Genomic DNA, 95,232 nt, shown 5'->3' on the forward strand with positions numbered 1-95,232 from the left:
GGGCGCGGACTTCCTGGAGCAGTCGCTGATCTGGACCGCCTCCGTCCTCAACGGCACGGTCACGGTGGAGCGTCCGGAGATCGACCGCGGTGAGGGCTGGGACCAGGCCGTCGCCAAGGGCCGGTTCATCGCCGACTCCAAGGTGCACGGCGCGGCCCCGGCCGCGTACCGCGCCCTGGACATCATCGCCGCCTCCAAGGACGGCGACCTCCAGGCCGGTTTCGACGCCGAGGACCAGGCGCTCGCCGACCTCATCATGGGCGGCGAGCTGCGCTCCGGCATCTACGCCTTCAACCTGGTGCAGAAGCGCGCCAAGCGGCCGGCCGGTGCCCCGGACAAGTCGCTGGCCCGCCCGGTCACCAAGGTCGGTGTCGTCGGCGCCGGTCTGATGGCCTCCCAGCTCGCCCTGCTCTTCCTGCGCCGCCTGGAGGTGCCGGTCGTCCTGACCGACATCGACCAGGAGCGCGTCGACAAGGGTGTGGGCTACGTCCACGCCGAGATCGAGAAGCTGCTCGGCAAGGGCCGGATCAACCAGGACAAGGCCAACCGTCTCAAGGGCCTGGTCTCCGGTGTCCTGGACAAGGCCGAGGGCTTCGCGGACGCGGACTTCATCATCGAGGCCGTGTTCGAGGAGATGTCCGTCAAGCAGAAGGTGTTCGCGGAGGTCGAGGCGGTCGCCCCGGCGCACGCGATCCTCGCCACCAACACCTCCTCGCTGTCGGTCTCCGAGATGGCCTCGAAGCTCCAGCACCCGGAGCGCGTGGTCGGCTTCCACTTCTTCAACCCGGTCGCGATCCTCCCGCTCCTGGAGATCGTCCGCGGTGAGAAGACGGACGACGCCTCGCTGGCCACCGCGTTCGGTGTCGCGAAGAAGCTGAAGAAGACCGCGGTCCTCACCAAGGACGCCCCGGCGTTCGTCGTGAACCGCATCCTGACCCGCTTCATGGGCGAGATCCAGAACGTCATCGACGAGGGCACCTCGGTCGAGACGGCCGAGAAGGCCATCGAGCCCCTCGGTCTGCCGATGTCGCCGCTGGTCCTCCTGGAGCTCGTCGGCCCGGCGATCGGTCTGCACGTCTCCGAGACCCTGAACCGCGCCTTCCCGGAGCGCTTCACCGTCTCCCCGAACCTGGCGGCCGTGGTCAAGGCCGGCAAGCGCGGCTTCTACGTCTACGACTCCGGCAAGCCGGAGCTGGACCCCGAGGTCGCCGCGCTCCTCAAGCAGGGCGATGTCGTCCTGACGGAGGAGCAGGTCCGCGACCGCGTCCTGGACGCGGTGGCGCAGGAGATCGGCCTGATGCTGGAGGAGGGTGTCGTCGCCGAGGCGCAGGACATCGACCTCTGCCTGATCACGGGCGCGGGCTGGCCCTTCCACCTGGGCGGCATCACGCCGTACCTGGACCGTGAGGGCGTCTCCCAGCGGGTGAACGGCAAGCCGTTCCTCGCGCAGGGCGTGGCGAGCGTCCCGGCGTAACGCCAAGAGCACGGCGAACGGCCCCGGCACCTGGGAAGGTGCCGGGGCCGTTCGGCGTTCGGGCCGTTCCGCGTTCTCGTCCGCGTCGTCCGGTGGCTCAGGCCACCGCGTGCCAACCGCCGAGCTGGAAGCCCTCGGAGGCGGTCTTCTGACGCATGGTGAGCAGGAGGGGCCCCGTGGCCCCGTCGGCCACCGTCAGGGCCACCAGACCGCCGTCCAGGGCCTGCGTGAGGGTGGTGGTCAGCGGGCCGTGGGGCTCGCCCGTCTCGATCCACTTGGCGCCGACGGTCTCCTGCTCGGCGGGGAAGGCGGCCAGGGCGAGGCGGCCGTCGGCGGACTGCTGGGCCAGGACGGTGCATTCGGCACCGTCGATCAGGCACGGGGTCGCGGCGAGCGGTCCCGTCCCCACCGCGTCCAGGAAGGGCGTCGGCTCCAGCGAGCGTCCCGGGGACCAGGCGCAGACGCGCTGTTCGTCGTCGAGGTAGTAGAGCGTGGCGTGCCCCGAGGGCCCGGTCACCGCGGCGAGGGTCCCGAAGGTCACCGACGCGGGCACCACGTCGTGCCGGACGGGCTTGCCCCCGGACTCCTGCTGCTCGTAGCGCAGCAGCCCCTCCGGCTTCGCCGTGTACAGCTCGACGAAACCCGCGCCGTTGGTGACGGCGACGGGCGAGGGGTCGGAGCGGTTGCCCCACAGGTCCCACCACGGGTGCCAGCCACCGGCGTCCTTCTGGGCCCGTACGCTGAGTCCGCCGCCGCCGTTCTTGGTGAAGACGTACGCGCGTCCCAGGGCGTCGACCGCGACGGCCGGGTTGCCGGTCCACGGGAAGCTCTTGCCGTTGGAGTGCTGGATCGAGCGCCACTCCACGGCCGGGCGTCCGGTCTGGAACTGGGTCGAGTGCATCAGCTCGACATGGTCCTCGGTGTCCGGCACCGGACGCAGCCCCACCATGTGGACGTAGGCGTTGACGCCCTGCCCGATCGACAGGATCGGCAGGAGCCCACCGCCGCCGAGGGAGACCGGGCCGCTCCACCGTCCGTCGGTTCCCTCGGTCCAGCGCAGCACCTCGCCGTCGCTCATCAGGTAGGCGCTGAAACGGCCCTCCGTGCCGCGGGTGAGCCAGCTCCCGCGCAGGGTCGGGACGGTGAACGGCCCCCGGGGACGTTGGGTCGGGACCTCGGTTCGATTTGCCATGGGTTCCAGCGCTCCGGTCGACAGGTCAGCAGTGGAAGGTGCAAGTCCGCTCGGACTGCTGTTCGTCGACTTTAGTGGGTGCCGGGAGCGCCCGACGCCGCCGGTGGGGGCTGACATCCTGTCCGCATGGACCAGGAGCTGCCTCTGCTGATCGTCGACGGTGCCAACGTGGTGGGCTCGGTGCCCGACGGGTGGTGGCGCGACCGGCGCGCGGCCGCCGAGCGGCTCCGCGAGCGGCTGGTGGCCGGCGGCGGGCCCGAGGGCGGCCCCTTCGAGATCGTGCTGGTCGTGGAGGGCCGGGCGCGCGGCGTGGAGTCCGTGCCGGGGGTACGGGTCGAGGAGGCGCCCGGCAGCGGCGACGACCTCATCGTGGAGCTGGCCCGGAACGCGGCCGGTCGGCCGTGCCTGGTGGTCACGGCCGACCGGGAGCTGCGGCGGCGGGTGGGCGAGCACGGGGCCCGGTGCGTGGGCCCGCGTGCCGTCCTTGAGGGCTAGGGCCTAGTACTCCGCGTCGGCGCCGGCCTTGCCGAGGCGGCTGTGGGAGCGGCCGTAGAGGAAGTACACGACGACGCCGATGAGCATCCAGACGGCGAAGCGGAACCAGGTCTCGCCCGGCAGGTTCAGCATCAGCCAGAACGACGCGGCGATGGACAGGATCGGGAGCACCGGCACCCACGGGGTGCGGAAGGCGCGGTGCAGGTCGGGGCGGGTGCGGCGGAGAACCATCACGCCGACGGCGACCATGACGAAGGCGAAGAGCGTGCCGATGTTCACCAGCGTCGCGAGCTCGTTGATGCTGGTGAAGCCGGCCACGATCGCGATGATCACGCCGAGCAGGATGGTCGGCCGGTACGGCGTCCGGAAGCGCGGGTGGGTGATGGAGAAGAACCGCGGCAGCAGTCCGTCGCGGCTCATCGCGAAGAACACCCGGGTCTGGCCGAGCAGCAGGATGAGGCAGACGGTGGTCAGGCCGACGGCGGCGCCGAAGCTGATCACGCCGGCGTAGAAGGGGTGTCCGGCGGCCTTGAAGGCATCGGCGAGCGGGGCGCTGACGGAGAGTTCGCTGTAGTGCTGCATACCGGTGACGACCAGGGCGACGGCGACGTACAGCACCGTGCAGATGAACAGCGAGCCCAGGATGCCGCGGGGCATGTCGCGCTGCGGGAGCTTGGTCTCCTCGGCGGCGGTGGCGACCACGTCGAATCCGATGAAGGCGAAGAACACGACCGAGGCGGCGGTGAAGATGCCCATGACGCCGAAGTTGGTGGGCTCGTAGCCGAAGATCGTCTGGACCAGTGGGGCGTCCCAGGCGGAGCCGCCGCCCTCCGGGGTGACCGCGGCCGGGATGAACGGGTCGTAGTTGTCGCCGACGATGAAGAACAGGCCCGCGACGATCACGATCATGACCACGGTCACCTTGATGGCGACGACGAGGGCGGTGATCCGGGCGGAGAGCTTCATGCCGAGGACGAGGATCACCGTCAGCACCAGGACCAGGATGAAGGCCAGGATGTCGAAGGTCCCGCCGGGTGCGTCGGGGCCTTCCAGAGCCGCTGGTAGATGCCAGTCGATGTTGTCCATCAGCGAGCGGACGTAGCCGGACCAGCCGACCGCGACCACCGCCGTGCCGAGCGCGAACTCCAGGACGAGGTCCCAGCCGATGATCCAGGCGGGCAGTTCGCCGATGGAGGCGTACGCGAAGGTGTACGCGGATCCGGCGACCGGGACCGTGGAGGCGAACTCGGCGTAGCAGAGGGCCGCGAGTGCGCAGACGATGCCTGCGGCGACGAAGGCCAGCGCCGTGGCGGGCCCGGCGTTCTCCTTCGCCACCTTGCCGGTGAGGACGAAGATGCCGGTGCCGATGATGACGCCGACGCCGAAGACGGTCAGGTCCCAGGCGGAGAGGGACTTCTTGAGCGCGTGCTCCGGCTCCTCGGTGTCTCGGATCGATTGCTCGACCGTTTTCGTCCGGAACATCCCGGAGCTCGCCTGTGGCGGTTGCTGGTCCGTACTCACCGTCGTACCTCCGTGCCGTCGGTCCCAGGACCCATGATCGAGACACGAAAGGGGTGGCGCGCGTCGAGGATGCGGGTTTCACACGAAAGGGCCGGTCGGTCACCCCGTGGGGTGCTCCGACCGGCCCAATGGTGACGCGGTGTGACCTAGGTCAGTCGCGCGCGGGCTCCACGGCCCGCTCGCTGGACTCGTACTTGCCGTCGAAGCGGGAGACGAGGCCGGTGACCTGGCGGGCGATGTCCGGGGCGGTCAGACCGATCTCGGCCATCACCTCGGCGCGCGAGGCGTGGTCGAGGAAGCGCGGCGGGATGCCGAAGTCGCGCAGCGGTACGTCCACCCCCGCGTCGCGCAGGGCCTGGGCTACGGCCGAGCCGACACCGCCGACGCGGCTGTTGTCCTCGACGGTGACGACGACCCGGTGCTGCTCGGCGAGCGGCGCGAGGGCCTCGTCGACCGGCTTGACCCAGCGGGGGTCGACGACGGTCGTCGAGATGCCCTGCTTGTCGAGCAGGTCGGCGATCTCCAGGCACATCGGCGCGAGCGCGCCGACCGAGACCAGGAGGACGTCGGGCGTCCGGGTGCCCGGCTCGCGGAGTACGTCCATGCCGCCGATGCGGCGCAGGGCCGGTACGGCGGGGCCGACGGCGCCCTTGGAGAAGCGGACGACGGTGGGCGCGTCGGTGACCTCGACGGCCTCGCGCAGCTGGGCGCGGACCTGGTCGGCGTCGCGCGGGGCCGCGAGCCGCAGGCCGGGGACGACCTGGAGGATCGACATGTCCCACATGCCGTTGTGGGAGGCGCCGTCCGTGCCGGTGACACCGGCACGGTCCAGGACGAACGTGACGCCGCACTTGTGCAGGGCGACGTCCATGAGGACCTGGTCGAAGGCGCGGTTGAGGAAGGTCGCGTAGACCGCGAAGACGGGGTGGAGGCCGCCGGTGGCGAGGCCGGCGGCGGAGACCGCGGCGTGCTGCTCGGCGATGCCGACGTCGTACACCCGCTCGGGGAAGGCCTTGGCGAACTTGTCGAGGCCGACAGGCTGGAGCATGGCCGCGGTGATCGCGACGATGTCCTCGCGCTCCTTGCCGAGCTCGACCATCTCCTGGGCAAAGACGCCGGTCCAGTCCGCTCCGGAGGAGGAGATGGGCAGGCCGGTGTCGGGGTGGATCTTGCCGACGGCGTGGAAGCGGTCGGCCTCGTCCTGGAGGGCGGGCTGGTAGCCGCGGCCCTTCTCGGTGAGGCAGTGGACGATCACCGGGCCGCCGAAGCGCTTGGCGCGCGTCAGGGCGGACTCCAGGGCCTCGATGTCGTGGCCGTCGATGGGGCCGACGTACTTCAGGCCGAGGTCCTCGAACATGCCCTGCGGGGCGATGAAGTCCTTCAGGCCCTTCTTGGCGCCGTGCAGGGTCTCGTAGAGCGGCTTCCCGACGACGGGGGTGCGCTCCAGGATGTCCTTGCCGCGGGCGAGGAAGCGCTCGTAGCCGTCGGTGGTGCGGAGCGTGGCCAGGTGGTTGGCGAGGCCGCCGATCGTGGGGGCGTACGAACGCTCGTTGTCGTTGACGACGATGACCAGCGGGCGGTCCTTGGCGGCGGCGATGTTGTTCAGCGCCTCCCAGGCCATGCCGCCCGTGAGGGCTCCGTCACCGATGACGGCGACGACGTGGTCGTCCTTCTTGAGCACCTCGTTGGCCTTGGCCAGGCCGTCGGCCCAGCCGAGGACCGTGGAGGCGTGCGAGTTCTCGATGATGTCGTGCTCGGACTCGGCCTGCGAGGGGTAGCCGGAGAGGCCGCCCTTCATCTTCAGCTTCGAGAAGTCCTGGCGGCCGGTGAGGAGCTTGTGGACGTAGCTCTGGTGGCCGGTGTCGAAGAGGACCTTGTCCTTCGGGGAGTCGAAGACGCGGTGCAGGGCGATGGTCAGCTCGACCACGCCGAGGTTGGGCCCCAGGTGGCCGCCGGTCTTGGAGACGGCGTCCACGAGAAACGTCCTGATCTCTTCGGCCAGCTGTTCCAGCTGTTCCGGGGAGAGCCGGTCCAGATCGCGCGGTCCCCTGATACGGGTCAGCAATGCCACCCGTGCCTCCTTGCCATTGAGCTGGTCGAGCTTGCCGATTTGTCGAGTCTAATGTTCCGTCCCCGATCGTGGTCATCGGGCGGCGGGGTGCGCGTCACACGTGTGGCCGACACACCGCTGAGCGTACGGGCGGTCCACAGAGCCAGACGCAGCAGTGCCCGGCACCGGTTCTCCGGCGCCGGACACTGTGTGCTGGCTAACGCCCTAGGCGCGGCCTGCCGTCTTCTGCGTACGACGGGAGATCGAGTCGATCACGACGGCGGCGAGGAGCACCGCGCCGGTGATCATGTACTGGATCTCGTTGGCCATGCCGATCATGTTCAGGCCCTGCTGGATCGACTGGATCACGATCATGCCCAGGAGTGCCGACCAGACCTTGCCGCGGCCGCCGAAGAGGCTCGTACCGCCGATGACGGCGGCGGCGATGACCAGCATCAGCGTGTTGCCGCTGCCGAGGCTCTTGGTGGCGCCGCCGGAGAGGCTGGCCACGAAGAGGCCGCCGAAGGCGGCGAGCATGCCCGAGACGCCGAAGACGACGATCCGGACCCGGTCGACGTTGATGCCGGCGCGGCGGGCGGCCTCGGCGTTGCCGCCGACCGCGAACACCTTGCGGCCGAAGAGGGTGCGGCGGGCGACGAAGTCGGCGATCACCAGGACGGCCAGGAAGAGGACCAGGGCGAGCGGCAGGCCGCGGGCGCCCTCGGGCTCGTTCAGGACGTACGCGACGACGAAGCAGAGGACCGCGACGACGACGGTGCGCAGCACGATCTCGCTGACCGGCCGGGACGGCAGGAGGGCGGTCTTGCGGCGCTTGGCGTCGAGGAGGAGGGAGCCGGCGTAGGCGAGGACCGCGACGAGGGCCAGACCGTACGCGGCGGCCTTGTCCTCGAAGTAGAACGCCGTGAGGTTCTCCACGATCGAGCCGGAGGGGGCGTTGATCGAGCCCTCCTTGCCCATCAGCCAGATCTGCAGGCCGCTCCAGCCGAGGAAGCCGGCGAGGGTGACCACGAAGGCCGGGACGCCGATCTTGGCGAAGAAGAAGCCGTGCAGCAGGCCGATGAGGAGGCCGGAGGCGACGGCGATGACGACCGACAGGAGGTCGTTCACGCCGTTGGTGACGTTGAGCACCGCCCAGACGGCGGCGCCGACGCCCGCGACCGAGCCCATCGACAGGTCGATCTCGCCCAGGATGAGGACGAAGACGATGCCGACGGCCATGATGCCGAGGCCGGAGGAGTAGACCGCGATGTTGGCGACGGAGCTCGCGGAGAGGAAGTTGCCGTTCTGGAGCTGGAAGACGATCGCGATGACGATCAGGCCCAGGACGACCGGCAGGGAGCCGAGTTCGCCGCCGCGGATCTTGCGGACGAACTCGTTCCAGTAGCCCTTGAAGCCCTCCGCGCGGACCACCAGGCGGGGGTCGACGGTCGGGATCAGGGCGGTGGGGGGCTCGGCGGGGGCGGCCTGGGCCGGCACGGCGGCCTCGGGGGCCGGGGCCTCGGCGGCGGCGTTCCCGGTGCTCTCGGGCGTCTCGGGGGTCTTGGCGAGGTCGCTCACTTCGCGTCCTCCTTCGTGGCCGTGGCCGAGGCCGTACGGGCCTGCCGACGGGTCACGGCGTTGTCCGTGGCACCGGTGATGGCGGCGATGATCGTCTCGTGGGTGGTGTCCTTGACGTCGAAGACACCGTTGTTGCGGCCCAGGCGGAGCACCGCGACCTTGTCCGCGACGGCGCGGACGTCGGCCATGTTGTGGCTGATGAGGATGACTCCGTGGCCGCGCTCGCGCAGCCGCTCCACGAGGTCGAGCACCTGTGCGGTCTGCTCGACGCCGAGGGCGGCGGTGGGCTCGTCCAGGATGACGATCTTCGGGTCGCCGATCAGGGCGCGGGCGATGGCCACGACCTGGCGCTGACCGCCGGAGAGCGCCGCGACGGGGATACGGACCGAGGGGATGCGGATGGACAGGGTGTCAAGGAGCTCCTTGGCACGCTTCTCCATGGCGATCTCGTCGAGGACGGAGCCGGAGCTCAGCTCGCTGCCGAGGAAGAGGTTGGCGACGACGTCGAGGTTGTCGCAGAGCGCCAGGTCCTGGTAGACGGTGGCGACCCCGAGGTTCTGGGCGTCGTGGGGCTTGGTGATCTGGACGGGGCTGCCGTCCCACTCGATCACGCCCTCGTCGATCGGGTGGACACCCGAGATCGTCTTGACGAGAGTCGACTTGCCGGCGCCGTTGTCGCCGACCAGGGCGACGACCTCACCGGCGTGGATCTCCAGTTCTACGTCGGTGAGCACCTGGACGGCGCCGAACCGCTTGGAGACTCCGCGCAACGCCAGCACGGGCGTAGCGGACACGTGAATCATCTCCTTCGCCGCCTGACCGGCGGGGATGGTGGTGCGAAGAGCACTGAGGGGGGCTGTGGGAGGAGTCCGGCGCCCCGCCCCCGCTTGCGGGGCGTTGAACGGGGCGGGGCGCCGGACCGGACCGGGAGGCCGCTCGGACGGGGTCACCCGCTGCCGAAGGGCCGTACCGGCAGCGCGGGTTACTTGATGCCCGCCGCCTCGCAGGCCGCCTTGTACTCGGCGGTGCAGATGTCGGCCGCCTTGTAGACGCCGTCCTTGATGATCGTGCCGGCGATGTCGGTCTTGGTGACGACCTGGGCGTCGTACAGCTTCGCCGGGATGTCCTTGAACTCACCGGTCAGGCTGGTGACCTTGGTGGGAACGAGGTCGTCGATCTTCTCGCCCTTGAGGAGGCGGACCGCGATCTCGGCGGTGGTCTCGGCCTCCGGCTTGATCTGCTTGTAGATCGTGAAGGCCTGCTCGTCCTTCAGGATCCGCTGCAGACCGGCGAGTTCGGCGTCCTGGCCGCCGACCGGGACCTTGATGCCCTGCTTGGAGAGGGCGGTGATGATGCCGCCGGCCATGCCGTCGTTGGCCGAGTAGACGCCCTGGAAGCCGTCCTTGCCCAGCGAGTCGATGGCGGCACCCATCTTCTTGTTGGCCTCGTCCGGGGACCAGTCCGGGATGTCCTGCTCGTAGACGACCTTCTTGACCGCCGAGTCGAGGACGCTGTGGGCGCCCTTCTTGAACAGCGGGGCGTTCGGGTCGGTCGGCGAACCGTTGATCATGACAACGTTGGCGTCCTTGGCCTTGTCGCCGAGCGCCTTCACGAGGCCCTCGCCCTGGAGGCGGCCGATCTTCTCGTTGTCGTACGAGACGTAGGCGGAGATCGGGCCCTCGGCCAGGCGGTCGTACGCGACGACCGCGACGCCCTGCTCCTTGGCCTGCTGGACCCAGGACTTGGTGGCCTTGTAGTCGACCGAGTCCAGGATGATGACCTTCACGCCCTGCGTGACGAGCGCGTCGAACTGCTTCTTCTGCGTCTCGGTGTCCTGCGCGGCGTTGTTGTACTTGACCTCGCAGTCCGAGCAGAGGGCCTTGATCTTCGCCTCGATGATCGGGCGGTCGAAGGTCTCGTAACGCGTGGTCTTGTTCTCGGGCAGCAGCAGACCGATGGTCTTGCCGTCGCCACCCTTCCCGCCGGTGCTGTCGCCCGAACCCGAGCCGCTGTCGCCCGCCTTGCCACAGGCGGCGAGGGAGAGGGCCATGGAAACCGCGGCCGTGCCTATGACGACGCGACGCGTCATTGCGTTCATGTGGGTGTGCCTCCCTGACGAGGCCGCGACTTTGCGGCCGAGGTGGCTGGAAGTCAACTCGGCCACGGAGACATCGTCAAGAAGTAAATCCTTAACGAGATGGCAACGGTGCCATTCGTTATCTAAGTGAAGGCAGGGGGGGAGGCCTGCGCGGCGCCGGGCAGGGAGCTCTCCAACAGGGTCGAATCGCCCATTTCACTCAGTACGAGAGCCAGCGCGCCGAGCACCTCCGCGCGGCCGCCGAGCGCCCCGGGAGCCAGCGACAACTGGCGGGCGGCGCTGGGGATGGCGTACCGCGAGACGGAGTCGCGGATGGGCGCGAGGACCAGCTCACCGGCCTCCGCGAGGTCGCCGCCGAGGACCACCCGGCTGGGGTTGAGCAGGTTGCAGAGGTTGGCGACACCGCTGCCGATGTGGCGGCCGACGTCGGCGATGACGCGGCGGCAGCCCGGGTCTCCCTCGCGGGCCAGCTGGACGACCCGCTCCATGGTCAGATCGGGGCCGTGGCCGGGCTGGAGCAGGGGCAGGACGTACCGGGCGGCGGTGAAGGTCTCCAGGCAGCCCCGGTTGCCGCAACGGCAGACAGGGCCCGACTCGTCGAGCGTGATGTGCCCGATCTCGCCCGCCGTGCCGCCGGGGCCCCGGTAGACCCGCCCGTCGATGACGAGACCGGCTCCGACGCCGCTGGCGACCTTGATGTAGGCCAGGTCCTTCACCCCCCGGCCGCTGCCCCAGACGAGTTCGCCCAGCGCGCCGAGGTTGGCGTCGTTGTCGACGTACACGGGCACGCCGAGCCGGCCGGAGAGCTCGTCGGCCGGGTTGATGCCGCTCCAGCCCGGCAGGATCGAGGTGGAGCCGAGCGTGCCGGAGGAGACGTCGATCGGGCCCGGTACGCCCAGGCCGACGCCGACGACCTTGTCGCGGCCGATGCCGGTGGCTCCGATGAGCCGCATGACCAGGTGTTCCGCCCGGTCGAAGCCCTCGGCGGAGGAGGCGTCGACGTCCAGCGGCTCGGACTCCTCCGCGAGCACCTGGTGGGCCAGGTTGCCCACGGCGACCCGCAGATGGGTGTGGCCGAAATCGACGCCGATGACGATGCCGGCGTCGCCCGAGAGGGAGACGCTGCGCGCCCGGCGGCCGCCCGCGGACGTGGGGGTGACGTCGACGGTGCCGCCGTCCTTCAGCTCCCGCACGATGTTGGAGACCGTCGCTGCGGACAGGCCGGTCGCCCGGGCGATCTCCGCCTGGGTGAGCGAACCCGCCATGCGTACCGCACGGACCACCCGCTCGAGGTTGGCCCTGTGCAGAGATGTCTGCGACCCCGGAGTCTCCATCGACTCATCCACTCCCGCCTGCGAAGGACGGTGTGATCACCGCCTCGGCCGGGGCCGCGCCTGTGAGACCCCAGCTTGTTCTCCAACTTGTGAACTCTAAGCTGAGCCTTTGGGGTTGTCCCCCGTCAAGACCTTGAGCAAGGGGAGGCTCGGATGAGCCCGGTGGCGAAACCCTGCCCGGTCCGACCAAGAACGGGCAAACGACAACGCACTCGGTGACGCCGCATCGCACCTGACCGCGGGGATGAATCTGCAGGTCAGGGCCGGTACGGACGCCCTGTTCGGGACCTGTGGCCCGGCCCTCGGCGGGACTTTCGGCCCGGGAGGGGCGGGGTTCGGACCGTGTTAACTTCGAGATGTCGCCGTGACACCGGCTTGCCCGTCTTCGGCCCGGTGCGGCGATCGATTCTGTTGGCGCGACGCGAGGAGGTGTTCGGGATGAGTCCCGAAGGAAGTCCTCGCCGCCACGTTTCGGCCGGCTGACCCTTCATAGGTCGTCGACCGTTCCCCGGGTCCGGCGTTCTCCTTTTCACCGTACCCACGGGGCACCCCTCTGTGCCGCCCCGTACCCACGGTGCTTTCTCCCCTTCCCCCTTTCACCTCCTTCACCTCTTTCACCGATCACTCCGTGTGACGGCTCCTCGCGCGGTCCGTGCCGCGATGTCGCGCCGCGGTCCGCCGCGCCGTGATGTCGCGCTGTCCGCGCTGCCGTGCTGCCGTTCGCCGTCGCACCGGAGGGAGGATTCGTCATGACCATGATCACCCCCCGTTTCCCCGAGAAGCTCGCTCCGCCGGGCCGGGACGCCCGTACCCGCCGCGAGCGCAGGACGGCCGAGCTGGAGGCCCGCACGCGGCTCGTCGGCGACCGGCTCGTGGAGATCAGCGCCCGTCCCGGCGACCGGGTCCTGCGGGACTTCGCCGCCACCCGCAACGGGCTCACCCACGTCGAGGCCGCTTCCCGCCTGGAGCGCCACGGCCCCAACGTGGTGGCCCAGGAGCGCGCCCCGCGCTGGTACGTCCAGCTCGCCAAGGCGTACGCCAACCCCTTCATCGCCGTCCTGGTCCTGCTCGCCGCCGTCATGTGGTGGCAGGACCCGGCGGACCCGGGCGTCGTCATCCTGTCGACGATGGTCCTGATCAGCGGGGCGCTGCGGTTCTGGCAGGAGTACCGTTCCGGCCGCGCCGCCGACGCCCTGAAGCGGCTGGTCACCACGACCACCGCCGTGGTGCGCAGGGTCGGCCGCGGCACCGCGCCGGCCACGTTCGAGGTCTCGATGGACCAGGTCGTCCCCGGCGACCTGGTGCGGCTCGCGGCGGGCGACCTGATCCCGGCCGACCTCCGGCTCATCGCCGCCAAGGACCTGACGGTCGGCCAGGCCGCGCTGTCCGGCGAGTCCCTGCCCGTCGCCAAGCACGACATCCGGGCCGACGACCGGGGGCAGCGGGAGACGACCGACCCGGTGGAGGCGGGCAACCTCTGCCTGATGGGGACGTCGGTGACGTCCGGTACGGCCACCGGAGTGGTCGTCGCCACCGGCGCGGACACGTACTTCGGCTCGATGGCGGGTTCGCTGATCGGCGAACGCCCGCGGACCACCTTCGACGCGGGCGTCCGCAGCGTCAGCTTCCTGCTGATCCGCTTCATGCTGGTGATGGTCCCGGTGGTCTTCGCGATCAACGGGCTCACCAAGGGCGACTGGGACGAGGCCTTCCTCTTCGCGATCGCCGTGGCCGTCGGCCTGACGCCCGAGATGCTGCCGATGGTCGTCTCCGCCAACCTGGCGCGCGGCGCGGTCACGATGGCGAAGCGGAAGGTCGTCGTCAAGCGGCTCAACGCGATCCAGAACCTGGGCGCGATGGACGTGCTGTGCACGGACAAGACCGGCACGCTGACGGAGGACCGGATCGTCCTCGACCGCCATCTGGACGTGCACGGCGAGGAGGACACCGAGGTACTGGAGTACGGCTACCTCAACGCGCACTTCCAGACGGGCCTGCGGAACCTGATGGACCAGGCGGTCGTCGACCGCGTGGACGAGGCCGAGGAGGTTGTCGTCGACGCACGGTTCTCGATGGTCGACGAGATCCCCTTCGACTTCGCCCGGCGCCGGATGTCCGTGGTCCTCAACCGCAACGGTCTGCTCGGCACGACCGGCCGGCCCGAGCACGTCATGATCACCAAGGGCGCCGTGGAGGAGGTCCTCGACCTCTGTACGCACATGATCGACGGCGGCCGCAGGGTGGAGCTGACCGAGTCGGCGCGGATCAAGGCGACGCTGACGGCCGAGGAGAACAACCGGCGGGGCCTGCGGGTGCTCGCCGTGGCCACCCGTACGATGCCGTCGCCGCGCGACACCTACGCGGTCGAGGACGAGTCGCAGCTGACCCTCGTCGGCTTCCTGGCCTTCCTCGACCCGCCGAAGGCCGACGCCGAGGCCGCCCTCCAGGGCATCGCCGACAAGGGCATCGCGGTCAAGGTGGTCACCGGCGACAACGAGCTGGTCGCGGCGCGGATCTGCGCGGACGTCGGCCTGGACGTCGGGCAGGTCGTCAGGGGCACGGAGCTCGACGCCCTGGACGACGGCGAGCTGCGCGAACTGGCCGCCCGTACCACCGTGTTCGCCAAGGTCAACCCGGTCCAGAAGGCGCGGATCGTACGGGCCCTGCAGGCGGAGGGTCACACGGTCGGGTTCCTCGGCGACGGGATCAACGACGCCGCCGCGCTGCGCGAGTCCGATGTCGGCATCTCGGTCGACACCGCCGTCGACATCGCCAAGGAGTCCGCGGACATCATCCTGTTGGAGAAGGACCTGACGGTCCTGGAGCAGGGTGTGGTCCAGGGCCGGACGACGTTCGGCAACACCATCAAGTACATCAAGATGACGGCGTCGTCGAACTTCGGCAATGTCTTCTCGGTGCTCGTGGCGAGCGCGTTCATCCCGTTCCAGCCGATGCTCGCGATCATGCTGCTCGTGCAGAACCTGGTCTACGACATCGCCCAGCTGGCCACCCCGTGGGACCGGATGGACGAGGAGTACCTGCGCAGGCCCCGTAACTGGGACGCCAAGGGCATCGGCCGGTTCATGGTGACGATCGGACCCATCAGCTCGATCTTCGACATCGCGATGTTCCTGATCATGTGGCACGTCTTCGCCGCCGACACCTCGGCCGAGCAGTCGCTCTTCCAGTCCGGCTGGTTCATCGAGGGGCTGCTCTCGCAGACCCTGATCGTCCACATGATCCGGACCCGGAAGATCCCGTTCATCCAGTCCCGCGCCTCCTGGCCGGTGATGGTGACGACGGTGCTCGCGGTGCTGACCGGGCTCTGGCTGCCGTTCTCGCCGTTGGCCGGCTCGCTGGGCTTCGTCGCCCTGCCGGCGAGCTACTTCCCCTGGCTCGTCGGCGTGCTGCTCGCCTACTGCACGCTCACCCAGCTGGTGAAGACCTGGTACATCCGCCGGTTCGGCACCTGGCTGTGACGGCGGGGTCCTGACCGCCGCCACGGAACAGAGGGCGGCCCCCGCACGGGGGCCGCCCTCCGATGTCTCCGGGGCCGTTACTTCACCGCGCCGGCCGTCAGTCCGGCGACCACCTGACGCTGGAAGATGATGTACGCGGCGAGGACGGGGAGCATCGCCATGACCAGGCCCGCGAACAGGCCCGACCAGTCGCCCTTGTAGCCCTGGCTGACGGCGAGCTGCACCAGGCCCTGCGAGAGCACCTTCTGGTCCTGCTCCGTGTTGAGCACGGTGGGCAGCAGGTACTGGTTCCACTGGCCCAGGAAGTTGAAGATGCCCACGCTGATCAGGCCGGGCTTGGCCATCGGCAGCATCACCTGGAAGAAGGTCCGGGTGTGCGAGGCGCCGTCCATGAAGGCCGCTTCCGCCACCGAGGTCGGCAGCGTGCGGAAGAAGGCCGTGAGGAAGAAGACCGTGAAGGGCAGCGAGTACGCGATGTAGACCAGGATCAGGCCGTGCAGCGTGTTGAGCAGGGCCATGTTCTGCAGCACGTAGAACAGCGGCACGAGCGCCAGGATGATCGGGAAGCTCATCCCGCCGATGAAGAGGAAGTAGATGAAGCGGTTGCCCGGGAAGTCGAAGCGGGCAAGGACATAGGCCGCCATCGAACCGAAGAGCAGCGTGCCGATCAGCGAACCGCCCACCACCAGGATGGTGTTCAGGAAGTAGTCGCTCATGTGCGCCTCGGTCCAGGCGCGCGACCAGTTCTCGAAGTGCAGCTTGTCGGGCAGCGCCCAGGGCGAGGTGAAGATCGCCCGGTCGGTCTTGAAGGAGGTCATGACCGCCCACAGCAGCGGCATGACCACCATGATCGCCCAGATGATCAGGATGCCGTGGGAGAAGACGTTGAGGGTCGCGCCCTCCGCCTTGCTCGTCCTGCGGGGAGCGGGGGGCGGGTTCGTCGTCACCTTCGTGACGCCGGGCTCGGGCGGCTCGGGCAGCGCCGCGCCGGCGGGAGGGCTGTCGATGGCTTTCACCGGAGGTCACCTCGTGCTGTCGTGCCGGCCACCGCGACCGAGCTGCTTTCCTGCTGGGGGTCCGAGGGCTGTCCCCCGGGAAGACACAGCATCAGTACTCCAGCCGCTCGCGCCGGCCGAGCCGCATCACGACCGCCGCGAAGAGCAGCGTGACGACGAGCAGCGCGACACCGATCGTGGTCGCGTAGGCGGCCTGACCGTCGCGGAAGGCCTTCTGGTACACGTACAGCGGCAGCACGATGGTGGAGTAGTCCGGCCCACCGCCGTTGGGGCCGACCGTCATGATCTGGACGACCGCGAAGGACTCGGCGCCGAGCGCCAGGATGCCCATGTAGATCCAGCCGGACTGGACGGTGTCCCAGAGCAGCGGCAGGGTGATCTTGAAGAAGGTGGTGAACCGGTTGGCGCCGTCGAGCAGCGCCGCCTCGTAGAAGTCCTTGGGGATCGAGGCCATGCCCGCCGAGAAGAGGACCACGAAGAAGCCGACCGTGGACCAGACGAGGACGACCATCACACAGATGAGGGCCAGGTTCGGGTCACCCAGCCAGTCGGGCTGGATGCTGCCGAGTCCGACGCCCTTGAGGACCGAGTTGATGGCTCCGCTGTTCGGGTTGTACGCGAACTGGAAGAGGAGCGCCACGATCGCGATGGACAGCACCTGCGGGAAGAAGTACACGATCTTGTAGAAGGACGAGCCGCGCACACCTGCGACGGCCGCTCCACGGCGGCGCCGACCGCCGACATTGAGCATGAACGCGAAGAACAGCGCCAGGCCGACGGTGACCAGCGGCAGGACGACCGCGAAGGTCAGGCTGTGCTGGAGCGATTTCCAGAACACCTCGTCGTCGAGCATGCGGCTGTAGTTGTCGAACCCGACCATCCGGAATTCGGGGCTGAGACCGCTCCAGTCCGTGAACGAGTAGTAGATGGACTGGATGAAGGGCCAGATGACGAACAACGCGTACATGGCCAGGGGAACCGCCAGGAACCCCACGATGAAACGGTACTTGCCGTGTTGCATTCCTACCGACCCCGATCTTCCCGCGGAGTAGCCGCTGGTGCCGTGCGTGGCGTGAGTTCCCTACGCAAGGAGCCGGGGCCCGCTCCCGGTCGGCGGGAAGGGGCCCCGGCACAGCTCACTGGTGCTTGTAGTGCTTGATGGAGGAGTCCTTGGCCGCCTCGTCGGCGAACTTCTGGATCTTCTTGATCGTCTCGGCCGGAGTCGCCCGGCCCGCCATCATCTCGCCGATGCCGGCGACACCGATCTTCTCCTTCTGCAGCGCCACGTACCAGTCCTGCAGACGCGGGTTGACGACATTCTGTCCGGCCTTGTCGAGGGCCGCGACACCCGACTTCAGGCCCGGGGTCAGCTCGATGCCGTCGGTGCCGCCGTTGAACGCGGTCAGCGACTTCACGGACTTGGTGAAGTTCTTCGAGGAGGCCTCGCTGAGCATGATGCGCAGCTGCTCCATGCCGCCCTCGGCGTTCTTCGCCTTGGCCGGGACGATGAAGGGCTCACCGCCGGAGGCCCAGATCGTGCCGAACGGCATCTTGTCGGAGGAGTCGATGCCGGTCGGGGCGGAGACGGCGAGGTTGAAGTCCGCCGGCATGGTCTTCGCGGCCTCGTTCTCCACCCACGAGCCGTTGGGGATGAAGAGCGCCTTGCCCTCGGTCCAGGCGGTCTGCGACTGGATGTGGTCGAGGCCCGGGGTGCCCTGGAGGATGTACCCCTTCCGCTGGAGCTCGTAGTACGCCTCGAAGCAGGCCTTGACGGCCGGGTGCTCCCAGGCCTTCGGCTCCAGGTTGTCGATCGCGTCGAGGACCTCGCGGCCGCCGACCTTGGCGATCATCGGGTAGAGCGAGAAGGGGACGTAGTACGGGTGCTTGCCTGCGTACGTCCAGCCCGCGATGCCCTTCTTCTTGGCCTTCTCGCAGACGGCCAGCATCTCGTCCCAGGTCTCGGGGTACTTCGCGTCGAGCGAGTCGAGGAGCTTCTGGGAGTACCAGACGCCGTAGATCGTGTAGGCGTAGTAGAGGATCCAGACCGGGGCGCCGTCGAACTGGCCCATCTCCACGATGCCCGGGCGCAGGGTGTCGCGGACCTTCTTGTTCGGGTCGTCGATCGAGGCGGCGTCGAGGAGCGCGGTGAGGTCGGCCAGCTGCTTCTGGCCGACGAGGACGCCCATGTCCATCTGCTCGGCGCCGGAGTTGTCGATGAGGTCCGGCGGGTTGCCGCCGTTGAACCGCGGCTGCAGCTCGGTGGTGATCTTCTGGGTGGCGGTGAACTTGACCTTGGCCTGCGGATAGGTGCCCTCGTAGACCTTGACCGCGTCCTTGGCGTACTGCTGGCCGAAGCCTCCGTCGAAGAGGACGAAGTCCAGCGGAGCCGACCCGTTGACACCGAGCGGGTTCTTCTCCGACTTGGTGCCCTTCTCGACCTTGTCGCCGCCGTCGGTGGTGCCGCCGCTGGCACAGGCGGAGAGGAAGCTCATCGTCGGCACCGAGATCAGACCGAGAGCGGCGGAGCGCTTGATCAGACCGCGGCGGTCGATGCCCTCGTTGGTGCGGCCTTCGTCGTTGTGCGCGGAGGTGGATCCCATGCTCAAGTCCTCGCCTTCATTCAGGACTCAGGCGGTGTACCGGTCGCCCGTTTCTGCTCGCCACAGGCGAAGGGCCCCGCCACCGCATTCGAATGCAGCTTGGGTCGTACACGTACAGGCGTCGTGCCGTCGGGTGAGTGGTACGACGGTCCGGACGCCGACAGGTATAGTCCACTTCCCTTCTCCTGAGCAAGATCGAAAGCCGGTTTGCGCGTCAGTCTTTCCCGAGTTGAGACCTCCCGGATTATGACGGCGCATAAGTGCCGTTTCATCCCTCGACTTGCCGTCAACACCCTTGACACCACCTGCCATTCGGCCCCCTACTGGAGCCTGCGCCATGCAGATGACAACGTTGTCCAAATCCAGCGGCAGGAGCGGCGGCACGGTATGGAGCCCAGAATTCGCACCCGGTCACGGTCCCGGAACCCCCGCATCAGAGCCGCCGCGCTGCTCGCGTCGACGGCATTGGTACTGAGCTCGGCACCCTCGGTGGCACAGGCACTTCCCGGCCAAACGGACACAACCTCCCGGGAGTTCACCACCTCCTTCGAATCGGACGAAACTCAGCCCACCTGGCGTAATTCGGTGGACGTCGCAGCGGACGGCGCCCAGCGGGCGTCGGGGGTCGACGGCGGATTCGCCAGTGGAATACCGGGCAATGTCACCGACAAGGTGACGACGCTTCGGGCCAGCGGTGAGAACGCCGGTTCGGGAGAGACCAAGGAAAACCTGGTCGACCTCCAGCCCAGTACGAAATGGCTGGTCTTCGAGCCCACCGCCTGGCTCGAGTTCGACCTGGACGAGCCGGTCAAGGTGGTCACGTACGCGCTGACCTCGGCGAACGACGCGGCCGAGCGCGACCCCCGCAACTGGACCCTCAAGGGTTCGACGGACGGCAAGGAGTGGAAGGTCCTCGACACCCGGTCGGGCCAGAGCTTCGCCAAGCGCTTCGAGACTCGAACGTTCGACTTCACCAACGAAACGGCGTACGCCCACTACCGTCTTGAGGTCACGAAGAATTCGGGCGCGAATCTCACCCAACTGGCGGACGTTCAGTTCTCGAACGGGGACACCTCCGCCCCCGTGCCCGAGGAGATGCGCAGCCATGTCGACCGCGGCCCCGGAGGCTCGCCGACCGCCAAGGCGAACGCGGGCTTCACCGGGACGCGGGCGCTGCGCTACGCCGGCACGCACAAGCCGGACGGCCGGGCGTACTCGTACAACAGGGTCTTCGACGTGGACACCCGGATCGTCCGGGACACCGAGCTCTCGTACCGGATCTTCCCCTCGCTCCCCGAGACCGACCTCAACTACCCCGCCACGAACGTGTCGGTGGACCTGGCCTTCACCGACGGCACCTATCTGAGTGACCTGCGGGCCACCGACTACCACGGCGGGACGCTGTCCCCGCAGGGCCAGGGCGCGGCCAAGCGGCTCTACGTCAACCAGTGGAACCAGGTCTCCGCGCGGATCGGCGCGGTCGCGGCCTGGAAGACGGTGGACCGGATCCTGGTGGCGTACGACTCCCCCAAGGGTCCGGCCAAGTTCCAGGGCTGGATCGACGACATCGCCCTTAAGCCGAAGGCGCCCGAGAAGCGGCTCGCCCGGCTCTCCGACTACGCATCGACGACCCGGGGCACGAACTCGAGCGGTTCGTTCTCGCGCGGCAACACGTTCCCGGCCACCGCGGTCCCGCATGGCTTCAACTTCTGGACGCCGGTGACCAACGCGGCCTCCCAGAGCTGGCTGTACGAGTACGCGCGCGGCAACAACGCGGACAACCTGCCGACGGTGCAGGCCTTCGCCGCGAGCCATGAGCCGAGCCCCTGGATGGGTGACCGGCAGACCTTCCAGGTGATGCCCTCGGCGGCGGCCGGCGTTCCCGCGACGGACCGGGGCGCGCGGGCGCTCGCCTTCAGGCACGAGAAGGAGACCGCGAAGCCGCACCACTACGGGGTGACATTCGAGAACGGCCTGAAGGCCGAGATGACCCCGACGGACCACGCGGCGATGATGCGCTTCACCTATCCGGGTGAGGACGCGAGCGTGATCTTCGACAACGTCACCGACCAGGGCGGGCTCACCCTCGACCCGGCGACGAGCTCCTTCACCGGCTTCTCCGACGTCAAGAGCGGCCTGTCGACCGGCGCCACCCGGATGTTCGTGTACGGCGTCTTCGACGCGCCGGTCACCGGCTCCGCCGGGCAGGGCGTGAAGGGCCACTTCCGCTTCGACGCGGGCGCGGACCGCACGGTCACTCTCCGGATTGCCACCTCGCTGATCTCGGTCGACCAGGCGAAGGCGAACCTCGCGGACGAGCTCCCGGCGGGCAGCCGCTTCGAGAAGGTGAAGGAGCGGGCGCAGAACGCCTGGGACCGGATCCTCGGCCGGGTCGAGGTCGAGGGCGCGAACCACGACCAGCTGGTGACGCTGTACTCCAGCCTCTACCGCCTGTACCTCTACCCGAACTCGGGCTTCGAGAAGGTCGGTTCGAAGCACCGGTACGCCAGCCCCTTCTCCCCTATGACGGGCCAGGACACCCCCACCCACACCGGGGCGAAGATCGTGGACGGGAAGGTGTACGTCAACAACGGCTTCTGGGACACCTACCGCACGACCTGGCCCGCGTACTCCTTCCTCACCCCGAAGAAGGCGGGTGAGCTGGTCGACGGCTTCGTGCAGCAGTACAAGGACGGCGGCTGGATCTCCCGCTGGTCCTCCCCCGGCTACGCCGACCTGATGACCGGCACGTCCTCGGACGTGGCGTTCGCGGACGCGTACGTCAAGGGCGTGGTCTTCGACGCGGAGGCGGCGTACGAGGCGGCGCTGAAGAACGCCACGGTCGTGCCGCCGAGCCGGGGCGTGGGCCGGAAGGGGATGGAGACGAGTCCCTTCCTCGGCTACGCGTCGACGGAGACCCACGAGGGCCTCTCCTGGTCCCTGGAGGGGTACCTCAACGACTACGGCATCGCGAAGATGGCGCAGGCGCTGCACGAGAAGACCGGCAAGAAGCGGTACCAGGACGAGGCGGCGTACTTCCTCTCCCGCGCGCAGAGCTACGTCTCGCTCTTCGACGGCAAGGCCGGCTTCTTCCAGGGCCGTGACCTCAAGGGCGAGTGGCGGGTGCCGTCGGCGAGTTACGACCCGAGGATCTGGGGTCACGACTACACGGAGACGAACGGCTGGGGCTACGCGTTCACGGCGCCGCAGGACTCGCGGGGCCTCGCGCAGCTGTACGGTGGCCGGTCGAAGCTCGGCGAGAAGCTGGACACGTACTTCTCGACGCCGGAGACGGCGAGCCCGGAGTTCGTCGGCTCGTACGGCAGCGTCATCCACGAGATGACGGAGGCCCGGGACGTCCGGATGGGCATGTACGGCCACTCCAACCAGGTCGCCCACCACGTCCCGTACATGTACAACGCGGCCGGGCAGCCCTGGAAGACGCAGGAGAAGGTGCGGGAGGTCCTCTCCCGTCTGTACACCGGCAGCGAGATCGGGCAGGGCTACCACGGCGACGAGGACAACGGCGAGCAGTCGGCCTGGTACCTCTTCTCCGCGCTCGGCTTCTATCCGCTGGTGATGGGCAGCGGGGAGTACGCGATCGGCTCGCCGCTCTTCACCAAGGCGACGCTCCGTCTGGACAGCGGGCGCACGCTGGTGGTCGAGGCCCCGCGCAACAGCGCGAAGAACATCTACGTGCAGGGCGTGAAGGTCGACGGCAAGCGCTGGAACTCCACCGCCCTCCCGCACGACCTGCTGGCCCGCGGTGGCACGCTCACCTTCGACATGGGCCCGAGGCCGTCGTCCTGGGGCACGGGCAAGCAGGCCGGCCCTGTCTCGATCACCCCGGACGGCAAGGCCCCGTCACCGCGCGAGGACGCGACGACGGGGACGGGTCCGCTGGTCGACAACACCTCGGCGACATCGGCGACGGTGACGTCGGTGGAGCTGCCGGTCGCGGAGCCGACGCGGGCGGTGCAGTACACGCTGACGTCATCGGCGGCGGATTCGGCGCCGTCGGGGTGGGTGCTGCAGGGCTCGACGGACGGACAGAAGTGGACGGACCTGGACAAGAGGTCCGGAGAGTCGTTCACTTGGGACCGCCAAACCCGGGCATTCACGGTCAGATCGCCGGGGTCGTTCACGACGTACCGTCTGGTCCTGGACGGGGAAGCGCAGATGGCGGAAGTGGAGCTGCTGCACTGAGGCGACGGGCGTAGGAACTCTTCCGAAACAGCTGTGTCACAAACCAGTTGGCCCGTGAATATTTTGTGAGAAAATCAGCAGGCATAAGCGGTCCGCCGCGCCCTCGATGGCGTGGCGGACCGCGCCTTTCGACCACAGATGGAGAACTACGTGGCCAAGATTTCTGGCCTGAACACCACGGGGTTCCTCTCCCGTGTCACCGTCGCGGCGATAACCGCCGCCCTGGTGTCCACCACCACGGCCGCGGTCGCGGCCGACCAGCCGCAGCCGCGCTCCGCGGCCGCGGCGACCGACGTCCAGGCCCCGGCGGCGGGCACGTTCGCCACCCAGGGCGCGTCCGCCGTCGCCGACGGCGAGCTGCGCGGCGTGGACCGGGACGGCTTCATGTACGCCTACATGCCGACCGGCACCGGCGGCTTCGGCCCGCGCCAGTACGTGGGCAGCGGCTGGGAGCGCACGAACCACTTCACGATGGCCGACCAGAACGCCGACGGCGAGACCGACGGCGCCTGGGGCGTCACCGGCGGCCGTCTGCACTACACCGCCTGGGGCCAGTCGACCACGGACCTCGGCGGCGGCTGGGGCGTCTTCAACAAGGTCGTCTCCGTGGGCGACCTCGGCGGAGCTGCCCCGGCGGACCTGCTCGCCCGCGACGCGGCCGGCAACCTGTACCTGTACCTCGGGTACGGCAACGGCAAGTTCGCCCCGCGCGTCAAGGTCGGCACCGGCTGGGGCTCCATGAACCAGATCACCGGCAAGGGTGACCTGAACAACGACGGCAAGAACGACGTCGTCGCTCGCGACACCGCGGGCAACCTCTGGGTGTACCCGGGCACGGGCAGCTACCAGAAGCCGTTCGGCAACCGCTACAAGGCCGGCAGCGGCTGGAACAGCCTGCCCACCTTCGTCTCCAGCGGCGACGTCGACTACGACGGCGTCACCGACCTGGTCGCGCGCGACTCGGCGGGCAACCTGTACCTGTACCCGGGTACGGGCGCCACGTCCCCCGCGTTCAAGGCGCGCACGAAGATCGGTACCGGCTGGAACACGTACCGCCTGATCTTCTGACGGCTTCGGCGTCCTTGACGCCTCGCGCCCTCGGGGCGCGGTCGTGAGAGAACCGAACGGGCCCCGCCCCTCGAAAGAGGAGCGGGGCCCGTTTGCTTGGGACGACGGAGAGGCGAAGTCGGCGAATGCGGAAGCGTTCAGCGAACTCCGGGCAAACAAAGGCACCTATCCGAAACAGTTCTGTCACAAACAAATTGCCCTGTGAAGATCCCGTGCGAGGATCCACAGGCATGAGTGGTCCGCCGCACTCTCGACCAGACGCGGCGGATCGTGTCCACCAAAAACGGGAGAACCACGTGGCCAACTCTTCTGGCCTGAACACCACGGGCGTCCTGTCCCGTGTCACGGTCGCGGCGATAACGGCCGCCCTGGTCGCCACGACCACGAGCGCGGTCGCGGCCGAGGCGCCGAAGCCCGCGGAGAAGGCCGTCTCGGCGGCGGCCCAGGCCCTCGCGGCCCCCAAGGCGAACAAGGCGGCCGCGTCGGCCGCCGAGGCGGACTTCCGCTACCTGGGTGCCGTCTCCGGCCCCCACATGTACTGGTACGCGCCGAACAGCACCGGCGGTTACGAGGCTCGCGAGCTTCAGACCAGCGACTGGGACATCTTCAAGAACGCCCAGCAGGCCGACAACGACGGTGACGGTGTCGCCGAGGACCTGTGGGCGTGGACCAACGACGGCACCCTCGTCTACGCCGACGGCGACGTCGAGGACAGCGGCATCACCGTCGGCAAGGGCTGGAACATCTACAACAAGGTCCTGGTCCCGGGCGACCTCGGTGGCGCCCCGGCTCCGGACATGCTCGGCCGCGACGCGTCCGGCAAGCTGTACCTCTACCTCGGCTACGGCGACGGCAAGCTGACCGGCCGCACCCTGGTCGGTGGCGGCTGGGGCCAGTACACCCAGATCGCCGGCGTCGGCGACCTGAGCGGTGACGGCAAGGCCGACATCGTCGCGCGCGACGGTTCCGGTGCGCTGTACCTGTACAAGGGCACCGGCAACTACAAGGCCCCGTTCGCGGCCCGCACCAAGATCGGTGGCGGCTGGAACGCGTTCAACAGCCTCGTGGGCGTCAGCGACCTGGACTTCGACGGTCGCGCAGACCTGATCGCGCGCGACACGGGCGGCAAGCTCTACCGCTACTCGGGCACCGGCAACGCCGCGGCCCCGTTCAAGCCCAAGGCCCTCATCGGCACCGGCGGCTGGAACACGTACCGCTTCATGTTCTGATCGAGGCACGCGAGCGCCTGACGAACAGACGAACGGGCCCCGCTCCTCTTCCGAGGAGCGGGGCCCGCTTCGTGTGTCACCCGATGCGTCAGCCGCGGATCAGGTTCCGCAGCACGTACTGCATGATGCCGCCGTTGCGGTAGTAGTCCGCCTCGCCGGGGGTGTCGATGCGGACGACCGCGTCGAACTCGACGCCCGTGTCCGTCGTGACCTTGACCGTGCGCGGGGTCGTGCCGTTGTTCAGCTCGGTCACGCCGGTGAAGGAGAAGCTCTCCTCGCCGGTCAGGCCGAGGGACTCGGCCGAGGCGCCCTCGGGGAACTGGAGCGGGAGGACGCCCATGCCGATGAGGTTCGAGCGGTGGATGCGCTCGTACGACTCGGCGATGACGGCCTTGACGCCGAGGAGCGCGGTGCCCTTGGCGGCCCAGTCGCGGGACGAGCCGGAGCCGTACTCCTTGCCCGCCAGGATCGCGAGCGGGGTGCCCTGCTCGATGTAGTTGCGGGAGGCGTCGTAGATGAACGACACCGGACCGCCGTCCTGGGTGAAATCGCGGGTGTAGCCGCCCTCGGTGCCCGGCGCGATCTGGTTGCGCAGGCGGATGTTGGCGAACGTGCCGCGGATCATGACCTCGTGGTTGCCACGGCGCGAGCCGTAGGAGTTGAAGTCACGACGCTCCACACCGTGCTCGGTGAGGTACTGGCCCGCCGGGGTGTCGGCCTTGATGGCACCGGCCGGGGAGATGTGGTCGGTGGTGACCGAGTCGCCCAGCTTGGCCAGGACGCGCGCACCGACGATGTCGGTGACCGGAGTGGTCTCCATCGTCATGCCCTCGAAGTACGGGGGCTTGCGCACGTAGGTGGACTCGGTGTCCCACTCGAAGGTGTTGCCGGTCGGGATCGGCAGCGCCTGCCACTGGGCGTCGCCCGCGAAGACGTCCTGGTAGGACTTGTTGAACATGTCCTCGCCGATGGCGTTGGCGACGACGTCGTTCACCTCGGCCTCGGAGGGCCAGATGTCCTTGAGGAAGACCGGGTTGCCCTCGGTGTCGGTGCCGAGCGCGTCCTTCGTGATGTCGACCTTCATCGAACCCGCGAGGGCGTACGCGACGACCAGCGGCGGGGACGCCAGGTAGTTCATCTTGACGTCGGGGTTGATGCGGCCCTCGAAGTTCCGGTTGCCGGAGAGGACCGAGGTGACCGCGAGGTCGTGCTCGTTGACGGCCTTGGAGACCTCCTCCGGCAGCGGGCCGGAGTTGCCGATGCAGGTGGTGCAGCCGTAGCCGACGAGGTTGAAGCCGACCTTGTCGAGGTACGGGGTCAGGCCCGCCTTGTCGAAGTAGTCGGTGACGACCTTCGAGCCCGGGGCGAGGGTGGTCTTGACCCACGGCTTGCGGGTCAGGCCCTTCTCGACGGCCTTCTTCGCGACGAGCGCGGCGGCGACCATCACGTACGGGTTCGAGGTGTTGGTGCAGGAGGTGATCGCGGCGACGGTGACGGCGCCGTGGTCGATCTCGTACGTCGAGCCGTCGGGGGCGGTCACGGTGACCGGCTTCGACGGGGCGCCGTTGGGGTGGTTGGCCGGGGCGTCGGAGGCCGGGAAGGACTCCTTGCCCGCCTCGTCGACCTCGTCCACGTAGTTGCGGACGTCCTGGGCGAACTGCTGGGCGGCGTTGGCCAGGACGATGCGGTCCTGCGGGCGCTTCGGGCCGGCGATGGAGGGGACGACCGTGGAGAGGTCGAGCTCCAGCTTCTCGGAGAAGTCGGGCTCGGCGGACGGGTCCAGCCAGAGGCCCTGCTCCTTGGCGTACGCCTCGACGAGCGCGACCTGCTGCGCGGAACGGCCGGTGAGCTTCAGGTAGTTCAGGGTCTCGCCGTCGATCGGGAAGATCGCGGCGGTGGAGCCGAACTCGGGCGACATGTTGCCGATGGTGGCGCGGTTGGCGAGGGATGTGGCGGCGACGCCCTCACCGTAGAACTCGACGAACTTGCCGACGACGCCGTGCTTGCGCAGCATCTCGGTGATCGTGAGGACGAGGTCCGTGGCGGTGGTGCCGGCCGGCAGCTCGCCGGTCAGCTTGAAGCCGACGACGCGCGGGATCAGCATGGAGACCGGCTGGCCGAGCATCGCGGCCTCGGCCTCGATGCCGCCGACGCCCCAGCCGAGCACACCGAGGCCGTTGACCATGGTGGTGTGGGAGTCGGTGCCGACGAGGGTGTCGGGGTACGCCTGGCCGTTACGGACCATGACCGTACGGGCCAGGTGCTCGATGTTCACCTGGTGGACGATGCCGGTGCCCGGGGGGACGACCTTGAAGTCGTCGAAGGCGGTCTGGCCCCAGCGCAGGAACTGGTAGCGCTCCTTGTTGCGGCCGTACTCCAGCTCGACGTTCTGGCCGAAGGCGTCCTTCGTGCCGAACTTGTCGGCGATCACGGAGTGGTCGATGACCAGCTCGGCCGGGGAGAGCGGGTTGACCTTCGCCGGGTCGCCGCCGAGTTCCTTGACGGCCTCACGCATGGTGGCGAGGTCGACGACACAGGGCACACCGGTGAAGTCCTGCATGATCACGCGGGCCGGCGTGAACTGGATCTCCTGGCTCGGCTGGGCCTGCGAGTCCCAGCCGCCGAGGGCCCGGATGTGGTCGGCGGTGATGTTCGCGCCGTCCTCGGTGCGGAGGAGGTTCTCCAGAAGCACCTTCAGGCTGTAGGGAAGGCGCGCGGAGCCCTCGACCTTGTCCAGCTTGAAGATCTCGTACGACTCGTCGCCCACGCGCAGCGTGCTGCGGGCGTCGAAGCTGTTCGCCGACACGACAGTCTCCTTCATCAATGTGCGCGTATTACCGCCATGCTGCCGCCACGACTCCTCGCCGATCCGCTAAGGTAAGGCTTAGTTAGGTAACCCTTACCGGGTGGGCGGCTGCGGTGCGCCGTAAGCAGTTATCTCGATGTCGAGATAACTCTAGTGCATCCCCGCCGCTCGGTCATGCCCGGCATGCCTGTGATCGCCGTCATCCGGTCCGGGCGCGCCCTCGTACGCGCGGTCGCGCGTGCCCGCGCACGTGGAGCGCGTGCTGCGGAACGTGCGGCGGTACGTGTCCGGGGGTACGCCGATCGTGCGGTTGAAGTGGCGGCGCAGGGTCGTGGCCGTGCCCATGCCGGTGGCCGTCGCGATGGCCTCGACGCTGTCGCCGGTCGCCTCCAGGAGCTCCTGGGCGTGGCGGATCCGCTGGGTCAGCAGCCACTGAAGCGGGGTGGTGCCGGTCACCGCGCGGAAGTGGCGGGTCAGGTTGCGGGAGCTCATGTTCGCCCGGCGGGCCAGGTCCTCCACGGTCAGCGGCTCGTCGAGCCGTTCGAGGACCCAGGGGAACAGTGCGGCGAGGGGGTGGTCGTCCTGGGCGGGCACCGGGGCGGTGACGAACTGGGCCTGGCCGCCGGCGCGGTGCGGGGGCACGACCAGGCGGCGGGCGACCGTGTTCGCGAGCGCCGAGCCGTGGTCGAGGCGGACCAGGTGCAGGCACAGGTCCATCGCGGCGGCCTTGCCCGCCGAGGTGAGCACGCTCCCGTTGTCGACGTAGAGCACGTCCGGATCGACCTCCACCCGGGGGTAGCGGGCCGCCAGGGCCTCGGTGTGGGCCCAGTGCGTGGTCGCGCGGCGCCCGTCGAGGAGCCCCGCGGCGGCGAGCACGAACGCGCCCGTGCACAGCGAGGCCACCCGGGCGCCCGCCTCATGGGCCGCGCGCACCGCGTCGACCAGCTCGACGGGCGGCTCCACGTCGACGTCGGCCCATCCGGGGACGATCACCGTGTCGGCGTCGGCGAGCCCGTCGAACCCGCCGTCCGGCTCCAGCAGGAACCGGCCGAACCGGACGGGGGCGGGGCCGTGGACGGCCAACTCGTACAGCGGGTCGCCGAAGACCTCGTACGCCACGGAGAGTTCGAAGTGCAGCATGCCGTCGGTGACGGCCATCGCGACAGTGCCCATGTCCGGAACTGTACGGGGTGTGTCGTTCCGGACACTCGTACCGGTCGGCCGCCGTTGCCAGACTCTGCGTACCGGAGCGAAACACCGGAACGGAACAGAACGGAACAGAGGGGGACGTCATGAGTTCAGGTCAGAAGGTCGCGGTGTTCGGGGCCTACGGGCACACCGGGCGCTTCGTGGTGGCGGAGCTGGTCGAGCGCGGGTTCGTCCCGGTGCTCTCGGGGCGCGACGCGGAGAAGCTGCGGGAGTTCGCGGCGTCCCTGCCGGGCGTCGAAGCCCGACCCGCCTCGGTCGACGACCCGGCCTCGCTCGACCGCGCCCTGGCAGGCGCCGCCGCCGTGATCAACGCCGCCGGGCCGTTCGCCTCGACCGCCACCCCGGTGATCGAGGCGGCCCTGCGGGCCGGCATCCCGTACGTGGACGTGGCGGCCGAGATCGAGGCCAACGTGGACACGTTCGAGCGGTTCGCCGAGCCCGCGCGCGCCGCGGGTACGGCAGTGGTGCCCGCGATGGCCTTCTTCGGCGGCCTCGGCGACCTGCTCGTCAGCGCGGCGCTGGGCGACCGGACGGCGGCCGACGAGGTCCATGTCGCGTACGGGCTGAGCGGTTGGCAGCCGACGGCGGGAAGCCGCGCGTCGGGCGCGGTCTCCCGGCAGCGCCGCACGCACGGCCGGCAGGTCCGGTACACGAAGGGCCGCCTGGAGTACGGGGACGAGGCCCAGCCGACCCTGAAGTGGTCCTTCCCGGAGCCGCTCGGGGTCAGGGACGTGATCGGTGACTTCACCATGGCCGACGTCGTCACCGTCCCCAGCCACGTGGCCGTCCCGGAGGTCCGTACGTACATGGCCGTCGAGGCGGCCAGGGAGGTGGCGGCCGCCGACACCCCGGCGCCGGCGGCGGCCGACGAGCGAGGGCGGTCCGCGCAGACCTTCCTCGTCGACGTGGTCGTGCGCTCCGGCGGCGAGGAGCGGCGCGCCGTGGCGAGCGGCCGGGACATCTACGCCGTCAGCGCGCCGCTCGCGGTGGAGGCGGTCGACCGGCTGGTCACGGGCCGGAGCCGGACGGTCGGAGTCGCCTCGGCCGGGGCGATGTTCGACGCGCCCGACTTCCTTCGTGCCCTGTCCGCACACCTCACGGTGGAGCTGTGAGCCCGAGGCGTAAGGCTTCGGGTCAGCCGTGCCAGACGCCGGTCGCGGCGGCGGTACGGACGTAGTCGGCGAAGTCGCGCGGTTCACGGCCGAGTGCGCGCTGCACACCGTCGGAGAGCTGGGCGAAGCGCTCCTCGCGGATCCAGCCGTAGAGCTCGTCGAGCAGGTGCACGTACCCCTCGGGCAGCCCGTGGCGCGCGCCGATGGCCGCGAACTCCTCCGGTGTGACCGCGCGATGGGTGAGGGTGCGGCCCGTGGCGCGGGCGATCTCGTCCAGGACGTCATCGAAGCTGATCGCGCGAGGCCCGGACAGTCGGTACGTCTGTCCGGCGTGGCCGTCCTCGGTGAGGGCGGCCACGGCGACATCGGCGATGTCGTCGGCGTCGACGAACGGCTCGCGGCCGGTCCCCGCCGAGCTCACGAACGCGCCGTCGAGGATCTGCCCCCGGTAGTACGGGTCCTCGCTGAAGTTCTGCGCGAACCAGGCGGGCTTCACGATCGTCCAGGCCGCGCCCGACTCCCGTACCGCGCGCTCGCAGGGCAGCTTCTCCTCGCCCTCCGGCACCACCCAGTCGCTGGCGGAGAGCAGGACGAGACGCTCGACCCCGCGCGCGGCGGCAAGGTGGGTGAAGGCGCGCATCGATTCGGCCGCGTCCTCGGTCTGCGCGTCGACCAGATAAGCCGCGCCGGCGCCCTTCAGGGCCGGCTCCCAGGTGGACTCGTCGGTCCAGTCGAAGCGGGTCGGTCCCTTGCGGGAGGCGGCGCGGACCTCGTGGCCGGAGTGCCGGAGGCGGGAGAGGACGCGGCGGCCGGTCTTGCCGGTGCTGCCGAGGACAAGGACGGGCTTGGTCGTCGAATTCTTCGTCATGGGAGGAGTCAAACGCGCCGACCATGAGGCGAGGAATGGCCTGTCGACTCAATCCGATGTCTGAGCGTCTAACCTTGCCGCATGGACGCGTTGGGGAGTCTGCTGTACGAGGTGAGGTCCGAGGGCGCACTGTTCAGCCGGAACCACTTGGCGCCCCCGTGGTCGATCCGCTTCGCCGACCGCACACCGCTCACGCTGATCACCATGTTGCGCGGGTCGGGCCTGATCGACCCGGGCGGCGACGAGCCGCCGGTCGCACTCGGTCAGGGTGACGTGGCCGTCGTGGTCGGCTCGGAGCCGTTCTCCGTCAGCGACGAGGAGTGCTCGGGGGCGGCGCCGCTGTACGTACGGGAAGGCCCCGACCGGTGCACGACGGCCGACGGTGAGGAGATCAGCGAGGACGTCGTCCTGGGTCTGCGGCTCTGCGGGAACAGCGCGGACGGCCCCGCGGTGCTGCTCACCGGCAGTTATCGGGTCGGCGGGCGGGTCTCGGAGCGGCTGTTGAGCGCGCTCCCCCGGGTCCTCGTGGTCCGCCACGAGGGCGAGCCCGGCCCGATCCTGGACCTGACGGCCGCCGAGATCGGCCGCGACGACCCGGGACAGCAGGCCGTCCTCGACCGGCTCCTGGATCTGTTGCTGCTGTCCACGCTCCGGGAGTGGTTCAGCCGTCCGGAGGCCGATCCGCCGGGCTGGTACCGGGCGCTCGGCGACCCCGTCGCGGGCCGGGCCCTCCGGCTGATCCACGACCGTCCCGCCCAGCCGTGGACGGTGGCGGAACTCGCGGAGGAGACGGGCGTGTCGCGGGCGACGCTGGCCCGCCGCTTCACCGATCTGGTCGGCGAACCGCCCATGGCCTATCTGACCGGCTGGCGTCTGGCCCTGGCGGCCGACCTGCTGGCGCGCACGGACGCCACCGTGGAGTCGATCGCCCGACAGGTCGGCTACCGCAGCGCGTTCGGGCTGAGCGTGGCCTTCCAGCGGGTGTACGGGACCCGGCCGAGCCACCACCGCGCGGCCGTGGCGGCCTGACGGGGCGACCCGTACGGCGCAACCCGTACGGGCGCGAAGAAAATGCCGAGACCCGTGCGGCGGCCGACGATCGGAACATGTTCAGCGGCGCGCATGTGATTCTCTACACCCCGGACGCGGACGCCGACCGGGCTTTCCTCAAGGACGTCGTGGGCTTCGACCACGTCGACGCGGGCGAGGGGTGGCTCGTCTTCAAGCTGCCGCCGGCCGAGGTCGCCGTGCACCCGACGGCGGGTGAACCGAAGCACGAGTTCTATCTGATGTGCGAGGACATCACCGGCACGCTCACCACCCTCGAAGACCGGGGCGCCGAGATCTCACGGCCCATCAGCGACCAGGGGTGGGGACTGCTCGCCGCGGTACGGCTGCCGAGCGGCGCCGAACTGCCGCTGTACGAACCGCGTCACCCCACTGCGCACAGCGCGTCACCCTGACGGCCCACCCCCACGCGAGCGTCATCTCATATCTGAGATAACGTGACGCCATGGCAGACGACTACCTCGTACGCATCGGCAAGCTCATCCGTGACGCCCGTCAGCACCGTGGCTGGACGCAGACGCAGCTCGCCGAGGCCCTGGCCACAAGCCAGAGCGCCGTGAACCGGATCGAACGTGGCAACCAGAACATCAGCCTTGAGATGATCGCACGCATCGGCGAAGCACTCGACAGCGAGATCGTGTCCCTCGGTTACGCCGGCCCCATGCACCTGCGGGTCGTCGGCCGCCGCCGGCTCTCCGGGGCCATCGACGTCAAGACGAGCAAGAACGCGTGTGTCGCGCTGCTCTGCGCCACGCTCCTCAACAAGGGCCGCACGGTCCTGCGCCGCGTCGCCCGCATCGAGGAGGTCTTCCGGCTCCTGGAGGTCCTCAACTCCATCGGCGTGCGCACCCGTTGGATCAACGACGGCGTCGACCTCGAGATCGTGCCGCCGGCCGAGCTGGACATGGACTCGATCGACGCCGAGGCCGCGATCCGTACCCGCTCGATCATCATGTTCCTCGGCCCGCTGCTGCACCGGCTCGACCGCTTCAAGCTGCCGTACGCGGGCGGCTGCGACCTCGGTACGCGCACGATCGAGCCGCACATGATCGCGCTGCGCCGCTTCGGCCTCGACATCACGGCCACCGAGGGTCTCTACCACGCGCAGGTCGAGCCGTCGGTCGCGCCGGACCGCCCGATCGTGCTGACCGAGCGCGGCGACACCGTGACGGAGAACGCGCTGCTCGCCGCGGCCCGCCACGACGGCGTGACCGTCATCCGCAACGCCTCCTCCAACTACATGGTCCAGGACCTCTGCTTCTTCCTGGAGGCGCTGGGCGTACGGGTCGACGGCATCGGCACGACGACGCTGACCGTGCACGGTGTCCCGCAGATCGACGTGGACGTGGACTACTCCCCCTCGGAGGACCCGGTCGAGGCGATGAGCCTGCTGGCCGCGGCCGTGGTGACCGAGTCGGAGCTGACGATCCGCCGGGTCCCGATCGAGTTCATGGAGATCGAGCTCGCGGTCCTCGAGGAGATGGGCCTCGACCACGACCGCTCGCCCGAGTACGCGGCGGACAACGGCCGCACGCGCCTGGTGGACCTCACGGTCCGGCCCTCCAAGCTGGAGGCCCCGATCGACAAGATCCACCCGATGCCCTTCCCCGGCCTGAACATCGACAACGTGCCGTTCTTCGCGGCCATCGCGGCGACGGCCCAGGGCAAGACCCTGATCCACGACTGGGTCTACGACAACCGCGCGATCTACCTCACGGACCTCAACCGCCTGGGCGGCCGCCTCCAACTCCTCGACCCCCACCGCGTCCTGGTCGAGGGCCCCACCCGCTGGCGCGCCGCCGAAATGATGTGCCCCCCGGCCCTGCGCCCCGCGGTGGTCGTCCTGCTGGCCATGATGGCGGCGGAGGGCACGTCGGTCCTGCGGAACGTCTACGTCATCAACCGCGGCTACGAGGACCTGGCGGAACGCCTGAACTCGGTGGGCGCGCAGATCGAGATCTTCCGGGACATCTGAGATCTGGGATCTCGGATCACGCCTCTGGGATCTGGGATCACGCCGAAGGCTGCCGCCGCACTCCGTCCGAGCGGGGTGCGGCGGTGTCTGTCGGGCCGGTGTTACGGGCGTACGTGGCGGGCCTCGAAGCGGCCCGCGCCCAGTTCCAGGGTGAAGCTGACCTGCTGGCCTTCGGACAGCACCTGCTCGTCCGTCTCGACGTCCTCGGCCCGGACGTGGACGGCGTCCTCGTCACCGTACGGGGTGATGAAGCCGTACCCGCCGTCCTGGTTGAAGTACGTCACGACCCCTTTGCGTCGGGTGTTCACGTGGACTCCCTCGGCCATGCCCGAGCCCGGTCCCAGGTCTGTCGGCGGCGCCCGCGGACTCGCGCGGCTCACAGCTCCATCTCACCTCCGAACGGGCCCGTTGGGAAGATCCCGTCGAGCGACACCGCCGCTACGGAACGTGAGCTGTTCGAACGCGGTGTCGGGGCGTGTCGGCATGGTGGGCCCGGGAGCGGGCACACGCGGGCAGAACGATGTTCGCCCGTCGCCGGCGGGAACACGCCTCGGAGGTGCCCAGTGCCGCATGCCACGCTCACGGCCGTCCCGGAGAGGACGGCTCGATTGATCGCCCTGCCGGGTGTGTACCGGCCGCAGGACGACACGTGGCTGCTGGCCGAAGCCCTCGGGGACGAACGCCTCGGGCCCGAGGACAAGGTGCTGGAGATCGGTGCCGGAACCGGGGCTCTCGCGCTCCGCGCGGCGGCCAGGGGCGCGGAGGTCACCGCGATCGACGTGTCGTGGCGGGCCGTGATCTCGACCCGGGTCAACGCCCTGCGGCAGCGACGCACCCTGCGCGTCCTGCACGGAGACTTCGCCGCCCGCGCCCACGGCAGGCGCTTCGACCTCGTCCTGGCCAACCCTCCCTACGTGCCGTCCCCCGGGCCACGGCCGCCGTCGCACGGCGCCGCCCGCGCCTGGGACGCGGGCTCGGACGGCCGGGAGATCATCGACCGGATCTGCGAACGCGCCCCTGGACTCCTGAGCGAGGGCGGGATCCTCCTGCTCGTGCACTCCGGGATGTGCGGTACGGGCGCCACGCTGCGGTACCTCGCGCGAGCCGGGCTCGACGCGGCGGTGACGCGGCGGGCCGTCGTCCCGTGGGGACCCGTGCTGCGGTCCCGGCGCGACTGGCTGCGGAGCGAGGGGATCGCCGGGAGCTCCGACGCGTGGGAAGAGTTGGTGATCATCCGTGCCCAGCGCCTCTGAAAGCGGTACGCGCCGGCCCGGGCCACGCCGCGTCGTCCTGGATCCGAACGGCCCGGTCCTCGTCGAAGGACCCGTCGAGGTGGCGCTGGACGACGGGACGGTGGTCCGGTCGGACCGCTTCATGGTCGCCGTGTGCACCTGCCGCCGCAGTCGTACGTACCCGTGGTGCGACACCAGCCACCGCCGCCGCGAGCGCCCCGCGCGAGGGGAATCCTGATGGCCGCCCCGGTCGTGTCGGCGAACCGCGCAGGGCCCCGTCTCCCCGAGGCGCGCGGGGAGCTGTCCGGCGCCGTGCTGACCTCCCTGACCTCCGCGGCCTCCTCGGGGACGAGCGGTCCGCTGCGGTACTCCCCCGGCACGCTCGCGGCGGCCGATCCGCTCGGCGAGGACGTCCAGCTCGCGCTCCACCTGCTGTACGAGCTGCACTACCGGGGCTTCGACGGGGTCGACGACGACCGTGAATGGGACCCGGAGCTGCTGCGTCTGCGGCAGGAGATGGAAGCACGCTTCCTGCACGAACTGCGGACCCGGGTGCCGGACGGCGACCGATCGGTGGACGAGGTGTTCGGTCCGCTGCTGATCGAGCCGGTCGCCCCGGCCGACGGCGTCGGCCACTTCCTGGAGACCGAGGGAGAGCTGTGGCAGGTGCGCGAGTACGCCGCCCTGCGCTCCCTCTACCACCTCAAGGAGGCCGATCCGCACGCCTGGGTGATCCCGCGGCTGACGGGGCGGGCCAAGGCCGGGATGGTGGCGATCGAGTACGACGAGTTCGGCGCCGGGCGGGCCGAGGACATCCATGCCCGGCTCTTCGCCGACCTCATGGACGACCTGGGGCTTGACTCCACGTACGGCAGGTACGTCGATCACGCGCCCGCGCCGCTGCTCGCGACCGTCAACCTCATGTCCCTCTTCGGCCTGCACCGCTCCCTGCGCGGGGCGCTGGTGGGGCACTTCGGCCACGTCGAGGTCACCTCGTCGCCGGGCTCACGGCGGCTTGCCCGGGCGATGCGCCGCTGCGGCGCGGGCCCCGCGGCCGCACGCTTCTACGACGAGCACGTGGAGGCCGACGCCGTCCACGAGCAGGTCGTACGGCGCGAGGTCATCGGAGGCCTGCTGGCCGACGAACCGTGGCTGGAGGCCGACATCGCCTTCGGCTGCGCGGCGACGACGGTCCTTGAGGACCGGCTGGACGCGCACCTCCGGGCGGCCTGGTCGGCGGGACGCTCCGCCTGCCGACTCCCGCTGCCGGCCGTGGAGCCATGTGACCCGGAAGGCGGTGACTGACATGGCCGGCCTGGACGGCTTCGCCGCGAAGCTGGACCCCCCGATGTACGTCGTCACCGCGACGGCGCCGGACGGCGAGCGGGCCGGCTGCCTCGTCGGCTTCGCCTCGCAGAGCTCGATCGACCCGCCCCGCTTCGTGGTGTGGCTGTCCCGTGCGAACCACACCTACCGGGTCGCCTGCCGCGCCTCGCATCTGACGGTCCATCTCCTGGACCCCGAGCACCACGGGACGGCACGCCTGTTCGGTGAGGAGACGGGCGACGCCGTCGACAAGTTCGCCCGCGTGGACTGGCGGCCGGGAGAGGCCGGCAGCCCCGTCCTCGCCGACTCCCCGGGCTGGTTCACCGGCCGGGTGGAGGCGCGGCTCGACGGCGGGGACCACGTGGGCTTCCTGCTCGCTCCGGTCGCCGAGGGCCCGACCGAGGAACCGACCGGAGAACCGACCGAGGACCCAGCCGAGAAACCGGGCTCCCCCGACGCGCGGCGCCCGCGGCTGTTCCTCCTCAGCGACGCCGCGTCCTTCTCCCCCGGCCACCCGGCCTGAACGGGCCACCGCCGGCGCCCTGCTCGCGGACGGCCTCGTCGGGCGGCGGCTCGGGTGGTGGCTTCGGGCGGGCGGGCCCAGTCTTGAAGGCGTGGGCAGGGACGTTTGCCGGGGCGACGACGGGTGAGTCGCCATGCCGAGACGTCCGCCGCAGCTCCGTACGAGGAAGGCAGATCAACCGATGACCGAGGACCGACCCCACACAACGACCGATTCCGGCGCCCCGGTGGAGAGCGACGAACACTCGCTCACGGTGGGACCCGGCGGTCCTGTCCTGCTGCAGGACGCGTACCTGATCGAGCAGATGGCACAGTTCAACCGGGAACGGATCCCCGAGCGGCAGCCGCACGCCAAGGGCAGCGGCGCGTTCGGCCATTTCGAGGTCACGCACGACGTCAGCGGCTACACCAAGGCGGCGCTGTTCCAGCCCGGCACCCGCACGGATCTGGTCATCCGCTTCTCGACCGTCGCAGGTGAGCGCGGCAGCCCGGACACCTGGCGCGACCCGCGCGGCTTCGCGGTGAAGTTCTACACCCGCGAGGGCAACTACGACATGGTCGGCAACAACACGCCGGTGTTCTTCATCAAGGATCCGATGAAATTCCAGCACTTCATCCGGTCCCAGAAGCGCCGCGCGGACAACAACCTGCGCGACCACGACATGCAGTGGGACTTCTGGACCCTCTCGCCGGAGTCCGCGCACCAGGTCACCTGGCTGATGGGGGACCGTGGCATTCCGCGCACCTGGCGCCACATGAACGGCTACACCTCCCACACCTACATGTGGATCAACGCGTCCGGCGAGCGGTTCTGGGTGAAGTACCACTTCAAGACGGACCAGGGCATCGAGTTCTTCACGCAGGACGAGGGCGACCAGATGGCGGCCGTCGACACGGATTACCACACGCGGGATCTGTTCGAGCACATCCGCGACGGCGACTTCCCCAGCTGGACGCTGTACGTGCAGGTCATGCCGTACGGGGAGGCCGCGGGCTACCGGTTCAACCCGTTCGACCTCACCAAGGTGTGGCCGCACGGTGACTATCCGCTCATTCCGGTCGGCCGCATGACGCTCGACCGGAACCCGACCGACAACCACGCCGAGATCGAGCAGGCCGCCTTCCAGCCCAACAACCTGGTCCCCGGTATCGGGCCGAGCCCGGACCGGATGCTGCTGGCGAGGCTCTTCTCGTACGCGGACGCCCACCGCCACCGCATCGGCGCGAACTACCAGCAGCTCCCCGTGAACGCGCCCGTCGTCGACGTACACACGTACTCGAAGGACGGGGCGATGGCGTACCGCAAGACGACGGACCCGGTCTACGCCCCGAACTCCAAGGGCGGTCCCGCCGCCGACACCGAACGCTACGGGAGCCCGCCCAGCTGGGCCGCCGACGGCGAGATCACCCGCGCGGCGTACGTCTCCCACCCGGAGGACGACGACTGGGGCCAGCCGGGCACCCTCGTGCGCGAGGTCATGGACGACGACGCCCGCGACCGTCTCGTGGACAACGTGGTCGGTCACCTGCTGAACGGTGTCAGCGAGCCGGTCCTGGAGCGTGCCTTCGCCTACTGGAGGAACATCGACGAGAAGGTGGGCGCGCGCATCGCCCAGGGCGTCCGGGCCAAGGCCGACGAGAAGGACCCGAAGGCCGCCGAACAGGCCAATCCCGCTCGCAGCTCCATGCAGGACAAGGCCTGAACGGCGACGGCGAACCCGTGATGCGGTGGCCGGCCGGAGCAATCCGGTCGGCCACCGCCGCACTCGGCCGGCCGCCGTTACCCCGTCGGCCGCCGCATGCCCCGATCGGGTCCGGTCACTCCATGCGCTCCACCACGAAGACCGGGATCTCCCGGTCGGTCCTGCGCTGGTAGTCCGCGTAGTCGGGGAAGGCCGCGACGGCCCGCTCCCACCAGGCCTGGCGCTCCTCGCCGGTCACGATCCGTGCCTTCATGTCCCAGGTGCGCGTCCCGTCCCGCAGCTCGACCTGTGGGAAGGCGACCAGGTTGTGGTACCAGACGGGGTGCTTCACGGCGCCGCCGTTGGAGGCGACGAGGGCGTAGGCACCGTCGTGCTCCACCCGCATGAGGGGCGTCTTGCGGAGCTTGCCGCTCTTCGCGCCGGTGTTGGTCACCAGGACGACGGGCAGGCCGCGCATCGTCGTCCCCTCCGTGCCGCCCGATGCCTCGTACAACTCGACCTGCTCCCGCACCCACTGCGTCGGACTGGGCTCGTACGTTCCCTCGAGCGGCATGTCGCTCCCTCGTCGTCGTTCGGCGGCGCACCGCCCTGCCGGCCAGTCCATCACGACCGCCGCGAGATCGGGAGCATGGCCTGCCGGGTACGGGGCAGGCGGAGTTCGAGCGGGAAACGCGACCCGCCACGCAAGGCACACGGACGAGGAGGACGGCAGCGAACGACCACGCCGTCCTCTGCCAACCGGAGGAGTTGTTTTCGCGTGACTGAGCACGTGTGGAGCTACAAGTCGACCGCGGGCCACCTGGCCGGTACCCGACTGACCGGCTACAAGGTCGAAGCCATCGACGGCGGCATCGGGAAGGTGGACAAGCACTCCGACGAGGTCGACGACGCCTATCTGGTCGTGGACACCGGCATCTGGATCTTCGGCAAGGAGGTCCTCCTGCCGGCGAGCACCGTGGTCCGGATCGATGTGGACGACAAGAAGATCTTCGTCGACCGGACGAAGGAGCAGATCGAGAACGCTCCCGAGTTCCACCGCGACAAGCACCTCGAGGACCCTGCGTACCGCCAGGAGCTGGGGACGTACTACGGCCTCGGTGGCCCGTTCGGCGGCCACATCGTCTGAACCCGGTAGATGGGGAAGGGCCCGGACTCGTTCGAGTTCGGGTCCTTCCCCATGCCATCCCGTGTCCGATATGTGCGTCTTTCGCACCTCTTGGCCAGTGAAGCAGGCCACTCTCCGCACGGCTTTGCGCATGGATCCCAGGAGCCAGGGCAGGCGGCCCGACCGCCGGTGATTCCGGCAGGGGGATTCAAAGGAACGAAAGGCCGTACGCGACGTGACCGCAGCACAGCAGACCATCCACGTGGGCGGAGAGTGGCGCGCAGCCCTCTCCGGAGCCACGCGCGAGATCATCGACCCCGTCGACGCGACCGCCTTCGCGGTCGTGGCGGAGGGCGGTGTCCAGGACACCGACGACGCCGTGGCCGCGGCGCGGGCCGCGTTCGACGACGGCGCCTGGCCCCGTACGCCGGTCGCCGAGCGCGCCACGCTGCTGCGGCGGGTCGCCGCCCTGCTCGAGCGGGACCGCGAGCGCATCGGCGCCCTGGAGAGCCAGGACGCGGGCAAGACGCTGGAGGAGGGCCGCGTCGACGTCGACTGCGTCCGCGACGCCTTCCTCTACTTCGCCGACCTCGTGGAGAAGGAGGACGGCGGCCGGGTCGTCGACGCCGGCTCCGACGACATCCGCAGTGTCGTCACTCATGAGGCCGTGGGCGTCTGCGCCCTGATCACCCCGTGGAACTACCCGCTTCTTCAGGCCAGTTGGAAGATCGCGCCGGCCCTCGCCGCGGGCAACACCTTCGTGATCAAGCCGAGCGAGATCACCCCGCTCTCCACCGTCGTCCTGGTCGAACTCCTCCTGGAGGCCGGCCTTCCGCTCGGCGCCGCGAACATCGTCACCGGCCCCGGCCACACCGTCGGCGCCCGGCTGGCCGAGCACCCGAACGTCGACCTCGTCTCCTTCACCGGCGGTCTCGTCAGCGGCACGAAGGTCGCCAGGGCGGCGGCCGACAGCGTGAAGAAGGTCGCCCTCGAACTCGGCGGCAAGAACCCCAACGTCGTCTTCGCCGACGCCTGTTCGACACCCGAGGGGTTCGACACCGCCGTCGACCAGGCGCTCAACGCCGCCTTCATCCACAGCGGCCAGGTCTGCTCCGCCGGCTCCCGCCTCATCGTCGAGGAGTCGCTGCGCGAACGGTTCGTCGCCGAGCTCGCCCGCCGGGCGGAACTGATCCGCCTGGGCCGCGGCACCGACGAGGGCGTCGAGTGCGGTCCGCTGGTCTCCGCCGCCCAGGTCGCGAGGACCGAGGAGTACGTGGCCTCCGCCCTCGGCGAGGGCGCGGTCCTGCGGGCCGGCGGCGAGAGGCCGACCGGTCCCGGCTACTTCTACCGGCCCACCGTCCTCGACCGGTGCCACCGCCGCATGCGGGTCGTCCGCGAGGAGATCTTCGGCCCCGTCCTCACCGTGGAGACCTTCCGCACCGAGGAGGAGGCCGTCACGCTCGCCAACGACACCGAGTACGGCCTCGCCGGAGCGGTGTGGACCTCCGACGAGAACCGCGCCCGGCGGGTCGCGGCCCGGCTGCGCCACGGAACCGTCTGGATCAACGACTTCCACCCGTACCTGCCGCAGGCCGAATGGGGCGGCTTCGGGAAGTCCGGCATCGGCCGCGAGCTCGGCCCGAGCGGTCTCGCCGAGTACCGCGAGGCCAAGCACGTCTACCAGAACCTCGCTCCGCGCCCCGTGCGCTGGTTCGCGGGCGAGAAGCAGAGGGACCGGGCATGAACGACCAGCACATGTACGACTACGTCGTCGTCGGCGGCGGCACCGCGGGTTCGGTGATCGCCTCCCGGCTGACCGAGAACCCGGACGTCACCGTCGCCGTCATCGAGGGCGGCCCCAGCGACGTCGGCCGCGACGACGTCCTCACCCTGCGCCGCTGGATGGGCCTGCTCGGCGGTGAGCTGGACTACGACTACCCCACCACCGAGCAGCCCCGGGGCAACTCGTACATCCGCCACAGCCGTGCGCGGGTGCTCGGCGGCTGTTCCTCGCACAACACCCTCATCGCCTTCAAGCCCCTGCCCTCCGACTGGGACGAGTGGGCCGAGGCCGGCGCCGAGGGGTGGGACGCGGCGGCCATGGATCCGTACTTCGCCCGGCTGCGCAACAACATCGTCCCCGTCGACGAGGCCGACCGGAACGCGATCGCCCGGGACTTCGTCGACGCGGCGCAGACCGCGCTCGGTGTTCCGCGGGTCGAGGGCTTCAACAGGAGCCCCTTCCACGAGGGCGTCGGCTTCTTCGACCTCGCCTACCACCCGGAGAACAACAAGCGGTCCTCCGCCTCCGTGGCGTATCTGCACCCCTTCCTCGACCGGCCGAACCTGCACATCGCCCTGGAGACCTGGGCGTTCCGGCTCGAGCTGGAGGGCACCCGCGCGACCGGCGTGCACATCCGTACGAAGGAGGGCGCGGAGCACGTCGTGCGCGCCCGGCGTGAGGTCCTGGTGTGCGCGGGCGCCGTGGACACCCCGCGCCTGCTGCTGCACTCGGGCATCGGGCCGCGCGCCGACCTGGAGAAGCTCGGCATCCCCGTCGTGCATGACCTGCCGGGCGTCGGGGAGAACCTGCTCGACCACCCCGAGTCGGTCATCGTGTGGGAGACGCACGGTCCGATCCCGGAGAACTCCGCGATGGACTCCGACGCCGGTCTCTTCGTCCGCCGTGACCCGGAGTCCGAGGGGCCGGACCTGATGTTCCACTTCTACCAGATCCCCTTCACCGACAATCCCGAGCGACTGGGCTACGAACGGCCCGCGCACGGCGTCTCGATGACCCCGAACATCCCCAAGCCGCGCAGCCGCGGGCGGCTCTATCTGACGAGCGCCGACCCCGAGGTCAAACCCGCTCTGGACTTCCGGTACTTCACCGACGAGGACGACTACGACGGCCGGACCCTCGTCGACGGGATCCGTATCGCCCGGCAGATCGCGGCGAGCCAGCCGCTGGCCGGATGGCTGAAGCGCGAGGTCTGCCCGGGGCCCGAGGTCACCTCCGACGAGGAGCTGAGCGCCTACGCGCGTCATGTCGCGCACACCGTCTACCACCCGGCCGGGACCTGCCGGATGGGGGCCGCCGACGACGAACTCGCCGTCGTCGCGCCCGACCTGAGGATCCGGGGCCTCGACGGCATCCGGATCGCCGACGCGTCCGTCTTCCCGACCATGACCGCCGTCAACCCCATGATCGGCGTCCTCATGGTCGGGGAGAAATGCGCCGACCTGCTGGGAGGTACCACTCGATGAACACTCCGCCGCACGCCACGCATCCGCCGCAGACCCCCGCGGCCCCCGTCTTCTCCGTACGCGACCTGTGGAAGGTCTTCGGTCCGAAGGCCGACCGCGTCCCCGCCGACCAGGAGCTCCGCACCCTCGGCGCCGCCGAGCTGCGCGAGCGGACCGGCTGCACCGCCGCCGTCCGCGATGTCTCCTTCGACGTCCGCAAGGGTGAGGTCTTCGTCGTCATGGGCCTGTCCGGCTCGGGCAAGTCGACGCTCGTCCGCTGCCTGACCCGGCTCATCGAGCCGACCTCGGGCACGATCTCCATCGACGGCGAGGACGTGCTGTCGATGGACTCCGGCCGACTCCGCGAGCTGCGCCGGCACCGGGCGGCGATGGTCTTCCAGCACTTCGGGCTGCTGCCGCACCGGACCGTGCTCGACAACGTCGCCTACGGACTGGAGATCCAGGGCATGGCGCGCGGCGAACGGCGCGAGCGGGCGGCGGAGGTCGTCACCAAGGTGGGCCTCGACGGCATGGAGCACCGCAGGCCGAGCCAGCTGTCCGGCGGCCAGCAGCAGCGGGTCGGGCTCGCCCGCGCGCTCGCCGTGGACCCCGAGGTCCTGCTCTTCGACGAGCCGTTCAGCGCGCTCGACCCGCTCATCCGCCGGGACATGCAGGAGGAGGTCGTCCGCCTGCACCGGGAGGAGGGACGCACGATGGTCTTCATCACGCACGATCTGAGCGAGGCGCTGAAGCTCGGCGACCGCATCGCGCTGATGCGCGACGGCCGGATCGTCCAGCTGGGCACCCCCGAGGAGATCGTGGGCTCCCCCGCCGACGAGTACGTCAGGGACTTCGTCCGGGACGTGCCGCGCGAACAGGTGCTGACCGTCCGCTCGGCGATGCGCCCCGCGCTCGCCTCCGAGCACGAGGCCGGCCCCTCGCTCGCCCCGAGCGCCACCGTCCACGAGGCCATCGAGGCCGTTGCCCGTACGGGCGAGAACGCGCGGGTCGTCGAGGGCGGCCGGTGTCTCGGTGTGGTCGACCACGCGGGACTCCTCGGCGTCGTCGCCGGGGTCCCGGCCTCGACGGGGAAGGCGGTGGCCTGATGCACGCGCATACGACCTGGCCGCCGCCGGGCGGCCCGTCCGGTGCCACCGCCCTGGGGCGGTGGGGCCGATGACCGCCACCGTCACCCCCGCGACTTCGAGCCGCGCCACCGGCGCCGGGACCGGTGTGCTGCACGCGCTCGCACGCCGTCGCGGCCGGCTGATCGGCGCCGGAGTGGCCGTCGGGCTCGTCCTCGGTGCCCTGCTCATGGGCGGCGGCAGCTGGCCCGCCTCGCTCGCCGTCGATGTGTCCGGTCCGCTCGGGAGCACCAGCGACTGGATCATCGACAACCGTGACAGCCACCCGCTGTTCCTCTACTTCCTCGGGCACGTCAGCAACGTCGTGGTCGTCTCCGTCCGCGCGGTCTACCTGGTGCTGCTCGCGCTCGGCTGGGCGGGCGTCACCGCCGCCGCCGGTCTGGTGGCCTGGCGGGTCGCGGGCGTCCGGCTCGCGCTGACCTCCGTCGCCGCCTTCGGCGCCTGCGGACTGCTCGGCATGTGGGTACCGACCATGCAGACGCTCGCCCTGATGGTGGTCGCCGTCGCCGCGTCCGTCCTGCTCGGTGGCCTTCTCGGGCTTGCCGCCGGTCTGTCGGACCGTATGCACCGGGTCCTGCGCCCGGTCCTCGACACCATGCAGGTGCTGCCGGCCTTCGCGTATCTCCTGCCCGTCGTCCTGGTCTTCGGCATCGGCGTGCCCGCCGCCGTGCTCGCGACCGTCGTCTACGCCGCCCCGCCCATGGCCCGTCTCACGGCGCTCGGGCTGCGCGGCGCGGACGCCGGCGTCATGGAGGCCGCCGCGTCCCTCGGCGCGACCGGCAGGCAGCGGCTGCTTACGGCCCGGCTGCCGCTGGCCCGCAAGGAGCTGCTGCTCGGCGTCAATCAGTCGATCATGATGGCGCTCGGTATGGCCGTGATCGCGTCCGTCATCGGCGCGGGCGGTCTCGGCGACCGGGTCTACCAGGCGCTGGCCTCCGTCGACGTCGGTGCCGCGCTCGCCGCGGGTGTGCCGATCGTGCTGCTCGCGATCGTCCTGGACCGGGTCACCGGCGCGGCGGGCGAGCGGATCGGCGCGGCCCCGGCCCGCCGGGCCGGGCTCGGCTGGGCCGTGGCCCTCGTGGCGACCGCCGTCGTCGCCGTCGCGGGCCGCCTGTCCGACCGGCTCACGTGGCCCGACGCGTGGACCGTGGACTTCGCGGAGCCCGTCAACAGGGCGGTCGACTGGATGACCGCCCATCTCTACTCCGGTGTCCCCCTCGTCGGCGGTACCGCCGACTGGGCGGGGCGGTTCACCACCTGGGTCCTCAACCCCCTGCGCGACGGGCTGCAGTGGCTGCCCTGGTGGGCGGTCCTGCTGACCCTGGGCGCGCTCGCCCTGCTCATCGGCACCTGGCGCACCGCCACGACCGCCGTCCTCGCGATGGCCGCGATCGGGGTGCTCGGTGTCTGGGACCCGGCGCTCGACACGCTCTCCCAGGTGCTGGCCGCCGTCGCCGTGACGCTGGTGCTGGGTGTCGCCCTCGGGGTCGCCGCGGCCCGCAGCACGCGCCTGGGGCGCGCGCTGCGTCCGGTGCTCGACGTCTTCCAGACGATGCCGCAGTTCGTCTACCTGATTCCCGTGGTCGCCCTGTTCGGTGTGGGCCGGGCCCCGGCGGTCGCGGCCGCCGTGGTCTACGCGCTGCCCGCCGTCGTACGGATCACGGCCCAGGGCGTCCGCGCGGTGGACCCGGCCGCGCTGGAGGCCTCACGCTCGCTGGGCGCCACCGGGCGCCAGCAGCTGTTCCAGGTCCAGCTGCCGCTGGCACGGCCCGCGCTCCTGCTCGCCGTCAACCAGGGCGTGGTCCTCGTCCTCGCGGTGGTCGTCATCGGCGGCCTCGTGGGCGGAGGCGCACTCGGGTACGACGCGGTCTTCGGCCTCGCCCAGGGCGACCTGGCGACCGGCCTCGTCGCGGGCGCGGCGATCGTCTGCCTCGGCCTCATGCTCGACCGCGTCACCCAGCCGACGGAACGCCGCGGCCTCGCCGGAAAGGGGGCCTGAGATGGCTCGCACACGCTTCGCACTCGGCGGCTCCGCACTCGCGGCCGCCCTCGCCCTGACCGCTCTCACCGGCTGCGGCGCCGCCGACATGACCCGCCAGGCCTCCCCGTACGCCGACGCGAAGGGGTCCCGCACGGTGACCCTGTCGGTGCAGTCGTGGGTGGGCGCGCAGGCCAACGTCGCCGTCGCCCAGTACCTGCTCGAGCACGAGCTCGGCTACCGGGTGGACACCGTCCAGATCGACGAGGTGCCGGCCTGGGACGCGCTCAGCCAGGGCCGGGTGGACGCCATCCTGGAGGACTGGGGCCACCCGGAGCAGGAGAAGCGGTACGTCGAGGACAAGGGGACGATCGCGCGGGGCGGCGATCTCGGGGTGACCGGCCACATCGGCTGGTTCGTACCGACGTACTTCGCGGAGAAGCACCCGGACGTCACCGACTGGAAGAACCTGAACAAGTACGCCGAGGAGTTCCGTACCGCGGAGAGCGGCGGCAAGGGCCAGTTGCTGGACGGTTCGCCCTCCTACGTGACGAACGACAAGGCGCTCGTGAAGAACCTCGACCTCGACTACCAGGTCGTGTTCGCGGGCTCGGAGGCGGCGCAGATCACGCAGATCGAGCAGTTCGCCAAGGAGAAGAAGCCCTTCCTGAGCTACTGGTACAAGCCCCAGTGGCTGTTCGAGAAGGTCCCGATGACGGAGGTGAAGCTGCCCGCCTACACGGAGGGCTGCGACGCGGAGCCGGAGAAGGTGGCCTGCGCGTACCCGCACACGCCTCTGCAGAAGTTCCTCAACGCCCGCTTCGCGGACGGCGGGGGTGACGCCGCGGCCTTCCTGAAGAAGTTCCGGTGGACGACCGAGATGCAGAACGACGTCGCCCTGATGATCGCCGAGCAGAAGCTGTCTCCGCAGGAGGCGGCGGGTCGCTGGGTGAAGGAGAACGAGGCCACCTGGCGGGCCTGGCTCCCGTCCTGACGCGGGCGACCGGGTGACCGCGCGCGCCTCAGTTCGGCGTCACCGGGTGGCCGCGGAGCTTCTTGCGCAGGGTGCGGGTGTCGGGGTGCTTGGGGCCGAAGGCGGCGTCCAGGATGGCGAAGCTGTCGTCGTACCACTGGCGGGCCTGCTCCGGCCCGTCGGTGAGGAGGGCCACGTCGCCGAGGCGTTCGCAGACGACGCTCAGGTCGCGCTGGGTCGACAGGTCGCGGGGGTCGTCGCCGAGGAGCGAGCGGCGCAGGGAGAGCGACTCGTCGTAGTGGGCGCGGGCGGCCTCCAGGTCTCGGCGGCGCAGGGCCAGGTCGCCGAGGCGTTCGTACTGGACGCCGAGGTCGCGGCGGGCCCGGGGGTCGCCGGGGAGTTCGGCCGCCAGCTCACGGCGTACGGACAGGGCGCGGGCGTACCACTCGGCGGCCTCGTCGAGTTCCTGGCGTTCCGTCGCGAGCAGGCCGAGGCGTTCCTGGACGACGCCGAGCTCGCGGCGGTCGCCGGTGTGGTGCGGGTCGGTCCCGACCAGGTGCTCGGCGAGTGCGAGGGCCGTCGTGCAGTGGTCGTGCGCGGTGCGCCGGCCCGCGGGCCCACCGGTCTGCCGGGCGATCTCGCCGAGGGTGAACTCGCCGAACCTGAGGTCCCGCAGCAGCCGGATGTCGTCGGGGTTCTCCTCGCGCAGCCGGGTGGCGACGGCCAGGCCCTCCGCGTACGCCTCCGCGGCCTGGTCGAGGCGGTGGGCGCCCACCCAGAAGGCGCCGTACTTGTTGAACGCGAGGGTCAGGTCCCGTCGGGTGGAGAGGTCGGGGAACTGCTCGGCCAGCCGGATGGCCTCCGCCAGCATCCGCTCGTAGTGCCGTCTCGCCTCGCGCGGTCTGCCGCGCCGCAGGGCCTGGTCACCGGCCTGCTCGGCGGAGCAACAGCTGTCGACGAGACCCTGCCGGACCCGGACCGCATCCCATCTCGTCATCGAACCCCCACGTACGCGAACACCGTCTGACCGGATCACTATCCCCGGCGCGGGAGCCCGTCGAATCGTCCTGGGGCCAAGCTTCCACCAGAGTTCACCCGGCGGTCGTGGGCAGGTCAGGTGGTACGGGCGGGCGCCGCGTGGGCGCCCGCCCGTACGGATCCCGGCTACTTCAGGGCGGCGATGGCGGCCTCGTAGTCGGGCTCGGTGGCGATCTCGGCGACGAGCTCCGAGTGGAGCACCTCGTTGTTCTCGTCGAGGACGACGACGGCGCGGGCGGTCAGACCCGCCAGCGGGCCGTCGGCGATGTCGACGCCGTAGTTGGTGTGGAACTCGCGGTCGCGGAGGGTGGAGAGCGTCTTGACGTTCTCCAGGCCCTCGGCACCGCAGAAGCGGGACTGCGCGAAGGGCAGGTCCGCGGAGATGCAGAGCACGACCGTGTTGTCCAGGTCGGCGGCCTTCTCGTTGAACGCGCGCACCGAGGCGGCGCAGACGCCCGTGTCGATGCTCGGGAAGATGTTCAGCACCTTGCGCTGACCGCTGAACTGCTCCAGCGAACTGTCCGTCAGCTCCTTGGCGACGAGCGAGAACGCCGGAGCGACGCTGCCGGGGGCGGGCAGCACGCCGTTGACCTGCACGGGGTTGCCCTTGAACGCGATCTGGGCCATGGGGAGTCTCCCTCGAGGGTGTTCGCAGAGTGAGTACGACAACACCCTCGATCGTACGTGGCGTGATCCCCCGGTCCGGATCGGCCGGTCCGGATCGGCCGGCCCGGTCAGCCGGCCCCTGGGGGTGGCATGCCGCCCTTGAGGCGTTCGATGTCCGAGGCGCGGACCTGGATCACGAAGAGGGCGATGACGAACGCCACGACGGAGAAGATCGCGGCCGTGATGAATCCCTGCGAGACACCGGCGGTGAGGATCTCGTCGGACCAGGGTGGGGGCAGTTCGCCCGTTCTGGCGAACTGGGCCTTCTCCAGCGGAGTCGCCTGGGCGAGGAAGGCGGGGATCTGGTCCTTCGCCTCGTTGCGGCTGGCCGTGCCGAAGACCGTCACCAGGATCGACAGGCCGAGCGAGCCACCCACCTGCTGGGTGGCGTTGAGCAGCCCGGACGCCGCGCCCGACTCCTGCTGCTCGACGTTGGAGAGCGCCATGATGGTCAGTGAGACGAAGATCAGGCCCATGCCGAAGCCGAAGACGAGGATCGGGCCGAGGACGCTGCCCAGGTAGGTGGAGTGGACGTCGGTCAGGGTCAGCCAGGACAGACCGACCGCCGACAGGAGCGAGCCCGCCACCATGAAGGGTTTCGGCCCGTAGCGGGGCAGCAGTTGTGAGGTGAGCCCGGCGCCGACGGCGATGATCGCGCTCACCGGCAGGAACGCGAGGCCGGTCTTCAGCGGGCTGAAGTGCAGGACGTCCTGCACCCAGAGCGTCAGGAAGAAGAACATCCCGAAGATGGCCGCCGCGAGGCAGAGCATGATGCCGTACGTTCCCGCCCGGTTGCGGTCGGCGAACATGTGCAGCGGGGTGATCGGCTGCCGGGAGCGCCGCTCCACCAGGATGAACAGCAGGAGCAGGACGACCGCCGCGCCGAACGAGGCCAGCGTCCACGGGTCCTGCCAGCCCTCCTGGGCGGCGCGGATGAAGCCGTAGACCAGCGCCACCATGCCGAGGGTGGAGGTGAGCGCCCCGGTGAAGTCGAAGTGGCCGGGGTGCCGCTCGGACTCCTTGATGTGGCGGGGCGTGAGGAAGGCGATGAGCAGCGCGATCGGCACGTTGACGAAGAAGATCCAGCGCCAGTCGAGCCATTCGACGAGCAGTCCGCCGGCGACGAGGCCGATCGCTCCGCCGCCCGCCGAGACGGCCGCGAACACACCGAAGGCCCGGTTGCGTTCCGGGCCTTCGGTGAAGTTCGTGGTGATCAGGGAGAGCGAGGTCGGGGAGGATATCGCTCCGCCGACGCCCTGCAGGGCACGGGCGGCGAGCAGTTGCCAGTCGTTCTGGGCCAGTCCGCAGAGCAGTGAGGCGAAGCCGAAGAGCAGGATGCCGAAGATGAAGACGCGGCGGCGGCCGAGGATGTCACCGGCACGTCCGCCGAGCAGCAGCAGTCCGCCGAAGGTCAGCGTGTAGGCGTTGACCACCCAGGACAGGCTCGTGGTCGAGAAGTTCAGCGAGTCCTGGATGTGTGGCAGCGCGATGTTGACGATCGTGATGTCGAGAACGACCATCAGCTGACACGAGGCGATGACGAAGAGGGCGATGCCCTTGCCGTCGCCGCTCTTCTTGGGCGTCGCGGTCTGTGCCGGGTTGGGCGTCGGGTTCGGTGTACTCATGGCGCATCGCGCCCTCGCTCACTGAGGGAGGGTGGGCCGGTCAGTCCACCTTTCGACATTAAGCCCGGGTCCTGCGACTCTCCAGTTGATCAAGAGGGCGGGCGGTCACTCCAGGACGGCGAGGCCGTCCACCTCCACCAGCGCCTGCTCGTCCCAGAGTCGTACGACACCGATGACGGCCATCGCCGGGTAGTCCCGCCCGGCCAACCGCCGCCAGATCCTGCCCAGTTCGGCGGCGTGGCGCCGGTAGTCGGCGATGTCGGTGGCGTAGACCGTGACGCGGGCGAGGTCGGCCGGTGAGCCGCCGGCGTGACGGAGCGCGGTGAGGAGGTTGGTCAGGGCGGTCTCGAACTGCTCGGGCAGGGCCTCCCCGACGACCTTGCCGTCGCGGTCGAGGCTGGTCTGCCCGGCGAGCAGGACGAGTCGGGAGCCGGTGGCGGTGACGGCGTGGGAGAAGCCGGTGGGCGGGGAGAGTTCGGCGGGGTTGTGCCGGTGCAGGCTCATGCCGTGACCTCCTTGGACGGCGCGGGCTCCTGGGGCCGGTCCGCGCGTGGGACGCGGCGCTCTGAAGGGGCTTCGGAGAGGGCCCCGGCCTTGTACAGCTCCTTGGCGATGATCGTGCGCTGGACCTCGGTGGCGCCTTCGTAGATGCGCGGGGCACGCACCTCCCGGTAGAGGTGCTCCAGGAGATGCCCCCGTTGCAGGGCGCGCGCCCCGTGCAGCTGGACGGCTGCGTCGACGACGTACTGCGCGGTCTCGGTGGCGAGCAGCTTGGCCATGGCCGCGCGGCGCGGCACGTCGTCCGCCCCGGCGTCGTAGGCGGCCGCCGCGGCGTAGACGAGGAGGCGGGCGGCCTCGGTACGGGTGGCCATCTCGGCGACCTGGTGGGCGACGGCCTGGAGGTCGCCGAGCACGCCGCCGAAGGCGGTGCGGGTGGCGGTGTGGGCGAGGGTGGCGTCGAGGGCGGCCTGGGCCATGCCGACCGCGAAGGCGCCGACGCTCGGGCGGAAGCGGTTGAGCGTGGTCATGGCGACCCGGAACCCCCGGTCGGGCTCGCCCAGGAGGTCCGCGGGGCCGACCGGGACGCCGTCGAAGACGAGGGTGCCGATGGCGTGCGGGGCGAGCATGTCGAGGGGGCTGCCGGAGAGGCCCGGCCGGTCGGCGGGGACGAGGAAGGCGGTGACGCCGCGGGCGCCCGCGCCGGGGGTGGTCCGGGCGAAGACGGTGGCGAAGTCGGATTCCGGGGCGTTGGAGATCCAGCGCTTCTCGCCGTGGAGGCGCCAGCCGCCCGCGCCGTCAGGACGGGCCTCCAGGGCGAGCGCGGCGGCGTCGGAGCCGGCGTCGGGCTCGCTGAGCGCGAAGGCCGCGACGGCGCGTCCCGCGACGATCTCGGGGAGCCAGCGGGCTTGCTGCTCGGGGGTGCCGAAGGCGGCGACCGGGTGGCCGCCGAGGCCCTGGAGGGCGAGGGCGGTCTCGGCCTCCGTACAGGCGTGGGCGAGGGACTCGCGGAGCAGGCAGAGGTCGAGGGCGCCCGCGTCGAAGAGGCCTGCCAGTAGGCCGTGCTCGCCGAGGGCGGCGACGAGGGGGCGGTTGACGCGGCCCGGTTCGCCCTTCTCGGCGATCGGCCGCAGCCGTTCGGCCGCGAGGGCGCGAAGCTCCGCGCAACGGGTGGTCTGCTGTGGATCGAGTGAGAATACGGACATTCGGACCCTTGTCTCCCTGTGTCTCGCTCTCCGACATCACTTCTATCGCGGACCGTTGACTGTCGTCACCATCACGATACGCTCGTTGGGCGACCCCACCACGACAAGGGGACGAACTCATGGAGCTGACCCCCTCGGCCCACCACGACACCTTCGCGCGCGACCACCTGCCGCCCGCCGACCAGTGGCCCCGGCTGCTCTTCGATCTGCCGGGGCTCGACTACCCGGAGCGGCTCAACTGCGGCACCGAGCTGCTCGACCGCACGGTGGAACGATTCGGCGCCGAGCGCCCGGCCTTCCGGGACGGCGACGGAAACATCTGGAGCTACGGAGAGCTGAGCGAGCGGGTGAACCGGATCGCCCACGTCCTCACCTCCGATCTCGGCGTCCTGCCCGGCAACCGGGTGCTCCTGCGCGGCCCCACCACCCCCTGGCTGGCCGCCTGCTGGCTCGCCGTGATGAAGGCGGGCGCCGTCGCCGTCACCGTCCTGGCCCAGCAGCGCGCCCAGGAACTGGCCGTCATGTGCGAGATGGCCCGCTGCGAGCACGCGCTCTGCGACGTCCGGACGGTGGACGACCTGGTCAAGGCCGAGGTGCCGGGGCTGCGGATCACGGCCTTCGGCGGGGACGCCCCGGACGACCTGCTCGCCCTGGCCGCCGCCGCGCCCGACAGCTACGAGGCGGTGGAGACCGCCGCCGACGACGTGGCCCTGATCGCCTTCACCTCGGGGACCACAGGCCGGCCCAAGGGGTGCATGCACTTCCACCGGGACGTGCTCGCCGTCGCCGACACCTTCTCCGCGCACGTGCTGCGCCCCGAACCGGACGATGTCTTCGCCGGCTCCCCTCCCCTGGGCTTCACCTTCGGGCTCGGCGGGCTCGTCCTCTTCCCGCTGCGCGCGGGGGCCAGTGCGCTGCTGCTCGAACAGGCGGGCCCCAAGCAGCTGTTGGAGGCGATCACCGAGCACCGGGTGTCGGTCCTCTTCACCGCGCCGACGGCGTACCGGGTGATGCTGGAGGAGATCGACCGGCACGGCGGCCGCGCCGACGAGGTGGCCGCCACGCTCGGCTCGCTGCGCCGGTGCGTGTCGGCGGGCGAGAACCTGCCGGCCGCCACCTGGGACGCGTGGCACGAGCGCACCGGTCTGAAGCTCATCAACGGCATCGGCGCGACGGAACTCCTCCACATCTTCATCTCGGCTGCGGACGGCGACATCCGCCCGGGCACGACCGGGCGGCCGGTCCCCGGCTGGCAGGCGCGGGTGGTCGACCGGTCGGGCGCCGAGCTCCCGGACGGCGAGGAGGGGCTGCTCGCGGTGCGCGGCCCGGTCGGCTGCCGCTATCTGGCCGACCCGCGCCAGAGCGAGTACGTCCACGGGGGCTGGAACGTCACGGGCGACACGTACGTCCGCGAGCCGGACGGCTACTTCCGCTATGTCGCCCGCGCCGACGACATGATCATCTCCGCGGGCTTCAACATCGCGGGCCCCCAGGTGGAGGAGGCGCTCCTCGCCCACCCGGACGTGGTCGAGGCGGCGGTGGTCGGGCACGAGGACGCCCTGCGCGGCCAGATAGTGGTGGCGTACGTGGTGGTACGGGACGGGGTGCCGCGCGACGCGGAGTCGGCGGGGGCGCTGCGGGCCTTCGTACGGGCCCGTCTGGTGCCGTACAAGAGTCCCCGGAAGATCGTCTTCCTGGACGCCCTGCCCCGCACGGCGACGGGCAAGCTCCAGCGCTTCAGGCTGCGCGCGGGCTCCGAGGACACCGCCTAGAGTGATCACGTGGCCGAGCAGCACACCCCCCGTTCCCTGATCGTCTCGCTGTACGGCGCGTACGGCCGTGGCCTCGCGCCGGGCGAGGAGCCCTTGCCGGTGGCCGAGCTCATCCGCCTCCTCGCGGTGCTCGGCGTGGACGCCCCGTCGGTGCGCTCGTCGGTGTCCCGGCTGAAGCGGCGCGCCCTGCTGCTGCCCCGGCGGACGGCCGACGGGGCCGCCGGGTACATCCTGTCGGAGGACGCCCGCCAGCTCCTGGACGACGGCGACCGCCGGATCTACGCCCGTACGGAGCCGGCGCTCTCCGAGGGCTGGGTCCTCGCGGTCTTCACCGTCCCCGAGGCCGAGCGCCACAAGCGCCACCTGTTGCGCTCGCGGCTCGCCCGTCTCGGCTTCGGCTCGGCGGCGCCGGGGGTCTGGATCGCGCCCGCCCGGCTGTACGAGGAGACCCGCCACACCCTGGAGCGCCTCGAGCTCTCCTCGTACGTGGACCTGTTCCGGGGCGAGCACCTGGGGTACGCGCCGACGGCGGAGGCGGTGGCCCGCTGGTGGGACCTGCCGTCGATCGCCAAGCTCCACGAGGAGTTCCTCGCCGCCCACGAGCCGGTGCTGCGGGCCTGGACGGCCGCGCCGGGCTCGGCGGAGGACGCGTACCGCGACTATCTGTTCGCCCTGGACTCATGGCGCCGGCTTCCGTACGCGGACCCGGTCCTGCCGGCCGAGCTGCTGCCGCAGGACTGGCCGGGCGCCCGCTCGGCGGCGGTCTTCGCGGAGCTGCACGAGCGGCTGCGGGACCGGGGCGCGGAGTTCGCGCACGTCACGTCAGGCTGAGCCTCGGCTTCGGTGCGTCCGTGCGGCCCGTCGGCGGTGTGCGGCTGCCCGCGCGGTACGGGGCGGGCCAGGGGGCGGCCGGGCCCTGGTAGTTCTGTTCGGCCGCCGCGTGCAGGGTCCAGTGCGGGTCGTAGAGGTGGGGGCGGGCCAGGGCGCAGAGGTCGGCGCGGCCGGCCAGGAGGAGGGAGTTGACGTCGTCCCAGGAGGAGATCGCCCCGACCGTGATGACCGGGACGCCGAGCGCGCTCCGGATCCGGTCGGCGTACGGAGTCTGGTAGGAGCGGCCGTACTCGGGGCGTTCGTCGGGGACGACCTGGCCGGTCGAGACGTCGAGGGCGTCGGCGCCGTGGGCGGCGAAGGCGCGGGCGATCTCGACGGAGTCCTCGGGCGTCGTTCCCCCGTCCGCCCAGTCGGTGGCGGAGAGGCGTACGGTCATCGGCCGGTCCTCGGGCCACACCTCCCGAACGGCGTCGAAGACTTCGAGGGGGAAGCGGAGCCGGTTCTCCAGCGGGCCGCCGTAGGCGTCGTCGCGCCGGTTGGTCAGCGGGGAGAGGAAGCCGGAGAGCAGGTAGCCGTGGCCGCAGTGCAGTTCGAGCAGGTCGAAGTCGCAGGCGGCGGCGCGCCGGGCGGCGGCGGTGAACTCCTCGCGTACGGCGACCATGCCCGCCCGGTCCAGGGCGCGCGGGACCTGGTTGACGCCGGGGCGGTACGGCAGCGGTGAGGCGGCCGTGAGCGGCCAGTTGCCCGCGGGGAGCGGCTGGTCGATCCCCTCCCACATGCGGCGGGTGGAGCCCTTGCGGCCGGAGTGGCCGAGCTGGACGCCGATCGCGGTGCCGGGGGCGCTCGCGTGGACGAAGGCGGTGACCCGGCTCCAGGCCCGGGCCTGCTCGTCGGTCCAGAGGCCGGTGCAGGCGGGGGTGATGCGGCCCTCGGGGCTCACGCAGACCATCTCGGTCATGACGAGGCCGGCGCCGCCGAGGGCCCGCGCCCCGAGGTGGACGAGGTGGAAGTCGCCGGGGAGGCCGTCCTCGGCGACGTACATGTCCATCGGGGAGACCACGACGCGGTTGCGCAGGGTGAGTCCGCGCAGCCGGAAGGGGGTGAACATCGGCGGGGTGCCGGGCGGGCAGCCGAAGTCGCGTTCCACGGCGTCGGTGAAGCGGGGGTCGCGCAGCCGCAGGTTGTCGTGGGTGACGCGGCGGCTGCGGGTGAGGAGGTTGAAGGCGAACTGCCGGGGCGGTTGGTCGAGATGGCCTTCGATCTCCTCGAACCAGCGCAGGCTGGCCGCCGCCGCGCGCTGGGTGGACTCGACGACGGGCCTGCGTTCGGTCTCGTACGCGGCCAACGCCTCGGGGATCGTGGGCTGTTCCTCGACGCAGGCGGCGAGCGCGAGGGCGTCCTCGACGGCGAGTTTGGTGCCGGATCCGATGGAGAAGTGCGCGGTGTGGGCGGCGTCGCCGAGCAGGACGACGGAGCCGTGGGACCAGCGCTCGTTGACGACCGTACGGAAAGCGGTCCAGGAGGAGCGGTTGGAGCGCAGGGGCCGGCCGCCGAGGACGTCGGCGAAGAGCTTGGCGCAGTGGGCGGTGGACGCGTCCTCGTCCATCTCGTCGAACCCGGCGGCCTGCCAGACCTCCTCGCGCATCTCGACGATGACGGTGGAGGCGTCCGCGGAGAAGGGGTAGCCGTGGAGCTGCATCACGCCGTGTGGGGTCTCGGCGATCTCGAAGCGGAAGGCGTCGAGGGCGAAGTCGGTGGCGAGCCAGATGTAGCGGCAGCGGTGGGTGGTGATCCGGGGGCGGAAGACGTCCGCGTGGGCCTCGCGGGTCGCGCTGTGGACGCCGTCGGCGGCGATGACGAGGTCGTGGTCTGCGGCGAGTTCGGCGGCGGGCGGGGCCTCGGTGCGGAAGCGGAGCCGTACGCCGAGTTCGGCGCAGCGGGCGTGCAGGATCTCCAGGAGCCGGCGGCGGCCGAGGGCGGCGAAGCCGTGACCTGTGGAGGTGAGGAGCTGCCCGCGGTGGGCGATGTGGATGTCGTCCCATCGGACGAACTCGTTCTGGAGGGCTCGGTGGACGGCGGGGTCGGCGTGCTCGATGCCGCCGAGGGTCTCGTCGGAGAGGACGACACCGAAGCCGAAGGTGTCGTCGGGGGCGTTGCGTTCCCAGACGGTGACCTCGCGGGCGGGGTCGAGCCGCTTGAGCAGCGCGGCGGCGTAGAGCCCGCCGGGGCCGCCGCCGACGACGGCGATCCGGAGCGGGGCGGCGGCGGGGGCCGGCCGGGCCCCGGTCGGGGGCATCGTCAGCGCCCCCGCCACTTCGGGGGGCGTTTCTCGGTGAAGGCGGCGTGGAACTCGGCGTAGTCCTCGCCGTTCATGAGGAGCGCCTGGGTGGCGGCGTCGAGCTCGACGGAGGCCGCGAGCGGCATGTCCAGTTCGGCGGTGAGCAGGGCCTTGGTCTGGGCGTGGGCGAGGGCGGGTCCGTCGGCGAGGCGGCGGGCGAGCTCGGCGGCGCGGGCGTGGGCGCCGCCCTCCTCCGTGACCTCGCTGAGCAGGCCGATGCGTTCCGCCTCCGCGGCGCGGACCGGGTCGCCGAGCATGAGGAGCCGGGTCGCGTGGCCGAGGCCGACGACCCGGGGCAGGAGGTAGGCCGCGCCCATGTCGCCGCCGGAGAGCCCGACCCGGGTGAAGAGGAAGGCGAAGCGGGCGGTCGGGTCGGCGATCCGGAAGTCGGCGGCGAGGGCCAGGACGGCTCCCGCGCCCGCCGCGACGCCGTGGACGGCGGCGATCACGGGGAAGGGGCACTCGCGGATCGCGCGGACGACCTGCCCGGTCATCCGGTTGAAGTCGAGCAGCTGGGCGGTGTCCATGGCGAGCGTGGCGCCGATGATCTCGTCCACGTCGCCGCCGGAGCAGAAGCCGCGCCCCTCACCGCCGATGACGAGCGCGCGGACGGCGCGCTCGCGGGAGAGCTCGGCGAGCAGGTCGCGCAGGTCGGCGTAGGCGCCGAAGGTGAGCGCGTTGAGTTTCGCGGGGCGGTCGAGGGTGACGGTGGCGACGCCGTCGTCGACGGTGACGCGCAGGTGCCGCCAGCGCTCGGTACGGGGTGCGGAGCCGGTAAAGGGGCTCATGGGGTCGCCCTCCCTTCCTCCTCCCCGGAGCGTATCACCGTGATGTGACTGTCGTCACGAGTACGCGATACGGCTCCGGCCCGAAGGTCCCGCCGCCTTGGGGCCACCGGTCCCCGCCGCGAAGGAGGGGGTGCCCATGGACTTCGCTTTTGCGCTTCGTAAGGTTGAAAGCAGGACGTCTCGGGACACGTCCTCCCCACGCACCGCCTAGGGCCTGTCCGGCCCTGATCCGCCGGACAGGCCCTAGCCACTGCCCTCGGCGAACGGACCCAGCCATGGTCGAAGCCATCGAGCCCAGCTCATGGCGCATCGAGCTTCCGCACACGACCGCCGCCGTGCCGATCGCCCGCGCGCTGGTCCGCACCGCGCTCACGGAGCTCGACGCCCCCGCCGACAGCGACACCGCCGAGCTGCTGACCGCCGAGCTCGTCGCCAACGCCGTGGAGCACACGGACGACGAGGACCCCATCGAGCTGGTCGTCGAGCTGCTGCCGGGCGGCTGTCAGGTCGAGGTGCACGACCGGCGCCCGGCCCGTCCCGGCGAGCCGATCGGCCCGGAGCCGGGCGAGGAGCCCGACCCCTGGCAGGAACACGGTCGCGGACTGCTCCTCATCCGCGCGCTCTCCAGCGACTGCGGCCACCGCCCCACCGCGCACGGCAAGGCGGTCTGGTTCACCCTTCCCGCGGTGCCGGCGCAGCGCCGACGGCCGGAGCACTGAGGTCCGGGGCCGTGCGGGCGAGCCGCGAGTTGCGGCGCCCGTAGAACGCGTAGACGAGCGCGCCGACGGCCAGGAAGACCACGAACTGGACCCAGGTCTCCCAGCCCGTGCCCCAGATCAGATAGAGACAGAAGCCGACCCCGAGCACCGGGCTGAGCGGGTAGAGCGGCACCCGGAAGGAGCGCGGCAGCTCCGGATCGCGGCGGCGCAGCGCGATCACCGCGATGTTGACGACGGCCATGACGGCGAGGGTGCCGATGGTCGTCAGGCCGACCACCACGTCGAGCGAGGCGAACGCGGCCGGGACCGCGAAGACGGCCGCCACGATCCACGTGTTGGCGACGGGGGTCGCGCTCTTCGGCGAGACCCGCTCGAAGACCCGGGGGACGAGACCGTCCCGGGACATCGACATCAGGATGCGGGTCTGTCCGTACATCACCGCGAGGACGACGGACGCGATCGCGACGACCGCGCCGAAGGCGATGATCCCGCCGCCCACCGAGGACCCGGTGACCTGGTCGACGACGAGCGAGAGCGCGGCCGGCTTGTCGGCGACGGCGTCGGCGCCGAGCGCGCCGATCGCGGAGAGCGCCACGGCGCAGTAGAGCAGCGTGACGACGCCGATGCAGACGAGGATCGCGATCGGGATGTTGCGACGGGGGTTCTTGACCTCTTCGCCCGCGGTGGTGATGGCGTCGAAGCCGATGTACGAGAAGAAGGCCACGGAGGCGCCCGCGGTGATGCCGGCCGCGCCGTGCGTGGCGAACGGCGCGAGGTTGCCGTCCCGGAAGGCCGTGAAGCCGATCGCGCAGAAGAGGATCAGGATCCCGATCTTGAGGACGGCCATCGCGGCCGTCGCCCGCGCGCTCTCCCTGACCCCGCGCACCAGCAGCACGGCGGCCAGCGCGATGACGACCACGGCGGGCACGTTCACGACACCGCCGTCGCCGGGACCGGCGGAGAGGGCCTCCGGCAGGCGGAGACCGACGAGGCCGTCCAGGAGCTCGTTCAGGTACTGGCTCCAGCCGACCGCGACCGCGGAGACCGAGACGCCGTACTCCAGGAGGAGGCACCAGCCGACGAGGAAGGCGACCCGCTCGCCGAGGCTCGCGTACGCGAAGGAGTAGGAGGAGCCGGAGACCGGGATCGCGCCGCCCAGCTCGGCGAAGGAGAAGGCGGTGAAGACGCAGGTGATCGCGGCGAGCACGAAGGAGAGGACGACGGCGGGGCCCGCCTCGGCGACGCTGTCGGAGAGGCCGACGAAGATCCCGGTGCCGACGATGGCGCCGATGCCGAAGCACACGAGCTGGAAGAGGCCCATGGTGCGCTTGAGGCCGTGGCCTTCGAGGTCCGCGCCGGACTCGGCGATCAGCTGCTGGGGGGATTTGATCCGCGGCGCGGACGGGGACATGCGGGGGTTCTCATCTCTGGTCGAGCAGGGCGCACCGGGTACGGACGCGCGAATGGGGTCCGAGCGTGCGAGCTCGAACCCCACCAATCGACCCGATGGTAACCATGGGATCGCATATACACCCAATCGGGCGTATCGCTATTCCGATCGCCCTTCGACCGCCGCCCGATCGCCGACCGCCGTCCGATCGCTATCCGAGGTCACCGGCCATGGTGGCGACGAGGACCGCCTTGATCGTGTGCATCCGGTTCTCGGCCTCGTCGAAGACCACGGAGTGCTCCGACTCGAAGACCTCGTCGGAGACCTCCAGCTCGGTCAGGCCGTGCCGGGCGTGGATGTCACGGCCGACGGCCGTGCCGAGGTCGTGGAAGGCCGGCAGGCAGTGCAGGAACTTCACGTCCGGGTTGCCGGTGGCGCGCAGCACGTCCATGGTCACGGCGTACGGCACGAGGTCGGCGATCCGCTGGTCCCAGACCTCCTTGGGCTCCCCCATGGAGACCCAGACGTCGGTGGCGACGAAGTCGGCGCCCCTGACCCCCTCGGCGACGTCCTCGGTGAGGGTGATCGTCGCACCGCTTGCCTCCGCGAGCGCACGCGCCGAGGCGACGACCGCCTCGCCCGGCCAGTACGCCTCGGGGGCCACGATCCGCACGTCCATGCCGAGCAGGGCGCCGGTCACCAGGTAGGAGTTGCCCATGTTGAGGCGGGCGTCACCGAGGTAGGCGAAGGCGACCTCGTCGAGCGGCTTGTCCGTGTGCTCGGTCATGGTGAGGACGTCGGCGAGCATCTGGGTGGGGTGCCAGTCGTCGGTGAGGCCGTTGAAGACGGGGACGCCCGCGTGGGCGGCGAACGCCTCGACCTTCTCGTGGTTGTCGCCGCGGTACTCGATGGCGTCGAACATCCGGCCGAGGACGCGGGCGGTGTCCTTGACGGACTCCTTGTGGCCGATCTGCGAGCCCGACGGGTCCAGGTACGTGGTCGAGGCACCCTGATCGGCGGCGGCGACCTCGAACGCGCAGCGGGTCCGGGTCGAGGTCTTCTCGAAGATCAGGGCGATGTTCCGGCCCCGCAGCCGCTGCACCTCTGCGCCCGCCTTCTTGGCCGCCTTCAGCTCGGCGGCCAGGGTGATCAGACCGCGGAACTCCTCGGCGGTGAAGTCCAGCTCCTTGAGGAAGTGGCGGCCGATGAGGTCGGTGGCCATGGGGCGCTCCTGGATACGGTCGGGGACGACGAACAGCGGCGGACGGCGGACGAACATGCCTACGACTGGAAGTCTATACGTCAATCAGCATGGATATACAGTGACCCCGCACACGCGACTTCGCGGGCGCCCCGGCCCGCGCCGCCGTCCCCGCTGTCCGCGCCGTCCCCGACCCGGGAGCCGTCACACGGCGTCGCGCTCCACCGGGCAGCTCATACAGCGCGGGCCGCCCCTTCCCCGGCCCAGCTCGCTGCCCGGGATCTCGATCACCTCGATGCCCTGCTTGCGCAGATGGGTGTTGGTCGTCGCGTTCCGCTCGTACGCCACGACCACGCCGGGCTCGACGGCGAGGACGTTGCAGCCGTCGTCCCACTGCTCGCGCTCCGCCGCGTGGACGTCCTGCGTCGCGGTGAGGACCCGGATGTCCTGGAGGCCGAGCGCGGCGGCGATCGCGCTGTGCATGTGCTCGGGCGGGTGGTCGGTGACGCGCAGGGACTGGCCCTCGTCGCCCGGTTCGATCGTGTACGAGCGGAGCATGCCGAGCCCCGCGTACTGGGTGAAGGTGTCGTGGTCGACCATCGTCATCACCGTGTCCAGGTGCATGAACGCGCGTCGCTTCGGCATGTCGAGGGCGATGATCGTCCGGGCCGAGCCGGCCGCGAACATCCCCCGGGCCAGCATCTCCACCGCCTGCGGCGTGGTCCGCTCGCTCATCCCGATCAGGACGGCTCCGTTGCCGATGACGAGGACGTCGCCGCCCTCGATCGTGGACGGGTAGTCGGCCTGGCCCTCGGACCAGAGGTGGAAGTTGCCCGCCTCGGGGCCGGTGAAGAGCGGGTGGTGCTTGTAGATGGCCTCGAAGTGGACGGTCTCGCGCCGGCGGGCGGGCCAGCGCATCGCGTTGATGGAGACCCCGTCGTAGATCCAGGCGGAGGTGTCCCGGGTGAAGATGTGGTTCGGGAGCGGGCCGAGGATGAAGTCGTCCAGATCCATCGCGTGGAACCGGACCGAGGTGGGCTCGCGGTGCGCGGCCAGGAACTCCCGTTTCGTCATCCCGCCGACGAGCGCCTCGACGAGCGCGGTGGCGTCCAGGGAGTCGAAGGCCGCGCGGAGGTGGTCGGCGGCGAGGGGACCGTACTCCTTCTCGTCGAAGACCCGGTCGAGGACGAGTTTGCGGGCGGCGGGCAGTTCGAGGGACTCGGCGAGGAGATCCCCGAAGAGATGGACCTCGACGTCCCGGTCGCGCAGGACGTCGGCGAACCCGTCGTGCTCCTGACGGGCGCGCCGCACCCAGAGCACGTCGTCGAAGAGGAGAGCGTCCTTGTTGGAGGGTGTCAGCCGCTTCAGCTCCAGATCGGGCCGGTGCAGTATGACGCGGCGCAGCCGCCCGGTCTCGGAGTCGACATGGAATCCCATGCGCCCATCCTGACGGAGCGGGACGGCTCACGCGTGGTTCTCACGTCACGACCATCGAGACGATGACCGAGATGAGGGTGACTATCACGGCGAGGAGCGCCAGGAAGACCAGCCGCCCGTCCCCGGCGGGGCGCGGGAGCGGCGGTGCCGGTGACGGGGGCGCGGGCGCCGGGGGTGGGGGCGGCGGTGACGGGGGCGCGGGTGCCGGGGGTGGGGGCGGCGGTGGCGGTGCGGGTGCGGGTGCGGGTGGCGGGGCTTGGACGGTTGGGGGCCAGGTCTGCGGGGCCGCCTGGAAGGTCGGGGCCGGCGGTACGGGTTCCTGGGTGGGTGCGGATTCCTGGATGGGGGCCGGCTTCTGGATGGGGGCCGGTTCCTGGACGGGGGCGGGCTCTTGGACGGGGGCCGGTTCCTGGATCGGCGTTGCCTCCTGGATCGGTGCCGGCTCCTGGATGAGCGCCCGCCAGACGGCCTCCGGGAGGCCGGGCCGTTCGTCGTCCACGATCTGCTGAAAGGCGGCCCGGGCGGCGGGGACCGGGCTCGCCCTGAGCCGGGTCAGCAGCGCGACGAGCACGCCGGTCGCCGGGGCGTCGCCCTGGTCGAGGAGCGGGCGCACGGCCCAGCGGTACAGGGCGGCGGCGTTGGCGGCGCGCTCGGCCTCGTCGGGTTCCCCGAGGAGGGCCGAGCGCGGTGCGGTCACGAAGAACTCGTGGGCGATGACGAGGTCGCGGAACTCGCGCCGCAGGAGGGGCGACCAGGTGGCCAGCCTGCGGGAGATCTCGCGTACGAGGAGGGTGGTGGTCCGGTACGGGCGGTGCCCCCGGAGCGCGGTGAGCAGCTCCCGGTCACCGGCGGCCCGGACGCGCGCCTCGGCGTCCTCCGAGTCGTCGGCGAGCCACCGTAGGAGACCGGTCTCGACGGGCCTCCCGCGCCGCGACCGGCCCCTGCGCCACCAGCCCTTGGCCCCCTCGGGCCCGCGCCACACGGCAGCCACGACCGGCACGACGGGCACGCTTCCAGGGGCCTGCGCCGGGGGCGGAGCCGTAGTCAGGTCCGGGGCAGGGGCCGGCCGGAAGGGCGCCGGGGGCTCCCACGCCGGTTCCTCCCGTGGCCGGGCCTGGACGCCGGGGGTCTCCGGAGGTCGGGGCGGCGGGGCCGGAGGGTCGGCGTACGCGACGGAAGGCGGCCCGCTCGGTGTCTGCCCGTACGAAGCCGACGGCTCGTCGTACGAACCGAGGGACTCCCCGCCCGACGCCTGTCGGTACAGGGGGTCCGCCCCACCAGAGCCTTCCGGGGGCGGTGGGGGTGCGGGGGGCGACGGAGCGGGGCCGTACGAAGGGAAGGAGCCGTCGTCCGGGGCCCAGGACGGGGTGCGCGCCGGCTCCGGGGGTTTGACGTCGTCGGCGTACGAGCGGCGGGCGCGGGCGCCGTCGAGGCGGGACACCGCCCGTTCGGCGGTCTCCAGGAGCGAGAGGTCGAGCGCCCCCGGGGCCTCGCGGAGGGCCGTCACGACCGCGCCCTCCGGGCCGCCGAGGTGGTGGCGGACCAGCCGCGCCGCGAGCTCCTCCGCGCGGTCACCGATCCGCTCGCGCGGGTCCACCCGGCGCCGGTCCGTGTTCCGGCTGGCCGCCCCCGCCCACTGGCCGACGAACACGTAACGCAGCTTGTTCAGTTCGGCCGTGTCGTGGCTCGCGAAGGTCCACCGGCGCGGGCGCGGTACGTCACCGAACATCGCGTGCAGCCCCCGCAGCACCGCGTACGCGATGTCGCCCCGCTCGTCCAGGAGCGTGAACCGCGCCTGCGGGTGCCGTAGCAACTCCGCGACCGCGCCCGTGAGTTCGCGCTCCGCCCCGGGCAACGCCAGGTCGAGGGCCCGCTGCCCGGCGACGGCCGAGGCCACCAGCGCCTCCCTCGGCACCACAGGGAGCGAGCCCCGCACATGGCCCGACGGCAGCTCCGCGCCCTCCCAGTCCCACCCATGAAGCCCGAGGCAGAACGCCGGGTCGAGCAGCTCCGGCGAGCCGACGAGCGCGTGACAGACCACCGACGTCCGCCCGCTCGGGTCCTGCCACGGCATGCGGCGGATCAGGACGACGCCCGCGCGCTGCTCCACCCGGAGCAGCGCGGGCCGGGTCTCCTCCCCGGTCGCCCGCAGCAGCGCGCCGTAGATCTGGAAGAGCGTCTCCACCTCGTCCCTCGGCCCCGACCAGGCCACCGGCCCGAACCCCGTGGTGCCGACGTCGTTCTCGCTGTCCCAGCGGAAGACGATCTGGTCCGCCTCGTATCTCGACCGGGTCATCGGGCTCCCTCCTCGATCGGTTCCGCCCCGGGAAGCAGCCCGCACATGGCGAAGATGGACAGCAGCGGTGCGAGGACCCGGCGCGACCGGGCCCCGTGCGGGAACCGGTCCCCCTTCGCCTGCCCGCCCGTCGCCGCGACGAAGTGCAGCGTGCAGCGGGCGCAGTCGTCGAAGGGCTTGAGCCAGGCGCGGCTGGCGTAGTGGGCCAGGAAGGCGTACGCGTCCCGGCTCTCGGCCCGCAGCGCCTCCCGGTCGATCCTCGGGGGCAGCGCGCGGCCCAGCCAGCGGTCGACGGCCGGTTCGAAGCGGACCAGGTCGGACTTGTTGACGGCGATCGCCGCCGGGGCGCCGATCAGCCCGTTCTCCGGCCGCTCCATCCGGTTGAGGACCGTGGTGAACGCCTCGTCCCCGAGGTCCCGACGGGGCAGTCCGTCCTGCTCGCGGACCGGGTCGAGCGACGCCATGCGCAGCGCCCGCAGCGGATCGAGGACGAAGACGAACGCGTCGACGCCCGACAGGAAGTCCGTCACCGCTCCGTCCTGGGCGAGGTCCTCGCCGGCCAGGTCGAAGAAGACGACGGGCCGGGGTGTCGTGCCCCGGGCGGAGACCAGCAGGCCGTCGGCGAACCGGGCGAAGGTCTGCTGGCCGGTACTGGCCAGTCGCCGTCCCTGCTGCAGGCTCTGCACACGCTCGCGCAGGAACGCGCGGTGCGTGTCCGGGTTGAGCGGCAGGCTCTTCAGCCCGTACCGCTCCAGGCCACCGAGCTCGACCTCGCCGAGCATCGCCGCGAGCAGATGGGTCTTGCCGACGGACGAGCTGCCGACGAAGGCGATGGACAGCGGCTCCCCGTTGGTCAGGTAAGGGACGGGCAGTTCGTGCGCCTCGTCCCCGGGCCCCGCGTGCGGGCACAGGTGGTACGCCTTGCGCAGCATCGCCCGCCGGTGCGCAGGCCGGTGTTCGGAGGTGAGGTCGAGCGGTAGCCGGTTGCCCTTGGCGTCGATGGTGACCAGGAGACTCTCGTCGTACTCGACGGAGAGCAGGCAGTGCGGACACATCCGCCCGCGTCGCGCCGTCGGGGCGGCGGCGGGCACGGGAGCGGGGGCGGGGGGCGGGGCGGGGGCGGGCGGCGGGGCCGGTGCGGGGCGCGGCGGGTTCCGGTCGGGACCGTCGCCGCCGAACAGCCGGGCGCGCAGGGAGGGTCGGGGCGGCACCAGGTCGTACGGGTTGCGCGGCCCGTCCCGTACCGGCTCCCCCTCCGTCCCCTCCCCCGCCCGGCCGGCTCGCCGCGCCGACGCCGCCGCCTCGCGTTTGCGCGCGAGGTGGGCGTCGAACTCGGCGCGGCCCCTGCTGAGCGGATCGGCCGCGCCGACGGCCGTGGCGAGCGGGTCCGAGACGTGCAGCAGTCGCAACAGCTCGACGGGAGAAGGTCGTTCGGCCGCGTTCGCGGCGAAGAGTCCGCTGTGTTCGAGGGCCGCGAGGCGGCGGTAGTCGCCGAGGTCATCGGGCGGGCCCTCGCCCCGGTCGGGGTGGCCGGAAAGGAGGTAGTAGCCGATCCTGCCGACGGACCACAGGTCGTCGCGGGTGTCGGCCGTGCCGCGCCCGGCGCGCTGCTCGGGCGAGGCCCACGGCGCCGCCCCGAAGGCCTCGCGGGCCTCGCCGTCGCGCAGCGCCGCGTACGGCTCGCAGAGCCGCACATGGGTGCCGTCCCAGCGCACGGTGTCGGGGGCGATCGTCCGGTGCACCAGGTCGACCTCGTTCAACAGCCTTATGGATAGGGCGAGTTGGGCGATGACGCGCTGCTGTTCGTCGCCGCCGAGGCGGTCGGCGCACTCCGAGAGCGGCGCCCCCGCGGGCAGCCGGTAGAGCACGAAGGGCTCCGCGCACTCCAGGTCGAAGCCGACCACCCGGGTGAAGACCTCGCCGAACTTCTCGGTGCCGTACCGCCGTTCGAGCGCGACGGCGGCGGACACCTCCCGTTCCAGCGCGCCGTACGCGTGCGGGTCCGCCTGCGCGGAGAGGGGCAGCCGGTACTGGAGGACCGGCCATCCGGCGCTCAGCGTGACCTCGCGGACGAGCACGCCCGGGCGGCCCGGCGCCCGGCGGTCCGCGCCGTACCTCACGGCGAAGCGGATCGTCTCCCCGTCGTGCGTGGAGAACGCCAACTCCTCCTGCGCACCGGATCGTCGGCCGTCGTCGGGTTCGGTCATGGCGTTCCCGCCTCCTCTGCCCTGACGATGCGTACCACGTCCGGGCGCAGCGGTACGAGCCGCAGGATGCCGGCGTGGCGTCCCCCACGGGTCCACTCCACGTCCTCCGCCGTCCCCCGCCAGATGTCGTCGCCCGTCGCTCCCCTGCGCATCGTCTCGGGGACGAAGCGGACCTGGCGGGCCGCTCCCGGGTCGTGCGAGAGCAGGCGCAGATGCTCGGGGGCGCACATCGGCACCGTACGGTCGGGGTCGTCCTCCGCGGCGATCAGCCGGGCCACGGCGTCGGGCGCGACACCGGTGAGCCGGGCCGCGTCGGGTCGGTCGCGCCGGTCCCCTGCACCGGGCGGCGGGGAGGCCGCGACGTCCCGTTCGAGGCGGACGCGGGTCTCGTCGAGCAGCTCGGTGAGCCGCTCGTCCAGGGGCAGCCGGCCGGCGTTCGCCGGATCGCGTTCGATCCCGGCCCAGCAGCCGTCGAGGATGCGGACGGTGCCCTCGACGAGGTCGGCGACGAGGGTGTCGACGAGGGCGGGACCGCCGTCGCCGTGCCGCCGTTCCAGCCAGGCGGGCGGCGCGACGGGCTCGGCCGAGGCGCGCCGGGTGGTGGCGGGACCGGCGGAGGTGGGGCCGGGGTCGGCGGGTTTACGGGGTTCCGGAACGGGGTCGTCGTCGTCCGGCGCGTCGGACCAGAGGTCGTCACCGGCGCTGTCCGCCCAGTCGCCCCAGCTCCAGGCCGCGTCCCCGCCGGTCGACGTGTCGGTTCGCTCCGGCCCTGAGTCGTAGGCGTGTCCGGCGCCGTCCAAGGTCCGGGGCGCACCGACGGTCGCCGTCGTCCCGGCGGTCGCGTACCCGTGCCCGTTCCCGTCGTACGCGTCCGCCGTCGCGGCCAGGCGGCGCAGCAGTCGGGCGACGGCCCCGGCGCCCTCGGAGGAGTGGTGGCGCACGTCGGCGAAGAGCCAGTCGTGCACGGCCGTCGTGATCACGAGGTCGTGGATCTCCTTCAGCATGGGGCCCGCGTGCTCCGGGTCGGCCCGTGCCCACCAGTCGTCCACGGCCCGCGTCCAGTCCCGCAGGGCGAGCCCGACGACGGCGGCGAGGGCGACCACGGCGGTCACGGCGCCCGCCCAGAGCGGGAGGCCGAGGAGCTGGCCGACGGCCGCCCCCACCACCCCGCCGACGAGGCCGCCGAGGAGCCGGGGCGCGGCGCCGGTGCTGCCGCCGCCGTCGAGCCGCCCGTCCGGTGAGCGGTTGGGCCTGCGGCGCAGCATCAGGTGGGCCAGGCCGGCGGCGAGGACGCCTGTGGCGGGGCCGAGGACCCAGCCGACGCCGGGCCCGAGCCCGGCGAGTAAGGCGAGGACTCCGCTCACCACGAGGGCGACGGAGCGCGGACCGCCGGCCGTGAACGGCTGCTGCGCGGCCATCCGGTGCAGGTTCTCGGGCGGGCAGATCTCGTCGAGGCGGGCGAGCCGCGCGGCGCTGCCCGCAGGCGCCGTGCGCGCCGACAGCGCCGAGAGCCGGGCGGCCACGGACCGCAGCGGGAGCCCCCGGCCGATCAGCTCGTAGGTGTGGTCGCGCAGGGCGGGGACGATCCCGGCGCGGGAGATCTCCCGTGGCATCTCGGGCAGTTCGACGCCCCGGTCGCGCAGGTGCCCGCGGTGCTCGGCGGTGAGTCTGGACCCGCCCGCGACGGCGAACGCGTCGGCGACGGCGGTACGCAGCCGGTGCAGGGCGCCGGCAAGGCGCTCGATCTCCCCCGGCAGGTCGGGCGACCGGTCGGAGGTGCCGAGGAGACCGGCAGGGCCGCGCACGCGCGCGTGGCCCTCGACGGCGTCGTCCAACGCCTCCTCGCAGGTGAGCAGCAGCCCTCCGGCCCGGCCGTGGGCGGGGAGCCAGTCGTGTCCTGCGAGCGAGCGCGGGACGGACTCGTCGAGGAGCAGGGCGAGTTCGGCGGGGGCGCCGTCCGTGGCGGGAGCCTGGGCGGGCACGTCCGGCCCGGCGAGCCCCTCGACCGCCTGTCGCCAGGACCGGGCGCGGGCCTCGTCGGTCAGGTCGTGCTCCAGGACGCGGGCGGAGGGGACGGCCACGCCGTGCACCACCTCCGCGAGCGCGCGGAGGACCGCCGCGAACACCTCGGGTCCCGAGACGATGTCCACGAGCGGGCGCAGGGCCGCGTCGTCCGGGTCGTCGAGCAGCCACAGCACCCCGGCGTTGCGCGGGCGCAGCGTGAGGGACCGGTGCAGGGTGCGCTGCCCCGGAGCGCCGACGGCCAGGCAGATGATCCGCGCAGGTCCGTACGACGACAGGCGTTCGTGCAGGAGTTGGTGGGCGACGAGCGTCTCGGCGTCGTCCAGGACGACGAAGCGCCGGTCTCCGGCGGGCTGCGGGACGTCGAGGGCGGCGCGCACGACGCCGTCGGGGTCGTGCAGCGGGGCCCTCAGGTCGAGGCACACGGCGTGGCCGGGTACCGGATGCTCCGGGGTCGCGCGGGGGCTCACTCCTCCTCACCGTCCAGGTCCCAGGGGTAACGGACGTCCTCGGGCTCGGGCGCCGCCACCGGCGCGGGCTCGGGCCGGGGGCGGGGCCGGGGGATGGGCTCGGGGATGGGCTCGGGGATGGGCTCCGGTTCCTGGGCGCGTACGTACGACACCGGACGTACGGGCTCCGAAGGCGGCGGTACCGGCGTCCGGGCGGCCTGGGGCTCCGCCTGGGCCTGTGTGTGGGCCTCGGCCTGCGCCTGGGCCTGCGTCTGGGCCTGTGCCTGTGTCTGGACGTACCGGTCGAAGAGGGCCTGGAGACTGGGCCGTACGGGGTGACCGGCGCCGGAGAAGCGCCGGTTCATGGCGGCGGGGAAGGTCTCCGTCCAGAAGTGGCGCAGCGGCGCGAGCCACTGCGCGTCCCTCTCGTCGTACTCCGCGCTCAGCTGGTCGATCAGCACGACCTGGCGCGGGACGACCTTCTCGATCAGGTGGACGAAGAGCGGCGACGGGTCGGCCGGGACGTGGGTGAGGCCTCGGGGCAGGGAGCGCATGAGCCGTTCGCAGAACACCTCGACGATCTGCCCCTCGTCGAGCAGCGCCGACTGCTCGTACCCGCGCAGCAGCCCCGCCCAGCTGGAGAGCGCTCCGTCGAAGCCCTCCAGACGGAGCGACATGGTCGCGCCGTCGCCCTCCTGGAGCCGGATCCTGACCAGGTCCGGGGAGTCCGCGGGGCCCTGGATCCGAATGTTCCCGTTCCACATCGCGTTGAGGAGCCGGTGCAGGATCCGCTGCCGGTCCTCCTCGGTGGAGACCAGCCAGTCGTCCTGGTAGCCCAGCCGCTGCCGCCAGTGGAGGAAGTCGTCCTCGCCGGCCGAGTCCCGTGCCTCCGCCCAGAGTTTGAGGACGCTGCGGACCTCGGAGATGTCGGTGAGGTTCATCCCGCTGCGGAAGAGGACCACGGTGATGGAGTCGGTGTCCACGGCCCGGAACTCCTGCGTCCCCCCGGCCGGCAGGTTCAGGTCCTCCGCGAGGTAGTCGGCGGCGCGGGTGTCGGACTCGCTCGCCGGGTGCACGATGAGGATCTTCAGGGGCCCGCCGCCGTCCGGGCTGAAGCCCACCGGGAGCAGCCCGGCGATCCCGGCGCGGAACTGTTCGAGCCAGCGGACGTCGATCTTCGACTCGGCGGCGTCGTCCCCGGACGCGGCCCGAAGGAGCAGCTCCATGGAGGGCAGCAGCGGGCGCGTGTAACGGTCCTCGTTGGCCTCGCCGAAGAGCCGCTTGACGCGCTGCTCGACGACCTGCTTGATCTCCTTGACGGCGGCGCCCGGCGAGCGGCGGACGGCGTCCAGGGCGGAGCGCCAGTCCTCGGCCCTGACCAGCCGGCCGAGGAGGGTGGCGGCGTCGACGTTCTCGGGGAGCCGCTCGCTCTGCGCGAGCCGGTCGAGGACGTCGTCGTAGAAGGCCCGCAGGCTGTTCTGCGGGGGCAGGAGGTAGGTGATCCCCGTGCGGTCGTCGCGGTAGAGCTCGCGCCTGCGGTCGGCGAAGAGGCGGCCCTCGTCCTGTTCGTGGGCGCGCAGCGCGCTCGTCAGCTCGCCGAGGTCGTGGACGATCCGGTGCAGCGGGTCCCGCCACTGCGTCTCGCCCTCCTGCCAGCCGCCGTGCCAGAGCTTGCGGGCCCGCCAGGTGTACCAGTCCTCCTGTTCGGCGAGCGCGTCCTGGACGTCGGGGTCGCTCCACCGGGCCGGTACGAGACCGCCTGCGCCGCGCTTGATGTGCGGGATCACAGGCGGCTGGTTGTGGACGTGCGGGGGGCGTTCGGGTTCGTTGCGGCGGTTGTCGAGCATGCCGGTGAAGCCTTCCCTGGCGACCCGGTCGGTATGGCCGGGCAGCCCGTTCAGGACGGCCTCCAGCTGGAAGGGCCCGATCTTGTCGAGGAGTTCGCGTACACCGGTGCCCGGCTTGAACTCCTCGACGAGACGCGGGACTTCGCGTTCGAGGGTGCCCGCGAGGCGGTCGAGGGAGTCCTCCATGTCACCGAGGCGGTCGAAGAGCGCCCTGGTGATGGCCCGGCTCCCCTTGGGAAGGTCCTCCGGCGCGGGTACGTCGGGGGCCTCACGGACCCAGAGCCGCCCGATCCCGGACCGGTTGAAGAGCTCCTTGACCAGCTCCGGGGATTCGGAGGCGGGTCGGCGGGCCCGCTCGGTCATGCCCCGGACGGCCTGGGCGAGGAGGCGCGCGGCGACGATCTCGGCGAGGTCGTCGACGGGCACGGTGAGGGAGGCGGCGAGGCTGGTGGACATGCCCCGGTAGCCGATGCCGGTACGGGCCGGAGTGGAGCGTTCCACGCTCTTGTTGACGAAGCTGGCGGCGAAGGACTGGTAGTCGTCGTCACCGCCCCGGTTGCCCGATCCCGAGTCCTCGCCGACCTCGGTGCCGATGAGGGACATGACCATGGCGGTGATGGAACGGCGCAGGTCCTCGGGGCGGATGACGGCGGGCTTGGAGAAGAGGAACGCGGTCTGCACGGTCGAGGCGCGCAGCTTGACCGCGCCCTCGCCGGGGTAGTGGACACTGATCCGGCTCCGCTGCGCGACGTCGCCGAGCTCGTCGAGCGCGTCCGGCACGTTCTGGTCGTCGACGAGCCGTGAGAGGTCCACCAGGGAGCGGGCCGCGTTCAGTTCGGCCTCGCGGCCGCCGCCCGCCTCGGGCGGGAACGCGGAGGGCATGACGACCAGCGGGTAGATCTTCACGCCGCGCACCTTGGCGCTGCGGAACTCGTGGCCGATGAGGTGGAGGAAGTCGTAGAAGATCCCGGCTCCGGTGCCGCCCGCCACCGAGAAGGCGACGAAGACGTCGCAGCCCCGGATCCGGCCGCCACCGACCCGCTGGAGGTCGCCCGCCGATGTGCCGATGGCGCTGATGGCCTCGCGCAGCTGGCGCAGGACCGGTTCGAGGCCGTGGCGCATCGTCGCGAAGAGCGCGGCGCGACCCACGGTCGGCAGCTGGCCCGCGCCGTCGTGGAGCGGGGCGACCCGGGGCTGGCGGGCCTGGGGCGGAAGCCACGAACGGGTCTCCTCGTGCAGCGCGATCCGCAGCATGCGGGTCACCTCGGGAGAGGAGTCGAACTCGGCCGGGAGCAGGTCGCGGACGGCTCGGGTGGTACGGGCGTAGGCCTGGCTCTCGGCCCCCTTCGCCTTGAACTGCGGCTGCTGCTGCAGGTCGGTCTCGCTGAAGTCGGCGTAGACGAACTGGAGGCACTCGGGCAGCTGGAACGGCAGCCGCTTGCCGCCGTCGACGAGGTCGGTGCCGTCGGGGCCGCACAGCTCTCTGCGCAGGCTCCGCTCCAGTTCGCTGCCGATCCTTCCACCGGTGCCGCCCAGGCCTACGAAGAGCATGGGCTGGTAGATCTTCATGTGCGTCTCCCCTTGAGACCCTGTGGTGCGTGAGCCGGTCGGTGCGTGAGCCGGTCAGAAGTCCGACTCGCGGGTGGATCCGCGCTGCTCGGTACCGCCGCCACCGGCGTCGGGACGGGCGGTACGGCGCCGGTCCCGACCGGTGTCCCGGTCCCGGCCCGACTCCCGGTCCCGGCCGGTGTCCCGCTCCCGGCCCGTGTCCCGGTCGCGGCGTCGGTCGGTGTCGGGGCCGTCGGCGCCCGGTGTGGAGGAGCGGCGGAACCGGTCGCGCCAGCCCCCGGATCCGCCGGAGCCCGCGGGGCCGCCGGTACGAGAGGGGCCGCCGGTACGACCCGAGCCGCCGGAACCCCCTCCCGTACCGCCCGTACCTCCCGTACGGACCGAGTCCGCGCCGCGGCCGGGGCGGCGGCCGTCGCCGACGACGAGTTCGAAGTCGTCGAGGCCGGCCGGGACCCCCGGGCGGACGCCGAACTCCCGCCCTCCCCTGGGGCGCAGCAGCAGCTCACCGCCGCCCGTCCGGCGCAGCCGGTGGGCGGAGGCCCCGCCGCGGGCCCGGCGGAGCGTGGGTGCCGCCCCGCGCGCCTCCTCGATCGTGAAGAGGTACTCGCCGCCGGGGCTCTGGTTCTTGCGGACGCCGAGCGTGCTCAGGACCTGTCCGTCGCGGAGGAGTTCGAGCCGGACGCCGGTCAGGTCCCTGCGGCGGCGCCGGTCGAGGTACCGGACGGCCAGGAAGACCCCGGCGAGCAGGAGGACCGCCGCCCCGGCCACCACCACGCGCCACCAGCGTTCCCACCAGGTCGGCGGCGCCTCCACCCGTACGTCGAGGAAGGTCGCGTCGAGGACGCGGTCGCCGTCCTCGCCGTCCAGGACCACGATCTGGCCGCCCAGTTCGCCCACGGGGGTGCCGGGCCCGACGGTGACCATGAAGTCGAACCGCGCCTTGCGGCCCGCCTCGGCGGTGACCGTGGCCGGGGAGAGCGTGAGGTCGGCGCCCGGGGCCTGGTCCTTCAGCGCGAGGCGCAGGCGGTGCGGACCGCTGTCGTTGTTGGCGACGTCCAGGGTGCCGCGCACGGTGGCCCCGGGGTGCACCGTCACCCGGTCGACGGTGAGCCCCGCGGTGACGGCGGGCGTGCCCTCGGACTTCGTGGTGTGCAGCGGGCGGCGGTCGGAGGTGATGCCGGGCGCCGCCATGTTCGTGACGAGTTCCAGGTCGCCGGTGGCGGTGGCGGGAATGGTGACGCGCCCGGTGAACCGCACGTCCCGCGCCCGCCGGTCGGGCGCCTGCCCGTCGTCGGCGAGGCGGACGGTGACCGGCTCGAAGCCGGTGCCGCTGAGCACGGCCGAGACGCCGACGCCCGCCATCTGCGCGGGGTCGGTGATGACGACGCCGCGCCGGGTCTGCATCCGCACCTCCACCACGGCCTCCTCGCCGGCGCGCGGCGAGGCGGGGTCGAGGGTGACCTCGGAACGCAGCCGGCCCTGCCAGATCGCGCGTACGGCGACCTCACGGTCCCGGTGACCCTCCGGGGCCTCGATGCGGACGCGCCAGCGGCCGGGCATCGGGTTCTTGACGCGGAGCGCCTCGACCGGGCCGTCCTGGCCGCTGACCTCGAAGGTGGAGCCGTCGAACTCGCCCTGGGTGGGCACCCTGCGGCCGCTCGGGTCGTAGTACGTCACCCGCACCTTGGGGTCGTGCTTGCCGACCGTGAGCGAGCCGTCGGTGGCGATCGGCGGGATGGAGACGGACAGGTCGGCCGGCGGCTTGCCGACCGTGCCGTGCTCGATCCGGGCGCAGCGGGCCGCCGCGAACGTCTCCTGGAGCGCCTTGTCGATGCCCGCCGCCGTGTCGACCACGCGCATCCTGGGGACGGCCCCCGGCACGTCGGCGCAGCTGCCCCGGTAGCCGCCCTCGGCCATCGCGGTGAGGGCGGCGCGGTCGATCTCGCCGCCGAAGCCGAGGGGCCAGACCTGGACGGAGGCGGCCCGGGCCCGGGCGAGTTCCTCGGTGAGCCGCTTCTCGCCGTTGCTCTGCCGGCTGGCCTTGTCGGTGCCGTACTCGGGGCTGTCCCCGACGTCGAGCCTGCCGTCGGTGAGCAGGAAGACGACCTTGGGGGTGTTCGGCCGGCCGTCCTCGGTGAGCCGGGAGACGGCCTGGCGGATCGCGGCGGGGAAGTCGGTGCCGGGGCCCATGCGGGCGGCGTCCCGACGCGTCAACTGCGGGACGCAGTCGCTGAGGCGCTGCCTGCCGGCCGCGTCGGCGACGGTCGGCGGGCACACCTCACTCACCGGGGACTGGCCCGGCTTCTCGGAGCTTCCGAAGCCGATGACGGTGGCTCGGGAGCGCTCCGATATCTCACCCTGGCTGAGGAGGGACGCCGCCTCGGTCTCCAGGGCGAGGTCCTTGTCGCTGAGGCTCGCCGACTGGTCCACGACGACGGCGAAGTCGATGGGGTCGGGGCCTTCGGTCGGCGGGGCGGTCGTGCTCTTGGGGCTCGGCGTCGCCGTGCCCGCGCCCGGCCCGAGGGGGCCGAGCGGGCCGACCGCGACCGACGGGCCGGAGAGCGCGAGCAGCGCCCCGGCGAGGAGCAGGACGCCCCCGGTGTTTCTCCACTGCATCGTTTCTCACCACAGTCCGCTGAAGAGGGCCGGCAGCGCGCCGAGCGCCAGAGCGCTCACGCCCAGACGCAGCCACCGGTATTTCGCGGCGAGCACGACACCGTGCACGCTCGCCTGTTCGAGAAGCCAGTCGGTGACGTCCTCGCCGGACGCCGTGAGCCGGTCGCGCAGGACGTCCGGGCCGGTCCCGGCCGTCAGCGCGCGCAGCAGGGTGCGGTCGGCGCCGACGCGGGTACGCGGAAGGACCACCGAGACGAGCATCAGGACCCCGGCCGCCCACAGCGCCCCGGCCACCAGGAACAGGACGAGGCCCGCGCCCGAGGACGGCATCGGGCCGCGGTCCCGGGAGAAGACCACCGCCAGGAAGGCGAGGGCGCCGGAGAGCAGGATCGCCGCCTTCGTGTCGGCCCGGCCGATGTCCTCACGGACCGTGGTGAGGAGCCGCTCGGCCATGAAGCGGAGGTCTGCGGCATCCGGCACGGGTGCGGGTATCGGTGTGGGTGTGGGTTCGGGTGTGGGTTCGGGTGCCGGTACGGGCGAGGGTGCCGGTACGGGCGAGGGCGTGGGCGCGGTCATTCCGTGTCCCAGTCGTCGAACTCGGAGCTGGGGCGGCGGGTACGGCCCCGATCCCGGTCGTCGAAGTCCCTCTCGTCGTACCGGCCGTCGTCGTGGCGTCGGTCGTCGTGGGGTCGGTCGGCGGTGTCGCGGTACCGGCGGCGGCGGGCGCGGTCGTCGCGGTCCCGTTCCGAGGACGACTGGACGCGGGTCGGCTCGTACACCGTCCGTGCCCCGTCGTCCCGCGTCTCCCGCGTGCCCTCCTCCCGCGCACCCTCCTCCCGCCCGTCCTCGTCGCGCTCCTCGTCCCGTTCGTCGTCGCGCCACGGCGGTGCGACGGGCTCGGGCGCTCCGCTGTCCAGGGCGAGCCTTCTGCGGCCCGAACCGGGCGGGTTGAGGACCCGGTTGGCGACTCCGCCGAGGACCGTGCCCGTGCTCTCCCGCAGGAACTCCAGTACCTGGTACATCGGTTCGCCGATGTCGTGCCGCTCCAGGACCCCGGTGTCGAGCAGGCGGTTGAAGACGGCGAGGAAGTCGGCCTGCCCCTCCCGCTTCTCGTGCTGGAGCTCGCGCCTGATCTCCCACTGCTTGTCGGGGTTCATCGCCATGTGGTGCGCGATCTGCGCCAGGTCGCCGCGCCGGAACAGCTCTTCGAGCTCGCGGGCCCGCTCCGCGACGAGCGCCCGCTCGCCCAGCTCCTTGAGCCGCCGCTGCTCCAGCTCCCGCTCGTCGACCTGGATCGACACCTCGATGATGTCCCGCTCGCCGACCTTCTCCTTGATGGCGTCGGCCAGGTCGATGAAGACCAGGACCCGGACGCGCAGACCCAGGTCCTCGCCGAGGCTGAAGCGCCCGGACTTCAGCTCCTCGCGTACGGCCTCGTCGGCGCGCTGCGCGTCGGTGAGCCGGAACCGCCTGGACACCGTCCGCAGCGCGTCCAGGAGGTCGTCCCGGAGCAACTCGGCCACGTTCCACACCTGTTGGGTGACGACGAGGTACGGGTCCGCCACCTCCCACACCACCCGTGCGGCGGCCTTGAAGAAGATGCCGTCCCCGGAGGCGGGCAGGCTCAGCTCGAACTCGGTGACATGGCGGCCGGTCAACACCTCGAAGACGGTGTACGGAGAGCCCAGCAGGGGCTTGTTGGTGTCCTCGGTGCGGTCGGGCCACATGATCCGGTGGCCGCCGTTGCGGTAGAGGAGCACCGCCGCGACCGCGCCGCTGGTCCGCCGGTACGGCGGCGACACCTCGCTGAACAGCGGCCCCGCGGCCTTCTCCCCGCCCGGCTGCCCCGACGGCTCCGGTGGGTCCGACCGCTCCACCTGCTCCGGCTTCTCCGGCCGTCCTCGCCGCCCGGCCTGCTGACCACGCTGTCCGCGCGCTCCTTGTGCGCCCTGTGCGCCCTGCGCTTCCTGTGCGCCCTGCCGGCGTCGCTGTCCCTGCCCGCCGCCCTGGCCGCCGCCCTGGCCACCGTTCTGCCCGCCGCCCTGGCCACCGTTCTGCCCGCCGCCCTGGCCGCCGTTCTGGTTCCGGGGGTCGTTCATCGCTCGGCTCCTTCCGCCACCGCGTCCCACATCCGGCCCGCGGCCCGCCGGTCCATCGGCCGGTCACGGTCGCCGACCAGTTCCTTGAGCAGCCCGCGCAGCCGGTCGCGGTCCCTGCGGGTCACCCCGAGCAGCGGCAGCAGCCGGCAGACGTGGTCGAGCGCCTCCTCGTCCTTCGCCGCGCGGCGGAGCAGGCTCCCCAGGCCGTCGAGTGCCGCATCTCCCGAGCGCGCTGTGCCGAGCGTGTGGCGCAGCAGCCCCGCGAGGTGCGGTGCGAGGGAGGGGCGGGTCGCGAGCAGGGCCACGAGGAGCGGCCGGGCGGCGTGCGCCTCCAGCTCGGGTACGTCCCGCAGCCCCCAGAGGTGGGTGGTCCGGAACGTCAGCGTGTTGAGCATCGAGACGAGGACCAGGTTGGCCAGGTTGAGCCGTCCGTCGCGGAGCCACGCCGCCATCCGCCGGACGACCGTCTCGGGGTCCCCCGAGGCGAGGAGCCGGACGACACTGAACGAGGCCGTGCCGATGACGTCCACGTCGGTGGCCTCCCGGCGGCGCACCACCCGCGCGAGCTCGTCGAGCGAGCCCGTCACGGTCCCGGCCGCGAGGACGTAGCCGTGGGCGAGCAGGACGGTGTCGAGGAGGTCCTCGTCGGCTCCGCTCGCCCACTCCTTCAGGACGGCGACGACGGCCGGCTGCACGCGCGGGTTGCGGGCGGCCTCCGCGAGCGCCGTGGCGGCCGCCATCCGCGGTACGGCGCTGTCCATGGCCGCCATCGGGGCGATCAGCTCGCCGAACCCGTAGATCCAGTCCCAGGAGCAGAGCACCCCGGCGGCGATGGAGGCCCGTACCCACACCTCGGGGCGCGGGTCGTGGCAGAGCGTCCTGAGCCAGCGGGAGACCGGGCCGCGCACGTTGTGGTAGCCGTCCCAGATCTCGGCGAGGACGGCCGTGGCCAGCGCCTCGCCCTGGAAGCGGACGGCCCGGACGGGGACCTTGGCCGGCCCGAGGTCGAGCTCGCCGTCCTCGAGGACCGAGCGGGCGAGGACTGGCCTGCTGTCTGCGTGGGTGCCGAAAAGCCGTCGCCCCGGCGGCTGTTCGGGGTCGAGGGTGGAGGCCAGCTCCCAGGTGAGGAGCTCGGCGGCCTCGGCGGCGATGCTGTACGCGGAGCCGTTGAAGACGGCGACGGCGATCCGGAACGCGGTGGCGTTGAGGGCGGGCAGCGCCTCCGGCAGCGTGCCGGGACGGTCCGCGCCGGCGAACCAGGAGCGCGCCTGCGCGCGGACGAACGCCGAGCAGTCCTCCAGGAGTTCCGCGTCGGTCAGCTCCTCCTTCTGCCGCCGTGCCAGGTGGTCGGCGAGCCGGGCGGCCTCCCGGGGCCGCAGGGCGTCGAGGCCGAGGGCCTTGGTGACGTCCGCGCGCCGGGCCAGGGCCCGCGCGCCGTCGAGTGCGCCCTCGGGCTCGCCCCGCAGCAGCGTCCGCAGGTGGCGGTGGAGGACCTCGTCGGAGGGCGGCGGCGGGCAGTACATCCCGTACCGTCCGCGCAGCAGCCGGTCGGCGAGGTCGCCGCTCTCGACGAGGACGACTCCGTACGCATCCTGTCCGCGCAGCTGCTCGCTGAACCGGTCGAGGTGGAGTTCGGAGAGGCGTACGCGGGTCCTGCGGGGCCGGTCGCGGTGCTCGTCACCGCCCCGGTGCGGCTCGTGCTCGGCGCGGCCGTCGTCGGACGGCAGTTCGAGGAGGTGGCCGAAGCCGCGTTCCAGGGCCGCCGTGTCGATCTCGTCGACACGGTGGCGGGGGTCGAGCCGGTTGACCTTGTGGTCGGTGACCTCGGAGAGCAGGGCGAGGGCGGTGGCCTTGCGGCCGCTGCCGGGTTCGCCACACAGGACGAGGAGCCGGTTGCCGCGCAGGAGGTCCCTCATCCGCGCGTAGCCGGGGACTTCGCGGTACACGTCGTCCAGGTGCAGGAGCGTCTCCTGCGGCACCGCGCCCTGGACCAGTTCGGGCCGGGTGCCCGCCCAGAACTGGGTGATCCACTGGTTGCCCTCGTAGATGTGGCCGTCGCCGCCGATGTCGTAGCTGCGGCCGGCCGGGCGGGGGGCGAGGGTGCGCAGGGCGGCGCGCGCGGTTCCGGCGCCGCCGGTGCCGCCCACGCCGTCGACCGGGCTGCGGCCCGCCCGCTCGAACGGGTTGGCCTCGGGCGGCTGTTCGCCACCGGCTCCTTCGGTACGGTCGGTGGCGCCACGGTCCGTACCGGACCGGTCGGAGCCCGACCGTTCCGACCGATCGGATCCCCCGGCCCTGTCGCCTCCCGACCTGCCGTCCGACCTCTCGTCCGCCCTGTCGCCTCCCCCGGCCGCGGGGCCGTCGTCGCGGGCCGCGTCCTGCCCGGAGGCGTCGTCGTCGCTCATGCGCCCTCCCCCGTGCGAACGCCGGTGAAGTCGCCGTTGATCGTGTTCCCCTCGAACACGTTCAGGTCACGGCCCGCTCTGTACTGCCTGCTGCCGTCGGTGGGCGGTGGGCCGTCCCCCCGCGCCGGCCCACCGCCGGTCTCGGTGTCACCCGTGCCACGCCCGCTCTCCTCGCCCGGCAGCGGCGGCGCCGGGAGGCGGGGGATGTGGAACCAGGCGATCTCGTCGGTCTCCTTGGAGCGCACCCGGGCCGGCCGGTAGTGCCCCGGCTCGACGTAACGGCCGCCCTCGACGACCACGTTGGCGTAGAGCCAGTCCGAGACGACCACGAGCAGGTCGGCCTCGGGCGCCGCGGCCATGACCTCCTTGGCCGTGGGGCTGTCGCAGAGCCTGCAGGCGAGGTCGACCGCCCGCCCGACCAGGCCGTGGCCGTCCTCCAGGACGAGTCCCGCGTTCATGCCGACCCGTATCCGCAGCCGGTCGCGGCGCCCCGCGTTGTGCTCGCGGAGGCTCTCGTACAGGGTGTCGATCCACCGTCCGACGACGAACATCGGCGGTACGTCGGGGCGCAGCGCCGCGAGGATGCCGTCGCCGCGGTCCTCCTGGTGGACGGTGTCCGGTTCGACGCCGATGGCGGCGTACGCCTCGCCGAACGCCTCGTACATGGTGGCGCGCATCAGCCGTTTCGCGTCCATGCCCAAGGTGCCGGATCCGACGGCGTCACCGAAGACGACCAGCCGGTGGATCGCTCCCGCGCTCGCTCCTACGCTCGCTCCCGCAGTGCTCACTCGGACTCCCTGTGTATGCCGTGGTGCCGTGGTGACGGGTCAAGCCTGGCCGCGCGCGGCGGCCGGCAATGTAGCCGTTTACACACCCGGCGGAGATTTCTCCGCCGTGGGCGTGCGGGGTGGTCTGCCCTGGGCCAGGAGGAGCAGGACGGGCATGTCGACGACGACGACCCGGCGGTTGGCGGTGCGGACGACGTCCTGTTCCCGCAGCAGCCGGAGGGCCTTGGCCACCGCCTCCCTGGTCGCCCCGACGGCGGCGGCCAGGTCGTGCTGCGGCAGCGGGAGTTCGAGTACGGTCCCGCTCTCGGCGCGCCGGCCCGCCCGCTCGGCCAGTTCGACGAGGCGGGCGGCGAGCCGCTGGAGCACCGTCTCGGAGGCGAGGGCGCGGCGCTCGACGTCGGCGCTGCGCAGCCGGGCGGAGAGCTGCCGCATGATCAGTGCGGTGGCGTGCGGGTGGGTGGCGAGGAAGTGCCGGAAGCGGTCGCCCGAGACGGCCACGGCCTCCACGCGGCCGAGCGCGGTGACGGTGGCGCTGCGCGGCCGCCGGTCCACGGCGGCGAGGTCGCCGACGACCTCGCCCGCGCCGCGCAGGGCGAGAATGAGCCGGGTGCCGCGCTCCGTCTCGACGGAGACGACCGACCAGCCCGAGGTGAGCGCGAGGACGTACGCGGAGGTGTCGCGCTCACGGATCATCACCTCGCCGGGATCGTAGGAGCGGGGGCTTCCCGCGGCGAGGAGTGCCCTGCGGTCCTGGTCGGGCAGGGCGTGGAGGAACGAGCGGTCCTGGCCGAAAAGACTCACCGTCACTCACCCCCGCTCCCGCCCGATCCGCCCGCGCGGCCTTGCGGCCACGTGAAGGAACCGCGCACGTCTGCGCCCTCGCGTGTGTTGGACCCACCTCAAGTGCCGTGCGTCATCACTCTGTTGACGCTGCGTCACGCCGTGGGGTGAAGAACGCTAGGGGTTGGCGAGAAGACGTGCCAACGAGCACGGGGGGCGCAGGGGAGCGCCTCCATCCACTCCCCTGCGCCCCCCGTGACGGCACCGTTACAGACGCGGATCCACCGGCTCGGACTCCAGTGCGAGCACCGCGAAGACGGCCTCGTGCACCCGCCAGAGCGGCTCCTCCTCGGCCAGCCGGTCCAGCGCCTCCAGGCCAAGCGCGAACTCGCGGAGCGCCAGCGAGCGCTTGTGGCCGAGGAACCGGTTGCGCAGCCGCTCCAGGTTCTCCGGGCGGGTGTACTCGGGGCCGTAGATGATCCGCAGGTACTCACGGCCGCGGACCTTCACCCCCGGCTGGACGAGCCTGCCGTCGGCGCCGCGCACGAGTGCGGCGAGCGGCTTGACGACCATGCCCTCGCCGCCGGCCGCGGTCATCTCCAGCCACCAGTCGACACCGGCCCGTACCGACTCCTGGTCGCCCGTGTCGACGATCAGCCGGCGCGTGACCTGGAGCAGACCGGTCGGGTCGGCCTCGACCAGCCGGTCGAGCCATCCGAGCTGCTCGTCGTGGGGTACGGCCGCCAGCGAACGGCCCCGCACGGCGAGGACCTGGAAGGGCGCGAAGCGCACGCCTTCGAGCCCCTGCGTCGGCCAGCAGTACCGTCGGTACGCCTCGGTGAACGCCTCGGCGTCCGCCGCCCGTTCCCGCTGCTTGGCCAGGAGCGCGTCCACGCCCGCGATCCCGCGCGCCGCCGCCTGCTCCAGTGCGCCGAGCGCGCCGGGGAAGACGGCGCGGGAGGCCGCGCCGACGGCCGCGTACTGCGAGCGGAGCAGCCCGGCCGACTTCAGCGACCAGGGCATGAGCTCGCCGTCGAGCAGCAGCCAGTCCGTGTCGAGCGTCTCCCAGAGACCGGCGGCGGTGATCGCCGAGCGCAGCCGCGCCAGGACCTCTTCGGTGACCGCCTCTTCGTCGAAGAAGGGGCGTCCGGTACGGGTGTGCAGCGCGCCGGTGGGGCCGTCGACCCCGAACCGCTCGCGCGCCGCGGCCGCGTCGCGGCAGACCAGCGCGACCGCCCGCGAACCCATGTGCTTCTCCTCGCACACGACCCGTTCGACCCCGTCCGCCTTGTACTGCGCGAACGCCTCCGCCGGGTGCTCCAGGTAGCCCTCCCGCTTCGAGGTCGCGGTCGGCGCCATCGTCGGCGGCAGGTGGGCGAGCAGCCGCGGGTCGACCGCGAACCGGCTCATGACTTCGAGCGCGGCGGCCGCGTTCTCCTCGCGTACGGACACGTTGCCCATCTGCCGGGTCTCCACGATCCGGCGTCCGTGCACGTCGGCGAGGTCGAGGGGCCGTCCCTCGTGGCCGCCTGGCGCGTCGGTGAGGAGCGGGCGGGCCGGCTCGTACCAGACCTTCTCCGCCGGTACGTCGACGAGCTCGCGCTCCGGCCAGCGCAGCGCGGTCATCTTCCCGCCGAAGACCGCGCCGGTGTCCAGGCAGATGGTGTTGTTGACCCAGGAGGTGTTCGGGACGGGCGTGTGGCCGTAGACGACGGTGGCCCTGCCCCGGTACTCCTCCGCCCACGGGTAGCGCACGGGCAGCCCGAACTCGTCGGTCTCCCCCGTCGTGTCCCCGTACAGCGCGTGCGAGCGCACCCGGCCGGAGGTCCGGCCGTGGTACTTCTCCGGCAGACCGGCGTGGCAGACGACCAGCTTGCCCTCGTCGAGGACGTAGTGGCTGACGAGCCCGTCGATGAACGCGCCCACCTCGGCGCGGAACTCCTCGGTCTCGCGCCCCAGCTGCTCGATGGTCTCGGCGAGGCCGTGGGTCTCCTGGACCTTGCGGCCCTTGAGCCAGCGGCCCAGCTTGTTCTCGTGGTTGCCGGGCACGCAGAGCGCGTCCCCCGCCGCCACCATGGACATCACGCGCCGCAGGACGCCCGGGCTGTCCGGGCCCCGGTCGACGAGGTCGCCGACGAAGACGGCCGTACGGCCCTCGGGGTGGTGGCCGTCGACGTACCCGAGGCGGGCGAGCAGGGTCTCCAGCTCGGAGCGGCAGCCGTGGATGTCACCGATGATGTCGAAGGGTCCTGTGAGGTGGCGCAGGTCGTTGAACCGCTTCTCCAGGACGACCTCGGCGGCCTCCACCTCCTCGACGCTCCGCAGGACGTGCACCTTGCGGAAGCCCTCGCGCTCCAGGCCGCGCAGCGAGCGCCGCAGCTCGCGGCGGTGGCGCTGGACGACGTGCCGGGGCATGTCGGCGCGGTCGGGGCGGGCCGCGTTCCGGCTCTGGCAGAGCTCCTCGGGCAGGTCGAGCACGATCGCGATCGGGAGCACGTCGTGCTTCCGGGCCAGCTGGACGAGCTGGCGCCTGGCCTCCTGCTGGACGTTGGTGGCGTCGACGACGGTCAGCCGGCCGGCCTCAAGACGCTTGCCCGCGATGTAGTGCAGGACGTCGAAGGCGTCCTTGCTGGCGCTCTGGTCGTTCTCGTCGTCGGCGACCAGGCCCCGGCAGAAGTCGGAGGAGACGACCTCGGTGGGCTTGAAGTGGCGGCGCGCGAAGGTGGACTTGCCGGAGCCGCTCGCCCCGATCAGGACCACGAGGGACAGGTCGGTGACGGGCAGCCTGCGGGCGCGGGTGGCGGCGCTCGCGGCCTCGGTTCCGGTCTCGGTCGTCATGCCTGCTCCTCCTTCGGTGTGGTCGGGGTGGTGGGGGCGGTCCGCTCGGTCGGGGCGGTCCGGTCGGCCGGGGCGGTCCGGTCGGCCGGGGCGGTCCGGTCGGCCGGGGCGGTCCGGTCGGCCGGGGCGGTCTGGGCGCCCTGGGTGAAGACGGCCATCTGGGTGGGCGGCCCGACCTCGGGGTCGTCGGGGCCGACGGGCGTGAACTCGACGCCGTATCCGTACTGTTCGGCGACGCGCCCCGCCCAGGCGCGGAACTCCTCGCGGTTCCACTCGAAGCGGTGGTCGCTGTGCCGGACGTGTCCGGCCGGCAGGGACTCCCAGCGGACGTTGTACTCCACGTTCGGTGTGGTCACGAGGACCGTCCGGGGGCGCGCAGAGCCGAACACGGCGTATTCGAGCGCGGGCAGCCTGGGCAGGTCGAGGTGCTCGATGACCTCGCTCAGGACCGCCGCGTCGTAGCCGGTGAGCCGCTTGTCGGTGTACGCGAGCGAGCCCTGGATCAGCTTCACCCGGCCGGCCTGGCGCTCGCCGAGCCGTTCGAGGCGCAGCCGGCGCCCGGCGACGGTCAGGGCCCGTACGGACACGTCGACGCCGACGATGTCGGTGAAGCGCACGTCCTTGAGCAGCGCCTGCACCAACTGGCCCTGTCCGCAGCCGAGGTCGAGCACCCGGGTCGCGTCCGCGGCGCGCAGGGCGGCGAGGATCGCGTCCCGGCGCTGGACGGCGAGCGGCACCGGCTTCTCGTCGGTGTCGGTCGTCTCGTCGACCGCGTTGTCGACGGCCTCGACGTCGAGGCCGTCGGCCTCGGCGAGGCGCGCGAGCTCCAGGCGCTCCATGGCGTCCCGGGTCAGGCCCCAGCGGCGGGAGAGGTAGCGGCTGGTGATCAGCTGCTGCTCGGGGTGGTCGGCCAGCCAGCCGTCACCTGCGCGCAGCAGCTTGTCGACCTCGTCGGGCGAGACCCAGTAGTGCTTGGCGTCGTCGAGGACGGGCAGCAGGACGTACAGCTGGTTGAGCGCGTCGGCGAGCCGCAGCTCCCCTTCGAGGACGAGGCGCACGTAGCGCGAGTCGCCCCACTCGGGGAACGCGGTGTCCAGCTCCACCGGCTCCGCCTCGATCATGTCCCAGCCGAGGGGCGCGAACAGCTTGCGGACCAGTTCGGCTCCGCCGCGGGCGGGGAGCGCCGGAACCTCGACGCGGAGCGGCAGCGGCGCGGCGGCCCGCTCGGGCATCGCCTTGCAGGCACCGTGCAGGGCGCTCTTGAAGACGGTGGCGAGGGCGACGGCGAGGAGCGAGGACGCGGCGTAGGGCCGGTCGTTCACGTACTGCGCGAGCGCGGAATCGGGGGCGCCGCCCCGGCCCTTGCCCTTACCGCGCCGCACAAGACCCACGGGGTCGATCTCCAGGAGGAGCGCGGCCGTGCACCGCTCGGCGGTCGCCTCGGGGTAGAGGACGTGCGCCGTGCCGTGCGAGGTCGAGAACGTCTGCGCGTTGTCGGGATGCTTGTGCAGCAGGAAGCCCAGATCGGTCGCGGGACGCTCGGGGGTGCCGGTGGTGCTGATCGTCAGGAACACACGTCCGAGTATGGTCCGAGAGCCCGGCTCCGACCAGGCATTTTTCCTCGCCGCCGACCCACCGACCCACCGTGCCCCGTGCCGCCGTGCCGGTGGCTACACCCCTCGGTACTCCACCGGGTCGTCGTCACCCCGCCCGGGACGCGAGGGCGGCGGACAGGGCCGCGACACGGTCGGGGCCCACCCGGCAGCAGCCGCCGATCAGCCGGGCCCCGGCGGCGGGCCAGTCCCGCATCCGCTCCGGGTCGAAGGACCCGGTGCCGCGCCAGGCACGGGCACCGGCGTCCCACTCCTCCCCGCTGTTGGGGTAGACGACGACCGGCTTCCCCGTGGCCCCGGCCGCGATCTCCACGGCCCGCGCCGCGTCCGCCGGCTCGCAGCAGTTGACCCCGACCGCGAGCACCTGGTCGTTCCCCGCGACGAGCCCGAACGCCTCGGCAAGCCCCTGCCCGGCCCTGGTCCGCTCCCCCGCCACGGTGTACGAGAGCCAGACCGGCACCCCGCACCCCTCGACGGCCCGCAGCAACGCCTCCCCCTCGACCATGTCCGGCACCGTCTCCAGGGCCAGCACATCCGGCCCCGCCGCCGCGAGCACCTCGATCCGGGGCCGGTGGAACCGCTCGAGCTCCCGCACGGTCAGCCCGTACCGTCCCCGGTACTCGCTGCCGTCGGCGAGCATCGCTCCGTACGGCCCCACCGACGCGGCCACCCACACCGGCGCCGCCGCGCCCTCCGCCGCCGCCCGGGCCAGCTCCACGCTCCGCCCGAGCAGCCGCGCCGCCTCCGCCCGTGCCACACCGCGCCGGGCGAAGCCCTCGAAGGTGGCCTGGTAGCTCGCGGTGATCAGCACCCGGGCGCCCGCCCGCACATAGGCGGTGTGCGCCGCCTCGATCTGCTCGGGCCCGTCGGCGAGCAGCCGCGCCGACCACAGCTCGTCGCCCAGGTCGCAGCCCTGGGCCTCCAACTGGTTGGAGAGCCCGCCGTCGAGGACGAGCACGTCCCGGGCGAGCGCCTCGGCGAGGGTGCGGACGGGTCTCATCGCGCGCCTCCGCTCAGCCGAGCTGCGACTGGACCTGGGCGGAGATCAGCTCCAGATGGTCCAGGTCGTCCAGGTCGAGGACCTGGAGGTAGATCCTGGACGCCCCGATCGCTCCGTACCGCCCGATCTTGTCGACGACTTCGGCGGGCGATCCCGCGAGACCGTTCGCCTTCAGCTCCTCCACGTCCCGCCCGATGGCCGCCGCCCGACGGGCCACCTCCGCGTCGTCCTTGCCGACGCAGACCACCAGGGCGTTGGAGTACACAAGCTCGTCCGCCCGGCGACCGGCGGCCTCGGCGGCGGCCCGGACGCGCCCGAACTGCCGCTCGCTGTCCTCCAGCGAGGCGAAGGGGATGTTGAACTCGTCGGCGTACCGCGCGGCCAGGCGCGGGGTGCGGGTCGCGCCGTGCCCTCCGATGAGCACCGGGATCCTGGCCTGGGCCGGCTTGGGGAGCGCGGGCGAGTCGGCGAGCTGGTAGAACTCGCCCTCGTAGGAGAACTTCTCGCCCAGCTCGGTGTTCCACAGCCCGGTGACGATCGCCAGCTGCTCTTCGAGACGGCCGAACTTCTCCTTGGGGAACGGGATGCCGTACGCCCGGTGCTCCTCCTCGAACCAGCCGGCCCCCAGGCCCAGTTCGACCCGGCCGCCGGACATCTGGTCGACCTGGGCGACCTGGATGGCCAGGACTCCGGGGAGGCGGAACGTGCCGGCGGTCATCAGCGTGCCGAGCCGGATCCGCCGGGTCTCCCGGGCGAGGCCGGCCAGGGTGATCCAGGCGTCTGTCGGCCCGGGCAGCCCGTCGGCCGAGCCCATGCTGACGTAGTGGTCGGACCGGAAGAAGGCGTCGAAGCCGAGGTCCTCGGTGGCCTTGGCGACCGTGAGCAGGGTGTCGTAGCTGGCCCCTTGCTGGGGCTCGGTGAAGATTCGAAGATCCATGCCTCCATCCTGCACCGCCGGGCGGCCGTCAACCTTTCCGTCAGCCCCAGGGCCGCTCCTGCCCGGTCGGGTGAATATCGGACTCTCCGGCGGGGCGCGTCCCGCCGGGCCAGTGACCGTGGCCCGGCACGCGTCGTTGGCTCGGGCGGAGCCGGACCGCCCGGCGCCCGCGTGCCGGCGGCCGCTGCCGGTGCGTCGTTCTCCCATGTCGCCCGTCCCTCCGGGGAAGGGCCTGGGCCGAGGAGGCCGCCATGTCCCAGGAAGCCGCGCCCGAAAGGGCGATGCCCGAGCAGCCGGTGCAGCAGTCCGTGCCCGAGCAGAAGGGCGCCGGCGCCCCCAAGGGCCTGCTGCAGCAGATGGAGGAGCTGATGGCGGCGCTCACCGCCGACCTGTCGCAGCTCGACGCCGACCTTCAGTCCTCGGCGGACCGTCTGGAGACCGAGGCGAAGGACGAGCCCCGCGCGGGCTGACGGCTCCCCGGCCGCCCGCCGGCGACTCATGACGACCCCGCCGGACCCGCCCGGCCCCGGGCGGCATCGGGCGGCCGGTCCCGCTCCCGGACCGCGAGCCTGCGCAGCATCCCGCGCACCCGGTCGTTCGACTCGTCGGCGGCGTCGATGGCCTCGATGCACTGCCAGTACAGCCCCTCCTCGTCGGTCGCGCAGGCCACGCCGACCAGGGCGATCCCCACTTCCCCGAGCAGCGCCCCGAGCGCGGTCAACGCCACGCGCGGATTGACCACTTCGGTGAGCTGGGCGGCTCTCGGTCCGCCCGTCCCGAGCACGGGGTGGTCGCTCACCGTCCCGCGCCCGCCGCCGATCTCGCTCAGCCCCCGCGCCTCGCTCCGCAGCTCCTGCGGTCCGCAGAGGGCGAGATGACTCCCTATCGCCTGCGCGAGGGCCTGGGCCTGCCAGGCCTCCGCGACGATGTCCATGGCCGTCCCGCTCTGTGCGAGCGCGTGCCGGCCTGCCGCGATCAGTCGCTCCGCTTCCATGTACGCCGCCCCCGTTCGTACGACTTACTGCCCACTGACTCCATTACCCAGCGTGAAGGCGCCTGAGCCCCAACGCCAGAGGAATTCGGAAATCTGTGGACAGGAAGCTCGATGGGGCAATCTCGATCACTCCGAAGAGTGACGAAAACCGTTTTCGGTCGCGCGCCCGTCCCCACCCGGGGGTCGTCCGGCGGGAAAGCGGAGTTCATTCCTTTCGATCTTCGCCGCCAGCGCGGCGAGTGGATCGACGCCCAACACCTCGCAGAACTGCAGCAGATAGGCCAGCACGTCCGCGACCTCGTCCTCGACCCGGTGGGCCTTTTCCGGGTCCTCCATCACCCGCTGCGCCTGCTCGGGCGTCAACCACTGGAAGATCTCCAGGAGTTCGGCCGCCTCGACGCTGAGCGCCGCCGCCAAGTTCTTGGGGGTGTGGTACGGCTGCCACTCCCGCGCGGCCGCGAACTCGGCCAGCCTGCGCTGCAATCCCGCTACATCCAGTTCACTCACGCCCCAGGTCTACCACCGACACCCCCGGTGTCTCGCGTGCGTATCCCGCGGCCCACTCCCCCACCGTGCCGACGCACCGGATGTGCCCATCGGCGCAGATGTCGGCGGCGAGGCCGAACAGCGCGCGCAGCTGGGGTCCGTCGAGGGACCGGTCGAGGCCGTCGGCGAGGATCGTCAGGGTCCTCATGGCGGCGGGCACCTCGCCGAGCTGGTCCATGGCGAGCACGCCCGGCCCGGTGAGCAGGACGAGCGCGAGGGCGAGATAGCGCAGTTCGCCGTCGCCGAGCCGGCCGAGCGGGGTCGCGCCGGGCGCCCTGCGCGGCGCCGGAACCACGGCGTCCCCCGCCGCCCACGCGGACGGCGTGGCCGAGGTGGCATGGCCGGCCGAGGTGGCATGGCCCGCCGATGCGGCCGCGCCCGGCCACCTCGCGCCGCCCGGTGCGCGCTCGAGCAGCGCCCGTACTGTCGCGTCGGGCAGCTCCTCCACCCGCAGCCCGGTCACGACGCCCGCGCAGCCGGCGCCCGCCACCGCCGCGAGCCGGGCGTGGCGGCGCGGGCACTCGGCGGCGGTGCGGTGCAGCACCTCGGCCAGGTTGTCGCAGCCGCGCCGCAGCCTCCCCTCGCCGATCGCCACGGGTCCCCGCATCCGCGCGGGCTGCGGATCGCAGGGGAACACCGAACGCAGCGCCACCACCACCTGCTCGGCCGCCGCCAGGACTTCCAGCTGCCCCTTCGTCTTGCCGGCCACCCGCAGCGGGAGCAGCGCGGTGCCGAGGAGGTCGTCGGGGAAGGGTGCTCGGGTGACGGGCGTGGCACCCGCGGTGTGCCATTCGGCCTGGACGGTGCTGCGGCCGGGGTCGCGGAGCGCGGTGGTGAGCAGCGTACGGCCGCGGCAGGTGAGCCGTTCGCCGACGATGCGGAGCGTGGGTTCGGCCTGGACCGCGAGGTCGAGGCGGACGGGCCCGGCCGGGCCGTCGACGGTGCAGCCGATCCGGAAGCCCCGCCTTCCCTGGGCGTCCGGCCGGGCCCGTTCGGGCACGCAGGCGACGGCGTCGGGGAACGCGGCGGCCAGGTCCTCTCCGGCGCCGAGCCGGGCGAGCGCCTCGTAGGCCCGCAGGGTGCTGGACTTGCCGCTGCCGCTCGCCCCGGTGAAGAGCGTCACGGGGCCGAGGGGGTGGACGGCGGCGCGGTGGGCGGCGAAGGCCGAGAGGCGGAGTTCGGTGACTGCGGGGCGGGCGGGCCGGCGCGCGGAGGCGTCCATCAGCTGGCGCAGCATGTCGCGACGCGCGGCACGACCACCGGTCCCGCCGTTCCCGCCAGGCCCGCCAGGCCCGCCAGAACCACCGACACCCGGACCACCGACTGCCGGGCCGCGCACGGCCGTAGCACCGCCCGCCGGGCCGCCACCCACCGGAGCACCACCCGCCTGGCCCCCACCCACCGGACCGCCACCGGCCGGGGCCCGCTCCCCGGCGGGGCCGCGTAAGGGGGCCCGGACCGGGGTCGTACAGGCTCGGGATGCGGCGGAGGACGAGGAGGGGGAGGAGACGGAATCGGGCGTGTGGCCGCCGGTGGAGTCCATGATCGGACCGTACGCAGCCCCGCGGATGACGAACCGTTACGCCCTCTCCATCTTCCTACGATCGGGGGACGGTCACCCCGGCCGCGTCCTCTCCGGCCTCCGCGTCGGACGTGCCTTCGACCTCCGTACCGGCCGGAGCGAGCAGGAAGACGTTGCGGTCGACCCGGTGCATGCCGCTGCCGAGCCCGAACACGACGCCGCTGCTGAAGTCCAGGATCCGCTTGGCCACTTCGGTGTCGGCGCTGGTCAGATCGAGGAGGACCGGGATCCGGGCGATGAGGTACTCGGCGACCTCGCGGGCGTCGGCGAAGACCTGCACGCGCAGGACGACCATGCGGCGCTGCTCCGCCGCCTCGTACGGGTCGGCCATCGCGCGGTGGTCGACCCTGGACGGCCATTCGTCACGGCCGCGCAGGGGGACGACCTGCGCGAGGCCCTCCCACTGCTCGTCGGTGACGTCGTACCTCTCGTACCTACTCATGCGCCCATCCTCCCGTTTCTCACCCGTTCGGCCCAACACCGACACGAGTGGACTCCGGCCGACCCGTTCACGGAGGTCGTCAGCGTTCGACCGGCAGTCCGTGCGGTTCCTTGACCCGCTTCATGATGATCTGCGAGTTGACCTCCGTGACGCCCGCGAGTGAGGTCAGCCGCTCGATCCAGAGCCGTTCGTACGCGGCGAGGTCGGCGACCGCGATGCGCAGGAGGCAGCCGGGGCTGCCGAAGAGGCGGTAGGCCTCGATGACGTCGGGGATCTCCTGCAGGGCCGCCTCGAAGGCCTCGACGGTCTCCCGGTCACGCCGGACCTCGATCGAGACGAGCACCTCGAAACCGCGCCCGACGGCCGCGGGGTCGATCACCGCCCGGTACCCCTGGATCACCCCGTCGTCCTCCAGCTGCCGCACGCGCCGCAGGCAGGCGGAGGCGCTGAGGCCGATGCGCTGGGCGAGCTCCAGATTGGTCAGACGGCCGTCGTCCTGAAGCTCGCGCAAGATGCTGCGGTCGATCCGGTCCATAGCGCAATTATGCACGCCTGAATTCATGCTTCCGGCGCCGAACTCGCAATCACATTGCACACAAGCTGACCTATCGTTGCGAAGGCGACTACCTTCGATCCCCGGGACAGACAGCCATGCAGTGGACACGCGACGACCGGCCCCGCCGGATCACCCTCATCAGCACGGGCGGCACCATAGCCAGCCGCTGGCAGGGCACCGGTTACGCCGCCGACGCGTCCGGTGACGACGTCCTGGCCACCTCGGCGCTGCCCGAGGGCGTGACGGTCGAGGTCGTCGACCTCTTCAACGTCAACAGCTCCCGGATGACCTCGGTGCGGCAGCTCACCCTGCTGCACGCGGTCCACGCGGCGCTCGCCGACCCGGGCGTGGACGGCGTCGTGGTCACGCACGGCACGGACACCCTGGAGGAGTCCGCCTTCTTCCTGGACCTCCACCACGCGGACCCCCGCCCGGTCGTCTTCACCGGCGCGCAGCGTCCGCTCGGTACGGGGGACGGCGACGGCCCCGGCAACGTGTACGACGCCCTGCAGGTCGCCGCCTCTGTGCGCGACCTGGGCGTCCTCGTGGTCTTCGACGGCCGGGTGCACGCGGCGCGCGGCACGGTGAAGACGCAGACCCTGGCGGCGGACGCGTTCGCCGATCCCACGGAGAGCGGCCTCGGGAAGGTCGGCTTCGGCAGCGTGCACATCCGCCGCAGCCCGGACCGGCCCACTCCGCTGCCCCTGCCCACGGCGAACCCCGCTTCCGAGGAGCTGCCGCGGGTCGACGTGGTCATGCACCACAGCGACGGCGACCCGCTCTTCCTGAACACCTCCGTCGCGGCCGGCGCCGGGGGCGTCGTCCTCGTCGGTACGGGAGCGGGCAACGCCACCCCCGAGATCGCCGCGGCCGTCGGCGCGGCCGTCGCCCAGGGCACCCTGATGGCCCTCAGCACGCGGGTCCCCGCCGGCCCGATCGCCGAGCTGTACACCGGCGGCGGGGCCGTGGACCTGGTCGCCGCCGGAGCCGTACCCGCCGGGACACTACGGGCGGGGCAGGCCCGGATGGCCGTCCTGGCGACCCTCCTTGCGGACGTCTCCCCGGAGCGCCGCCCGGCCCTGCTGCACAGCCTGCTGAACGGCCCGGCCCGCCCGGAGCCCGCCCTGACGGCGTCCGGCTCCCGCTTCTCCGGCGCTGCCTGACTCCGCCTGACTCCGTCGCGTACGAGAAGGGGAAACGTCACTCCCGCACACAGTGGTGGCGTGACCGGTCACGAGGGCGCGGGATCGGCGACGGCGTGGACGGCTTCGGAGACTCCGACGCCGCTGTGGCATGGCGGCGGATCGCGGACAGGAGCGCGTCCACATCGGCGGCCGAGTGCGCGAACGACGTCACGAACCGGACCACGCCCGGCTCCCAGCGGTCGTGGTAGAAGGCGTAGCCGTCGGCGAGCAGCCCCTTGGTGACGTGAGGGGCGAGCACGCAGAAGACCATGTTCATCTGGGGCTCGGCGGCGGGCAGTTCGACACCCGGGACACCCGCCAGGTCCTCCAGGCCCTCCCGCAGTCGGGAGGCCAGAGCGTTCGCGCGGTCGGCGTTGCGCAGCCAGAGGCCGTCGGAGAGGTAGGCGTCGAGCTGCGCGGCGTGGAAGCGCGCCTTGGCGGCGAGCTGTCCGGCGCGCTTGACGCGGGCGGCCAGTTCGGCGGAGAGGGACGGGTCGAAGGAGATGACCGCGTCCGCGGTCATCGTGCCGTTCTTCGTCGTGCCGAACGACAGGACGTCGATGCCTGCCTTCCAACTCATCTCCGCCGGGGTGACGTCGAGACGGCTGAGCGCGTTGGCGAAGCGAGCGCCGTCCATGTGCACGCCAAGACCGGAGGCCTTGGCGATCAGGCACAGGGTACGGATCTCCTCGACGGTGTACACGCCGCCGGTTTCCGTGCCTTGGCTGAGGGTGAGGGCCGAGGGCTGGACGCTGTGCACGTCGCCCGCGCGCCGTCGTATCTCGCGCAGCAGGGCCTCGGGGTCGACCTTGCTGTCGGCGCCGGGGACGGTGACGACCTTGGAACCGCCCGTGAAGAACTCGGCGGCACCGCACTCGTCGTTGTGCACATGGCTCCCCCAGTGGCACAGGATGCTTCCCCAGGGGCGGGCGAGGGCCGACAGGGCGAGGCCGTTGGCGGCGGTTCCGGAGGAGACCAGGAAGACGTCGAGATCGCACTCGAAGACCTCCCTGAGGCGGCGACGGACGGAGTCCGTGTACGGATCGGCGCCGTACGGCATGACATGCCCGGCCGAAGCCGCCGCAACCGCTTCCCAGATCTCGGGAGAGGCGCCGGCCGTGTTGTCGCTCAGGAAGTTCCGTCCCACGGCTTCGCCCTCGCCGGTGTCACGCATCGCGCGTCCAGGTGTCGTTGCCGGCGAGGAGTTGTCCGAGGTCGCCCTTGCCGTGTTGTTCGATGGCGGTGTCGAGCTGGTCGGCCATGAGGGTGTCGTAGACCGGGCGTTGGACGGAGCGGAACACGCCGATCGGTGTCTGGTGGAGGGTGTCGGGGTCGGCGAGCCGGGA

Annotated in this window: 71 protein-coding genes and 1 pseudogene (1 of these 72 running past the window's edge); 26 read left to right on the forward strand and 46 right to left on the reverse strand. The window is 71.7% G+C overall.

Features of this window, described 5'->3' with window-relative positions; all coding sequences use genetic code 11:
• Positions 1-1,474, forward strand: partial view of a 3-hydroxyacyl-CoA dehydrogenase NAD-binding domain-containing protein gene (locus tag ACGFYP_RS14595; RefSeq protein ID WP_393492027.1) — the 3' portion only. Its footprint begins 656 nt before the window's first position; 1,474 of the gene's 2,130 nt are visible here — the last part of the coding sequence; the start codon falls outside the window, past its left edge; it ends in the stop codon at positions 1,472-1,474.
• A gap of 97 nt (positions 1,475-1,571) precedes the next feature.
• Here ACGFYP_RS14595 and ACGFYP_RS14600 read toward each other — a convergent pair whose 3' ends face one another.
• A complete protein-coding gene (locus ACGFYP_RS14600) occupies positions 1,572-2,666 on the reverse strand; it encodes a hypothetical protein (protein ID WP_393492030.1) in 1,095 nt (364 codons plus the stop codon).
• 126 nt (positions 2,667-2,792) lie between these two features.
• Here ACGFYP_RS14600 and ACGFYP_RS14605 point away from each other — a divergent pair, with 126 nt between their 5' ends.
• Positions 2,793-3,161: an NTP pyrophosphohydrolase gene (locus ACGFYP_RS14605; RefSeq protein WP_393492033.1), complete on the forward strand. Its 369-nt coding sequence runs from the start codon at positions 2,793-2,795 to the stop codon at positions 3,159-3,161.
• 3 nt (positions 3,162-3,164) lie between these two features.
• Here ACGFYP_RS14605 and ACGFYP_RS14610 read toward each other — a convergent pair whose 3' ends face one another.
• The 6 genes from ACGFYP_RS14610 to ACGFYP_RS14635 form a co-directional block, all read right to left on the reverse strand.
• Entirely contained in the window at positions 3,165-4,643 is a 1,479-nt protein-coding gene (locus tag ACGFYP_RS14610; protein ID WP_393492036.1) for an amino acid permease, read from the reverse strand.
• Between the two features lie 190 nt (positions 4,644-4,833).
• The gene (dxs, locus tag ACGFYP_RS14615; RefSeq protein ID WP_393492039.1) at positions 4,834-6,753 is read right to left on the reverse strand and encodes a 1-deoxy-D-xylulose-5-phosphate synthase; all 1,920 of its coding nucleotides are present in this window, start codon (positions 6,751-6,753) and stop codon (positions 4,834-4,836) included.
• A 204-nt stretch (positions 6,754-6,957) separates the two neighbouring features.
• On the reverse strand, positions 6,958-8,310 hold the full coding sequence (locus ACGFYP_RS14620) for a sugar ABC transporter permease (protein WP_393492043.1): 1,353 nt from the start codon (positions 8,308-8,310) through the stop codon (positions 6,958-6,960).
• Positions 8,307-9,113, reverse strand: coding sequence for an ATP-binding cassette domain-containing protein (locus ACGFYP_RS14625; protein ID WP_315893074.1), 807 nt, complete (start codon positions 9,111-9,113; stop codon positions 8,307-8,309). The genes ACGFYP_RS14620 and ACGFYP_RS14625 overlap by 4 nt, the downstream gene beginning before the upstream one ends.
• 179 nt (positions 9,114-9,292) lie before the next feature.
• The gene (locus tag ACGFYP_RS14630) at positions 9,293-10,408 is read right to left on the reverse strand and encodes a substrate-binding domain-containing protein (protein ID WP_361964330.1); all 1,116 of its coding nucleotides are present in this window, start codon (positions 10,406-10,408) and stop codon (positions 9,293-9,295) included.
• Between the two features lie 122 nt (positions 10,409-10,530).
• Entirely contained in the window at positions 10,531-11,742 is a 1,212-nt protein-coding gene (locus tag ACGFYP_RS14635; RefSeq protein WP_393492047.1) for an ROK family protein, read from the reverse strand.
• A gap of 749 nt (positions 11,743-12,491) precedes the next feature.
• Here ACGFYP_RS14635 and mgtA point away from each other — a divergent pair.
• Positions 12,492-15,221: a magnesium-translocating P-type ATPase gene (mgtA, locus tag ACGFYP_RS14640; protein WP_393492051.1), complete on the forward strand. Its 2,730-nt coding sequence runs from the start codon at positions 12,492-12,494 to the stop codon at positions 15,219-15,221.
• Positions 15,222-15,298: 77 nt separating this feature from the next.
• Here the strand turns inward: mgtA and ACGFYP_RS14645 are convergent, their stop codons facing one another.
• The 3 genes from ACGFYP_RS14645 to ngcE form a co-directional block, all read right to left on the reverse strand.
• On the reverse strand, positions 15,299-16,237 hold the full coding sequence (locus tag ACGFYP_RS14645) for a carbohydrate ABC transporter permease (RefSeq protein ID WP_393492054.1): 939 nt from the start codon (positions 16,235-16,237) through the stop codon (positions 15,299-15,301).
• Positions 16,238-16,328: 91 nt separating this feature from the next.
• Positions 16,329-17,258 (reverse strand): sugar ABC transporter permease, encoded by a 930-nt coding sequence (locus ACGFYP_RS14650; RefSeq protein WP_361440953.1) that lies wholly within the window; start codon positions 17,256-17,258, stop codon positions 16,329-16,331.
• A gap of 115 nt (positions 17,259-17,373) precedes the next feature.
• Positions 17,374-18,837: an N-acetylglucosamine/diacetylchitobiose ABC transporter substrate-binding protein gene (gene ngcE / locus ACGFYP_RS14655; protein WP_393492059.1), complete on the reverse strand. Its 1,464-nt coding sequence runs from the start codon at positions 18,835-18,837 to the stop codon at positions 17,374-17,376.
• A gap of 387 nt (positions 18,838-19,224) precedes the next feature.
• Between ngcE and ACGFYP_RS14660 the strand changes: the two genes are divergently transcribed.
• The 3 genes from ACGFYP_RS14660 (at position 19,225) to ACGFYP_RS14670 (ending at position 25,340) form a co-directional block, all read left to right on the forward strand.
• Entirely contained in the window at positions 19,225-23,043 is a 3,819-nt protein-coding gene (locus tag ACGFYP_RS14660) for a GH92 family glycosyl hydrolase (protein WP_393492338.1), read from the forward strand.
• A 150-nt stretch (positions 23,044-23,193) separates the two neighbouring features.
• Complete coding sequence (locus tag ACGFYP_RS14665) at positions 23,194-24,111, forward strand: FG-GAP repeat domain-containing protein (RefSeq protein ID WP_393492062.1); 918 nt, start codon at positions 23,194-23,196, stop codon at positions 24,109-24,111.
• 296 nt (positions 24,112-24,407) lie between these two features.
• Positions 24,408-25,340 carry an FG-GAP repeat domain-containing protein gene (locus ACGFYP_RS14670; protein WP_393492065.1) on the forward strand — a complete coding sequence of 311 codons (933 nt, stop codon included), beginning with the start codon at positions 24,408-24,410 and terminating at the stop codon, positions 25,338-25,340.
• Between the two features lie 88 nt (positions 25,341-25,428).
• Here ACGFYP_RS14670 and acnA read toward each other — a convergent pair whose 3' ends face one another.
• Together acnA and ACGFYP_RS14680 are read right to left on the reverse strand one after the other, a co-directional pair.
• Complete coding sequence (gene acnA / locus ACGFYP_RS14675) at positions 25,429-28,146, reverse strand: aconitate hydratase AcnA (RefSeq protein WP_393492069.1); 2,718 nt, start codon at positions 28,144-28,146, stop codon at positions 25,429-25,431.
• Positions 28,147-28,296: 150 nt separating this feature from the next.
• A complete protein-coding gene (locus tag ACGFYP_RS14680; RefSeq protein ID WP_393492073.1) occupies positions 28,297-29,319 on the reverse strand; it encodes a helix-turn-helix domain-containing protein in 1,023 nt (340 codons plus the stop codon).
• Between the two features lie 119 nt (positions 29,320-29,438).
• Here ACGFYP_RS14680 and ACGFYP_RS14685 point away from each other — a divergent pair, with 119 nt between their 5' ends.
• On the forward strand, positions 29,439-30,467 hold the full coding sequence (locus ACGFYP_RS14685) for a saccharopine dehydrogenase NADP-binding domain-containing protein (RefSeq protein WP_393492076.1): 1,029 nt from the start codon (positions 29,439-29,441) through the stop codon (positions 30,465-30,467).
• A 22-nt stretch (positions 30,468-30,489) separates the two neighbouring features.
• Here ACGFYP_RS14685 and ACGFYP_RS14690 read toward each other — a convergent pair whose 3' ends face one another.
• A complete protein-coding gene (locus ACGFYP_RS14690; protein ID WP_393492079.1) occupies positions 30,490-31,335 on the reverse strand; it encodes an NAD(P)H-binding protein in 846 nt (281 codons plus the stop codon).
• Positions 31,336-31,416: 81 nt separating this feature from the next.
• Between ACGFYP_RS14690 and ACGFYP_RS14695 the strand changes: the two genes are divergently transcribed.
• From ACGFYP_RS14695 to ACGFYP_RS14705, 3 genes are all read left to right on the forward strand, one after another.
• Positions 31,417-32,364 carry a cupin domain-containing protein gene (locus tag ACGFYP_RS14695; RefSeq protein ID WP_393492082.1) on the forward strand — a complete coding sequence of 316 codons (948 nt, stop codon included), beginning with the start codon at positions 31,417-31,419 and terminating at the stop codon, positions 32,362-32,364.
• Between the two features lie 77 nt (positions 32,365-32,441).
• Positions 32,442-32,798 (forward strand): VOC family protein, encoded by a 357-nt coding sequence (locus ACGFYP_RS14700; protein ID WP_361964373.1) that lies wholly within the window; start codon positions 32,442-32,444, stop codon positions 32,796-32,798.
• A 50-nt stretch (positions 32,799-32,848) separates the two neighbouring features.
• On the forward strand, positions 32,849-34,378 hold the full coding sequence (locus tag ACGFYP_RS14705; protein ID WP_393492086.1) for a helix-turn-helix domain-containing protein: 1,530 nt from the start codon (positions 32,849-32,851) through the stop codon (positions 34,376-34,378).
• Positions 34,379-34,479: 101 nt separating this feature from the next.
• Here the strand turns inward: ACGFYP_RS14705 and ACGFYP_RS14710 are convergent, their stop codons facing one another.
• Entirely contained in the window at positions 34,480-34,686 is a 207-nt protein-coding gene (locus tag ACGFYP_RS14710) for a cold shock domain-containing protein (RefSeq protein ID WP_393492089.1), read from the reverse strand.
• 300 nt (positions 34,687-34,986) lie between these two features.
• Between ACGFYP_RS14710 and ACGFYP_RS14715 the strand changes: the two genes are divergently transcribed.
• From ACGFYP_RS14715 to ACGFYP_RS14735, 5 genes are all read left to right on the forward strand, one after another.
• Positions 34,987-35,631 (forward strand): HemK2/MTQ2 family protein methyltransferase, encoded by a 645-nt coding sequence (locus ACGFYP_RS14715; protein WP_393492092.1) that lies wholly within the window; start codon positions 34,987-34,989, stop codon positions 35,629-35,631.
• Positions 35,615-35,848, forward strand: coding sequence for a CDGSH iron-sulfur domain-containing protein (locus ACGFYP_RS14720; protein ID WP_361964381.1), 234 nt, complete (start codon positions 35,615-35,617; stop codon positions 35,846-35,848). The genes ACGFYP_RS14715 and ACGFYP_RS14720 overlap by 17 nt, the downstream gene beginning before the upstream one ends.
• Positions 35,848-36,915 (forward strand): iron-containing redox enzyme family protein, encoded by a 1,068-nt coding sequence (locus ACGFYP_RS14725; RefSeq protein WP_393492098.1) that lies wholly within the window; start codon positions 35,848-35,850, stop codon positions 36,913-36,915. Before ACGFYP_RS14720 ends, ACGFYP_RS14725 begins: the two co-directional genes overlap by 1 nt.
• 1 nt (position 36,916) lies before the next feature.
• Positions 36,917-37,459 (forward strand): flavin reductase family protein, encoded by a 543-nt coding sequence (locus tag ACGFYP_RS14730; RefSeq protein WP_393492102.1) that lies wholly within the window; start codon positions 36,917-36,919, stop codon positions 37,457-37,459.
• 181 nt (positions 37,460-37,640) lie between these two features.
• Positions 37,641-39,161: a catalase gene (locus tag ACGFYP_RS14735; RefSeq protein ID WP_393492106.1), complete on the forward strand. Its 1,521-nt coding sequence runs from the start codon at positions 37,641-37,643 to the stop codon at positions 39,159-39,161.
• Positions 39,162-39,276: 115 nt separating this feature from the next.
• Here the strand turns inward: ACGFYP_RS14735 and ACGFYP_RS14740 are convergent, their stop codons facing one another.
• Positions 39,277-39,714: a nitroreductase family deazaflavin-dependent oxidoreductase gene (locus tag ACGFYP_RS14740; RefSeq protein WP_361964389.1), complete on the reverse strand. Its 438-nt coding sequence runs from the start codon at positions 39,712-39,714 to the stop codon at positions 39,277-39,279.
• 204 nt (positions 39,715-39,918) lie between these two features.
• Between ACGFYP_RS14740 and ACGFYP_RS14745 the strand changes: the two genes are divergently transcribed.
• From ACGFYP_RS14745 to ACGFYP_RS14770, 6 genes are all read left to right on the forward strand, one after another.
• Complete coding sequence (locus tag ACGFYP_RS14745) at positions 39,919-40,287, forward strand: PRC-barrel domain containing protein (RefSeq protein ID WP_393492112.1); 369 nt, start codon at positions 39,919-39,921, stop codon at positions 40,285-40,287.
• Positions 40,288-40,501: 214 nt separating this feature from the next.
• Positions 40,502-42,010, forward strand: coding sequence for an aldehyde dehydrogenase family protein (locus tag ACGFYP_RS14750; RefSeq protein ID WP_393492117.1), 1,509 nt, complete (start codon positions 40,502-40,504; stop codon positions 42,008-42,010).
• A complete protein-coding gene (locus ACGFYP_RS14755) occupies positions 42,007-43,533 on the forward strand; it encodes a GMC family oxidoreductase (RefSeq protein WP_393492121.1) in 1,527 nt (508 codons plus the stop codon). Before ACGFYP_RS14750 ends, ACGFYP_RS14755 begins: the two co-directional genes overlap by 4 nt.
• The gene (locus ACGFYP_RS14760; protein ID WP_393492126.1) at positions 43,530-44,618 is read left to right on the forward strand and encodes a glycine betaine/L-proline ABC transporter ATP-binding protein; all 1,089 of its coding nucleotides are present in this window, start codon (positions 43,530-43,532) and stop codon (positions 44,616-44,618) included. The genes ACGFYP_RS14755 and ACGFYP_RS14760 overlap by 4 nt, the downstream gene beginning before the upstream one ends.
• 70 nt (positions 44,619-44,688) lie before the next feature.
• Complete coding sequence (locus ACGFYP_RS14765; RefSeq protein ID WP_393492131.1) at positions 44,689-46,656, forward strand: ABC transporter permease; 1,968 nt, start codon at positions 44,689-44,691, stop codon at positions 46,654-46,656.
• A 1-nt stretch (position 46,657) separates the two neighbouring features.
• Positions 46,658-47,629: an ABC transporter substrate-binding protein gene (locus tag ACGFYP_RS14770; RefSeq protein ID WP_393492137.1), complete on the forward strand. Its 972-nt coding sequence runs from the start codon at positions 46,658-46,660 to the stop codon at positions 47,627-47,629.
• 28 nt (positions 47,630-47,657) lie between these two features.
• Here the strand turns inward: ACGFYP_RS14770 and ACGFYP_RS14775 are convergent, their stop codons facing one another.
• The 5 genes from ACGFYP_RS14775 to ACGFYP_RS14795 form a co-directional block, all read right to left on the reverse strand.
• Positions 47,658-48,605 carry a tetratricopeptide repeat protein gene (locus ACGFYP_RS14775; protein WP_393492142.1) on the reverse strand — a complete coding sequence of 316 codons (948 nt, stop codon included), beginning with the start codon at positions 48,603-48,605 and terminating at the stop codon, positions 47,658-47,660.
• A gap of 167 nt (positions 48,606-48,772) precedes the next feature.
• The gene (tpx, locus tag ACGFYP_RS14780) at positions 48,773-49,273 is read right to left on the reverse strand and encodes a thiol peroxidase (protein WP_393492147.1); all 501 of its coding nucleotides are present in this window, start codon (positions 49,271-49,273) and stop codon (positions 48,773-48,775) included.
• A 107-nt stretch (positions 49,274-49,380) separates the two neighbouring features.
• On the reverse strand, positions 49,381-50,937 hold the full coding sequence (locus ACGFYP_RS14785) for an MFS transporter (RefSeq protein WP_393492152.1): 1,557 nt from the start codon (positions 50,935-50,937) through the stop codon (positions 49,381-49,383).
• A gap of 105 nt (positions 50,938-51,042) precedes the next feature.
• Positions 51,043-51,441, reverse strand: a complete 399-nt coding sequence (locus ACGFYP_RS14790) for a RidA family protein (RefSeq protein WP_393492157.1) — start codon at positions 51,439-51,441, stop codon at positions 51,043-51,045.
• On the reverse strand, positions 51,438-52,640 hold the full coding sequence (locus ACGFYP_RS14795; RefSeq protein WP_393492163.1) for an acyl-CoA dehydrogenase family protein: 1,203 nt from the start codon (positions 52,638-52,640) through the stop codon (positions 51,438-51,440). The genes ACGFYP_RS14790 and ACGFYP_RS14795 overlap by 4 nt, the downstream gene beginning before the upstream one ends.
• Positions 52,641-52,759: 119 nt before the next feature.
• Here ACGFYP_RS14795 and ACGFYP_RS14800 point away from each other — a divergent pair, with 119 nt between their 5' ends.
• Both ACGFYP_RS14800 and ACGFYP_RS14805 read left to right on the forward strand, forming a co-directional pair.
• Positions 52,760-54,412 carry an AMP-binding protein gene (locus ACGFYP_RS14800; protein WP_393492167.1) on the forward strand — a complete coding sequence of 551 codons (1,653 nt, stop codon included), beginning with the start codon at positions 52,760-52,762 and terminating at the stop codon, positions 54,410-54,412.
• Positions 54,413-54,421: 9 nt separating this feature from the next.
• A complete protein-coding gene (locus tag ACGFYP_RS14805; RefSeq protein ID WP_393492170.1) occupies positions 54,422-55,243 on the forward strand; it encodes a PaaX family transcriptional regulator C-terminal domain-containing protein in 822 nt (273 codons plus the stop codon).
• Here the strand turns inward: ACGFYP_RS14805 and ACGFYP_RS14810 are convergent.
• Positions 55,230-57,539 (reverse strand): bifunctional salicylyl-CoA 5-hydroxylase/oxidoreductase, encoded by a 2,310-nt coding sequence (locus tag ACGFYP_RS14810; protein WP_393492177.1) that lies wholly within the window; start codon positions 57,537-57,539, stop codon positions 55,230-55,232. The genes ACGFYP_RS14805 and ACGFYP_RS14810 overlap by 14 nt on opposite strands.
• A gap of 2 nt (positions 57,540-57,541) precedes the next feature.
• Positions 57,542-58,369: an enoyl-CoA hydratase family protein gene (locus tag ACGFYP_RS14815; protein ID WP_393492184.1), complete on the reverse strand. Its 828-nt coding sequence runs from the start codon at positions 58,367-58,369 to the stop codon at positions 57,542-57,544.
• A gap of 275 nt (positions 58,370-58,644) precedes the next feature.
• Here ACGFYP_RS14815 and ACGFYP_RS14820 point away from each other — a divergent pair, with 275 nt between their 5' ends.
• Positions 58,645-59,088 (forward strand): ATP-binding protein, encoded by a 444-nt coding sequence (locus ACGFYP_RS14820; RefSeq protein ID WP_393492187.1) that lies wholly within the window; start codon positions 58,645-58,647, stop codon positions 59,086-59,088.
• On the opposite strand, the gene ACGFYP_RS14825 is transcribed toward ACGFYP_RS14820, so the two are convergent.
• The 17 genes from ACGFYP_RS14825 to ACGFYP_RS14905 form a co-directional block, all read right to left on the reverse strand.
• Complete coding sequence (locus tag ACGFYP_RS14825) at positions 59,042-60,499, reverse strand: amino acid permease (RefSeq protein ID WP_393492190.1); 1,458 nt, start codon at positions 60,497-60,499, stop codon at positions 59,042-59,044. The genes ACGFYP_RS14820 and ACGFYP_RS14825 overlap by 47 nt on opposite strands.
• Before the next feature lie 190 nt (positions 60,500-60,689).
• A complete protein-coding gene (argF, locus tag ACGFYP_RS14830; RefSeq protein WP_361964471.1) occupies positions 60,690-61,700 on the reverse strand; it encodes an ornithine carbamoyltransferase in 1,011 nt (336 codons plus the stop codon).
• Positions 61,701-61,883: 183 nt separating this feature from the next.
• Positions 61,884-63,116, reverse strand: coding sequence for an arginine deiminase (locus ACGFYP_RS14835; RefSeq protein WP_393492193.1), 1,233 nt, complete (start codon positions 63,114-63,116; stop codon positions 61,884-61,886).
• 40 nt (positions 63,117-63,156) lie between these two features.
• On the reverse strand, positions 63,157-65,412 hold the full coding sequence (locus ACGFYP_RS14840; protein ID WP_393492196.1) for a hypothetical protein: 2,256 nt from the start codon (positions 65,410-65,412) through the stop codon (positions 63,157-63,159).
• Positions 65,409-67,619 (reverse strand): hypothetical protein, encoded by a 2,211-nt coding sequence (locus ACGFYP_RS14845; protein WP_393492200.1) that lies wholly within the window; start codon positions 67,617-67,619, stop codon positions 65,409-65,411. Before ACGFYP_RS14845 ends, ACGFYP_RS14840 begins: the two co-directional genes overlap by 4 nt.
• Positions 67,616-70,111 carry a hypothetical protein gene (locus tag ACGFYP_RS14850; RefSeq protein WP_393492203.1) on the reverse strand — a complete coding sequence of 832 codons (2,496 nt, stop codon included), beginning with the start codon at positions 70,109-70,111 and terminating at the stop codon, positions 67,616-67,618. Before ACGFYP_RS14850 ends, ACGFYP_RS14845 begins: the two co-directional genes overlap by 4 nt.
• Positions 70,108-73,506: a tubulin-like doman-containing protein gene (locus tag ACGFYP_RS14855; RefSeq protein WP_393492206.1), complete on the reverse strand. Its 3,399-nt coding sequence runs from the start codon at positions 73,504-73,506 to the stop codon at positions 70,108-70,110. Before ACGFYP_RS14855 ends, ACGFYP_RS14850 begins: the two co-directional genes overlap by 4 nt.
• Before the next feature lie 54 nt (positions 73,507-73,560).
• Positions 73,561-76,122, reverse strand: a complete 2,562-nt coding sequence (locus ACGFYP_RS14860) for a VWA domain-containing protein (protein ID WP_393492209.1) — start codon at positions 76,120-76,122, stop codon at positions 73,561-73,563.
• 6 nt (positions 76,123-76,128) lie between these two features.
• Positions 76,129-76,602 carry a Pycsar system effector family protein gene (locus tag ACGFYP_RS14865; RefSeq protein ID WP_393492212.1) on the reverse strand — a complete coding sequence of 158 codons (474 nt, stop codon included), beginning with the start codon at positions 76,600-76,602 and terminating at the stop codon, positions 76,129-76,131.
• 92 nt (positions 76,603-76,694) lie between these two features.
• On the reverse strand, positions 76,695-78,221 hold the full coding sequence (locus ACGFYP_RS14870; protein ID WP_393492216.1) for a hypothetical protein: 1,527 nt from the start codon (positions 78,219-78,221) through the stop codon (positions 76,695-76,697).
• Positions 78,218-80,626, reverse strand: coding sequence for a hypothetical protein (locus ACGFYP_RS14875; protein ID WP_393492219.1), 2,409 nt, complete (start codon positions 80,624-80,626; stop codon positions 78,218-78,220). Before ACGFYP_RS14875 ends, ACGFYP_RS14870 begins: the two co-directional genes overlap by 4 nt.
• Positions 80,623-81,414, reverse strand: a complete 792-nt coding sequence (locus tag ACGFYP_RS14880) for a hypothetical protein (protein WP_361964442.1) — start codon at positions 81,412-81,414, stop codon at positions 80,623-80,625. The genes ACGFYP_RS14875 and ACGFYP_RS14880 overlap by 4 nt, the downstream gene beginning before the upstream one ends.
• Positions 81,415-81,492: 78 nt before the next feature.
• Positions 81,493-82,215, reverse strand: coding sequence for a Crp/Fnr family transcriptional regulator (locus tag ACGFYP_RS14885; protein ID WP_393492346.1), 723 nt, complete (start codon positions 82,213-82,215; stop codon positions 81,493-81,495).
• Positions 82,216-82,461: 246 nt separating this feature from the next.
• A complete protein-coding gene (locus tag ACGFYP_RS14890) occupies positions 82,462-85,032 on the reverse strand; it encodes a polynucleotide kinase-phosphatase (protein WP_393492223.1) in 2,571 nt (856 codons plus the stop codon).
• A complete protein-coding gene (locus ACGFYP_RS14895; protein WP_393492227.1) occupies positions 85,029-86,606 on the reverse strand; it encodes a 3' terminal RNA ribose 2'-O-methyltransferase Hen1 in 1,578 nt (525 codons plus the stop codon). The genes ACGFYP_RS14890 and ACGFYP_RS14895 overlap by 4 nt, the downstream gene beginning before the upstream one ends.
• Before the next feature lie 127 nt (positions 86,607-86,733).
• Positions 86,734-87,645, reverse strand: coding sequence for a homocysteine S-methyltransferase (mmuM, locus tag ACGFYP_RS14900; RefSeq protein ID WP_393492230.1), 912 nt, complete (start codon positions 87,643-87,645; stop codon positions 86,734-86,736).
• Between the two features lie 13 nt (positions 87,646-87,658).
• On the reverse strand, positions 87,659-88,582 hold the full coding sequence (locus ACGFYP_RS14905) for an LLM class F420-dependent oxidoreductase (RefSeq protein ID WP_393492233.1): 924 nt from the start codon (positions 88,580-88,582) through the stop codon (positions 87,659-87,661).
• A 251-nt stretch (positions 88,583-88,833) separates the two neighbouring features.
• Here ACGFYP_RS14905 and ACGFYP_RS14910 point away from each other — a divergent pair, with 251 nt between their 5' ends.
• Positions 88,834-89,052, forward strand: a complete 219-nt coding sequence (locus tag ACGFYP_RS14910; RefSeq protein WP_393492238.1) for a hypothetical protein — start codon at positions 88,834-88,836, stop codon at positions 89,050-89,052.
• 26 nt (positions 89,053-89,078) lie between these two features.
• On the opposite strand, the gene ACGFYP_RS14915 is transcribed toward ACGFYP_RS14910, so the two are convergent.
• The 5 genes from ACGFYP_RS14915 to ACGFYP_RS14935 all read right to left on the reverse strand — a co-directional run bounded on the left by ACGFYP_RS14915 (position 89,079) and on the right by ACGFYP_RS14935 (position 92,681).
• Positions 89,079-89,576 carry a DUF6099 family protein gene (locus ACGFYP_RS14915; protein WP_393492242.1) on the reverse strand — a complete coding sequence of 166 codons (498 nt, stop codon included), beginning with the start codon at positions 89,574-89,576 and terminating at the stop codon, positions 89,079-89,081.
• A gap of 126 nt (positions 89,577-89,702) precedes the next feature.
• Positions 89,703-90,083, reverse strand: a complete 381-nt coding sequence (locus ACGFYP_RS14920) for a nucleotide pyrophosphohydrolase (protein WP_393492247.1) — start codon at positions 90,081-90,083, stop codon at positions 89,703-89,705.
• Positions 90,076-91,359, reverse strand: a complete 1,284-nt coding sequence (locus ACGFYP_RS14925; protein ID WP_393492250.1) for an ATP-binding protein — start codon at positions 91,357-91,359, stop codon at positions 90,076-90,078. Before ACGFYP_RS14925 ends, ACGFYP_RS14920 begins: the two co-directional genes overlap by 8 nt.
• A gap of 361 nt (positions 91,360-91,720) precedes the next feature.
• Entirely contained in the window at positions 91,721-92,146 is a 426-nt protein-coding gene (locus tag ACGFYP_RS14930) for a cell division protein SepF (protein WP_393492253.1), read from the reverse strand.
• Positions 92,147-92,225: 79 nt separating this feature from the next.
• The gene (locus ACGFYP_RS14935; protein ID WP_393492257.1) at positions 92,226-92,681 is read right to left on the reverse strand and encodes an Lrp/AsnC family transcriptional regulator; all 456 of its coding nucleotides are present in this window, start codon (positions 92,679-92,681) and stop codon (positions 92,226-92,228) included.
• A 116-nt stretch (positions 92,682-92,797) separates the two neighbouring features.
• Here ACGFYP_RS14935 and ACGFYP_RS14940 point away from each other — a divergent pair, with 116 nt between their 5' ends.
• Positions 92,798-93,865 carry an asparaginase gene (locus tag ACGFYP_RS14940; protein ID WP_393492261.1) on the forward strand — a complete coding sequence of 356 codons (1,068 nt, stop codon included), beginning with the start codon at positions 92,798-92,800 and terminating at the stop codon, positions 93,863-93,865.
• Between the two features lie 37 nt (positions 93,866-93,902).
• On the opposite strand, the gene ACGFYP_RS14945 is transcribed toward ACGFYP_RS14940, so the two are convergent.
• Both ACGFYP_RS14945 and ACGFYP_RS14950 read right to left on the reverse strand, forming a co-directional pair.
• The gene (locus ACGFYP_RS14945) at positions 93,903-95,060 is read right to left on the reverse strand and encodes a threonine aldolase family protein (protein WP_393492264.1); all 1,158 of its coding nucleotides are present in this window, start codon (positions 95,058-95,060) and stop codon (positions 93,903-93,905) included.
• Positions 95,053-95,232: pseudogene (locus tag ACGFYP_RS14950) on the reverse strand (2-oxoacid:ferredoxin oxidoreductase subunit beta); the annotation flags it as partial. The pseudogene ACGFYP_RS14950 and the gene ACGFYP_RS14945, both read right to left, overlap by 8 nt.

This window comes from Streptomyces sp. NPDC048370 (assembly GCF_043200825.1).
Lineage (GTDB): Bacteria > Actinomycetota > Actinomycetes > Streptomycetales > Streptomycetaceae > Streptomyces.

Coding starts and splice junctions, on each gene's coding strand:
- ACGFYP_RS14700 (WP_361964373.1), top strand. CDS start 32,442: ATGTTCAGCGGCGCGCATGTGATTCTCTACACCCCGGACGCGGACGCC.
- ACGFYP_RS14765 (WP_393492131.1), top strand. CDS start 44,689: ATGACCGCCACCGTCACCCCCGCGACTTCGAGCCGCGCCACCGGCGCC.
- ACGFYP_RS14940 (WP_393492261.1), top strand. CDS start 92,798: ATGCAGTGGACACGCGACGACCGGCCCCGCCGGATCACCCTCATCAGC.
- ACGFYP_RS14820 (WP_393492187.1), top strand. CDS start 58,645: ATGGTCGAAGCCATCGAGCCCAGCTCATGGCGCATCGAGCTTCCGCAC.
- ACGFYP_RS14680 (WP_393492073.1), bottom strand. CDS start 29,319: ATGGGCACTGTCGCGATGGCCGTCACCGACGGCATGCTGCACTTCGAA.
- ACGFYP_RS14740 (WP_361964389.1), bottom strand. CDS start 39,714: ATGCCGCTCGAGGGAACGTACGAGCCCAGTCCGACGCAGTGGGTGCGG.
- ACGFYP_RS14815 (WP_393492184.1), bottom strand. CDS start 58,369: ATGAGCCCCTTTACCGGCTCCGCACCCCGTACCGAGCGCTGGCGGCAC.
- argF (WP_361964471.1), bottom strand. CDS start 61,700: ATGGCCACCGACCTCATCGGCCGCCACTTCCTCAAGGAGCTGGACTTC.
- ACGFYP_RS14935 (WP_393492257.1), bottom strand. CDS start 92,681: ATGGACCGGATCGACCGCAGCATCTTGCGCGAGCTTCAGGACGACGGC.
- ngcE (WP_393492059.1), bottom strand. CDS start 18,837: ATGGGATCCACCTCCGCGCACAACGACGAAGGCCGCACCAACGAGGGC.
- mmuM (WP_393492230.1), bottom strand. CDS start 87,645: ATGAGACCCGTCCGCACCCTCGCCGAGGCGCTCGCCCGGGACGTGCTC.
- ACGFYP_RS14635 (WP_393492047.1), bottom strand. CDS start 11,742: ATGGAGACTCCGGGGTCGCAGACATCTCTGCACAGGGCCAACCTCGAG.
- ACGFYP_RS14660 (WP_393492338.1), top strand. CDS start 19,225: ATGGAGCCCAGAATTCGCACCCGGTCACGGTCCCGGAACCCCCGCATC.
- ACGFYP_RS14695 (WP_393492082.1), top strand. CDS start 31,417: ATGGACGCGTTGGGGAGTCTGCTGTACGAGGTGAGGTCCGAGGGCGCA.
- ACGFYP_RS14905 (WP_393492233.1), bottom strand. CDS start 88,582: ATGGATCTTCGAATCTTCACCGAGCCCCAGCAAGGGGCCAGCTACGAC.
- ACGFYP_RS14810 (WP_393492177.1), bottom strand. CDS start 57,539: ATGCCCCCGACCGGGGCCCGGCCGGCCCCCGCCGCCGCCCCGCTCCGG.
- ACGFYP_RS14690 (WP_393492079.1), bottom strand. CDS start 31,335: ATGACGAAGAATTCGACGACCAAGCCCGTCCTTGTCCTCGGCAGCACC.
- ACGFYP_RS14775 (WP_393492142.1), bottom strand. CDS start 48,605: ATGACGAGATGGGATGCGGTCCGGGTCCGGCAGGGTCTCGTCGACAGC.
- ACGFYP_RS14855 (WP_393492206.1), bottom strand. CDS start 73,506: ATGAAGATCTACCAGCCCATGCTCTTCGTAGGCCTGGGCGGCACCGGT.
- ACGFYP_RS14910 (WP_393492238.1), top strand. CDS start 88,834: ATGTCCCAGGAAGCCGCGCCCGAAAGGGCGATGCCCGAGCAGCCGGTG.
- tpx (WP_393492147.1), bottom strand. CDS start 49,273: ATGGCCCAGATCGCGTTCAAGGGCAACCCCGTGCAGGTCAACGGCGTG.
- ACGFYP_RS14925 (WP_393492250.1), bottom strand. CDS start 91,359: ATGCTGCGCCAGCTGATGGACGCCTCCGCGCGCCGGCCCGCCCGCCCC.
- ACGFYP_RS14755 (WP_393492121.1), top strand. CDS start 42,007: ATGAACGACCAGCACATGTACGACTACGTCGTCGTCGGCGGCGGCACC.
- ACGFYP_RS14630 (WP_361964330.1), bottom strand. CDS start 10,408: ATGAACGCAATGACGCGTCGCGTCGTCATAGGCACGGCCGCGGTTTCC.
- ACGFYP_RS14860 (WP_393492209.1), bottom strand. CDS start 76,122: ATGCAGTGGAGAAACACCGGGGGCGTCCTGCTCCTCGCCGGGGCGCTG.
- ACGFYP_RS14605 (WP_393492033.1), top strand. CDS start 2,793: ATGGACCAGGAGCTGCCTCTGCTGATCGTCGACGGTGCCAACGTGGTG.
- ACGFYP_RS14610 (WP_393492036.1), bottom strand. CDS start 4,643: ATGTTCCGGACGAAAACGGTCGAGCAATCGATCCGAGACACCGAGGAG.
- ACGFYP_RS14835 (WP_393492193.1), bottom strand. CDS start 63,116: ATGGGATTCCATGTCGACTCCGAGACCGGGCGGCTGCGCCGCGTCATA.
- mgtA (WP_393492051.1), top strand. CDS start 12,492: ATGACCATGATCACCCCCCGTTTCCCCGAGAAGCTCGCTCCGCCGGGC.
- ACGFYP_RS14890 (WP_393492223.1), bottom strand. CDS start 85,032: ATGACGACCGAGACCGGAACCGAGGCCGCGAGCGCCGCCACCCGCGCC.
- ACGFYP_RS14730 (WP_393492102.1), top strand. CDS start 36,917: ATGGCCGGCCTGGACGGCTTCGCCGCGAAGCTGGACCCCCCGATGTAC.
- ACGFYP_RS14825 (WP_393492190.1), bottom strand. CDS start 60,499: ATGTCCCCGTCCGCGCCGCGGATCAAATCCCCCCAGCAGCTGATCGCC.
- ACGFYP_RS14795 (WP_393492163.1), bottom strand. CDS start 52,640: ATGTCCGTATTCTCACTCGATCCACAGCAGACCACCCGTTGCGCGGAG.
- ACGFYP_RS14725 (WP_393492098.1), top strand. CDS start 35,848: ATGGCCGCCCCGGTCGTGTCGGCGAACCGCGCAGGGCCCCGTCTCCCC.
- ACGFYP_RS14790 (WP_393492157.1), bottom strand. CDS start 51,441: ATGAGCCTGCACCGGCACAACCCCGCCGAACTCTCCCCGCCCACCGGC.
- ACGFYP_RS14625 (WP_315893074.1), bottom strand. CDS start 9,113: ATGATTCACGTGTCCGCTACGCCCGTGCTGGCGTTGCGCGGAGTCTCC.
- ACGFYP_RS14845 (WP_393492200.1), bottom strand. CDS start 67,619: ATGACCGAACCCGACGACGGCCGACGATCCGGTGCGCAGGAGGAGTTG.
- ACGFYP_RS14735 (WP_393492106.1), top strand. CDS start 37,641: ATGACCGAGGACCGACCCCACACAACGACCGATTCCGGCGCCCCGGTG.
- ACGFYP_RS14800 (WP_393492167.1), top strand. CDS start 52,760: ATGGAGCTGACCCCCTCGGCCCACCACGACACCTTCGCGCGCGACCAC.
- ACGFYP_RS14840 (WP_393492196.1), bottom strand. CDS start 65,412: ATGACCCGGTCGAGATACGAGGCGGACCAGATCGTCTTCCGCTGGGAC.
- ACGFYP_RS14650 (WP_361440953.1), bottom strand. CDS start 17,258: ATGCAACACGGCAAGTACCGTTTCATCGTGGGGTTCCTGGCGGTTCCC.
- ACGFYP_RS14915 (WP_393492242.1), bottom strand. CDS start 89,576: ATGGAAGCGGAGCGACTGATCGCGGCAGGCCGGCACGCGCTCGCACAG.
- ACGFYP_RS14685 (WP_393492076.1), top strand. CDS start 29,439: ATGAGTTCAGGTCAGAAGGTCGCGGTGTTCGGGGCCTACGGGCACACC.
- ACGFYP_RS14945 (WP_393492264.1), bottom strand. CDS start 95,060: ATGCGTGACACCGGCGAGGGCGAAGCCGTGGGACGGAACTTCCTGAGC.
- ACGFYP_RS14930 (WP_393492253.1), bottom strand. CDS start 92,146: ATGAGTAGGTACGAGAGGTACGACGTCACCGACGAGCAGTGGGAGGGC.
- ACGFYP_RS14770 (WP_393492137.1), top strand. CDS start 46,658: ATGGCTCGCACACGCTTCGCACTCGGCGGCTCCGCACTCGCGGCCGCC.
- ACGFYP_RS14705 (WP_393492086.1), top strand. CDS start 32,849: ATGGCAGACGACTACCTCGTACGCATCGGCAAGCTCATCCGTGACGCC.
- ACGFYP_RS14600 (WP_393492030.1), bottom strand. CDS start 2,666: ATGGCAAATCGAACCGAGGTCCCGACCCAACGTCCCCGGGGGCCGTTC.
- ACGFYP_RS14760 (WP_393492126.1), top strand. CDS start 43,530: ATGAACACTCCGCCGCACGCCACGCATCCGCCGCAGACCCCCGCGGCC.
- ACGFYP_RS14870 (WP_393492216.1), bottom strand. CDS start 78,221: ATGAACGACCCCCGGAACCAGAACGGCGGCCAGGGCGGCGGGCAGAAC.
- ACGFYP_RS14875 (WP_393492219.1), bottom strand. CDS start 80,626: ATGAGCGACGACGACGCCTCCGGGCAGGACGCGGCCCGCGACGACGGC.
- ACGFYP_RS14785 (WP_393492152.1), bottom strand. CDS start 50,937: ATGAGTACACCGAACCCGACGCCCAACCCGGCACAGACCGCGACGCCC.